The organism is Butyrivibrio sp. AE2015 (genome assembly GCF_000420825.1).
GTDB lineage: Bacteria > Bacillota > Clostridia > Lachnospirales > Lachnospiraceae > Butyrivibrio.
In genome coordinates this window covers 1-115,343 of sequence record NZ_ATVR01000007.1, presented here as the reverse complement: position 1 = coordinate 115,343, position 115,343 = coordinate 1, and the positions used below count along the sequence as shown (strand labels likewise).

99 protein-coding genes, 1 tRNA gene and 1 rRNA gene (1 of these 101 running past the window's edge) are annotated in these 115,343 nt (G+C 38.7%); 14 read left to right on the top strand and 87 right to left on the bottom strand.

Annotation, left to right across the window (positions count from 1 at the left end; translation table 11 throughout):
* The 4 genes in view from G585_RS0105680 to G585_RS0105665 are tightly spaced (at most 25 nt apart) and all read right to left on the bottom strand, a layout consistent with a single transcriptional unit that may run on beyond the window.
* Positions 1-317 carry the 5' end (the start) of an NAD(P)H-dependent glycerol-3-phosphate dehydrogenase gene (locus tag G585_RS0105680; protein ID WP_022773599.1) on the bottom strand. 709 nt of this gene lie to the left of the window's left edge, so 317 of the gene's 1,026 nt are visible here — the first part of the coding sequence; it begins with the start codon at positions 315-317; the stop codon falls past the left edge of the window.
* Between the two features lie 25 nt (positions 318-342).
* Positions 343-1,026 (bottom strand): glycerol-3-phosphate 1-O-acyltransferase PlsY, encoded by a 684-nt coding sequence (gene plsY / locus G585_RS0105675; protein ID WP_022773597.1) that lies wholly within the window; start codon positions 1,024-1,026, stop codon positions 343-345.
* Entirely contained in the window at positions 1,027-2,355 is a 1,329-nt protein-coding gene (gene der / locus G585_RS0105670) for a ribosome biogenesis GTPase Der (RefSeq protein WP_022773596.1), read from the bottom strand.
* A gap of 9 nt (positions 2,356-2,364) precedes the next feature.
* Positions 2,365-3,723: a DUF512 domain-containing protein gene (locus G585_RS0105665; protein WP_022773595.1), complete on the bottom strand. Its 1,359-nt coding sequence runs from the start codon at positions 3,721-3,723 to the stop codon at positions 2,365-2,367.
* A 109-nt stretch (positions 3,724-3,832) separates the two neighbouring features.
* On the opposite strand from G585_RS0105665, the gene G585_RS0105660 reads away from it, so the two are divergent.
* Positions 3,833-5,032, top strand: a complete 1,200-nt coding sequence (locus G585_RS0105660) for a ribose-phosphate pyrophosphokinase (protein WP_022773593.1) — start codon at positions 3,833-3,835, stop codon at positions 5,030-5,032.
* Between the two features lie 47 nt (positions 5,033-5,079).
* Here the strand turns inward: G585_RS0105660 and G585_RS17255 are convergent, their stop codons facing one another.
* From G585_RS17255 to pgeF, 3 genes are all read right to left on the bottom strand, one after another.
* Positions 5,080-7,533: a sensor histidine kinase gene (locus G585_RS17255; RefSeq protein WP_022773592.1), complete on the bottom strand. Its 2,454-nt coding sequence runs from the start codon at positions 7,531-7,533 to the stop codon at positions 5,080-5,082.
* Entirely contained in the window at positions 7,527-8,228 is a 702-nt protein-coding gene (locus G585_RS0105650; protein WP_022773591.1) for a response regulator transcription factor, read from the bottom strand. The genes G585_RS17255 and G585_RS0105650 overlap by 7 nt, the downstream gene beginning before the upstream one ends.
* A 90-nt stretch (positions 8,229-8,318) precedes the next feature.
* The gene (gene pgeF, locus G585_RS0105645; RefSeq protein WP_022773589.1) at positions 8,319-9,188 is read right to left on the bottom strand and encodes a peptidoglycan editing factor PgeF; all 870 of its coding nucleotides are present in this window, start codon (positions 9,186-9,188) and stop codon (positions 8,319-8,321) included.
* 181 nt (positions 9,189-9,369) lie between these two features.
* On the opposite strand from pgeF, the gene G585_RS0105640 reads away from it, so the two are divergent.
* Positions 9,370-11,088, top strand: coding sequence for a DUF6044 family protein (locus G585_RS0105640; protein ID WP_022773588.1), 1,719 nt, complete (start codon positions 9,370-9,372; stop codon positions 11,086-11,088).
* Between the two features lie 4 nt (positions 11,089-11,092).
* Here G585_RS0105640 and G585_RS0105635 read toward each other — a convergent pair whose 3' ends face one another.
* The 32 genes from G585_RS0105635 to G585_RS0105480 form a co-directional block, all read right to left on the bottom strand.
* Entirely contained in the window at positions 11,093-11,455 is a 363-nt protein-coding gene (locus tag G585_RS0105635) for a YraN family protein (RefSeq protein WP_022773587.1), read from the bottom strand.
* Positions 11,456-11,482: 27 nt separating this feature from the next.
* Positions 11,483-11,779 (bottom strand): EscU/YscU/HrcU family type III secretion system export apparatus switch protein, encoded by a 297-nt coding sequence (locus tag G585_RS0105630; RefSeq protein ID WP_022773585.1) that lies wholly within the window; start codon positions 11,777-11,779, stop codon positions 11,483-11,485.
* A gap of 2 nt (positions 11,780-11,781) precedes the next feature.
* Positions 11,782-13,494, bottom strand: a complete 1,713-nt coding sequence (gene fliK / locus G585_RS0105625) for a flagellar hook-length control protein FliK (RefSeq protein ID WP_022773584.1) — start codon at positions 13,492-13,494, stop codon at positions 11,782-11,784.
* Complete coding sequence (locus G585_RS0105620) at positions 13,491-14,252, bottom strand: ribonuclease HII (RefSeq protein ID WP_022773583.1); 762 nt, start codon at positions 14,250-14,252, stop codon at positions 13,491-13,493. The genes fliK and G585_RS0105620 overlap by 4 nt, the downstream gene beginning before the upstream one ends.
* Complete coding sequence (gene lepB, locus G585_RS0105615; protein WP_022773582.1) at positions 14,252-14,785, bottom strand: signal peptidase I; 534 nt, start codon at positions 14,783-14,785, stop codon at positions 14,252-14,254. The genes G585_RS0105620 and lepB (G585_RS0105615) overlap by 1 nt, the downstream gene beginning before the upstream one ends.
* 24 nt (positions 14,786-14,809) lie before the next feature.
* Complete coding sequence (gene ylqF, locus G585_RS0105610; RefSeq protein ID WP_022773580.1) at positions 14,810-15,691, bottom strand: ribosome biogenesis GTPase YlqF; 882 nt, start codon at positions 15,689-15,691, stop codon at positions 14,810-14,812.
* Complete coding sequence (gene lepB / locus G585_RS17250) at positions 15,688-16,284, bottom strand: signal peptidase I (protein WP_022773579.1); 597 nt, start codon at positions 16,282-16,284, stop codon at positions 15,688-15,690. Before lepB (G585_RS17250) ends, ylqF begins: the two co-directional genes overlap by 4 nt.
* Before the next feature lie 78 nt (positions 16,285-16,362).
* Positions 16,363-16,713: a 50S ribosomal protein L19 gene (rplS, locus tag G585_RS0105600; RefSeq protein ID WP_022773578.1), complete on the bottom strand. Its 351-nt coding sequence runs from the start codon at positions 16,711-16,713 to the stop codon at positions 16,363-16,365.
* Positions 16,714-16,862: 149 nt separating this feature from the next.
* Positions 16,863-17,288: a cytidine deaminase gene (locus G585_RS0105595; protein WP_022773577.1), complete on the bottom strand. Its 426-nt coding sequence runs from the start codon at positions 17,286-17,288 to the stop codon at positions 16,863-16,865.
* A gap of 8 nt (positions 17,289-17,296) precedes the next feature.
* Positions 17,297-18,238: an ABC transporter permease gene (locus tag G585_RS0105590; RefSeq protein WP_022773575.1), complete on the bottom strand. Its 942-nt coding sequence runs from the start codon at positions 18,236-18,238 to the stop codon at positions 17,297-17,299.
* Positions 18,238-19,368, bottom strand: coding sequence for an ABC transporter permease (locus tag G585_RS0105585; RefSeq protein ID WP_022773574.1), 1,131 nt, complete (start codon positions 19,366-19,368; stop codon positions 18,238-18,240). The genes G585_RS0105590 and G585_RS0105585 overlap by 1 nt, the downstream gene beginning before the upstream one ends.
* A gap of 1 nt (position 19,369) precedes the next feature.
* Positions 19,370-20,944: an ABC transporter ATP-binding protein gene (locus G585_RS0105580; protein WP_334290926.1), complete on the bottom strand. Its 1,575-nt coding sequence runs from the start codon at positions 20,942-20,944 to the stop codon at positions 19,370-19,372.
* 67 nt (positions 20,945-21,011) lie between these two features.
* The gene (locus tag G585_RS0105575) at positions 21,012-22,232 is read right to left on the bottom strand and encodes a BMP family lipoprotein (RefSeq protein WP_022773571.1); all 1,221 of its coding nucleotides are present in this window, start codon (positions 22,230-22,232) and stop codon (positions 21,012-21,014) included.
* A gap of 51 nt (positions 22,233-22,283) precedes the next feature.
* Complete coding sequence (gene udp, locus G585_RS0105570) at positions 22,284-23,060, bottom strand: uridine phosphorylase (RefSeq protein ID WP_022773570.1); 777 nt, start codon at positions 23,058-23,060, stop codon at positions 22,284-22,286.
* A gap of 75 nt (positions 23,061-23,135) precedes the next feature.
* Positions 23,136-23,648 (bottom strand): ribosome maturation factor RimM, encoded by a 513-nt coding sequence (gene rimM, locus G585_RS0105565; protein ID WP_022773568.1) that lies wholly within the window; start codon positions 23,646-23,648, stop codon positions 23,136-23,138.
* Positions 23,645-24,394, bottom strand: a complete 750-nt coding sequence (trmD, locus tag G585_RS0105560) for a tRNA (guanosine(37)-N1)-methyltransferase TrmD (protein ID WP_026663808.1) — start codon at positions 24,392-24,394, stop codon at positions 23,645-23,647. The genes rimM and trmD overlap by 4 nt, the downstream gene beginning before the upstream one ends.
* Positions 24,395-24,485: 91 nt before the next feature.
* Positions 24,486-24,713 carry a KH domain-containing protein gene (locus tag G585_RS0105555; RefSeq protein WP_022773567.1) on the bottom strand — a complete coding sequence of 76 codons (228 nt, stop codon included), beginning with the start codon at positions 24,711-24,713 and terminating at the stop codon, positions 24,486-24,488.
* A 47-nt stretch (positions 24,714-24,760) separates the two neighbouring features.
* The gene (gene rpsP, locus G585_RS0105550; RefSeq protein WP_022773565.1) at positions 24,761-25,003 is read right to left on the bottom strand and encodes a 30S ribosomal protein S16; all 243 of its coding nucleotides are present in this window, start codon (positions 25,001-25,003) and stop codon (positions 24,761-24,763) included.
* An 83-nt stretch (positions 25,004-25,086) separates the two neighbouring features.
* Positions 25,087-26,457: a signal recognition particle protein gene (ffh, locus tag G585_RS0105545; protein ID WP_022773564.1), complete on the bottom strand. Its 1,371-nt coding sequence runs from the start codon at positions 26,455-26,457 to the stop codon at positions 25,087-25,089.
* Positions 26,457-26,807, bottom strand: coding sequence for a YlxM family DNA-binding protein (ylxM, locus tag G585_RS0105540; RefSeq protein WP_022773563.1), 351 nt, complete (start codon positions 26,805-26,807; stop codon positions 26,457-26,459). Before ylxM ends, ffh begins: the two co-directional genes overlap by 1 nt.
* An 88-nt stretch (positions 26,808-26,895) precedes the next feature.
* The gene (locus G585_RS17245; protein ID WP_022773561.1) at positions 26,896-27,738 is read right to left on the bottom strand and encodes an AraC family transcriptional regulator; all 843 of its coding nucleotides are present in this window, start codon (positions 27,736-27,738) and stop codon (positions 26,896-26,898) included.
* A gap of 4 nt (positions 27,739-27,742) precedes the next feature.
* Entirely contained in the window at positions 27,743-28,831 is a 1,089-nt protein-coding gene (locus tag G585_RS18785) for a glycoside hydrolase family 25 protein (RefSeq protein ID WP_022773560.1), read from the bottom strand.
* 2 nt (positions 28,832-28,833) lie between these two features.
* On the bottom strand, positions 28,834-29,712 hold the full coding sequence (locus G585_RS0105525) for a YitT family protein (protein ID WP_022773559.1): 879 nt from the start codon (positions 29,710-29,712) through the stop codon (positions 28,834-28,836).
* Positions 29,713-29,715: 3 nt separating this feature from the next.
* Positions 29,716-30,942 carry a threonine ammonia-lyase gene (gene ilvA, locus G585_RS0105520; RefSeq protein ID WP_022773557.1) on the bottom strand — a complete coding sequence of 409 codons (1,227 nt, stop codon included), beginning with the start codon at positions 30,940-30,942 and terminating at the stop codon, positions 29,716-29,718.
* A 19-nt stretch (positions 30,943-30,961) separates the two neighbouring features.
* Positions 30,962-31,873, bottom strand: a complete 912-nt coding sequence (gene ftsY, locus G585_RS0105515) for a signal recognition particle-docking protein FtsY (protein ID WP_022773556.1) — start codon at positions 31,871-31,873, stop codon at positions 30,962-30,964.
* The gene (gene smc / locus G585_RS0105510) at positions 31,873-35,430 is read right to left on the bottom strand and encodes a chromosome segregation protein SMC (protein ID WP_022773555.1); all 3,558 of its coding nucleotides are present in this window, start codon (positions 35,428-35,430) and stop codon (positions 31,873-31,875) included. The genes ftsY and smc overlap by 1 nt, the downstream gene beginning before the upstream one ends.
* Entirely contained in the window at positions 35,430-36,125 is a 696-nt protein-coding gene (rnc, locus tag G585_RS0105505) for a ribonuclease III (protein ID WP_022773553.1), read from the bottom strand. The genes smc and rnc overlap by 1 nt, the downstream gene beginning before the upstream one ends.
* Positions 36,126-36,201: 76 nt before the next feature.
* Positions 36,202-36,438, bottom strand: coding sequence for an acyl carrier protein (gene acpP, locus G585_RS0105500; RefSeq protein ID WP_022773552.1), 237 nt, complete (start codon positions 36,436-36,438; stop codon positions 36,202-36,204).
* A 52-nt stretch (positions 36,439-36,490) separates the two neighbouring features.
* On the bottom strand, positions 36,491-37,501 hold the full coding sequence (gene plsX, locus G585_RS0105495) for a phosphate acyltransferase PlsX (RefSeq protein ID WP_022773551.1): 1,011 nt from the start codon (positions 37,499-37,501) through the stop codon (positions 36,491-36,493).
* Positions 37,502-37,657: 156 nt separating this feature from the next.
* Positions 37,658-37,840, bottom strand: a complete 183-nt coding sequence (gene rpmF, locus G585_RS0105490; RefSeq protein WP_022773549.1) for a 50S ribosomal protein L32 — start codon at positions 37,838-37,840, stop codon at positions 37,658-37,660.
* A 122-nt stretch (positions 37,841-37,962) separates the two neighbouring features.
* The gene (locus G585_RS0105485; protein WP_022773548.1) at positions 37,963-38,823 is read right to left on the bottom strand and encodes an AraC family transcriptional regulator; all 861 of its coding nucleotides are present in this window, start codon (positions 38,821-38,823) and stop codon (positions 37,963-37,965) included.
* Positions 38,824-39,027: 204 nt separating this feature from the next.
* On the bottom strand, positions 39,028-40,221 hold the full coding sequence (locus G585_RS0105480; protein ID WP_022773546.1) for an acetate/propionate family kinase: 1,194 nt from the start codon (positions 40,219-40,221) through the stop codon (positions 39,028-39,030).
* A gap of 194 nt (positions 40,222-40,415) precedes the next feature.
* Between G585_RS0105480 and G585_RS0105475 the strand changes: the two genes are divergently transcribed.
* Both G585_RS0105475 and G585_RS18780 read left to right on the top strand, forming a co-directional pair.
* Positions 40,416-41,648 (top strand): nucleotidyltransferase, encoded by a 1,233-nt coding sequence (locus tag G585_RS0105475; protein WP_022773545.1) that lies wholly within the window; start codon positions 40,416-40,418, stop codon positions 41,646-41,648.
* A gap of 86 nt (positions 41,649-41,734) precedes the next feature.
* A complete protein-coding gene (locus tag G585_RS18780; protein ID WP_022773543.1) occupies positions 41,735-43,849 on the top strand; it encodes a hypothetical protein in 2,115 nt (704 codons plus the stop codon).
* Between the two features lie 42 nt (positions 43,850-43,891).
* Here the strand turns inward: G585_RS18780 and G585_RS0105465 are convergent, their stop codons facing one another.
* Complete coding sequence (locus G585_RS0105465) at positions 43,892-44,356, bottom strand: chemotaxis protein CheW (RefSeq protein WP_022773542.1); 465 nt, start codon at positions 44,354-44,356, stop codon at positions 43,892-43,894.
* 10 nt (positions 44,357-44,366) lie between these two features.
* Entirely contained in the window at positions 44,367-44,795 is a 429-nt protein-coding gene (locus tag G585_RS0105460; protein ID WP_022773541.1) for a chemotaxis protein CheW, read from the bottom strand.
* A gap of 90 nt (positions 44,796-44,885) precedes the next feature.
* Here G585_RS0105460 and G585_RS18775 point away from each other — a divergent pair, with 90 nt between their 5' ends.
* Complete coding sequence (locus G585_RS18775) at positions 44,886-45,668, top strand: MerR family transcriptional regulator (RefSeq protein ID WP_022773539.1); 783 nt, start codon at positions 44,886-44,888, stop codon at positions 45,666-45,668.
* A 14-nt stretch (positions 45,669-45,682) separates the two neighbouring features.
* Here the strand turns inward: G585_RS18775 and G585_RS0105450 are convergent, their stop codons facing one another.
* From G585_RS0105450 to G585_RS0105410, 9 genes are all read right to left on the bottom strand, one after another.
* A complete protein-coding gene (locus G585_RS0105450) occupies positions 45,683-47,677 on the bottom strand; it encodes a methyl-accepting chemotaxis protein (protein WP_034481341.1) in 1,995 nt (664 codons plus the stop codon).
* Positions 47,678-47,885: 208 nt separating this feature from the next.
* Entirely contained in the window at positions 47,886-48,734 is an 849-nt protein-coding gene (locus G585_RS0105445; protein ID WP_022773537.1) for a sugar phosphate isomerase/epimerase family protein, read from the bottom strand.
* A 71-nt stretch (positions 48,735-48,805) separates the two neighbouring features.
* Positions 48,806-50,803 carry a family 43 glycosylhydrolase gene (locus tag G585_RS17225; protein ID WP_022773535.1) on the bottom strand — a complete coding sequence of 666 codons (1,998 nt, stop codon included), beginning with the start codon at positions 50,801-50,803 and terminating at the stop codon, positions 48,806-48,808.
* A 15-nt stretch (positions 50,804-50,818) separates the two neighbouring features.
* On the bottom strand, positions 50,819-52,501 hold the full coding sequence (locus G585_RS0105435; protein WP_022773534.1) for a glycoside hydrolase family 43 protein: 1,683 nt from the start codon (positions 52,499-52,501) through the stop codon (positions 50,819-50,821).
* Between the two features lie 22 nt (positions 52,502-52,523).
* On the bottom strand, positions 52,524-53,246 hold the full coding sequence (locus tag G585_RS17220; protein ID WP_022773532.1) for a rhamnogalacturonan acetylesterase: 723 nt from the start codon (positions 53,244-53,246) through the stop codon (positions 52,524-52,526).
* Between the two features lie 124 nt (positions 53,247-53,370).
* Positions 53,371-54,246: a carbohydrate ABC transporter permease gene (locus G585_RS0105425; RefSeq protein ID WP_022773531.1), complete on the bottom strand. Its 876-nt coding sequence runs from the start codon at positions 54,244-54,246 to the stop codon at positions 53,371-53,373.
* A gap of 12 nt (positions 54,247-54,258) precedes the next feature.
* Positions 54,259-55,215, bottom strand: coding sequence for an ABC transporter permease (locus tag G585_RS0105420; RefSeq protein ID WP_022773530.1), 957 nt, complete (start codon positions 55,213-55,215; stop codon positions 54,259-54,261).
* Positions 55,216-55,376: 161 nt separating this feature from the next.
* Positions 55,377-57,065, bottom strand: a complete 1,689-nt coding sequence (locus tag G585_RS0105415; RefSeq protein WP_022773528.1) for a hypothetical protein — start codon at positions 57,063-57,065, stop codon at positions 55,377-55,379.
* A 339-nt stretch (positions 57,066-57,404) separates the two neighbouring features.
* Positions 57,405-58,907, bottom strand: a complete 1,503-nt coding sequence (locus G585_RS0105410) for a UxaA family hydrolase (protein WP_026663803.1) — start codon at positions 58,905-58,907, stop codon at positions 57,405-57,407.
* A 243-nt stretch (positions 58,908-59,150) separates the two neighbouring features.
* On the opposite strand from G585_RS0105410, the gene uxaC reads away from it, so the two are divergent.
* Positions 59,151-60,569: a glucuronate isomerase gene (uxaC, locus tag G585_RS0105405; protein WP_022773525.1), complete on the top strand. Its 1,419-nt coding sequence runs from the start codon at positions 59,151-59,153 to the stop codon at positions 60,567-60,569.
* A gap of 4 nt (positions 60,570-60,573) precedes the next feature.
* On the top strand, positions 60,574-61,596 hold the full coding sequence (locus G585_RS0105400) for a LacI family DNA-binding transcriptional regulator (protein WP_022773524.1): 1,023 nt from the start codon (positions 60,574-60,576) through the stop codon (positions 61,594-61,596).
* Positions 61,597-61,651: 55 nt separating this feature from the next.
* Here the strand turns inward: G585_RS0105400 and G585_RS17215 are convergent, their stop codons facing one another.
* The 3 genes from G585_RS17215 to mscL form a co-directional block, all read right to left on the bottom strand.
* Positions 61,652-62,146, bottom strand: coding sequence for a DUF2798 domain-containing protein (locus tag G585_RS17215; protein ID WP_022773523.1), 495 nt, complete (start codon positions 62,144-62,146; stop codon positions 61,652-61,654).
* A gap of 158 nt (positions 62,147-62,304) precedes the next feature.
* The gene (mnmA, locus tag G585_RS0105390) at positions 62,305-63,393 is read right to left on the bottom strand and encodes a tRNA 2-thiouridine(34) synthase MnmA (protein ID WP_022773521.1); all 1,089 of its coding nucleotides are present in this window, start codon (positions 63,391-63,393) and stop codon (positions 62,305-62,307) included.
* A gap of 116 nt (positions 63,394-63,509) precedes the next feature.
* Positions 63,510-63,992, bottom strand: coding sequence for a large conductance mechanosensitive channel protein MscL (mscL, locus tag G585_RS0105385; protein WP_022773520.1), 483 nt, complete (start codon positions 63,990-63,992; stop codon positions 63,510-63,512).
* A 129-nt stretch (positions 63,993-64,121) separates the two neighbouring features.
* On the opposite strand from mscL, the gene G585_RS0105380 reads away from it, so the two are divergent.
* A tRNA-Gly gene (locus G585_RS0105380) sits at positions 64,122-64,192 on the top strand.
* A 175-nt stretch (positions 64,193-64,367) separates the two neighbouring features.
* On the opposite strand, the gene G585_RS0105375 is transcribed toward G585_RS0105380, so the two are convergent.
* The 13 genes from G585_RS0105375 to G585_RS0105315 form a co-directional block, all read right to left on the bottom strand.
* The gene (locus G585_RS0105375; protein WP_022773519.1) at positions 64,368-66,875 is read right to left on the bottom strand and encodes an ABC transporter substrate-binding protein; all 2,508 of its coding nucleotides are present in this window, start codon (positions 66,873-66,875) and stop codon (positions 64,368-64,370) included.
* A 13-nt stretch (positions 66,876-66,888) separates the two neighbouring features.
* Positions 66,889-68,121 carry an ABC transporter permease gene (locus tag G585_RS0105370; protein WP_022773517.1) on the bottom strand — a complete coding sequence of 411 codons (1,233 nt, stop codon included), beginning with the start codon at positions 68,119-68,121 and terminating at the stop codon, positions 66,889-66,891.
* Entirely contained in the window at positions 68,121-69,662 is a 1,542-nt protein-coding gene (locus G585_RS0105365) for an HlyD family efflux transporter periplasmic adaptor subunit (protein WP_022773516.1), read from the bottom strand. The genes G585_RS0105370 and G585_RS0105365 overlap by 1 nt, the downstream gene beginning before the upstream one ends.
* Positions 69,663-69,701: 39 nt before the next feature.
* Complete coding sequence (locus G585_RS0105360; RefSeq protein WP_022773515.1) at positions 69,702-70,616, bottom strand: carbohydrate ABC transporter permease; 915 nt, start codon at positions 70,614-70,616, stop codon at positions 69,702-69,704.
* A gap of 6 nt (positions 70,617-70,622) precedes the next feature.
* Positions 70,623-71,525 carry a carbohydrate ABC transporter permease gene (locus tag G585_RS0105355; RefSeq protein ID WP_051142962.1) on the bottom strand — a complete coding sequence of 301 codons (903 nt, stop codon included), beginning with the start codon at positions 71,523-71,525 and terminating at the stop codon, positions 70,623-70,625.
* 25 nt (positions 71,526-71,550) lie between these two features.
* Positions 71,551-73,719 (bottom strand): DUF6449 domain-containing protein, encoded by a 2,169-nt coding sequence (locus tag G585_RS0105350; protein ID WP_022773512.1) that lies wholly within the window; start codon positions 73,717-73,719, stop codon positions 71,551-71,553.
* Entirely contained in the window at positions 73,691-74,596 is a 906-nt protein-coding gene (locus G585_RS0105345; RefSeq protein ID WP_022773511.1) for an ABC transporter ATP-binding protein, read from the bottom strand. Before G585_RS0105345 ends, G585_RS0105350 begins: the two co-directional genes overlap by 29 nt.
* A complete protein-coding gene (locus G585_RS17210) occupies positions 74,593-74,985 on the bottom strand; it encodes a GntR family transcriptional regulator (protein WP_022773509.1) in 393 nt (130 codons plus the stop codon). The genes G585_RS0105345 and G585_RS17210 overlap by 4 nt, the downstream gene beginning before the upstream one ends.
* A 107-nt stretch (positions 74,986-75,092) precedes the next feature.
* Positions 75,093-75,335 carry a GIY-YIG nuclease family protein gene (locus G585_RS0105335; RefSeq protein ID WP_022773508.1) on the bottom strand — a complete coding sequence of 81 codons (243 nt, stop codon included), beginning with the start codon at positions 75,333-75,335 and terminating at the stop codon, positions 75,093-75,095.
* Positions 75,336-75,572: a hypothetical protein gene (locus tag G585_RS0105330; RefSeq protein WP_022773507.1), complete on the bottom strand. Its 237-nt coding sequence runs from the start codon at positions 75,570-75,572 to the stop codon at positions 75,336-75,338.
* A 128-nt stretch (positions 75,573-75,700) separates the two neighbouring features.
* Complete coding sequence (locus tag G585_RS0105325) at positions 75,701-77,143, bottom strand: APC family permease (protein ID WP_022773505.1); 1,443 nt, start codon at positions 77,141-77,143, stop codon at positions 75,701-75,703.
* 118 nt (positions 77,144-77,261) lie between these two features.
* On the bottom strand, positions 77,262-77,528 hold the full coding sequence (locus G585_RS0105320) for a hypothetical protein (protein ID WP_022773504.1): 267 nt from the start codon (positions 77,526-77,528) through the stop codon (positions 77,262-77,264).
* A gap of 14 nt (positions 77,529-77,542) precedes the next feature.
* Positions 77,543-79,924 (bottom strand): LuxR C-terminal-related transcriptional regulator, encoded by a 2,382-nt coding sequence (locus G585_RS0105315; protein ID WP_022773503.1) that lies wholly within the window; start codon positions 79,922-79,924, stop codon positions 77,543-77,545.
* Positions 79,925-80,183: 259 nt separating this feature from the next.
* Here G585_RS0105315 and G585_RS0105310 point away from each other — a divergent pair, with 259 nt between their 5' ends.
* Positions 80,184-81,743 (top strand): ABC-F family ATP-binding cassette domain-containing protein, encoded by a 1,560-nt coding sequence (locus G585_RS0105310; protein ID WP_022773501.1) that lies wholly within the window; start codon positions 80,184-80,186, stop codon positions 81,741-81,743.
* Positions 81,744-81,792: 49 nt separating this feature from the next.
* Here the strand turns inward: G585_RS0105310 and G585_RS0105305 are convergent, their stop codons facing one another.
* A complete protein-coding gene (locus G585_RS0105305; RefSeq protein WP_022773500.1) occupies positions 81,793-83,292 on the bottom strand; it encodes a tagaturonate reductase in 1,500 nt (499 codons plus the stop codon).
* Between the two features lie 191 nt (positions 83,293-83,483).
* On the opposite strand from G585_RS0105305, the gene G585_RS0105300 reads away from it, so the two are divergent.
* Together G585_RS0105300 and G585_RS0105295 are read left to right on the top strand one after the other, a co-directional pair.
* Positions 83,484-84,287, top strand: coding sequence for an alpha/beta fold hydrolase (locus G585_RS0105300; protein ID WP_022773499.1), 804 nt, complete (start codon positions 83,484-83,486; stop codon positions 84,285-84,287).
* 125 nt (positions 84,288-84,412) lie between these two features.
* On the top strand, positions 84,413-86,197 hold the full coding sequence (locus G585_RS0105295; protein ID WP_022773497.1) for an Rqc2 family fibronectin-binding protein: 1,785 nt from the start codon (positions 84,413-84,415) through the stop codon (positions 86,195-86,197).
* A gap of 89 nt (positions 86,198-86,286) precedes the next feature.
* Here the strand turns inward: G585_RS0105295 and G585_RS0105290 are convergent, their stop codons facing one another.
* The 8 genes from G585_RS0105290 to G585_RS17205 all read right to left on the bottom strand — a co-directional run bounded on the left by G585_RS0105290 (position 86,287) and on the right by G585_RS17205 (position 97,103).
* Entirely contained in the window at positions 86,287-88,020 is a 1,734-nt protein-coding gene (locus G585_RS0105290; protein ID WP_022773496.1) for a hypothetical protein, read from the bottom strand.
* Between the two features lie 349 nt (positions 88,021-88,369).
* A complete protein-coding gene (locus tag G585_RS0105285; RefSeq protein WP_022773495.1) occupies positions 88,370-89,416 on the bottom strand; it encodes a M42 family metallopeptidase in 1,047 nt (348 codons plus the stop codon).
* Between the two features lie 56 nt (positions 89,417-89,472).
* Positions 89,473-91,134 carry a putative polysaccharide biosynthesis protein gene (locus G585_RS0105280; RefSeq protein ID WP_022773493.1) on the bottom strand — a complete coding sequence of 554 codons (1,662 nt, stop codon included), beginning with the start codon at positions 91,132-91,134 and terminating at the stop codon, positions 89,473-89,475.
* Between the two features lie 8 nt (positions 91,135-91,142).
* A complete protein-coding gene (gene glgA / locus G585_RS0105275; protein ID WP_022773492.1) occupies positions 91,143-92,588 on the bottom strand; it encodes a glycogen synthase GlgA in 1,446 nt (481 codons plus the stop codon).
* Positions 92,588-93,682: a tryptophan--tRNA ligase gene (trpS, locus tag G585_RS0105270; protein WP_022773491.1), complete on the bottom strand. Its 1,095-nt coding sequence runs from the start codon at positions 93,680-93,682 to the stop codon at positions 92,588-92,590. The genes glgA and trpS overlap by 1 nt, the downstream gene beginning before the upstream one ends.
* Positions 93,683-94,037: 355 nt before the next feature.
* Entirely contained in the window at positions 94,038-94,349 is a 312-nt protein-coding gene (locus tag G585_RS0105260; RefSeq protein WP_022773488.1) for a hypothetical protein, read from the bottom strand.
* A gap of 305 nt (positions 94,350-94,654) precedes the next feature.
* Complete coding sequence (locus G585_RS0105250; protein ID WP_081644764.1) at positions 94,655-96,457, bottom strand: C1 family peptidase; 1,803 nt, start codon at positions 96,455-96,457, stop codon at positions 94,655-94,657.
* A 13-nt stretch (positions 96,458-96,470) separates the two neighbouring features.
* The gene (locus G585_RS17205; RefSeq protein ID WP_022773484.1) at positions 96,471-97,103 is read right to left on the bottom strand and encodes a C39 family peptidase; all 633 of its coding nucleotides are present in this window, start codon (positions 97,101-97,103) and stop codon (positions 96,471-96,473) included.
* A 247-nt stretch (positions 97,104-97,350) separates the two neighbouring features.
* Between G585_RS17205 and G585_RS17200 the strand changes: the two genes are divergently transcribed.
* Positions 97,351-98,646, top strand: a complete 1,296-nt coding sequence (locus G585_RS17200; RefSeq protein WP_022773483.1) for a putative bifunctional diguanylate cyclase/phosphodiesterase — start codon at positions 97,351-97,353, stop codon at positions 98,644-98,646.
* A 39-nt stretch (positions 98,647-98,685) separates the two neighbouring features.
* Here the strand turns inward: G585_RS17200 and G585_RS0105235 are convergent, their stop codons facing one another.
* Positions 98,686-99,792, bottom strand: a complete 1,107-nt coding sequence (locus G585_RS0105235; protein ID WP_022773481.1) for a cation diffusion facilitator family transporter — start codon at positions 99,790-99,792, stop codon at positions 98,686-98,688.
* Positions 99,793-99,922: 130 nt separating this feature from the next.
* Between G585_RS0105235 and G585_RS0105230 the strand changes: the two genes are divergently transcribed.
* Together G585_RS0105230 and G585_RS0105225 are read left to right on the top strand one after the other, a co-directional pair.
* A complete protein-coding gene (locus tag G585_RS0105230; RefSeq protein ID WP_196802888.1) occupies positions 99,923-101,806 on the top strand; it encodes a TaqI-like C-terminal specificity domain-containing protein in 1,884 nt (627 codons plus the stop codon).
* A 55-nt stretch (positions 101,807-101,861) separates the two neighbouring features.
* The gene (locus tag G585_RS0105225; RefSeq protein WP_022773479.1) at positions 101,862-102,890 is read left to right on the top strand and encodes a 3-deoxy-7-phosphoheptulonate synthase; all 1,029 of its coding nucleotides are present in this window, start codon (positions 101,862-101,864) and stop codon (positions 102,888-102,890) included.
* 81 nt (positions 102,891-102,971) lie between these two features.
* Here the strand turns inward: G585_RS0105225 and G585_RS0105220 are convergent, their stop codons facing one another.
* The 11 genes from G585_RS0105220 to G585_RS0105170 all read right to left on the bottom strand — a co-directional run.
* Positions 102,972-104,282, bottom strand: a complete 1,311-nt coding sequence (locus tag G585_RS0105220; RefSeq protein ID WP_026663796.1) for an aminotransferase — start codon at positions 104,280-104,282, stop codon at positions 102,972-102,974.
* 19 nt (positions 104,283-104,301) lie between these two features.
* A complete protein-coding gene (locus G585_RS0105215; protein ID WP_022773477.1) occupies positions 104,302-105,195 on the bottom strand; it encodes a tyrosine-type recombinase/integrase in 894 nt (297 codons plus the stop codon).
* A gap of 81 nt (positions 105,196-105,276) precedes the next feature.
* Complete coding sequence (locus tag G585_RS0105210) at positions 105,277-106,995, bottom strand: DUF6020 family protein (RefSeq protein WP_022773476.1); 1,719 nt, start codon at positions 106,993-106,995, stop codon at positions 105,277-105,279.
* Entirely contained in the window at positions 106,996-108,285 is a 1,290-nt protein-coding gene (locus G585_RS0105205; protein WP_026663795.1) for a diaminopimelate decarboxylase, read from the bottom strand.
* 77 nt (positions 108,286-108,362) lie between these two features.
* A complete protein-coding gene (locus G585_RS0105200) occupies positions 108,363-109,040 on the bottom strand; it encodes a uracil-DNA glycosylase (protein WP_022773473.1) in 678 nt (225 codons plus the stop codon).
* A 17-nt stretch (positions 109,041-109,057) separates the two neighbouring features.
* A complete protein-coding gene (gene hisF, locus G585_RS0105195; protein WP_022773472.1) occupies positions 109,058-109,819 on the bottom strand; it encodes an imidazole glycerol phosphate synthase subunit HisF in 762 nt (253 codons plus the stop codon).
* A 12-nt stretch (positions 109,820-109,831) separates the two neighbouring features.
* A complete protein-coding gene (gene hisH, locus G585_RS0105190) occupies positions 109,832-110,449 on the bottom strand; it encodes an imidazole glycerol phosphate synthase subunit HisH (RefSeq protein WP_022773470.1) in 618 nt (205 codons plus the stop codon).
* Between the two features lie 44 nt (positions 110,450-110,493).
* Complete coding sequence (locus tag G585_RS0105185) at positions 110,494-112,995, bottom strand: hypothetical protein (RefSeq protein WP_022773469.1); 2,502 nt, start codon at positions 112,993-112,995, stop codon at positions 110,494-110,496.
* Positions 112,992-113,810 carry a hypothetical protein gene (locus tag G585_RS0105180; protein WP_022773467.1) on the bottom strand — a complete coding sequence of 273 codons (819 nt, stop codon included), beginning with the start codon at positions 113,808-113,810 and terminating at the stop codon, positions 112,992-112,994. The genes G585_RS0105185 and G585_RS0105180 overlap by 4 nt, the downstream gene beginning before the upstream one ends.
* 108 nt (positions 113,811-113,918) lie before the next feature.
* A complete protein-coding gene (locus G585_RS0105175; protein WP_022773466.1) occupies positions 113,919-114,824 on the bottom strand; it encodes a chemotaxis protein in 906 nt (301 codons plus the stop codon).
* Positions 114,825-115,090: 266 nt separating this feature from the next.
* Positions 115,091-115,343, bottom strand: a 23S ribosomal RNA gene (locus G585_RS0105170); the annotation flags it as partial.

Below are 115,343 nucleotides of genomic sequence, written 5' to 3'. Positions count from 1 at the left end.
ATCTGCTTATGCTCATCATCACCTGTTATAAAAGGCTTCATAAGCTTTACGGTCTCACGTAAATGTGCAGATGGAACAACTAAAACTAAAAGATCTTTATTCTCTACTGCTGACTTTATGTCTGAAGTATAAACAACGCTTTCAGGTAGTTTGACTCCCGGAAGTTTATCTTCATTACCATGATAATTCTTAAGTTTTTCTACTGTAGCCTCACTTCGCGACCATACAGTAACACTATGTCCATTATTTGTTAAAAGATACGCAAGTGCTATTCCCCAGCTACCTGCTCCTATGACACCAATTTGCCTGTTATCCAAGTCCTATCTCCCATTAAGTCTTAAATTAATCCACTTTATTCTTTTTAAATATATAGGTTTTGCGTTCCTGACCATTTATGAGCTTTTTAATATTTCCTCTGTGCTGATAAAAAGCAAGCAAAGTCAAGAGTGCAACTATTATATAAACTTCAATAAGAGCTCCCTGAGGTGCATAAAACAGACCCATCTGTCCATATATGATCGTTGTTACAAGAAGTGCAGAATAATAGAACAAACTGCAGATTGAAACAATATGGAACAGATTAAATGGCAGGAAGAATGAAATAAGTCCCATTATAAGGAAAAGAATATTGAACTGTATACTGAGATAAATAGTATATCCTGCAGTACATGCGATTCCCTTGCCACCCTTGAATTTAAGGAAGAAAGGAAAGTCATGCCCAAGAACAGTTCCTGCAGCAGTATAAGCCATAAACAGTATGATATATTCCGGATTGGATCTTCCAAACATAAGATAAGTTATAAATATGGCAACCATACATTTGAGCATATCACCTAAAAGAACTACAGCTCCTGCCTTGGGTCCAAGTACTCTTAATGTATTGGTGGTTCCGGCGTTACCCGAGCCAACTTTTCTTATATCTACGCCTTTAAGCCTTCCATAGAAAACAGCTGTCTGTATCATTCCAAAAACATAACCGATGATAATGCAGACAATTCGCGCCCCAACTAAACCTGATGTGGTCATTTATTTATCCTCTTTTCTCTCCCTGATAATAAATCTCAAAGGAGTCCCCTTGAATCCGAAGGCTTCTCTGATCTGGTTTTCAATATATCTGGTATAACTAAAATGCATAAGCTTTTTGTCATTTACAAATATAACGAATGTTGGTGGCTTTACAGAAGCCTGCGTGATGTAGTAAAGCTTTAATATCTTACCCTTATCACTCGGTGGCTGCTGCATTACAACTGCCTGTGTCATGATCTCATTGAGAACACCAGTCGCAACTCTGAGTGAATGGTTCTCACTTACGATATCAATAAGATCATAGAGCTTTACAAGACGCTGTCCTGTCTCGGCAGAAATAAAGATGATCTCTGCATAATTCATAAATGAAAGAGTATTTCTGATATCCTTTGTAAACTCTTTTACAGAGTGGTTATCCTTTTCGATAAGATCCCACTTATTAACAGCGATGATCACAGCCTTACCACTTTCATGAGCTATTCCGGCTATCTTGGCATCCTGCTCCGTTACGCCCTCCTCTGCATTAATAACAAGGATTGCTATATCAGCTCTTTCAACGGCACCGACAGTTCTGACGATCATGTAATGCTCAAGCTCGTCCTTTACTTTATTTTTCCTGCGCAGTCCTGCTGTATCAATGAATGTATATTTCTTACCGTTATATTTTACTTCTGTATCGATAGCATCACGCGTTGTTCCTGCAATATCAGATACAATAAGTCTGTTCTCGCCTATGAGTTTGTTGATAATAGATGACTTACCAACGTTAGGCTTACCAATGATTGCTATCTTGGTTGTGTCATCATCTTCATCACTTGTTGAATCCTTACTGAAATGACTTACAACTTCTTCAAGAAGATCACCTATTCCCTGCTTATTAACCGCTGAAATAGGGAAAGGCTCTCCAATTCCAAGGTTATAAAACTCATATACATCCAGTGAATCCCTGTTGAAGTTATCTACCTTATTTACACACAAAACTACAGGCTTTGCTGATCTTCTGAGCATATCTGCCACTTTTGAATCAGAATCAGTAAGTCCCTGCTTAACATCTACCATGAAAATGATAACATCTGCTGTATCAATGGCTATCTGTGCCTGATCTCTCATCTGTGAGAGAATGATGTCCTTGGAATCAGGCTCAATACCACCTGTATCAATAAGTGTGAAGCTGTGATTAAGCCATTCAACATCCTGATATATTCTGTCTCTGGTAACGCCAGGTGTATCCTGAACAATAGCAATCCTGCTACCTGCCAGAGCGTTAAAAAGTGTTGATTTTCCAACGTTTGGGCGGCCAACTACCGCAACAATATTTTTCTTACTCATAATTATCCTTTATAAAAGTTCATCTTCCGGAATATCAAATAATATTGAAACAAGGTCATGACCATCGCACTTTGATATTCCAACTTTAGTGTTTAGTTTTTCCTCAATGTCGCAGATCCTCACGTCATCAAGAAGATAGTCCTCTCCGCTTCGAAGAAGGTTTTCAGGAAGAAAAAGCTCGCTCCCAAGCTCTTTTCCCTTAAGCTGATTTATGATATCTGTTCCGGTAAGAAGACCTGAAACGGTAATCCTCTCGCCAAAAAACTCGTTAATTATCTCATAAACATGCACTTTTAGTCCAGTACAAATACTCATAGCCTTCTCTGCCATATCCCTGATGCATGGATATACCAGTCTTCCTGTGGCAATCGATATCTCTCTGTTTAGGCTATCAAGGTGCGTCTTGTGTTCTGAAACAGCCTTTTTAAGTGCCTCTTCATACTCATCTATAAGAAGCCTCATCATTCCAACGCCATTTTCAAGCTGAATATAGCCGTCATATCTTTCTGCTTCAGGGAAATCTCTTCCTGCAAGGAAGTACCACTCATCGCTTGCATGAATGAAATGCATCCCATATTCATTATAAATCTTCTTTTGCCAGCTTTCTATAAGGTCAATGACCTCTCCGGCATCCTGACTGTTAAAGGGTTCAAGCGGATAAAGCCCGTCTCTGTATTTGGAAAGTCCAACCGGAACTACTGATACACTTTGAAGGTTCGGTATATATTTGGACATATCAGAAATGGACCTTTCAAGCTCTTTACCATCATTGACGCCCTTACAAAGAACTATCTGCCCATTTATCTCAATTCCGGTACCCGGAGCACATAATCTGTCTACTTTTTTAAGTGCTTCACCGGCAAATCTGTTGCCGAGCATCTTACATCTAAGTTCCGGATTGGTAGTCTGAAAAGAAATATTGATAGGAGAAAGATGATATTTTAATATCCTGTCAATATCCGCCTCAGACATATTGGTAAGTGTTACATAATTGCCTTGAAGGAAAGACAGTCTTGAGTCATCATCCTTAAAATACAGTGTTTTTCTCATGCCCTTTGGCATCTGATCAATAAAGCAAAAAATACATTTATTGCTACAGGACCTGTAATCATCCATGAGTCCGTTCTCAAACTCAATTCCAAGATCCTCGTCAAAATCCTTATCAATATCTAAAAGCCACTGCTCGCCATTTGGTTTCTCAATCAGTACATCAAGGTGTTCATCCTGAACAAGGTATTGAAAATCAAAAATATCCTCTATTACCTGATCATTAATTTTTAAGAGCTTATCGCCCGGTTCAATATTTAATTCTTGTGCTATGCTTCCCTCATCGACACTACCGATAAGGTGTCCTATATTCTTCTTCATGCCCTGTATTATACCATCTTGTCCTTGACGTGTCAGCACCATAGATGTTAAAACAGTAAATGTAGAACTATGTTCTAATCTAAATATTTCAAAGAAGGAAGCGAAAAATATGCCAGATTTTAGAAAACTGGAAGGTACTATTCCGGTTGCACCTCTTAATCTAATTGTAATGGATTCAGCCAAAGAACTTGGTGACAGCGTCAATCGTTATATCTCAGAGTTCAGACACGAACTTTACAAAATGCCTGAGAACGATCCCGCTTTTCACGGCTATGTAAAAGACAATTACAAGATCGATATCAACCTTGACAGATTCAACAGTGGTGAAGCTAAAGCTACTATCAAGGAAAGTGTTCGAGGAAACGACGTTTACATTCTTACTGATGTATGCAATTACAGCATAACTTATAAAATGTACAATTACGTCAACCACAAATCTCCTGATGATCATTATCAGGATCTTAAACGTGTTATAGGTGCAATTACTGGCAAAGCAAAAAGAATAAATGTTATCATGCCATTCCTTTACGAAGGACGTCAGCACAAGAGAAATGGTATGGAATCACTTGATGCTGCTCAGATGTTTGCTGAGCTTCATGACATGGGTATCTCAAACTTTATTACCTTTGATGCTCATGACCCAAGAATATCAAACGCCAAGCCTCTTGGTGGATTTGATAATTTCCTTGCTTCATATCAGTTTATGAAGGCTCTTTTATCTCACATTGATGACCTTGTAGTTGATAAGGATCATCTAACTGTCATTAGCCCTGATGAGGGAGCTCTTGACAGAGCCGTTTATTTTGCAAACGTAATCGGCGCTGATACAGGTATGTTCTATAAGAGACGTGATTATGCTCACGTTGTTAACGGAACTAACCCTATTGTTGCTCACGAATTCCTTGGTTCTGATATTTCAGGCCGCGATGTTATCATCATCGATGACATGATATCTTCGGGATCAAGTATGATAGATACTGCCAAGCAGCTCAAGAACATGGGAGCTAAAAGGGTATTCATCTGCACTACTTTCGGTCTTTTCACAGACGGAATGAGCAAGTTTGATGACGGCTACGAAAAAGGATACTTTGACGCAGTTATTACTACTAACCTCACTTACATGAATGAGGAAGTTACATCAAGAGAATACATATTCATCGCAGATATGGGTAAATTCCTTGCTACTATCATTGATTTCCTTAATCACGACGCTTCTATGGCTACAGTTAATATGCCAACAGACAAGATTCATGAGATTGTCGGCAAATACAACTCAGGATGCAAGACTCCAACTGAGCTCTTCGATTAAATATATAAAAAATGTGCCCATAACTCCATGTTATGGGCACTTATTTTTTATTCTGCAATATCAAATCCAATTATTACTTTAAAGAGATCTCCGTCAAGCCTGATGTCAAAGGTTCCGCCCTGGGCAATGGTAAGGTTCTTGGCAATAGAAAGTCCAAGTCCGCTTCCTTCAGTTGTCCTTGATTCATCCCCTCTTATAAATTTCTTAGTCAGTTCATCGGCACTTACGTTAAGCTCTTTTGCAGATATGTTCTTAATTGAGAAGAAGGCTTTCTTTTTGCCTTCTGCATCCTCCAAAGTGTACATCTCCAGATATACTCTGGTTCCTGACAGGGCATACTTACAGGTATTGTTAAAAAGATTCTCCAAGACTCTCCATAAGTGCCTTGCATCTGCAACTATGGATATATTCGTCTCCTGGGCTTTAAAAATCGGAGTAAGGCCACTTTTTTCAAACTTCTCGAAAAATTCGCCGATAGTCTGATTGATCAGTTCAACAAAATCTATTTTTGAAAGCTCAATACTAATATTTCCCGAACTTATTTTTGAAGCCTCAACCAGATCTTCAGTAAGCTTTTTAAGCTTTTGAGATTTTTGATCAAGTATATTTACGTACTCGATTACTCTCTCATTACCGATATCTTCCCTCTTTATAAGGTCCACATAGTTGATTATGGAAGTCAGCGGAGTCTTAATATCATGAGATACATTTGTTATAAGATCTGCTTTCAGTTTTTCATCCTTCATACTGGTATCCACAGCTTTTTCAATTCCTTCACCAATGGAATTAACTGCATCTGCAAGAGCTATATTGTCTGAATGAAGTGCTGAAACGTCGACCTTTGATTTAACGTCCCCATTTTTTATTTGCTCTATGACTTTGATGATACGGTCTCTGTCAAGGTTTTGTCTGTACAGATATATACCAATTAGTATATCCAAAAATGCTGCGATAATTACACCTGCAAGACCTATTTTAAACAGGCAAAGATTTATTACCACAAAAAATATATATGGAATCCAGGTCCTTATGATCACATTTCCATTGTCAGTAGTTGTAAGGATCAGATTCTTTGCCCCAATAATTACCATTCTTAGGATAGAATCTTTCCAAAGAGCCTTCTCTTTTACCTTATCTGCAATACCATAAATAAGTCCCAGAAATCCAACATTAAACACGAAAGCACCTAAAGCCGCATATACGGGGAAGTTCTCAAGCCGAACCATCTTCATGTAACTCATCTGTGTTATAACAGACGCCAGTACAAAAGCACCAAAAGGAGCCGCCATTATTATAATATTCTTAAGACAGGCTATCTCGGTCTTTATAGTACTTCCGTTTACAATAACAGGCGTCTTAAGAGTTATTATAAACAGAAGTATATACATGAATGCCGCAACAAAGCACAGTATCAAGATCTGTGTCCTGTAAGGCATATATTTGGCAAAACTGCTCTTTCCCTGATAAAAATCATCGCTGCATGGGTAGCCTAAAGTATCTACAGCCACGTAAACCTTTATCTGATCAGGATAGGCGTAGCTGTAAGTTTTAAGAAGGCTTCTTACCACGTTTTCTTTTATAAGAGTGTTGGTCTCGTACTTAAGCTCATATGGGCAGTAATATATGTATCTGCCGTAGCCTTCAAATACACTCTTTATATCTATTCCGGTTGTCTCTCCAGAAAGCTCGGAAATATTGGTAAACACAGATGTACTGCCACTTACTGTTCTGGAAATATAGTACCTTAAGTTACTTGACTGATATCCATAGTACGAAAGGAGCTTTCCATATTCCTCGAAGTTGGATAAAAGCGTTCCCGCAGCCTCCTCTACATTACTGCACAAAAGGCTGTACTCTTCCCAGTTTGATACAAGGTCCTCAATATTTTTCCCATCTACAGTCTGATATCTTGAAACGAGAATATTGTGAGTACCTCCCGAAGGAACGGAATTTCCTGAAACTGTAAAGGCAACGCTGTTATCAGAAAGCCCGGAACTAAGATAAGAATTCATCCCACCTGACATAAGATTGTTCTTAAGGTGCGTATATGTAGTTGTGGCACTTAAAAATGAGCTGCTCTCTTCCTCGGTGAAATTTCTTGTTTCATAAGTAAAGCCACTTTGGGCCCACTTTAAAAGATCTGATACTGTATAAACAGCAGTGACGTAGTCTCCCGGAAGCGTAGTTCCTCTGTTCACATAGGCAGTTACATCAATTGTCTTTTCGCTGTCGTACTCGCCTGCCGTTTCTAACTGGCTTCTGATGGCTATGAGCCTTATGACATCAGCAAGGTTATTGCCAAGAATGTTGTTGAAAAGATATGAATCCTCATAGGCTCTGTTCCTGTCTGATTCATACAATGTGTAGGAATAATCTCCCCTGGCACCTGTAATGATTATGCTGGTCCCGGCAAATATAAAGACCAGCGAAAAGGCTATAAATGCCGCAAGAACATGCTGGATCAATGTAAGAATTTTAAAATTAATTGGCTTTTTTAACATGGCTCCTCATCTTCAATCTTGTATCCCACACCCCACACAACTTTGAGGTACCTTGGATCTCTTGGATTGATCTCTATTTTTTCTCTGATATGTCTGATATGGACAGCTATTGTATTGTCTGCAGCAAAAGATCCGTTATCCTGCCAGATGCTCTGATAGATCTGATTGATCGAATATACCTTGCCCTTATTTTTCACAAGAAACTCTAAAATATTATATTCGATAGGCGTAAGTCTTATCCTTTCACCATCTACAAAACATTCCTTGGAATTGTCGTCAATAACAAGGCCACCGGTCTTATAGACATTCTCCTTATCTTCCATGCTTCCAAGGGTTGTGTATCGTCTTAAGTTGGACTTGACTCTTGCAACCAGCTCCAGAGGATTAAAGGGCTTTGTGACATAATCATCGGCGCCGATGTTAAGTCCCAATATCTTATCAGAATCCTCTGACTTGGCAGATAAGAATATAACAGGAATAGAACTGAATTTTCTAAGCTCCATCACCATTCTCATCCCATCCATTTTGGGCATCATGATGTCTACAATTGCCAGTGATATCTTTGTTTTCCTAATGATATCAAGTGCCTCTACCCCATCATAGGCCTTATATATTCTGAAGTCCTCCTGTGAAAGATAGATCTCGATCGCATCAACTATTTCTTTGTCATCATCGCAAACTAATATGTTCTCCATACTCTGCTCCATATCTTATAATTCTATTAAATCAGAAAATTCTTAAGATTTACCTACGAAAATTCTTAAGATTTCTTAAGAATTTAACGATTATTCGTTAATGGTTAAAAAAGCCATGAGATTTCCGCGCTTTTCGCCGTGTACCCTGTGTGAAAATAAAAGTTCAGGATTACACTTTGTACATATATCTGTGACAATTATATTTTGTTCCGATACTCCTGCCCTTAGCAAAGAAAGCTTTATGGCATTCCATAGATATAATCTGTATTTGTTATTGGGATAAGGCACTAATATCTTATTATTCTCCAATTCTTTTTCAGTATAAGCCTTGGCAAATTCCAAAGCTACATCTTCGCCTATCTCATAACATTCACCGCATATTGACGGCCCTATTGCACATACACAGTCCTCAGGCTTAGTGCCATACGTAGCACTCATTTTCTCAATTGCTTTTTTGCCAATTTCTCCCTGGGTTCCCTTCCAACCTGAATGAACAAGACCAATAGCTCTTTTAACAGGGTCAACAATATAAACTGGCGGACAGTCAGCGTGAAATGTACCAAGAATAATGCCAGGGACATTTGTGATAAGTCCATCGATATCTGTGTAGTCCCTGACTCTTGCTGGTCCTTTTCCCCTGTCACTTTCTGTAACAACTCTTATATTGGTAGTATGTGTCTGGAAAGTACAAACGAAGTCGTCTAAAGCTTTGCCATGTCCTAAAACCTGCGCTATCCTTCTATAATTCTCATCCACGCATTCCTTGTCATCTCCACGCGTATAGCTCAAATTCATGGTTGCGTAATCTCCTGTAGAGACTCCGCCTATCCTGGTAGAAAAAAGATGATCCACAAACCCTAGTTTTTCAATTTCAGGAAAAACAATATATTTCACACCATTTTTTTCTCTTATCTGAGTAGTTACTTTTTTTCCATATCTGATCAATGTCTTATCTGTCATTTTTCTTCCTCATTTAGTATCTATCGTATTTACACACTTTATCATAATTTGATAAACTCTACCATACATGCAAGACGCCTTACTTTCATACCTTAATGCCGCCCTCTCAATTGTAAATGATTCAAAAGCTATGATATAATTTTCCTTGATTCTTAATTACAACATATATCTCGAGGAGAATATGAAAAAAATTAAATCAAACTGGTATTGGGGAATTGTCATCCTTATTACTGCTATCGAACTTATAACATTCGTTATTGCAGGAAAAAATCACACATATATTGGTGTTCACGATAATCTTGATATTCACATCGCAGATTACCAGATCTTAAAACTAAATAATGCTTTCTTTTCGCATAGTGTTACCGTACCTTTGCTTGGAGGAATTGATAGAAACTTTCTCCTTTCAGAGTTTTATTTATATGCCGTTTTATATATGCTTTTTCCTAATTTCACAGCGTATATTATCGGTTACTTTTTAAAGATCTTCATAGCGACTTTCTCCGGAATTCTTCTTGGAAAAGATGTTTTAAAGGACAATTATAAGAAATATGAATGGGCTATAGTTCTTGGCAGCTTTATATATGGACTGCTTCCGCTTTATCCCGCTTTTTCTTTTGCCTTTGCTTCTATCCCTCTGCTCATCTATCTTTTAAGGAAAGTTATGACAGAAAAAAAGGTTAAGTATTATATACTTCTTTTTCTCTATCCTACTTTGTCATATTTCACATTCTTTGGTCCATTCATAATCGGATATATCTTTATCTATTTCCTTTACAGACTGATCAAGGATAAAAAGATAAATGTGCAGCTTATCATTAGCATAGTTCTTATTTCGATTTCTTTCATACTTATCGAATACAGGCTTTTTCTCCTTATCTTTGCCGGTAGCGAACAGACAATAAGGGATGAAATGGTCATTGAGAATTTCAGTTTTGGTCAGATTCTTTTAACCATAAAGGATGTGTTTGTAAATAACATGTTCCACTGCGATGACCTTCACAGGTTTGTGGCAATGCCAATTGTGATCATCTCCTTTTTCGTGATCAATTTCCTGCACATTAAGGATAAAGATTATAAAAAACTACTTACAGATCCATTTAATCTTGTTCTCTATTTTATAGTTTTTAACTGCATAATTTATGGTCTGTACTACTGCAAACCTATAAGAAGTCTTTTTGAGATCATTTTTTCCCCTCTAAAGGGCTGGCAGTTTAACAGAACATTATTCTTTAATCCATTTTTGTGGTATTTAGAAATAGTCATAATTACTATCAGATTATCAGGCCGTTTTAAGAAGCTTCCAATTATCGTAATAAGCCTTGTACTTCTCTCTGTTTTAGGCACTCAGTCTTTATATAATGACTTTTTTAACACTGTATATGTCAACGTCTGGCAGCTCATAAAAAACGACAAGTCAGAAACCCTTTCATACGGTGAGTTCTATTCAGCTGACTTATTCGAAAGCATCAAAGAAGATATTGATTATGATGGCGAGTACGCTGTTGCCTATGGTTTCCACCCGGCAATATTGTCATATAACGGAATATCTACTCTTGATGGATGCCTTAGTTACTACTATCAGTCCTATAAGGATTCTTTTAGAAACATTATTGCTCCGGCCCTTGAGGAGTCAGAGTCAGCCAGGGAATATTACGATCAATGGGGAGCTAGAGCCTACATTTATTCAGGAACTGTAGATTCCATCTGGTCTCCTGTAAGAACAAAGGATGTCACAGACAAAAGACTTTTAATTGATGTTAATTCTTTCAAAAAGTTAAACGGGAAGTATATTTTCTCAAGAATAGAAATAAGTAACGCAGATGACCTTGGCATAGAGCTAATAGGTCAGTATGAAAGTAAGACTTCGCCATATACAATATGGCTATACAGTATTTAAAGTTTTAAATGTACTCAAAGGCATTTTTATACCACTTTATCTTACATGCACCTTCTTCTCCGCTTATGGCTATCACATCATATCTTACAGGCGCATCTTCAGGTATGTGGTTAAAAGAAATATAAAACCTTGATACGTTACATATCTGTTTTTGTTTTGCAAAACCAACGGCGGCCTCCGGGCCGCCATATTTATTGTTTTTTCTGTATTTAACTTCGATAAAGCTATAATATCCTTCATCAAATGCAACAATATCTATTTCACCACTTCTTACTCTGAAATTTCTTTTTAAGACCTTTACATTTTGGCTCTTAAGGTAATCACAAGCCATATCTTCATACCAAGATCCTGTTGTTCTTTTATTCACTTTTATTTCTTGTTCCTTTTAAATACTTTATTTTCTTGAGCGGTCTTTTGCCTTAATCTTGTCCATTGCATCAACAAATACAAGGATCTCTGCTACCACTTCATAGAGCTCAGGCGGTATCATCTCGCCTATTTCCAATTTAGATAAGGTCTCTGCAAGCTTGTCATCTTCATGAACAGGAATCTTATTCTCTTTTGCCTGCTCTATGATTTTTTCAGCAAGAGCTCCCTTACCTGAAGCGATGACTTTTGGCGCTCCGTCTTCGTTAGGATCGTACGCAAGAGCTACGGCAGTTTTTTGTTTTTCTCTTTTCTCATCAGCCATTTTTATGCCCTCGCATCAAAAGATGTTGTGGATAATATAGGTGTTCTTGCAACATCAAACATCTCATCAACCGCTGCATCCTCGCCGTCCATATCATCCTGAAGTTTAAGTGTTACATTCATGGAATAGCCACGTTTTTCAAGTCTCTCATTCAAAATATGTATATTGTCATTGATAAGATCCAGTATTGAATCATCTGCCACATAAAAGTTTGTGGTAACCTTTTTTTCAAGCATTTTAACATAGACATCAATAGGTCCAAGATTATCCATATCAAGATGAAGCACCGCACTGACAGATCCGTCTTCACTCATTTTTCTGTTCTTGTTCCTATAGACATATAAATCCCCGTGCACGTTCTGCCCCGCCATCTGAAGCGGAAGCTGAACATATTGAAACATCTGATTCAGCTGATTCATAAAGTCCAGATTATTAGAAAGGTTATTAATGGACTGACCAAGCTTTGATTCAGCAAGTCCTGTGTTATTCACCGTTTCAGCAAGGTGTTTCACCTGATTATTGAGCCTCTGATACAAATTCTGGATATTTTCCTTATCCTCAACCTCTGATGGTTTCAAGAGCCATTGCTCCGAAATATTGTTCTTTATGATCTTGTTATATTCATCACTTGCAAAAAGCTTTTTCCATGCTGCATTTTCTACAACATTAGTAAGATCAGCACCTTCAAAGCTTTTTGCAAGTTCATTTAAAAGAGCTTTTGAATCAGATGAAGCTATTAGTTTATCTATACTTTTATCCGAAACACCAAGATTTTTTAACGTATCAATGAACTCATCAGAAACAGCCTTGTTATTTATAACTGCCTCTTCTTTTAAGGCACCCGGCTCCTTATTTATGCTTTCTAAGGAAAGAGCCAGATCTTTGTTAGTATTTCCGCTTTTATCAAGAATTTCTTTTCCTGAATCGAGGGTACCCTGTATAGATCCATTTTCTGCTTCAGCCTCTCCAGTGACATCTTTAGCTGCTTGCGAAACGCCATCCATCTCCTGCCCCATATTGTTTTCTGCATTTTCCTGCCCGAAGAGCTTTAATACAGAGCCATACAAATTCAGAGCTTTAGCCTCTTCACCACCTGCTACAAGCGCATTATATGTATCAGGAAGAGACTCTATTATATCTTCCATCTCATTTACTACCTGATGCTCATAGTTTTTGTAGCTTTCAAAACCATTTATGTTATTTTCATTTATTGGGATATTCAGGCTCTTCATCTCAACCAAAGTTGAAACAGATGAATCAGAGAACAAGTTTAGATTCTTGCTCATTTCCTGCAAAGATGCTTTATCGATAGGAAGACCGGCTTCCATCATGTCTTTTACCATCTGAACATTTTCAGGGGTATTCTCAAGTCCGGCAGCTGTCAAAGCCTTAATAGTGCTCTGCATAGCTGCAGTATTCTCAAATAGAGGCATTATGGTAACTGCCCTTGAACTTAGACCTTTAACTGCAAACTGCAAGGACTGGCCTTCTCTAAGGTCCATTCCGTCCTGTAACTTAGCAGATATTTCATTACCGGACACATTTATATTTACGAGCTTTCCATCAGGGGTATCATTTACAGACACAACAGTCCCCTGAATGACAGCACCATTTTTCAGGTTTAAAGCCTCCCCCTGTTCCTGTGGAATCTGGAGACTGCTACCATTCAGAACTATAGGCTGATTTGATTGTGATACGCTGGAAATACCACTCATACGAAATTACCTATAAACGACCTTCTGTGTATTGGACAAGGACCATATTTCTTTAGAGCTTCAATGTGGTCCTGGCTTCCGTAGCCTTTATTTGAATCAAAGAAATATTCAGGATACTTTTTGGCTTCCTCTTTCATCATCCTGTCCCTTGTAACCTTTGCCACTATGCTGGCAGCAGCTATGGAGATACTCTTTGCATCGCCCTTAATGATGGATACCTGATTATATTCATCAAGACCATCAAGGTGAACTGCGTCGATCAAAAGAGTTGCCGGTTTAACTTTGAGGTTCTTTACAGCCATGACCATAGCTTCTTTTGTAGCATTAAGGATATTGATCTCATCAATTCTCTCAGGAGAATTACATCCAATGCTGACAGCAAGAGCCTTTTCCATGATCACATCGTAAAGCTCTTCTCTCTTTTTTTCGGATAATTTCTTTGAATCATTAACATACAAAATATCGCAATCGGGCGGAAGCACAACAGCAGCTGTATAGACAGGTCCTGCAAGAGGGCCTCTTCCCACTTCATCAATTCCGCAAATGGGCCCCAAATGAGCATATTCTTTCTCATATTTTTTCATCTCTTCTATACGGGCCATTTCTTTTTCAAGGGCTTTTAATTTCTTTTCAGCTGATTCTACGAGCTTTTTTACGCCTGCCCTCTCATCAGATGAATATTCCTCGATAAAAGAAACATACTCTTCCCTTGTTGCCGCAAACTGTAACGCTGCCTTAATATCTGTCATTGAACCCATTAGTTTATGCTCCCGAATTTAGAAAATGGAAAAATACGAATGAAGGCTCTGCCCGTAATATCAGCTTTATTGATACTACCAACAGAAATATCCCTGCTATCCATGCTGTGATTTCTGTTATCACCCATGACGAAATATTCGTCTTCGCCAAGGACAACTTCCGTCTCAGCCCTACCCGGATCAAGTATAACTTCTGCGCCATAGCCTTCCTTTAAGATCTCACCGTCCACATATATGTTTCCATCAATGTCAATCCTGATACTCTCGCCCGGAAGACCAATAATTCTTTTGATAAAGAACTGATTGTCGCCGTACTGATACGGAAATACTATGATATCAAACCTCTTTGGTGAACTGAATCTATAAGATACCTTCTCAATAAGAAGCGAATCTCCGTCCTGAAGCGTTGGCTCCATAGACTGACCACTTACCTCAGTCCTTTGCATAACAAAGGTAATAAATAGAAATGTCAAAAGAAAAATGACTGCTAAATAGATTATTGTGCTAAATAATTCTTTAAGAAACTTCTTCATAACATTCGCCCATCGTATTATAGTTTATTGTTCATCTGGTCTTTCAAGAGATATTTTGCCAAGTCTTCCGTTTCTAAAATCATCCAAAAGAAGCGCTGCCGCTCTTGAGATATCCGGGTTACCACCTGCAAGAAGGCACTTTCTGTTTATGGCAATTGCTGATAAAACTCTGCTTGCAGGAGTAGAATACTGATCCTTCTCAAGTTCAGTGAGCTGCTCTTTGGTAATACCATATTTTTCAAAAATTGCTTCCGGATAGAACTTTTCAAGCTTCTTTATCAGTTCACAGGCAAGCTCAGCAATGTCGAGATTCTCATCATTCATTGAACCAATAAGTGCAAGTCTAAGCCCCACTTGCTCATCCTCAAACTTAGGCCACAGAATACCGGGAGTATCTAGAAGCTGCATACTCTTACTAAGGGTGATCCACTGTTTACCCTTTGTGACTCCGGGCTTATTGCCTGTTTTTGCAGAAGCCTTTCCTGCAAGCTTATTTATGAATGTCGACTTACCAACATTTGGAATACCGGCAACCATCGCTCTTATAGGTCTGCCTACAATTCCTCTTTTCTTATCTCTTTCTATCTTTTCAGCACAGGCTTTTTGAACAAGGTCCTTAACTTTACCTGCCTCATTACCTGTTTTGGAATTCATCTCCATTACAAACAGGCCCTGTTTTTCATAATACTCTTTCCATTTTTTAGTCACCTGATTATCGGCCAGATCAGACTTATTTAAAACTATAAGTCTGAACTTGTTTTTACCAAGCTCATCAATATCAGGGTTTCTGGATGCCGCCGGAATTCTGGCGTCTACCACTTCAATTATAATATCTATCAATTTAATGTTTTCCTGCATCATTCTGATTGCTTTTGTCATATGACCAGGATACCATTGCAAATTCATTCTAAAATAAAACCTCCGCTGTTATCGTTACCAGCAAGTTTAAACCACACTTTGCCAATAATCATATTGGTCTTAACAATACCAATATTGGCACTTCTTGAGTCCTCACTACTATTTCTGTTATCTCCAAGGACAAAATATTCGCCGCTTCCAAGCTTGATCTCATTAGCAGCTATCCCTGCATCTTCCATTTTATCATATATTTCATCTGTATCTTCAGTTTTTTCACCGTTTACATATAAATATCCATCAATTATCTGAACTTTGTCCCCGGAAGAGGCGACAACTCTTTTAACATAGTAATGCGAGTTAGCATTGCCATTTGGTAAAAAAGCTATGATATCGCCTGTAGAAGGTCGCAATATCTTAAACTGTAGCCTGTTTACCAAAACCACCTGACCATTGGCAAGTGTTGGCGTCATGGAATCTCCAATATTAGTAACCTGCATTCCAAATGCGATTACAAATACAAATGCAAAAAAGATGGCTACTACTGTAACAAATAGCCATGAAAAAATCTCATGAAGCATTTTGGGTGTAATTATCTTTTTCTTGGGATTTAGGTAGAGATTTCTTTTTTTCTTCCTGAACATATTCATCCTCTGTCTGGCATGGAATGTAAGTAAAGAAAAAGGCAATTACTAAAAAGTAACTGCCTTTTAACTAACAACTTATCTGGTAACAAGTTCCTTAACTTTTGCCTTCTTACCTGTGAGACCCTTAAGGTAGTTAAGCTTAGCTCTTCTAACCTTACCTCTTCTGATAACCTCAACCTTCTCAACGATAGGTGAGTGAAGTGGCCAAGTCTTCTCAACGCCAACACCGTAAGACTCTTTTCTTACTGTGAATGTTGTACGGTTGCTACCGCCCTGGATCTTCTTAACAGTTCCTTCGAAAACCTGTACTCTTTCACGGTTTCCTTCTTTAATCTTAGCGTGTACTCTTACAGTATCACCAGTGTTGAACTGAGGTGCGTTAGCATTCAGCTGCTCCTTCTCGAGCTCTTCGATAATTGTACTCATATCTTTTCTCCTATTCTATGGACGTTCTTAATATGTAATATTACAGAATCAGATGAATTTCCGACTCTAAATCATAACAGAGGACCGTCTGATTTTCACAACGTACTATAATATAACACAAAATATGTTAATCCGTCAACAAATGATTCTTATCTTTTAATGAGATTTGTAGGTCCAAATCTGTCTGGAAGGATTTCAGGTAAGGTATATACCCTGTATTCATCAGTTGATTTTGCAACAATAACTATAAACTCATCATCGCAGAACTCGCTCATAACCTGTCTGCAAACTCCACATGGAGGACAGTATTCAAGCTCTGTTGCATCTGCAGGTCCTCCCACAATTGCTATTGCTTTAAAAGTGAGCACGCCCTCACTTACCGCCTTGAAAAAAGCTGTTCTCTCTGCGCAATTGGTAGGTGTATAAGAAGCATTTTCTATATTGCATCCTGTAAATATCCTGTCATCAGCACTAAGAAGCGCTGCTCCAACATTGAAGTGAGAATATGGAGTATAAGAAAAATTTCTCATATCCAAAGCTTTCTCTATTAATTCTTTAATTTGTTTTTCATTCATATAAAAAATCACCTTGATCCCTTGTCGTAAGGAATTCCTTCTGCCTTAGGTGCTCTTGAGTTCGCAGACGTAAATGCAAGTACTGCAAGAGAAATGATATAAGGCATCATATTATATACAGAACTCGGAATATTGAGCGCTGCCAAAAAGTCAAATCCTGAGTAAACGTTGGAAAGAGCTCTAAAGAACCCAAACAACAAAGCTGCAAGACCAATGTTGAGAGGCTTCCACTGTCCAAAGATCATAACTGCAAGGGCAAGGAATCCAAAACCTGCAACACCGTTTTCGAACTTCCATTCACTTACTCCGGCTGTAATGTAGACAATACCACCGATTCCTGCAAGCATTCCGGAAATAAGAACACCGGCCCAGCGCATTGTATAAACATTGATTCCAACACTGTCAGCAGCCTGAGGATGCTCACCGCAAGCCATAAGTCTTAAGCCAAATCTTGTCTTATAGAGAATAACATAAGCTGCTATAAGAGCTATAAGAGCTACAAGCATAAACCAGTTGAACTGGAAGCTTCCAATGTTAACGACAAGAGCTTTTTTAGAAGCTACATACTGAACAGTTGATGATACGTTATCAGGATTTTCAGCAATATTGATAGTCTTGACAATAACTGTTGCAGCAGCTGCCGCAAGCATGTTAAGAGCTGTTCCTACCAGTGTCTGATCTGCCTTGAAATTGATGCAGGCAAAAGCCAAAAGAACTGAATAAAGTACTCCGCACAAAGTTGAAGTAAGTAACACTGTAAGAACAATAACTATAGCGGGAAGTGTAGGTGAAATAACCTTTAATGTAAGGGCTCCGCCTAAAGCTCCCATAACCATTATTCCCTCAAGTCCAAGGTTAATAACACCTGAATGCTCCGAAAAACATCCACCAAGAGCAACCAGGATAAGTACTGATGAAAAAAGTAATGTGTATTGAAGAAGTAATACCATTATTTATTACCTCCTTCTTTCTTTTCCTTGCCGGCTCTTATTCTGCTGTTTAAGAAGAACTTAAAGAAGAGAACAAATCCGCAGAGGTAGATGATTATTGAAGATATAAAATCTGAAATCTGTGATGGATAAACGTTCTTATCAAGGTATGAACCACCACTTGTAATGTGCTGAATAAAGTATGATGCAAAAATTGTTCCTATAGGATCAAGTCCGCCAAGGAATGTTGCAGCAATACCATTAAAGCCCATTCCAGGAACAGATGACTGTGTTACAGACCACTGCTCATATCCTGTAAGGAAAAGGAATGCAGCTCCAAGACCTGCAAGACCACCGCCGATGAAAAGAGTAAGAATAACATTCTTCTTTTCTTTCATTCCGCTGTATTTTGCAGCATCCTTTGCAATACCTGTTGCCTTGATCTCATATCCAAATACAGTCATGCTCAAGATAACCTTTAAAATGATCGCAATAATCACAGCTAAAGGAATCGCAATTGTAACATACTTATTGTTTGAAAAGAGCTTCTCAAGTCCAAGTGAAGGAATGATAGCCGAAGGATTAGTACTTGCAAGTGAAAGTGTATAAGGGCTTGAAACCTCTTTTACGCCTCCAAGGAGCATATTAACTGTATAAAGTCCAATCCAGTTAAGCATGATTCCTGAAATAACCTCATTAACATTGAGATATGCCTTTAAAATTCCAACGATGATTCCGAAGATTCCACCAGCAACAAGTGCTGCAAGAATACATATATACCATGGAAGTCCAAAACCAAGTGCAAAATAAAGTGAAGCTCCTGCTCCGGCAACGTACTGTCCTGCAGCTCCAATGTTGAATAATCCGGCCTGATAACAGAACTGAATAGATAAAGCACACATAAGAAGTGGTGCTGCCTTTACAAGTGTGTTACCAAGGTACTTAAGTGCTGCCGCCTTTGATGGATATGTGAAATAGTTCTTTATAATTGTGATAATAGCTTCTGTAGCACCAACAGGGTTAATGATAAGAAGGGCAATGTATCCTATCAATAGTCCTATAACTATACAAAGTAATGACGCAGTTATAGACTGGACTGCCGGCTTTGAGAAAAAGCTTTCTTTTTCCATTTTTCTGTTATTTCCAGCCATTTTAAGCTCCAGCCTCCTTTCTCTTTGCTCCTGCCATGTAAAGACCAAGTTCTTCAGGAGTTGTCTTCTTTGGATCAAACTCTCCTACTATCTCGCCTTCGTACATAACAAGTATTCTGTCTGATATACTCATAACTTCTTCCAGTTCAAGAGAAACCAAAAGAACTGCGTGTCCCTCATCTCTTCTGGCAATAAGCTGCTTGTGAATATATTCGATAGCGCCTACATCAAGACCTCTGGTAGGCTGAACCGCGATCAGAAGATCCGGATCCTTATCAATTTCTCTAGCAATGATTGCTTTCTGCTGGTTACCACCTGACATACTCCTTGCAATTGTAGGAGCACCCTGGCCTGATCTGATATCATACTGATCAATGAGCTTTTCAGCATACTTGTTTATCTCGCCTTTTTTAAGGAATCCCTTTGAACTAAACTGTGGTTCAAAATACCTCTGAAGCACAAGATTATAGGCAAGTGAATAGTCCATAACAAGGCCATGTTTGTGTCTGTCTTCAGGAATATGGCTCATTCCGCTAAGAGATCTCTCTCTGATAGATGCATGAGAAATGTCTTTTCCTGAAAGCGTGATCTTACCGGAAGTAATATTCTCAAGACCTGATAAACCATAAACAAGTTCTGTCTGACCGTTGCCATCGATGCCGGCAATACATACGATTTCTCCTGATCTTACATCAAAAGAAACATTTTTTACTGCATTGTTATGGTGAAGCTTGGAAGGAACAGTCATATTCTCAACATGAAGAATAACATCACCAGGTGTCTTATCTTCCTTTGTTGCGACAAGCTGTACATCTCTACCGATCATCATACGGCTGAGCTCTTCCTGATTAGTGTCAGCAATATTAACAGTTCCAATGTACTTACCACGTCTAAGTACAGTGCATCTGTCTGCAACAGACATGATCTCAGCAAGCTTGTGAGAAATAAAGAGAATTGACTTACCCTCTTTTGCAAGATTTCTCATGATCTGCATAAGTTCATCAATTTCTGCAGGAGTTAAAACAGCTGTAGGCTCATCAAAAATAAGAATCTCATTATCTCTGTAGAGCATCTTAAGAATTTCAGTTCTCTGCTGCATTCCTACGGTAATATCCTCAATCTTTGCATCAGGATCTACCTTAAGACCATATTTGTCAGAAAGCTCCAAGATTCTCTTTCTTGCTACATCTTTCTGTAAAAATCCATGTTTTGTTGTCTCCACCCCAAGGATGATGTTATCAAGAACAGTAAAGCACTGAACAAGTTTGAAGTGCTGATGAACCATTCCTATTCCAAGGTCATTGGCATCATTAGGATTGTTGATAGTAACAACCTTACCATCCTTTTTAATTGTCCCCTCTTCTGCCTGATAAAGGCCGAACAAAACGCTCATGAGTGTTGACTTACCAGCACCATTTTCCCCTAAAAGAGCGTGTATTTCACCTTTTTTGAGCTGAATAGTAACATTGTCGTTCGCAATTATTCCAGGGAAACGCTTTGTTATATTTAGCATTTCAATAGCATACGCGCTTTCTAAAGCCACCTTCTTTTTCCTCCTACCAATATTAATCACCATTTGACTGGTAAAAAGAGACCGAAAGTTTTGAGGCTTCCGGTCCCTGAACTTCATACTGAAGTAATTATTACTTAATATTGCCCTGGAAGTTGATCTTTACATTCTCTGCTGTAGGCTCAGCTGCTGTTGTATCGTTAGATACTGTTACAGCGCCGCTTACCATATCAGCAACGAGCTTCTTGTAATCATCAACTGTGAAAGATTCTGTCCAAATTGTTGTATCTTCTGGAAGACCAACATAGTTAAGTGATGTGTCATCGCCAGAAACAAGACCAAGGTTAAGAATCTTGCCGGCATAAGAATCCCACTGACCATCTCTGATAGCAGCAAGAAGTGTGTTAACTGTAGCCTGAAGGCCCTTCATAGCTGAAGTAACAGTCATACCTGCTTCAAACATTCCATCGATAGTCTTTGACTGGTCAACGTCAACACCGATAACTTTTCCGCCAACCTTGCCTGCAGCCTCACCAGCTGATGTGAAGATACCGCCACCACAAGCGAATACTACCTGTGTGCCGCCCTGATACCATGTATCCATAGCAGCTGTGATATCTGAATCACCGTAGAACTGGTTACCATATGCATAGTTGATAGAAACGTCAGCGCCAAGCTCCTTTGCAGCAGCGTCAGCACCCTGAACGAAGCCATAGCCATAACGGATAACAGCAGGAACAGCCATACCGCCAAGGAAACCAAGCTGTGTATAGCCCATCTTTACTGCAGCATAACCAGCCATGTATCCAGGAAGCTCTTCCTGATATACTGCTGAGAATACGTTAGGATATGTCTCTGAATTGAAATCAGATCCATCACCTTCAAGGTCATACTCAGAAACATCAAGAGCAACAAACTTAACGTCTGGGTACATATCAGCTGTCTCAACGATAGCTTCTGCAAATGCATAACCAGGCATTACGATTACGTTGTAACCATCAGATACAGCCTTATCGATCATAGCAACTCTCTCTGCTGTTGAGTCGCCTTCTGGCTTGTAGTAAGTGAACTCAGCATTGTTTGCCTCAGCAAATGCCTTACAAGCCTCATAAGTTGACTGGTTGAAAGACTGGTCTGTGATATCGCCGTAGTCTGTTACCATAGCGATCATCATCTTGTCACCAGCTTCTGTAGTCTCAGCTGCTGTTTCAGCTGCTGGCTCAGTAACCTGTGTCTCCTGAGTAGCCTCAGTTGTCTCAGTAGTTTCTGTTGTTGTAGTAGCTGTCTGTCCGCAAGCTACAAGTGAAGAAACCATTGTTGCAGCCATAAGTACTGCTAAAAATTTCTTTTTCATAATCGTCCTCCATTTTTTGATTAATGAAAACATTTATTGATAAACCCCTTTTCAGGTTTTATCCGAGGCAATGAGTCTTCTAATGGCCTCTATTGTTGTACTGTACACTTTATCCATTTCGTGTACCTGAGGATTAGAAAGACCTTTTTTAGCTCGCTCCTGGTTTGCGACAACAAGCAAAACCGCACCAGTACGAAGTCTTAAATAACTACCAACTATAAATAATGTTGAGCTTTCCATTTCAGAGCAAAGGGCGCCGCACTTGATCCATGCATCCCACTTATATAAAAGCTCCGGACCAACAGGTTTTGTCTCAGGCTCATGCTGTCCAAAGAAAGAATCCTTGCACTGTGCAACACCTACGTGGTAATTGGCTCCTGCCTTTTTAGCTCCCTCAACCAAAGCATTTACAACTTCAAAAGAAGCAACTGCCGGGTACTCGATCGGAGCATATTCCTTAGATGTGCCTTCAGCTCTTATAGCTCCTGACGCGATAACTATATCGCCTCCGATTACATCATCCTGCATTCCACCTGAAGTACCCATTCTGATAAATGTATCTGCGCCGCACTTTGCAAGCTCTTCAATACATATTGCAGTAGATGCTCCACCGATACCATGGGAAATAACACTTACCTTTTCTCCGTCCAGATATCCTGTGTAGCAGTTATATTCTCTGTTATAAGCAACAAATTTGGGATTGTCCAATAACTTGGAAATAGACTCACAACGTCCAGGATCCCCAGTAAGAATAACATATCTTCCTACATCTCCCGGAGCAACGTGTGTATGATATTGGTACCCCGCACCTTCTGTATAATCAACCATTACTTTTCCTCACATTCCTAGTAAAAAACTAACACATATAATTATAGTTTATTTAGCAATAAAAGTCATCAGGATTTACATAAGTCCATCCATAACATGTATAATAATTCTTTTTTTCGTTATATCTATTTCTTTTATACAGTCTTTTATAGCAGGAATATAGACGTTCTCGCCGCCATCTGTCCTTTTCATCTCATAGACATCATTGGCACCGGTCTGAATAACATCCGTCACGCTCCCCAGAACGTTTCCATCCTCATCGACTATATCAAGACCAATAAGATCTGCGCAGTAATACTCGCCGGGATTAAGCTTTAGAGCATCTTTTCTCTCGATGGTTAGCTCGCATCCCTTGAATTTCTCAACTTCGTTTATATTATTAAACTGTTTGAATTTAACAATGACAAATTTCTTGAAAAATTTTGCGCTCTGAACATCAAGCTCCATCTCTTCTCCTCTCTGGGTGTGAAGAGTTACTTTTTTAAGTTTCTTAAATCTGTTCGGATCCTCAGTTGTAGGAAATACATTAACTTCACCCATAAGGCCATGTGTAGATGCTATTACACCAACCTGAAATCTATCTGTCATTTTATTCTCCTTCTTTTCTTTTTCTCAGGCTTTGGCGGATTTTCTAAAAGCCACTTTTCATAAAGATCAGGACGCCTTTCTTTTGTCCTTATAATCGACTGCTCAAGTCTCCACTCATCAACCTTCTTGTGGTCTCCCGACAAAAGAATCGAAGGCACTTTTTTGCCCATCCATTCCTCCGGTCTTGAATATTGAGGGTACTCAAGAAGATTATTGTGAAAACTCTCCGTAAGAGCAGACTCATCATTATTAAGAACACCGGGAACAAGCCTTGAGATTGCATCGATCATGACCATGGCCGGAAGCTCTCCACCAGTAAGGACATAATCTCCGATTGAAATATAGTCAGTAACAATCTCTTCTAAAACTCTCTCATCTACGCCCTCATAATGGCCGCATAAAAAAACAAGATCCTCCTCTTTTGAGAGCTCCTGAGCTTTTTGCTGGTTAAATACGCTTCCCTGAGGAGTAACGTAAATGACCCTTGGAGACTTCCCACCGTTTTGGATGATCTTGTTTTTGATATCTATAAAACAATCATAAATAGGCTGTGCCTGCATAAGCATACCAGCACCGCCACCATATGTATAATCGTCAACCTTGTGATGTTTGAGATCATTAGAATAATCTCTGATATTTACTGCATTAAAAGAAATATATCCCTTATTTTCAGCTCTTCCTGTAATGCTACTTGAAAGAGAACTCTGAATCATTTCGGGAAACAATGTCATGATGTGAAAATTCATCTTATATCCCACTAAAAATTACAAGCATAAATGCTTATTTTAAATTTGAGCCGAATTGGTATGTTACCAATTCGACTCAATAATATTTGGCTTAAACTATCTCCACGTCTACCTTAAGGTTTTCTCTGGTAGAAGCAGCCTTTACAACAGCTCTGATTGCCTTAGCAATGCGTCCCTGTTTGCCAATTACCTTGCCCATGTCTGAAGGTGCAACATGAAGCTCGATCATAATATTACGCCCCTCTGCCTTCTCAGTCACAACGACTTCTTCAGGATTATCAACGAGCGATTTTGCGATTACTTCAACTAACTCTTTCATTGATTAACCTCCGGCACAAGTAATTAAAATTTATAATTCAAGTTTTATTACTTGATACCAGCCTGCTTAAGAAGCTTTGCAACAGACTCTGTAGGCTGTGCACCGTTTGAAAGCCACTTCTTTGCAAGTTCTTCGTTGAACTTTACTGTGCTAGGATCTGTGTTAGGATCGTATGTTCCGATCTCCTCGATGAACTTACCCTGTACAGGGAACTTTGAATCAGAAACGATGATTCTGTAGAAAGGAACCTTCTTCTTACCAATTCTCTTTAATCTGATCTTTACTGCCATTTTAAATTTCCTCCGTAAAATGAATAAAAAATTAAATAATATTGTATTTATATGGATAAACCAGCTATTTGCTGAATCACATATCAAAAGAACTTATTGCCGCCGAAGCCTCCGAAAGGATTACCAAATTTTCCAAATCCTCTCTTGCCGCCCATAAGACCTGGCATCTGCTTCATCATTTTCTGCATCTGTTCAAACTGCTTTATGAAGCGGTTTACAGCTGCAATATCGTTACCTGATCCCTTAGCAATCCTGAACTTTCTCTGTGGAGTCATAAGTTTAGGATTCCTGCGCTCTTCAGGAGTCATTGAAAGTACAATAGCTTCAATCCTTGCAAGCTGTTTCTCATCAGGGAGCTGATCATCGCTTATCTTGCCCATACCCGGAAGCATTCCCATTATGGAAGCAAGTCCTCCCATATTGCGCATCTGCTTCATGCTCTCAAGATACATTTCGAAGTCGATCTTGCCCTTCTTCATCTTGGAGACCATCTCGCGGTCTTTTTCAGCATCACGCTCTGCGTTTGCCTCAACGGCTTTATCGATAAGGCTTAGCACATCTCCCATTCCAAGGATACGGCTTGCCATACGATCCGGATAGAACTGTTCAAGGTCAGATAACTTCTCGCCCATACCGACGAACAGAATAGGCTTTCCTGTAACTGCCTTGGTTGAAAGAGCTGCACCGCCTCGTGAATCACCATCCATCTTAGAAAGGATGATTCCGTTTATGCCGACCTTTTCATTGAACTGCTCAGCAACGTTAACCGCTTCCTGACCAGTCATGGCATCTACTACAAGGAGTGTGTGATGCACTGTAACAGCATCCTTAATATCACGCAGTTCTTTCATCATCGCTTCATCAATCTGAAGGCGACCCGCTGTATCTAAAATCACAACATTGTGGCCATGCTCTTTTGCATAGTCCATTGCGGATTTAGCAATTTTAACTGGGCTAACATCTGTGCCCATTGAAAAGAAATCAACTTCCTGCTTTTTAGCATTGACCTCAAGCTGATCAATAGCCGCCGGTCTATAAATATCACAGGCTACAAGCAGCGGTTTTCTTTTGCCTTTAAGTTTTCCGGCAAGTTTAGCTGCGGTAGTTGTTTTACCAGCACCCTGAAGACCACACATCATGATAACAGTGATATACTTGCTATCCTGAAGCATAAGCTCTGTTGTCTCAGAGCCCATGAGCTTGGTCATCTCTTCATTGACAATCTTGATGACCATCTGAGCAGGATTCAGTCCGTTTAGAACTTCCTCGCCGATTGCTCTCTCCTGAACTGAAGAAACAAACTGTTTGACAACCTTAAAGTTAACATCCGCTTCCAAAAGAGCCATCTTAACTTCTTTTAAAGCAGCTTTTACATCATCTTCAGTTAAAGTTCCCTTGCTCCTAAGCCCCTTAAAGGCATCCTGCAATTTATCGGTAAGACTTTCAAAAGCCATTAGTTATTAAGCTCCTCTAAAATTCTGTCGGAAATACTGCCCAGCCTCTTTCGAAGCTCCTCATCTGACATATCTCCATTATGATCAGAAACGCTTTTTAGCTCTTTAGCACTCTCCTTGATAGCTTCAAACCTTCGAATCATGTGAAGCTTATCCTCGTATCCCTGCAAAGTCTTGGTACATCTCTTTATAAGATCATGTACTCCCTGCTTGCTGATACCGTGCTCATCTGCTATTTCAGTAAGTGACATATCATCGTATACAGCAGCTTCATAGATCTGTCTCTGATGCTCTGTCAGAAGCTCGCCGTAAAAATCATATAGAAGACCCTGTTCTACGATTTTCTCCATGATATACCTCTTCCTAAAAATCAACAATGTCTATAATATATAAAAAGAAAAGAGGTGTCAAGTATTTTTTCTTGACACCTATATCTCACTATATCTTTAGTTCTGAAGGAAGTATCCCAAGCTGAAGTTTAAAAGCCCTGCTAAATGATGAATAGTCTTTAAACCCTGCTTCAAGGCAAGCACTGGTTGCAGGAGTTCCTGACATTATCAGAGTCCTTGCAAAAAGGATTCTCTTTTCGGAAACATACTGATGAACTGAGTAGCCTGTCTCCTGCTTAAATACGCGCATCATGTGATATTTACTCATATAAAAATTATCAGCAAGTTTGTCAATTGTAAGGTCCTTGGAAAGATTTTTGTTTATATATTCTATGATATCAATTACTTTTCTGTTGTATCTTGCTTCCTGAGTAAACCCGATTTCTTCTGATATGCAGGCCTTATTAAACTCGATCAAAGCTCGCAGCACATCTATTCCTGTAGACAGGTGACCTGCATATTCTTTGTCTTCCACTTTAAGGTCTTCTTCTATTTTCTTAAAAGCATCATATATCTTAGTGCTGATATCAGCTGGGAATCTGACAACGCAGCTCTCCATTTCTTTTGCCTTAATAAAAGCATCTAAAAGCCCATATTTCTCAAGAAAATCATGGTTGAGATAAAGAATTATCCTGTCATATTTCTTCTTCCCATCGCCCTCCTCGCAAACAGGCTTATGTATGTCAAACCTGTTTACAAGCACAAAATCGAAGGGCAAAAGTTCATACTCTCGCCCTTCGATAATATATTTCACATTTCCATTCAGTATCAGAATAAGCTTATCAAAATCGTGGTAATGAAAGGGTATATCAATATTCTCATTATCACATATATGGAAGAATTTATAGTCTTCGTTTAGATAGCCCTTCTGTTCGTAATCTTTTGTGTCCATATGATCAATAATCTGTTATACAAATGTTAAGGTCAACGTTGCCTGTTATTCCATCAACACTTCCAGTGGATGTATACTGCCACATATCAAAGTGATATGGATAATAAAGTGGTGTTCCGTAGTAAGCAATCCAAATATCGTAGTCATCTACATCAGCAGCATCCATCAAAAGCGTAAATGACTTAACATTGCCATAAATCATCGGCTTATAGCCTGCTTTTTTAACAGCCTCACAGAAAACCCTGGCAACCTCTTCATAAGAATCGCTTGAGAGATTAACTGTTCTTGCTGAATCGGAATCAGCAGATTCTATGTCGATAACAACAGGATACTTGATCTCGTACGGTTCGATCATGTCAAGCATCATCTGAACTTCTTCAAGAGCTTCTGTTTCATTCAGCGCCTGCGAGTAAAAATAAACACCAACATCAATGCCATTTTTTGTGGCGCCCTTTATATTATCTTCAAAATAATCATCTTGAAGAAGCTTACCTTCTGTGGTTCCTCTAAAGCCTGTCCTTATGATAGCAAAGTCAATTCCTGCACCGGCAACCTTCTTCCAGTCTATATCACCCTGGAATCTTGATACATCAATCCCTGTTTTGGTCTTAATACTCTCATCATCACCAACGTACTGAAGGTAACCCTTTTCATCAAATTCGAAATCATCTTCATCAAATGGATGATGCTCTATCTCATCTGTTATTGGGAAGAAATAATATCTTCCATCACTGGCAACAACAATTTGTTCAGGAAAAAGAGACCTGATAGTCGAAGTAGTACCTTCGCCGGACTCAAGCTTTTTCTGGATCGTACCCTTGATTGATTTCTCAGTTTCTTCAGCGGCAACCTTTTTAGCCTCATCAACAAGGATCTGTGTCTCAACTTCTGTGTAATAGCCCTCATTATTCAGGGCTTCAAGCTCGCTCCTTACAGCCTCTTCCTCTCTTTTAAGCATGGCATTTTTTATCAGAAGCGCAATGCTAAAAGACAGCGCCAAAAGCGCTACAAGGCTTAAGAATATTATAGATATAATATTATGAGTGTTCCTGACACCCCTTCTCTCGCGAAATTCCCCAGATGAACTATTCATACTCAAATTCTCTCGTCAAAATAACTTTTATAGCCTTCGCCATAAATCTCACTTGCACTTGAGATGATCATAAATGCATTCGGATCCTCGTCTCTTACTATATCTTCAGCAAGAGGTGAAAGTCTCTTCTTTATGGCACACATGATAACTTTTTTGTCTTCCCCGCTGTATGCACCCTTGGCAAAAACATGAGTGGCACCAATATCCAGCTCCTCAAGAAGTCTTTTGGTTATCTCATCAGGCCTGTCAGAAATAATATAAATAAGCTTAGCTTCGTCTCTTCCATACAAAACAAGATCAAGAACATAAGATGTGACCATAACCGACATGAAGGAATACAAGGATGCAGCAAAGTCACCAAATACTATACCCGCTATAAGAAGTACTACAATATCTGTCAAAAGGTATAACACTCCAGTTTTGATATGCGGATACTTGATCCTTAATAATTTAATTATAACATCGGTACCGCCAGTTGTGGCATGACATTTAAAAATCAGGCCTATTGCAATACCAAGGGCCGCACTACCAAAGGATGCCCCAAGAAATACATCATGAATTATGTATCCCGAAAAGAAGTTAGTACAGATATCCGTAACCCAGGAAATCACAGCCGTGGCATATATAGTTGAAATTGTAAATCTGATTCCAAACTTCCATATGGAAAGAATCAAAATAGGTATGTTCATAACAAGAAACCACATACCAGTTCCCATGGGAACAACTCTGTTAAGAACAATAGCAAGACCGGTAAGTCCTCCCGGTGCTATATTGTTAGGATCAATAAGTAGTGCCGTTGTTGCTCCATATATGATTGATCCTATTGTTATCAGTATATATTCTGCTATTCTTCTTAATCTTTTTGATTTGATTCTATTCATTACTTAAATATTTGTCCTTACAATTCTTGGTTTATAGCCGTTGTCATTGAGTGCATCAATAATCTGCTGTTTGTGCTCGCTTCCAAAAGCTTCAAGAGTGATCCTGAGCTCAACAGCTGCATTTCTGTTAATAGAAACAAACTGATTGTGCTCCAGTTTGATAACATTTCCTTTTACATCAGCAATTACGCCTGAAACTCTGGAGAGTTCTCCCGGCTTATCAGGAAGAAGTACAGAAACGGTAAAGATTCTGTCTCTCATAATAAGTCCCTGCTGTACAACAGAAGACATTGTAATAATATCCATGTTACCGCCGGATAAAACGCAGGCGATCTTCTTATCCTTTACATCAAGCTGCTTAAGAGCTGCAACAGATAAAAGTCCTGAGTTCTCTACTACCATCTTATGGTTCTCAACCATATCAAGGAATGCTACTACAAGATCTTCATCCGGAACGGTTATGATCTCATCAATATTTTTGCTAAGATAAGGGAATATCTTTTCACCAGGTGTCTTAACAGCTGTACCATCAGCAATGGTATTTACTGTAGGAAGTGTAACGACATGACCTTCCTTCATAGATTCCTGCATACAGTTTGCGCCGGCAGGCTCTACACCTATTACCTTAACCTTTGGATTGAGGAGCTTTGCAAGTGTTGATACACCTGTAGCAAGTCCGCCGCCACCGATAGGAACAAGAATATAATCTACTGTTGGAAGCTCTTTAATGATCTCCATTGCAATAGTACCCTGTCCTGTTGCAACATCAAGGTCATCAAATGGATGAACCATAGTATATCCATTTTCCTCGGCAAGTTTTTTTGCATGCTCATAAGCTTCATCATATACATTTCCATGAAGTACAACTTCAGCACCAAGAGCCTTTGTTCTGTTAACTTTAATCAAAGGTGTGGAAGTAGGCATTACAATTGTAGCCTTTACTCCATAGCATTTTGCAGCATATGCGACACCCTGCGCGTGGTTACCGGCAGATGCAGTAATAAGGCCTTTCTTTCTCTCTTCATCAGAAAGAGTTGTTATCTTGTAATAAGCGCCTCTTACCTTGTAGGCACCTGTTCTCTGAAGATTCTCAGGCTTTAAATAAACCTTGTTACCTGTTGCATTGCTCCAGTAATCACTGTAAATAAGCTTTGTCTCCAAAGTAACTTTTTTCACATCTTCATAGGCTTCTTCAAATTTTGCGAGTGTCATCTTTTCCCCGTTTTCCATGTCGTCTCCTTACCAGCTCTTACATTAGAGCATCAACAAATTCATCAGAGTTAAATCTCTCAAGATCGTCAATACCCTCTCCAACTCCCACATATTTAACCGGAATGTTAAGTTCCGATACAATGGCAACAGCAATTCCTCCCTTAGCGGTTCCATCAAGTTTAGTAAGCACAATGCCCGTAAGCTGCGCAGCCTCTCCAAACTCTCTTGCCTGCATGATCGCATTCTGCCCTGTAGTTCCATCCAAAACGATAAAGTTTTCGCGCCAGATTCCAGGCAATTCTTTATCAATGATCCTGTTCATCTTGGCCAGTTCTTCCATAAGATTCTTTTTATTATGGAGTCTTCCGGCTGTATCAACGATCAGAATATCGCAGCCCCTTGCCTTAAAGGCAGATGCTGCATCATATATAACGCTTGCAGGGTCAGCTCCTTCTTTTCCTGTAATAATAGGAGTATCTGCCCTTTTTGCCCATTCCTGAAGCTGTTCGGTTGCCGCTGCTCTGTAAGTATCAGCTGCAGCTATCAAGACTTTCTTACCTTTATTTTTGAAAATAGAAGCAAGTTTTCCAACTGATGTTGTCTTTCCTACTCCATTTACACCGATAACAAAGATAATTGTCTTTTTATCTTCAAAGTCATAAGCATGCTCATCAGTACTCATCTGATCTCTTAATATCTGATTCAAAAGCTGCCTGCATGCATTGGGATCAGAAATTCTTTTTTCTTTTACCTGATTACGAAGTTCATCCATGATTCTGCTGGTGGCATTAACACCGATATCAGCCATTATCAGAGTCTCTTCAAGCTCTTCATAGAAATCCTCGTCAATGCTTGAAAAACCGGAAAAAACATTGTCAAAACCTTTGGCAATATTGTCTCTGGTCTTGGATAGTCCCTGTTGCAGTTTTGCAAAAAAGTTATTTGCCATTAATTCGTAAGCTCCTTATCAATGAGGTTTACACTTACAAGAGTAGATACGCCCTTCTCCTGCATGGTAATACCGTATAATCTATCAGCACTTTCCATTGTACCACGACGATGAGTAATTACAATAAACTGTGTACTTGAAAGCTTATGGAGATATTTAGCAAAACGAACAACGTTGTTCTCATCAAGGGCCGCCTCAATCTCATCCAAAAGGCAGAATGGTGAAGGCTTTAGGTTCTGAATAGCAAAAAGAAGCGCAATAGCTGTAAGAGCCTTCTCTCCACCGGACATCTGCATCATGTTTACCAGTTTCTTTCCCGGTGGCTGTGCATTGATCCTGATTCCTGCCTCCAAAACATCCTCGTCCTCAGCAAGTTCAAGAGATCCTTTTCCGCCTCCGAACATTTCCTTAAATACCTGATCAAACTCTGTATTGATCTTGTGGAACTGTTCGATAAACTGCTTTCTCATAGATTCATCAAGGTCTTTGATGATCTCTTTTAATTGTCTCTCAGCTTCTATAAGGTCATCGTGCTGAGTCTTCATAAATGTATATCTCTCCATGAGGTTTTTATAATCCTCGATGGCATTGACGTTTACATCACCCAGTTTTCTGATGGAATCCTTAAGAGAATTGGTCTCTTTTCTCATAGCAGGAACATCGGTCATATTCTCATCACGAAGCTGCGCTGCATCAGAAAGAGTGATCTCATACTCATTCCACATGTAGTTAATATGTGACTCAATTGCCTCCTGGCACTTTTCTCTCTTTGAACCCAGTCTGATAACCTCTTTGTCAAGGTCTGATATCTGCTTATTGAGCTCTTCAGTCTTTCCAAAGAATTCCTTTTGAGAAACAGAAAGCTCATTCTTTTCTTCTTTCTTTTGCTCAAGCTCTTTATTTGCATCAGACTGAACGTCAACAGAAGCCTCAATTGTAAGCCTGATCTCTTCGATATCCTTTTTATTCTGCTCGAGATTTCTTACATTCTCCTCCATGGAATCTACAATTTCCTGAAGGCCTTTTTCAAGATTTTCTATATCTGACTCTACACGGCTTAAATTCTGCTGCTGGAATTCATGCTTCTGTGCAATCTTTTCATATTCAATATCGAGCTTAGAAACCTTTTCATTTTCAGTTTCCTCGATCTCATGAAGTCCTTCCAGTTCCTTCTGATATTTCTCTACTTTTTCTGTAGACTCTTTTTCTGTATTCTCTGAAGACTCAAGAAGTGCTTCTGCCTTAGCTTTTTCATCGGCGATTTCCAAAAGCTTACTCTCTATCTCGTCATTTTCAGCTTTAAGGTCGCTGTATCCGGCCTTTTGCTCAGCCTGTCTTGCCTCTTCATTTTCTACATTAAGTCTTGCAGTATTCTGAGCGATGAACTTGCCCTGGAGCTCTGTTCTAAGCTCTTCAGCAAGAGTTCTAAGTTCATTTCTCTTTGTTCTGCACTCCTCAATCTCGCTCTTAAGATCATCAATATTTTGCTTGTACTTTTTGACGTTGGCTTCCATTTCATCCATCTCACGTCTCCTACCAAGGAGATTTGAGTTATTTTTGAAAGCACCACCACTGATAGCACCGCCGGGAACAAGAAGTTCACCCTCAAGAGTTACCATACGTACTGTATAATTGTACTTTCTGGCAATCTTAACAGCATTGTCAATGTTGTCTACAGCAACAATTCTTCCAAGCATTGCCTTTGCAACCTGTCTATACTTGGGATCTGTATCAACAAGTTCATCAGCCATACCAAGAACACCCTTTTCATTCAGAGCCTCTTTAGCTTTGAGTTCAGGCGGATTATCAAGAGCTGTAAGTGGTAAAAATGTTGCTCTTCCTGCCTTTGTTTCTTTCAGGTAAGCAATCATTTTCTTGGCTGTTTCTTCATCGTCAGTAACGATATTCTGAATGTTACCGCCAAGAGCAACTTCAATAGCTGTTTCATACTTTGGCTGTGTTTTGATAATATCAGCTACAACACCTATGATTCCTGGCGTTGTATCCTTTTTTTCCATTACCTTCTTAACGCTTCCGCCGTAGCCCTCATATCTCTCTGTAATGTTGGCCAAAGCTTCAAGTCTTGATTTTTCCTGCTGATAGAGCTCCTGAACTTTTCTAAGTTCAGTATCTTTCAAAGACATGGTCTCACGCATCTCTTTTACATCTTCTTCAGCCTGTTTCTGCTTTTTATTCATTTCAGAAATCTCTGAAGTTATGCGGTCGAACTCATCTCTAAGTTTCTTTATGGTTTCTTCCTGCTTGGACTCATCAGATCTGGCTCTTACAAGCTTTCCTGTAAGCTCAGCCTTTCTGATGTTGACCTGCTCTTTCATGGTATTAAGAGAACTGAGCTTTGACTTGATTGTTGCTCTTGTATTCAGGGTTTCGATGATAGCGCTCTTGCAGGTCTCTACTTCCTCATTTATATTGGATATCTGTGTAAGAACTCTCTCCAGCTCTTTTCTGGCAGCATCACGCTTCTGTGAAAGGTCTTCTACATCCTTATCAATACTTTCTTTTTCAGAAAGATATGTCTCTTTTTCTTTATTCTTTTCTTCAATTTTTGCCTGCTCATCCTTGATACGGGATTTAAAATGAGCATCATTGGTTGTAGCAGATTTTATCTTTTCGTTTAAGATACCGATCTGACCTTCAAGCTTTTCTTTTTTTACAGAAGAATCTGTGATTCTTGCCCGTGCTTCATCGATCTCGCGGTCCAAAATTTCAAGCTTTTTCTGAATGCCTTCGTATTCTTCCTTGGCTTTTTCATAAGACTCTTTTGCCTTATCAAGAGATTCTGTAGCAATGCCGAGATTTTTCTCTGCATCCTCAAGCTGCTGTCTCTGGCTCTTATTCTCAACAAGGAACATATTTACATCCAAAGTTTTGAGGCGCTCTCTGAGTTTTAAATACTCCTTTGCAACTTCAGACTGTTTTTCCAACGGTCCTATCTGTTTTTCAAGCTCAGATAAGATATCAGAAAGACGAGTCAGATTTATCTTCTCTTCCTCAAGCTTTTTGATAGCGGTCTCTTTACGGGACTTAAACTTAACAATACCTGCGGCCTCATCAAAAAGATTACGCCTGTCCTCAGGTTTACTTGAAAGGATCTGATCGATCTGACCCTGTCCAATGATAGAGTATCCCTCTTTACCGATACCAGTATCCATAAACAGCTCATTAACGTCCTTAAGACGACACGCGGAGCCATTTATCATATATTCACTTTCTCCCGAACGATAAAGTCTTCTTGAAACAGTGACCTCATCGTAGTCTATAGCAAGGGAATGATCAGAATTATCAAGTGTGATGGCAACATAAGCATAGCCCAAGGGCTTACGAAGCTCAGTTCCCGAAAAGATAACATCCTGCATGGATCCACCACGCAGCTGTTTAATACGCTGTTCACCAAGAACCCACCTGACAGCATCAGCTACATTACTTTTACCTGAGCCGTTAGGTCCTACAATTCCGGTGATACCATTATGAAAATCAAATTTTATCTTATTTGCAAACGACTTAAAGCCGTGGATCTCAATACTTTTTAAATACATTACTTGCTTTTCTTTAATTCAAGAATTGCCTTGTAAGCAGCCTTCTGCTCAGCTGCTTTTTTGGTTTTTCCTGACCCCTCTCCAAAATTCTTATCTCCCACAAAAACGCGGACATCAAATATTTTATCATGTTCAGGGCCACTTTCGCCACAAATTTCATATCGAATTTGTCCCAGATTCTGTCCCTGCACAATCTCCTGAAGAATAGATTTGCTATCGCTAAACATCTGCATGCTCTCTTCATTTGTAAGAACATATGAGTAAATAAATCTCTTGGACTCTTCTATTCCACCATCCAAAAACAATGCACCGATCACTGCCTCAACCATATCAGCAATGATTGATTCCTTATTTCTGCCCCCAGTGGCTTCTTCGCCTTTTCCAAGCTGCATGTAGTGTCTTATATCAAGTTTTTCTGCATCAAAAGCCAGAGCCGGTTCACATACAAGAGAAGCTCTGATCTTGGACATTTCGCCCTCTTTTTTATCCGGATATTTTTTGAAAAGATACTCACTTGATAGCATTTCAAGAACTGCATCTCCCAAAAACTCAAGACGCTCATAATCCGGCTTTTTATTGATCTTTTGTTCATTGACAAAAGAGCTATGTGTAAAAGCCTGGATCAAAAGTGATTTATCCTTAAAAGTATATCCAATAGTATTTTCAAATTTCGAAATATCTGACTCTGATAACATAAAAAACCTCGATTACTTAAATTAAAATGAGGCAGTCATAAAGCTGCCTCACCATAGTCTGTTATTTATTTACAGCTTATTTTGTAGAAAGTGCGCTTTTAAGAAGCTCTACAGCCTCACCAACAGTAGTGATATTCTCTGTCTTTTCAGGATCGATCTGAACATCAAATTCATCCTCAAGACCCATAATAATCTGGAAAAGATCAAGTGAATCAGCACCAAGATCCTCTGTAAAAGTTGTATCCATCTTGATTTCCTCAGGATCAACATTTAAAACGCCTGCAATAACTTCTTTCATTTTTTCAAATTCCATAATATTCGACCTTCCTTAACCGTCAAAGTAATAATTTATTTAGTCAACGCTTTTAACCTTCATCTGAAAGCTTAGCACTGATCTTTTCACTTATTTTCTGTTCTGTGAATGTTACACACTGCAAGATTGAATTCTTAACTTCAATGTCATTGGCACTTCCATGAGTCTTAACTACAAGACCCTTAAGACCAAGCATTGGAGCTCCGCCGTATTTATCCATGCTGTAATCTGAAAGAGACTTCTTAAGGTCATCCTTTATAAGGAGTGCACCAATCTTTGTTTTAAGATTGCTCATAAGACTCTTTTTGATAACATGCATCATGGACTTGGCAACGCCTTCATACATCTTAAGGATAACGTTACCTGTGAAAGCCTCACAAACGATTATATCAGCAAATCCAGCAGGAATATCTCTTGCCTCGATACTTCCAATAAAGTTTATATCAGGACAGTTCTTAAGAAGCGGGAATGTCTCTTTTACAAGTGCATTGCCTTTCTCCTCTTCTGCGCCGATATTAACAATGGCAACTGTTGGATTCTTAATTCCCATTACATTTTCCATGTAGACAGTTCCCATTTTTGCAAACTGAACCAGGTGATTGGATCTGGCATCTACATTGGCACCGCAATCTATCAAAAGAGAATTGCCTTTCTCTGTAGGGATAAGAGGAGCAAGTGGTGCTCTGTCAACTCCTTTAAGTCTTCCAACAATGACCTGACCACCTACAAGTGTAGCGCCTGTACTTCCTGCGGAAACATAGGCATCAGCCTCACCATGGTTAACCATGTACATGGCCTTTACGATAGAAGAATCTTTCTTTTTTCTGATAGCCATTACCGGAGGTTCAGCCATTTCGATAACTTCAGTTGCATCTACAACCTCTATCTTATCTTTGTCATATTCATAAGCAGAAAGTTCTTTTTCTACAATATCTTTTTTTCCAACGAGGAAAACTTTAAGATTCTGTGACTCTTTAACAGCGTCTACAGCACCCTTTACTGTGACAAACGGAGCGTTATCTCCTCCCATTGCATCAACAGCAACCCTTACAAGTTCTGCCATAAAATTACCCCCATATCAAAATTGACTTCTTATAATATACAAGAGTACTAATCAAAAATCAATAGAATAAAACATTGATTTTTAGGGCAAAAAAAGGGCTTCCCAAATAAATTGGAAAGCCTTAAATTTCAGAACATATGAGGTTCCACTTAATTATCAAGCCTCAACTTCAACAATGCTCTTCTTGTTATAATAGCCGCACTTCTTGCATGCGCAATGTGGCTGCATAAGAGCTCCACAGTGGCTGCACTTTACAAGAGTTGGAGCTGTCATTTTCCAGTTAGCTCTTCTCTGATCTCTGTGGCCTTTTGATGACTTATTCTTTGGGCAGATTGACATTTGAGTAACACCTCCTTACAGTAACCGTATAAGAAACTGCCTTAACAAGGCAATTGTTTACGTTTATTCATTAGCATACTTTGATATTGTACTCATCGCAGCGTTATTTGTCAACAGTTTTTTTATCTGTTGCAATTCTGAGAATATTTCTTGGGGGATATTCCTACAGACTTTGTAAACGCCTTAAGGAAATTGCTATAGTCGCTAAAACCGCATTTCTCGCAGACGTCACTAACACCTATTCCCTCTGCAAGCAGTGACTTGGCAATAGAAATACGTCTGGCTGTCATATACTTATTTATAGTTGTCCCTGTTGCCGACTTAAAGATCCTGCAAATATAGGACTCACTTATATAAAACTGCTTAGAAAGATCTCCAATGCTTATCGGATACTGGATATTATTGTTAAGATAAGAAAGAATGGCATCTACCTGCTCATTGTATGTAGATGGCCTGTCTTCCACCTTATCACTGTTTTTCTCATTAACTATCTGATTTATCAAGACGAACAGTTCAGTAAAAGTCGCCCTCTCAAGCAGGTCATGTCCGTATCCGTTACTTGTAAGTATTTTGTTTACAAAGTAAAGGAAACGGCTCTGCTGCTCACTTGTAAGGCTTATCTTATGGGAAAACTTATCATCTCTCTCCTGGAAACATGCATCAAGATTGGTCTCCTTTGAAGATATCTCCTTCATATAATCAGGGTCGATCATGATAACGATCCTCTCATGCTTTTCCTTCTCGATCTGAGTCAGATAGTGAGAGTCATACTGATTTATCAGGAAAAGATCTCCCGGAGCAATATCATAGACCTTATTATCGATAAGGAACTGTTTTCCTCCTGAAATGGAAAAATACACCTCATAGCAATCATGAATATGCATTTCCATTGCCTTTTCATCTTTATACAAGTGAGCAATGCTAAAGTACTTGTTTTCAATACTGGAGGCCATAGCCTCTTTACATGAATTTAACTCTTTCATTTCTTCCCTATTATCAGCTTTTTTCTATATTATCCCAAGCAAAAGACATAGTATATCATACAATTTCACTTCAGTATTTTCAAGTTTTTTGTTATGTTTATTTAATAACAAGAAAATTTAGTTTAACGATTAACATCTTGCGCACTAAAAAAAGAAGCAGTGAAATCTCACCGCTTCTTTTAAAATCACATTTTTATAAGCTCATTATTTGCAGAGTGCTACTGTATCACGGGCAATTGCAAGTTCTTCATTTGTAGGAACGATCATAAGTGTAACCTTGCTGTCAGGACCTGAGAAGATCTTGTCCTCGCCGTGAGCCTTGTTTGCTTCCTCATCAACAGTTGCGCCAAGGAATGAAAGTCTCTTGCAGATAAGGTTACGAACAAATCCGCTGTTCTCACCAACACCAGCTGTGAAGCAGATAGCATCTACTCTTCCCAAAGCAGCTGTATAAGCACCGATATATTTAACAACTCTGTATACAAATGCATCAACTGCTCTCTTAGCACCTGCATGACCCTCTTCATATCCTTTCTGAAGGTCTCTGAAATCAGATGAAAGCTCGTCTGAAAGTCCGAATACGCCTGACTTTTTGTTTAAAAGGTTTGTAACATCTGCAACTGTAGAATTTTCTTTCTTCATAATGAACTCTACAACTGAAGGATCTATATCACCACTTCTTGTTCCCATGATAAGTCCCTCTAGTGGAGTAAGTCCCATAGATGTATCTATACATTTTCCGCCATCTACAGCCGAAATTGAAGCACCATTTCCAAGGTGGCAAACGATAAGCTTAAGATCTTTTGCATCCTTTCCAAGAATCTCAGCAGCTCTTTTGCTTACATAAGAATGGCTTGTGCCATGGAAACCATATCTTCTGATTCCATATTTCTCATAGTAAGAATTGGGAAGGCCGTAAAGATAAGCCTCCTCAGGCATTGTCTGATGGAATGCTGTGTCAAATACTGCAACCATAGGTACACCAGGCATAGCCTTCTGACAAGCTCTGATTCCGATAAGGTTTGCAGGGTTGTGAAGAGGTGCAAGATCAGATACTTCCTCAATTGCCTTAATAACCTCATCATTGATAACAACAGACTTAGTGAACTTCTCTCCGCCATGAACAATACGATGTCCAACAGCTCCTATCTCATCAAGAGAAACTACACCATTTTCGCTATTTGTAAGTGCCTCGATAACAAGCTCGATTGCTCTGTTATGATCAGGCATTGGAGTAACCTTAGTAATCTTGTCCTTGCCAGCTGGAGTATAAACGATCTGGCTTCCGTCAATTCCGATTCTTTCGCAAAGTCCCTTGCAGATAACAGCTTCTGAATCTGAATCAATAAGCTGGAATTTAAGTGATGAACTTCCGCAGTTAATAACTAAAATTTTCATATTTGACCTCTTTTCAAAATATTTCTGAAATCTACATATAATAGTAACTTCAGTTCATTTTTTATTCTTTGAGCAGAATCAAAAAATCTTCCATGAATATCATACTTATATTATAATTCTTGTACAAGGAAAAAATTGTACAAAAATTTGAATATTGTTGTTACATATAGGCTTATATTATCAGGATATCGTTAATGAAAACAATCGGGATCATCGCAGAATTCAATCCTTTTCATAAAGGTCATGAATATCTCATAAATCAGTGTAAAAAGAAATTAAATGCAGACTACTGCATAGTAATCATGAGCGGAGACTTTGTAGAAAGAGGCGCTCCCTCTATCATCAGCAAATTTGACAGAGCAAAAATGGCACTTAGCTCCGGAGCTGATGTCGTACTAGAACTTCCAATCTATTACAGTCTTGGAAGTGCTGAATTTTTCGCCTCCGGTGCCATCTCTCTTTTAGATAAACTTGGTGTGGTGGACTATTTATGCTTTGGAAGTGAAGATCCGGATCTTGATTCCTTAAACATGATTGCAGATGTTTTGGCAAAAGAGCCGGATACTTATAAAGAAGCTCTTGGAAAGTACCTAAAGCAAGGCGATTCCTACCCTGTTTCAAGAAAAAATGCCTTAAAAGACTTTTTTGATCAATCCGAAAAAGGATCTTTTGTTTCTCTGAATATACTTGAAAATCCAAACAACATTTTAGCTATAGAATATCTAAAAGCCTTAAAGCGGGCAAACAGCAAAATAACCCCTTTCACAATAAAAAGAGAAGGTGCAGATTATCACAGTGAGGAAATCACTAAAATATCAAGTGCTCAGGGGATAAGAAACAGCATTCTTTCGGATAAAGACAAAAGCTCTCCTGTCCTTAAGGATCAGATTCCGGATGCTGCGCTTGATTATTTCACAGGGTATCAGGGAAGATTCCTTGATTCCAACGATTTTTCCGATCTTTTGTATTGCAAACTGATCTCTGAAAAAAATAGCGGCTATACAAAATACCTTGATGTTAATGAAGATCTTTCAAATCGTATTTTGAGTAATCTTGAAAGCTTCACTGATATTGATTCATTTTGTGACTGCTTAAAAACCAAGAACCTTACATATACCAGAATAAGCAGATGTCTCTTCCACATTCTCCTAAACATAACAAAAGAGAACATGGATAACTATAAAAACAGCGATTTTACTGCATATGGAAGGATTCTCGGATCAAAAAAAGAATCATCAGCTCTTTTGGCAAGTATCAGAGAAAATGCTGCTTTGTCAATGCTGTACAGATTAAAGGATGCCCAAAAGACTCTCTCACCCCTTGAGCTTTCCCTTTTTAATGAAACTCTTACGGGGAGCCTTATTTATAACCGCATTGCCGGGAACAATATTGGATCCGAATATAGATTAAAACCTGTGATTCTTTAATTTTCTTTTAATTGATGTCAAAAGGTTATCGTGATAACATTAAATTATATACGTGATTTACTTTTTGATTGTTCTTTGGAGGACTCATGGGAATTACAAAACTTGAAAAAGGGCAGTTTCTTCATAAAGCAGGGCAGGACACTGTAAGCAGCGTTGAAGTTGTGGTAAAAGGAAGTATACAGATTTCAAATGCTTACTCTTCCATCATATGCAACGTAGGTGGCTTTATAGGTATTGTTGAAAATCCCGGAACACCCTACGCTTACAATTATGAAGCCCTTCAAGAAACAACTGTTTATTCCTATGCCTTCAATTCACCCGATGATCTTCCAAAAATAATCAAGTCCAATCCAAAAATCGCTCCTATTCTCGCAGCTCAGTCATCTGAAATCGCAGCCAAAACCTGCGCTGCCTATGAAAAACAGTTCGATGATGCGCTTCAGGAATATGAGCAGATTATGGCTGACTACGCAGATTATCCAAGTCTTTGCATAAAAGTCGGTGAAATAGCCAAAACTTTTCCTGAACTGGATGAACTTATCCCACCTGAAAAATCTGAAAAGGTACCAAACTGGGTAATTGATTTTAGCAACAGTTTAAAAGAAAGCGAAGCTGTTCTAAAAAAGTCTTTTTATGGCCTAAATATAGAAATCGCAACAGGAATGATAATGACAACTTACACTATATATAAGACCATTTCAGACCAGGTTCTTATTCTTAATGAATACAGGAAGGTCTTAAAAAAGAAAACATCAGCCTTTGCTTCTACCATGAAGGTGATAAAAGCAAAGCTCGCAGATATGGAGCGCGCCGAGACTGAAGGCAGCGAAGGCAGCGTAACTATAGTAAATGCTCTTAATACCATTCTTGTATATTCAGGAGTAAGCAGCGAGATTGCCAGTAAATTCGAAGAACAGATCTCATCCTTTAGATCAAACAATAACCGCTATGATTCTTCTGACGAAGCAAGAGCACTTCGCAGAAATATAAGCACATCTTTTTATGAAGTATTTACTCCCGCTTTCTTAAGAAGTCTTACGGATGAAGAGCTTCCTATCGAAGTTAAAATGTTTTTCATGTTCGGCTTTGTTGACGAGGATCTGGCCGGCGCAAAAAATACATCCATTCTATACAACATGGCAAAGGCCTATATTCCTGATGAAAACGGAAATGTCCTGACCGTTTATGAGTGGCTAAAAAAAATCTACATGTTAGAGGTTGATCCATCCAAAAATGAATTTGATCAGGACTGGCCATCATATCTTAGAGAGCAAAAGTCAACAGGCGCTATAAATCAGGCACAGCTTGAAGCTATGCAAAATAACCCTCAAAAGAGGCTTGAATTTGAGATTCACAATCTATTCTCTCTCGGAAACAGAATGACATTTGGACGAATCTCATCTTTCGTTCCTGTTTTTGATGAGCAGAATGTCTTAAGGCCACTCGATATGGCCTACCAGACAGCCGCCAAGGTAAACGGCTACTTTGACATGATCCGTGGCATTGACTATGGCGTATTCTGCAGACAGGCTCTTTTCTCCAACACAGAGATCGGTGTACCGCAGGTCTTTTTTGCAGATGACATTACACCATATATGATCCTTATGCCAAATGTTGGCAGCAGAGCCAGCCTCTGGCAGGAAATAGACGGCAAAAACAGGCGCACAAAGGCCAGAATGCTTGTTTCAATCTTTAATACTGAAAATACTGAGGAAACAATGATAAAGCTCTTTGGCGAATTCAGATGGGAAATGTGTAAGACTGAGCAGGGTGTTCACTGGAACGATGTAACTGATCCTTCGCTCACCTCCATGTACTGCGATTATTTACAGTTCTATAAAAAGAATTCAGCTCTTTCTACTGAAAACAAAGAAAAACTAAGAACTGATCTAAAGAAATTCAGTAATAATTATAAAAATGTATTTATCGCCGACTACCTTTCCTATGTAAAATTTGAAGCAGCAGGATCTCCAAGACTAAATAAAGTAACCAGAGAGATTCTTTTTACCTTCTGTCCTTTTGCAAAGGCAGTGAGAGAAAAAAATGCTGACAATCCACAATATAAAGATCTGTTTAGCCACTACTCAGTACGAATAAATAATACAGCAAAGCCAATACTTAACATAATTGCCAAGCTTAAAAAAGAGGGAATTGATGTTCCAGAGGAACTCACGAACCAGATAGAACATTTGAAAAAATAAAAACCTATACTGTCCAAAAGGCAGTATAGGTTTAATTACAACTTATGATGCTTTTCTTTCACCGATCATTGAATCAACTGACAATATAGAAATGATCATATCTCCGATCTTTCCTACTCCGCTGACAACAGAAGCATCGTTCTTTATGAACTGTGAAGGCTGCTCAATATCTTTTGAAGATATATCAAGTACCTCATTAACTTCATCAACAACAATTCCCAAAAGATTATCCTCTCCGATGTTAAGGATAATAATACGCGAATTGCTTGTAAAACAGTCATCGTCATAATTCATTCTGCGTCGAAGACTCATTACCGGAATTATTTCTCCGCGAAGATTGATAACACCTCTATAATACTTTGGAGAACTTGGTACCTGTGTAATTTTAGGCATCTGTATGATATTATTTACGCTCTTAACATCAATTGCGTATACTTCTTTGTTGATTTTGAAAATGATATATTTTGACTCATTTTCGTTTGCATTATAAACAGCAAGTTCAGACATTTTGTACTCCTTATGCGATAAGTGATTCAACATCAAGGACAAGTGCTACTGCGTCATCCAATATTGTTGCTCCACTGAAAAAACGGTTTTCGTTATCGAGAATTCCCATAGACTTTTTGTCAATATCTTCCTGCCCAAAGAGCTCATCGACAACAAGGCCAAGATATGTATCTTTATACATACAAATAACAACGTTGATATTTAATGATTCCTTCTTAGCTTCCTCAAGATTAAACAGTTTATCCATGTAAACAAGAGGAATAACCTGGCCCCTAAGATATATAACATCCTCAAAATTAACAGTGTTGATCTCAGAAACAGCTACATTTTCTATAGATAAAACTGATGAAAGAGGAATCGCGATCTTTTCATCTCTGACCCCTGCAATCAAAGCCTGTGAATTCTTCATATTATCAGTTACGATTTGACTTAATTCCATTTGATTACCTCCCAAAATAGTTCACTCCAAGAGCAATATACTAAATGCATAATTATGTATAGTCAATATGTTTTCCAGTGAGGATTGACCATGATTGAAACAAAATACTCAACAAAAGAAATCTGTCAGATATTTAATTTCGGTAGAGAAACCTTAAGGCACTATGAACGCCAGGGGCTCCTAAACCCAAAGATCAATCCTGACAATGGTTACAGGGAGTATAGTTACTGGGATATATGCTCTATTATTGATATTTTAAAGTATCGTTCCTTTGGTTTCTCACTCAGTGATACCAAAGACGTTATATTCGATTTTAGTTATCCAAAAATAATTAAACGTCTTGAAGAGCATTCTGAATATTTTGAAGATCAGATTACTAAATATCAAATGCTCCTACAAAAAGCCTCAAAGGATCTTTCTTATCTTCGTCAGGCCAAAGACCACATGTTTGAACTAAGAGAATCTGTTATAGGTGATTTCTTTCTTGTGCCTTATACCACAAATCCATCAGACGAATACTTTTCTTCTATGCAGAAAGCATTCCAGAATTCTCAGTTCTTCGCTACGACATTAACTATCAATGAGACCAATCACGATCTTGATTGCTATGGCCTCATAACTGAAAGGGAGTACGCAAATTATTTGAAAATTGAAAAGGGTTTTATCATAAAAAAATCAGCCGTAGTAAGTCAAATGATTGATATCGTCGGAAGAACTCCCGCTGATGAAACAATCGTGAAAGGGTTTAAAGAGACCATTTCCGGGAAGTATTCCAGATCCTTTGATACAATTTATGCTGTGCTTGTTTCCAGATTCTATGATGATGAAAAGAGGTATCACCAATATTTTATGGCCTTTGCACAGCTTGAGTGATACCTCATTTTCAATTACTTAAAGAATTCGATCTCTTCGTTGAGCTTTTCAGCAATGTTTTTAAGATTTGAAGCTGAATCTGCAAGTGTTGTTACTGTTGCAGAAAGCTCCTCAACTGAAGCACCTGTTGTCTCTGTTGCAGCAGCATTTTCCTCTGAAATAGCTGAAAGAGATGACATTGAGTGAGAAACACTCTTGTTAGAAGCTACGCAAGTATCTGTCTCACTAGAAATCTTCTCTACTCTCTCAACTGTCTTTTCAATATCACTGATCATTCCGTTTACAGAAGTGATCGTATCCTGAAGGGCAGCCTGCTGAACTTTGTTATCTTCTATGATCTCATTTGCAGCCTTAACTGCTGACTTTGATTCTGTTAAAAGAGTTTCCATAACTTCATGGATTTCTTTTGCAAGAGACTCTGAATCATCTGCAAGTTTTCTGATCTCTTCAGCAACTACTGCAAATCCTTTTCCAGCATCTCCAGCTCTTGCAGCCTCAATAGTAGCATTTAATGACAAAAGATTTGTCTGAGCTGCGATTCCTGAAATTCCCTCGACTCTGTCGTTAATATCAGCAACAGCATTCTGAGTAGCTGAGATTTTCTTTGAAATCTCAACAATCATATTTGCCATAACTTCACTTGCTTCATGGAAGCTTGTAAGAGACTCGCTTGAAGACTCTGAAGCCTTTTTCATTCTTGTTGCAAGATCGCTAAGATCATTAGTTGAGCTCTGGACGCCCTCAATAGCTTCTGTAATAAGTCCTGCATTCTCAACAGAATCCTGAACTTCTTTTGCCTGCTCAGAAGCGCCTGTAGCGATTTCCTGAACTGCTTCAGCAACATTCTCTGTAGTTGAAGCGATCTGATTAGCCATCTCAGAAAGCTCTTCTGAAGATGTATTTACTGTACTTGAAGACTCTTTAATATGTCCTACAATACTCTTAAGCTTAGATACAACAGCATTTGAATCGTTGATCATCTGGCCAAATTCATCATTTCTGTTTGTATACTTATTTATTTCGATAAACTCACCGTTTGCAAGTGATGATAAGAGCTTATTTACTTCAAACATTGGCTTAGTAAAGCTGTTGGCAATAAAAATAGCAAGTACCAAAACAGCAATTATCATAATAAGGCCTACGAAAATGATCAGTCTTGCCCCATTTCTTGCCTCATTTATAACTTCACTTTCAGCTTTACCAGCACACACTGTATAACCTGAAGCGGCATTCTTTACATAGCTTACATATACAGGGTATCCTTTTGCTGTACTAATATAAAAACCTGTTGACTCACCTGATGTCATATATGGAGAACTTGCGAAAACCTGAGGCTCATCTGTAGCTGTGATTTCAAAATCAGAATGGGCTACCATTGTTGCTTCCTGGTCTACAAGAAATGCTTCGTCAGCTTCTGCAGCCAGAAGTACATGTATATCATCAGGATTAAAGGTCTTGTGAACTACACCGATAACTGTTTTATCATCTGTATCAAATACAGGAACTGCAATACAGATGTTTCTCGTATTAGTAACTGAACTTACAAATATTGTAGAAATATAAGGTTTTCCTGTAACAGCATTCTTGAAGTAATCTCTTTCAGCAATGCTCTTAAACTCACCGTCATCACTACGAAGAACCATCATACCTTCTGTATTTGACATTACTATCGTATTGTCATCACCAAATGACTCATTTATATCAACCATCTGATCCTTTACTACAGATGCATCAGTAAGTTCCCCCTTAAGGAAAGCAATCGTCTGTGGTGATGATGCAAAGCTTGTAAGAGCTGTCTGGCTCTTTGTAAACATCTTATCTATTTCTGATTCAATATATTTTGCCTGCCAATCAAGATTCTGCTTGGCAACTTCTTTTGCACTGTTAGTTGAAGTTACATAACTGATCCCGACAGCAACTGTTAAAGGTATTATTGCAATTAAAAGCATAAGAGCAATAAGTTTTGTCTTAACACTATTTTTTGAAAACTGAATTTTCTTCTTTTTCATTTTCACTTTTCCTCTCAAACATCCTTGTTTTACTTAAATTCAAATCCATTTTGCATGCTGGAATTTTATAAACCCGGTGGTAACCACCAGGTCAACAATATACTTTTTTTCATAAAAAAATGATTCCTGGTGTAATTTACTTACACCAGGAATCATCTATGTTTCAAAAGATTATTCATCGATACAACAAATAATGTTCACTGTTTTTTCACTTTTTCAGATACTCATATTCTACTTTTTCGATACATTCACGAGATGAAACAGCCACATCCGGAGTTGTATCTTCAAGTGTCGCCTGAATGAATGGTTTATTATCAAGGGCAAACTTCACGATACTTGAATAATCAAGTTCTCCTAGGCCACATCCCATGCTCTTTACACCATTTTCTGTAAGAACGCAGTCCTTTAGATGAATCATGCAGATATCCTTTCCCAAAATATCATGAGCTTCTTCAAACACTTCATATCTTCTGTCGTAATTATCTGTCCAGAGAAGATTAACAGGATCATAAATGATCTGAAGATTAGGAGATCCTATTCTGTCAAGAACCTCTCTTGCTCTCTGTGGGCTGTAAACAATATGTCTGTAAACAGGCTCGATTGCAACAATAACGCCCATTTTTTCTGCATATTCTACAACCGGTCTTAAATTAGTGATAAATGTTTCCAAAGCCTCTTTTGAATGGCAGGCTTCTTTATCATAAGAATAGTTTACATTTGGTGCTCCCGTCTCAGTTCCGACCATTCCACAGCCAAGAAGTGAGGCAAAACGGATATGCGCCATATATTTTTCCTGAATTGCAGAAAGCTGCACGGAATCAGGATTAGAAAGGTTGAGGTAACACCCAAGAACAGCCACATCAAGGTCAGCTCTTCTAAAAGCATCTCTCAAGTACATTGCATATCCTGGTGTAAGGGCCATTGGGTCTGCAGTAAAGCCTGGCACCTTGGAAAGAGCAATATGAACACAGGAAAAGCCCTGCTTTTTTATTTCTGTAAGTCTCTCTTCAAAAGGGAGCTCTACAGTATCATGAAATCTAATACCAATCTGCATCATATTAAGTAACCTCCAATAATTGCAAAACTCATATATCTATATTAGCCGTAAAAATGCAATTATTCCACTATTTATATGTCAATATAATTGCAATTACTGAACCGAACTGTAAGAGGGGCTTTTTCACCGCCATAAGCATACATGCCAACAAGTGCTCCGGTGAAGCGTTTTCCTTTATTATAGCCTTCATCGCACAGGTAATATACATCTGGAAGTGTAGCAAATATTACGCCTTCAGAATCATTTCCATATGTCTTTTCAGCATTTTGCTTATCCCCGCCAATAATCTCATAACTTAAAGTCCTTTTCAGGTAATCAGTATTCATGAAAAATCTGATCATTTTAGCCAAGCTGTCAACCGGTTCATCTGATACCAGCAATCTGTCCTCATCTCCAATATGTTCCTGAGAAAAGACAAACAACTTACCATCCTTTTTCATAAGTCCAAACAATACAAAAGTATTCTCATCATAGTAGCCAGAAATACCTGCATGTTGGCCCTCAGAAAGTTTCGGAATCTCCATGTATGCAGAATATTCAAATGAAAAAGATGTCTGCCTTTTAAGTACCAGATTTCTACTGTCAACACTCGAAATAGGAGCCTTGCTACCCTTTATTATAAAAGAAGGCTCATTCTCATCATCTCCTTTGATATACTTCACATCACCATTTTTAAATGGTCGAGGTGTCATATAATCCAGAGGAAGTCCGCATGACGATATATTCCTGACAATACTTACTTCTTCCGATTCAAGAAGGGTACTACATTTTTCTTTATCTATTTCACTATGTATATCAGTTGAGTCCCAAATCCCTGTAAGATCAGGAAAAGGCTTGATTTGCATGGTTGATGGCCCCTTAAGGTCGTTAACAATCGGCCATCCGTCTGCAGTCCATGTAACAGGATCAATAGCTGTTTCTCTTCCAAGAATACTGTAGCCATCTCCTATTTTACGGCCGCATAGATAGACCATGTACCATCTGCCATCGGGAGTTTCAACCATATCACCATGTCCACAGCGCTGAATAAGCGCATCAGGATCTTTTTGTCTCATTATAGGGTTATATGGGCATGGTTCGTAAACTCCAAAGAGTTCTCTACTCCTTGAAACAGTTACCATATGTCCGGGGCCTGTTCCGCCTTCTGCTTCGAGAAGATAATAATATCCATCTTTTTTATATAAGTGTGGTCCCTCGGGAGCTCTTTTATTATCTCCGTAGAAAAGAAGCTGGGGCTCAGATATTTTCTTTGTACCACCTTTACTAAGTTCGAAAATCCTGGCTCCCCTGTTAAGAAGCATGTACCTTCTGCCATCATCGTCATTAAAGATACTTGGATCAATTCCATCCTCATCAATGAACACAGGCTCGGAGTATGGTCCTTCCGGCTTTTCTGAAGATACAACTATCTGCCTGCGGTAAACCGGTCCCACATCATTAAGTCTATAAGTTGCTGTTATATAGAATCTGCCTTCATAAAAAGAAATATCAGGTGCCCAATAGCCCCTTCCACCTTCAAGTTCATCAAGATAAGCCCAGTCAGGGTTTGTAATAGCATGGCCTATTATCTCCCAATGTATCAGGTCTTTTGAATGTGAGATTGGGATACATGGAAAAAAGATAAATGATGAATTGACCATGTAGTAATCGTCACCGACTCTGCAAATGGACGGATCCGGGAAAAATCCGGCTCTTATCGGATTCCTGTAAAAGTCATCATAGGAATGAGCATATCTTTTTTCCAGATAAAGCTCTATTTCCTTATGCTCCTGATTGCAGATACTACCCACAACAGCATACTCACTTTTTGAGCCGTTCTCTGCAATGTCATGTACTATATCCCAGGGTGTTACAAGATTTATATCACCCTTTAGTGGATCAAGGCCACACCTTTCTGTAAGATACTTAAACATCTGCAAATTTCCGGACATTGCAGCAAAATGCAGAGCAGTTCTGTGCCCCTTAGCATATTCATTAAGGCTTGACCTTGAATATTCTACGATCCATTTTACGAGCCCAAAATCCCCTTTTTTTGCTGCATCATATATAGTTATATTTCCAGCATCCATAATAATTTTTATCCCCTATACCAAAATATCTAAATTTGCAGAAATAAAGTCAGCATATCCAGGGTGAGAATTCTCTATATTATTAGAAATAGCAAAAATACCAATCTTTGCACCAACCCACGTATGATCTGACGGAGTATAGTTGGCTCCAAGGTCAAGTCCCTGTTTCTCATTATCTGATGCACCAATACTAAGTTTTATTTTAAGACTAGGATTTTCACCTCCCAGAGGATTATGAACATTTTGAAAATACATATCTTCTGATTTCAAACTACTATCCGAGTGGGAAAATGTCATGGTCCATGTAATGTCTTTTAACGCATCTGAAGCGGCAAGTTCATAATTATAGCAGATTTTTGAAAAATCGATATCTTTGTCTGTAACTTCTTTTTTATCAGAATCCGTTCCCTCTGAATGAATTGTTTTTATTACATACTTCTCATCAGATACTCTCTCGATATATGCGGCCATATACTGGCCTCCTGTCATACATACGCCTGCTCTGTCACCTATATTTAATCCGGAAGCATCCATCCTGATCTTCATTTCAAACATTGGATAGATCAGTTTTTGTGTAAGAACATTGGCACTTTTCCAGATAACAGGCTCATTTTCAGAACTTGTGTTAAGGGCATATAATCTTAGACCATTTTTTTTATCAGGTATCTGGCCGTAAAAAGAATCATAATGATTGCCAAGCCATTGCCATGATAAATTATATTTTCCATTCTCAAAATCATCAGATGCAAAAAGCCCTGTATCCTCTAGGTCAAGGTCGTTTGAAACATTTGGCTTAGTATATTCATAAACAGGCTCACCGCATCCGTTTTCATCCGGGTTACTACCTATAATTGGCCATCCATCTTTCCAGGTGACAGGCTGAAGGTGGCATATTCTTCCATATAGGCCTCTGTCCTGAAAATGAATAAACCATTCATCTCCATTTACAGTATCAACCAGGGCTCCCTGATGAGGTCCATTGATAACAGTATTTCCGGTATGCATTACTTCTTTTATCTCATAAGGTCCATAGATGTTCTTGCTTCTAAGCGCAACCTGATAGCCATCTGTAACACCGCCAGCCGGAGCCCAGATATGATAATATCCATCTCTTTTATATACCTTTGGTCCCTCAATAGTCACAGCAGGGTGTTCCGGATCATTTCCGTTAAAGATAAAATGATCTTCAGTAAGAGCCTTTGTTCCATCAGGGCTCATTTCAAATATTCCAAGAATACTCTTAAATCCAATCCTGCTCTTGGCATATCCATGTATAATGTAGGCCCTTCCGTCATCATCCCAAAATGGGCAACAGTCAATAAGGCCTTTTCCTTCCAAAAGGCACACAGGTTCATCCCACTCTCCAAGAGGATCTTTAGTTTTTACAACATAGTATCCCTCATCAGGCATTCCGTAAAAAATATAGAACACTCCTTCATGGTATCTGATAGCCGGAGCCCATACTCCCTCTGAATGGCGGGGAATATCAAATCTCTTTTCCTTAATATTGTTAAGAGCATAATTTACAAGCTTCCAGTTAACAAGATCCTTTGAAATAAGGATTGGAAGCCCTGGTGTATAGTTAAAGCTTGATGCAGTAAGGTAATATGTATCACCCACCCTGATGACATCAGGATCACTGTAATCAGCAAAAATAATCGGATTTCTATATTTTGAGCCTAAATCTGAATAAGACATTTTTTCTCCTCCACAAGACGAATCAACCATTTGTTTCAATATCTAAGTATTTGGCAAGCGCCAGATTATCAATAACAAGTGACCTATATGGTTCATCAAGCTCAGAAAGTCCCTTTGCTATCATTCCAGCATAAAGAAGTGCTCCCTCATATTTCAGATGCGAATTATCTATTTTCCCTTCAGGTGCCCAATCAGCTTCACCTGCTGCAAGATTCATATAGTACTTTTTGGAAGCTTCATCCCCTGTCTTTTCAAGGAAACTGCGGCTCATTGTAAAAAGATCAACTACAGGAACATTAAACTTCTCTCCTGCCTCTTTCATTCCTTTCACATACTCTGTATGCTCAGATGGCTTTAAATTGCCATTCTCATCAAAAAGCCTTCTTTCAACTGATGTGATAAATACCGGATAAGCCCCTTTATTTCTTGCCACATTTACAAATTTACCGAGATTTACAATAAAATCATCGTGTGGCTGTGTATATCTTGTTGGATCATTTATCTTTTCATCGTTATGACCAAACTGTATAAACAGATAATCGCCTTTTGTTATTTCATCATAAATAACAGCAAGTCTGCTCTCATCTATAAAGCTCTTTGTGCTTCTGCCATTTACAGCATGGTTATATATCACAACATCTTCCTTGGTATATCTGTCAAAGGCCTGCGCAATGCCGGTCTGAGGATATGTATTGAACTTATTACAGGCTACAGTTGAATCCCCTGCCCAAAATATGTGTCTCATACCTCGCTCTCCTTTATATTATTTTTATTTAATATAATGTCGCTTGTGACATTATTGTACCGATTAACTAAAAAGAGGATATGCATAAAGCATATCCTCTATTCTAAATGTCGAAAGAAAATAATTACTCTTTTACAGCTCCAACATTAACGCCCTGTACAAAGTACTTCTGAAGGAATGGATAAGCTGCCATGAAAGGAAGGATAGCGCAGATAATAGCTGCATAATAAAGAGTATTCTGAGATACCTTATACGCAGTCGTCGGCGTATCACCATCCATGATCATAACTCGGAGCTTATACTGGAAGTTAACCTGATCAGGATTTGTAATGTAAATCTGTACTGTGCTGTAATCGTTCCATACTGTAACTGCATACATAAGACCGATTGAAGCAAGAGCTGCCTTTGAAAGAGGAAGTACTATCTTGAAGAAAATTCCCATAGGACTGCAACCATCAATTTTAGCAGCTTCAAAGAGAGATCCGGGAATTCCTTCAAAGAAGTTCTTCATCAATACAAGGTTGTAAACATTCATACCATGCTTGATAACAAGGATCCACATTGAATCTACAAGGTGAAGCTGTTTCATAACAAGGTATTCAGGAATCATACCACCAGAGAAGATCATTGTGAAAAGAAGGAAGAATGACATTGCATTTCTACCTGGCATCTCTGTCTGTGTGAGTACGTATCCACCAAGAGTTGAAAGTACAAGACCAAGAAGTGTTCCTAAAACTGTTGTAATTACTGAATTAAGGAATGGTCTGTACAATCTGACTGTTGTAAAAATAGTAAGATATCCATTTACTGTAAAATCTTCTGGCCATAATTTGAACTGGTAAACACCTACAGCATTAAAGGAATCAACTAATACTTTCCAAATAGGAATAAGAACAATAAGTGCAATCAAAATAAATACTACATAATTGACAACGTCAAATACATGTACTTTATTTTTTCTTGCCTTAACTTGCATAGCCTGTGCTTTTGCCTGTGCCATAATGTTACCTCCTTAAATAATACCGCGGCCACGAATCTTCTTACTAGCCCAGTTACAAACAAGAACAAGGAAGCAGCCTACAATTGATTTAAACAAACCAACCGCTGTTGTATATCCATAGTCCGGAATGGCTGTAAGGAAAGTCTGGCGGTACACATATGTTGAAATAACATCAGATACATCAAATACACGGTTATTATATAAAACAAATACTGATTCAAAAAGGTTAAGAACCTTAGCAAGGTTAAGAATCAATACAATTATTACCGTATTCATAAGTGCCGGTACAGTTACGTACCAAATTTTCTGAAGTCTTGAAGCGCCATCAATATCAGCAGCCTCATAAAGTTCAGGGTTAATACCGGAAAGTGTTGCAAGGAAGATAACTGTTCCCCAACCTGTTTCTTTCCAGATATTGATCAAATAGAATATTGGTCTCCACATTGACTGTACATGCAAAAAGTCAATGCTTTCACTAAGTACTCCCCATGCCTTTAATGTCTCGTTTACAAAACCAGTAGATGATTTTGATAAAAACAGCTGGAATATAGCAGCAACTACTGCCCAGGACATAAAGTGTGGTAAGTAAATAATAGTCTGAAGAGACTTCTTTGCAAACAGGTTGTGCATTTCATTAAGAAATACTGAAACAAGAACTGATGCAAAAGTCGTGATTAATAGTTTAGTAATAGAAATCTCCAATGTGTTTGTAAATGCAGTCCAGAATTCTTTCTTTGCAAACATGGTATAGAAATTCTTAAGGCCAACAAACTCAATATTTCTAAGCTTATATGTGTAAAATGCATATCTTACACCAAGCATTGGCCAATAGTAAATTATGATTACAAAGAATAAAACCGGCAGGAACATCAAGTAGTAACCAAAGTTATTTTTGATGCGCGTACTAAGAGGCTTTTTATTGATTGGAGCTCCTGTAGATGTCATAGCAACCGTTTGCTTCTTACTCATAGCATCCTCTTCCTTTCAAATATACATAATTTACGTTTTGTTACAATTGTATTATAGCAAATTTCCGTAAATTTTTTCGTAAAAAATCCCATCCCTAAGAAGATTTTTTATACCCCAAAGGGATGGGAATAATAGACTTCTGTTGAAGAAATTAAAGACTATTACTGTGCATTAAGTTCTTCTACGATCTGAGCTGATACATCGCCCCACTTCTCAAGGTACTCAGCGATAGCATCTTCTGCTGTCTTTTCACCAGTTACAACCTGGTTCATAAGAGTTGTCTTATCTGTTACAAGCTCTTCGTTAACTTCTGTAAGTGTCTCACAAGAAGCTGCCTGAGGAGCATCTACACAGTTCTCTGTGAAGAACTTGTTACCAGCTGTTACAAGTTCGTCAGAATCAACGAATCCGTTTGTAAGAGGAGCAATAACAAGTACTGGATCAAGGTGATTCTTCTTCCATACTGTGTTAGGGTCATTAGGAGACTGTTTAAGGTGGAACTCACCCTCTGCATACTCATAATCCTTCTTCTTCTCAGGATCATCAGCATTTGTTGTGAAGCTTTCAGCATGTGTTGACCAGTGAACATCCTCAGCACCATATGTCCAAAGTGTCTGAACTGTGTCACCATCAAGCATTGTCTCAAGAAGAGCATCAAAGATAGCCTGCTCACGAGCATTGCTGCCATCCTGATCATCTGTGATTACCCAAACAGGAGCTTCTCTGTTGATATATCCGCCCCATGTATCCTTGATCTCCTGAATAGGAGCAAGCTGTACAAGTCTGTCATCACCAAGTTCATCATCTACGCCCTGCTTAGACATATTGTCTGTAAGTGTTCTAAGCCATGTGCCAGCCCAGTATGTGAATACACCTTCTGAAGTTGACTGCTCAGCTGAGAACCACTTCTCACGAGCCTGCTTTGTTCCAGCTTCTTCTGTATCTGGATCGATTACGCCATCAGCATAACCCTTTGCAAGTCTTGTAAGTGCATCGATTGTAGCCTGCTCTGTGAAACCATCAACCCAAACTCCATCCTTCTCATAGAATGAAGGATAAGCTCCCTGCCAGAACTCTGGCATATAGTTGATGTATGGAGCTTCATCAAGCTTACCATAACCAGCAGCGATAACACCGTATGTTCCCTTAGAGCCATCACCATCTGGATCGTTGTTTGTAAATGCAAGAAGCATGTTGTAGTAGTCATCAAAAGTCTTGATATCCTCTGCCTTCATTCCTACTGCATCAAGCCATGACTTCTTAATGTAAGTAACGCATCCGTTTCCGTATGTAGGAGCAAAACCGTAAAGGTGTCCTTCTTCATCCTTCATGTTCTCATTGATTGAAGGAAGTGTGATACGTGACTGGAATTCAGCGTTTGCATATGCATCGGCCATATCCCAAAGAAGACCTGTCTGAGCATACTGTCTGAACATTGTAGCACTCATGATAAGTGCATCCGGGTAATCAGGATCACCAGGTGCTCCTGTTGTAAGGAGACGTGATACTGTTCCAGCATAGTCTGAGTGATCAAGCTGGTTGATATTAAGTGTGATTGGATGACCAAGTTTCTCAGAAACTGCCTTCTCCCACTGCTCCTTAAATGCATCCTGACCATTCTCAACTGTAGCTGTAAGTGTACCATCTACTACAATGTTAAGAGTCTCAAGTGTGTACTCTTCATCTGTAGCAGCTGCAGTGTCTGTAGATGCTGTTGCATCAGCAGACTGTGATGCTGTTGCGTCGCCAGACTCAGTAGTAGTTGTTGTCTCTGCACTTGTGCTACCACATGCTGCAAGAGAAGCTACCATAGCTGTTGACAAAAGTAATGATAAAACTTTCTTTTTCATCTAAATGTTTCCTCCCATATAGATTGTGTGTTTACTAAATGTAAGCGTTTTCACTTACCTTAATATGTACTTTATCATGTACTGGAAACCTTTTCAAGCGTGAATTATGCTGAATTTCGGACATCATTGTATACTTTTTCTTTAAAGTACCATTTTTACTGTGTTTGCGTAAGTGCTTACATGTCAATTATTCCTGACAAAAACGTTTAACTCATTTTTATTTTGGAAATCGTTTGTGAAAATTGCACAAATGAAATCACGCTTCCAAAGCTTCTTCTTTCAAACTCATCATCACTGATCCGTCATCTTGAATCTAAGCTCGATACCGGTGCCATAGTATTAAAGTGTCACGCCTCTCTTCCAAATTGCCATATCATGGAAGCCTGCTTCTTCACTCTTAAGCTTCTCTCCTGATGCTGTCCTTAATATCTTTTCAAAGAGCTCATCTGTAAGCTCTTCAAAACTGCGACCTTCAAGGATCTGTCCGGCTCTAAAATCTATCCAATTACTCTTTTTATCTGCAATAGTATTGTTACTTGCTATCTTCATAGTAGGAACAGGGCATGCAAATGGTGTTCCTCTTCCTGTTGTAAAAAGAACTATCTGTGCGCCTGATGATGCAAGTGCAGTTGCCGCGCAAAGGTCATTACCGGGTGCACAAAGAAGATTAAGTCCTGTAACGTCAGTTCTTTCTCCATACTCAAGGACGTTCATAACAGGGAAATCACCTGACTTCTGGGTACAACCAAGAGACTTATCTTCAAGAGTTGTGATTCCGCCTGCCTTGTTTCCAGGAGATGGATTCTCATAAATAGGCTCGCCCTGCTTTGTGAAGTAATCCTTAAAGCCATTGATCATATTAACTGTGTCATTGAATTTCTCTTCTGAAACACATCTATTCATAAGAATAGTCTCTGCACCGAACATTTCAGGAACTTCAGTAAGGATTGATGTTCCTCCGCACTCAATTATCCTGTCTGATATTCTTCCAACCAAAGGATTGGCTGTAATGCCTGAGAAGCCATCACTTCCGCCGCACTTAAGGCCTATGATGAGTTTAGAAGCATCAACTTCCTCTCTTATATCGGAACTTGCTTCTTCGATTATCTCTTTTAACAGGTTAAGTCCATCCTGCATCTCATCATCAGATTCCTGACATACAAGGAACTTAACCCTCTTGTCATCAACTTCACCAATATATGGTTTAAGCACATCAATGTTGCTGTTCTCGCATCCAAGACCCAGAACAAGCACGCCACCGGCATTTGGATGATTTATAAGATCAGAAAGGATTGTTCTTGTGTGCTCCTGATCATCACCTGTCTGTGAGCAGCCATAGTTATGTGTAAATGCCACAACTTCATCAACGCTGCCCTTCACATAAGCATTAGCCTTCTCAGCAAGCTTGGTTGCAATATTGTTTACACATCCAACAGTCGGTATGATCCAAACCTCATTTCTGATACCAACTTTACCGTTTGCTCTGACAAAGCCTTTAAATGAAGCCTTCTTTGAACCAACCATTGATTTTCTTTTTTCAAGATAATCCTTATCTGGTTCATATTTGTACTCGAGTATACCCTCAAGATTTGTCTTTACATCATGTGTATGAACCCACATTCCCTTTGTTATATCTTCTGTGGAATGACCTATTGCGTATCCATACTTAATAATATTTTCTCCATTCCTGATATCTTTGATCGCAACCTTGTGTCCAGCCGGAACATCCTGTGCAATTTCTATGCTCTCATTATCTGAAAGTTTCAGTGTCTGCCCCTTAGCCATAGGTTCAAGACAAACAACTACATTATCCTGTGGATGAATTTTTAAAAAGTTACTCATAACCCTACCCTTTCCCTGCATTCATGCAGATGTAAGCTCTTTCATTTCTGCTTACATAAATCATATCCGCAATAAACAATTTGGTCAACCGCTTTTTGACTTTTTCAACTATAAAAGAAATCAAAATTTATGCCTTTTTATCTATTGTATTTGAAAAAGCCCTCTAGTATAATATTTTTTGATTATGTAAATGCTTACATGTTTTTTTCAAAAAAATAATTATTATATAAGGAGGGTTATGAAATGAAGAAATTCATGGATGAGGATTTCCTTTTACAGTCTGAACCAGCTAAAAAGCTTTATCATGACTATGCTGAAAACATGCCTATACTTGATTATCATTGTCACATCAGTCCAAAGGAGATCGCTGAGGATCGTCACTTTGAGACAATCACACAGGTTTGGCTTGGAGGAGATCATTATAAATGGCGTCTTATGCGTGCATTTGGCGTAGATGAAAAATATATGACAGGCGATGCTCCAGATAAGGAAAAGTTCCTTATGTTTGCAAAGTGCCTTGGTAAAGCCGTAGGCAACCCACTCTATCACTGGGCACACCTTGAACTTAAAAAATATTTCGGTTATGACGGTGTTCTTAATGAAAAGACAGCTGAGGAAGTGTATGATCTTTGCAACAAGGTTCTTCAGTCTCCTGATATGAGCGTTAGAAAGCTCATTAAAATGTCTAACGTTACTTTGATCTGCACAACAGATGACCCTATTGATACTCTCGAATGGCACGATAAGATCAAAGAAGACTCTACTTTCGATGTTAAGGTTCTTCCAGCATGGAGACCTGACAAGGCTAAGAATATCACAAAGCCTGAATTCACAGATTACATTGCTAAGCTTTCAGAAGTAAGCGGTGTTAAGGTTGATTCTTTCAAGTCCCTTAAGGAAGCTCTCAGAGTAAGACTTGATTACTTTGCTTCAAAGGGATGTAACGTAACAGACCACGCTCTTGAATATGTTATGTACAGACCTGCTTCAGATGAAGAAATCGAGGAGATCTTTGCAAAGAGACTTCGCGGTGAAGAGATTTCATATGAAGAAGATCTTAAGTTCGAAACAGCGTTCATGCTCTTTGAAGGCGAAGAAATCGCAAAGAGAGATTGGGTAATGCAGCTTCACTTCGGTTGCAAACGTGATAACAACACTCCTATGTATGAAAAGCTTGGTCCTGATACAGGTTTTGATACTATCGGTGCATATTATCCAATGGGCGAGCTTGCTGATTTTCTCAACGCTCTTCATGTAAAGAACTCTCTTCCAAAGACTATTCTTTACAGCCTTAATCCAAGCGATAACAAGATCATCAACACTACTCTCAATGCATTCAACGAAGGACCTGTTGTTGCCAAGATCCAGCAGGGAAGCGCTTGGTGGTTCAACGATACAAAGCTCGGTATGGAACAGCAGCTTGAATCAGTTGCAGAATCCGGCAACCTTTCAGGTTTTGTAGGAATGCTTACAGATTCAAGAAGCTTTACATCTTACACAAGACATGATTACTTCCGCAGAATCCTTTGCAATTACCTTGGAAGCCTTGTTGAGAATGGCGAGTATCCTGAATCAGATCTTGATATTCTCGGAGAGATTGCTGCAGATATCTCCTACAATAACGCTGTAAGATACTTCAAATTTCCTTTAGAAACGAGATAATTCTATGAGCAACCAGATGACTATTTATGACATATCCAAAAAGGCCGGCGTTTCTATTGCTACCGTTTCAAGGGTTTTAAACGGTAGCACCAACGTTAAGCCAAAGACACGCAAAAAAGTCATGGATATAATTGAACAATACGGCTATAAACCAAATGCTTTCGCCAGAGGTCTCGGCCTTAATTCAATGAAAACAATCGGCATTTTATGCGCTGACGCTTCTGACCTTTACCTGGCAAAGGCTTTATACTATATTGAGCAAAACCTGAGAGAAAATGGTTATAATTCTGTTCTTTGCTGTACCGGATATGAGATGGATTCCAGAAAAGAATCCCTTAATCTTCTACTCTCACAGCATGTAGACAGTGTCGTAATGGTCGGTTCAAACTTTATCATGAATAATCCCGAAGACAACATGTATGTCAACGATGCTGCCGCTTCTGTCCCCATAATGCTTCTTAATGCTGATTACGACTGCAATAATGTGTATTGCACATTATGTGATGATTATAAAGCAACACAGGATGCCACAGAGAAGATGCTCAATGCAGGCCTCAGGAACATCCTTTACCTTTACAACAGCAATTCATATTCAGGATTAAAAAAGCTTGCCGGATATCAGAGCGCTCTGTTGTCTCATGATATAGCAGTAAAAAAAGAGCTACTTCAGTGTTTCAAGGGATCAAATGAAGATATAGACGGAGTTAAGAACTTTATTGAAAAGCTCTATTTAAAGGGTGTGAAATTCGATGGAATTATAGCAAGTGATGACTTTTTAGCTGTTGGTGCAATGAATTTTGCAAGAGCAAATAAGATCAAGGTTCCAGCAGAGCTTCAGATCATTGGATATAACAATTCCATCCTTACTCATTGCTCAGAACCTCCTATCTCTTCTATCGATAATCGTCTTGAAGATATGTGCATACAGCTTGTTAAGACCCTTATTGGAACCCTTTCTCAAAATGAAATGCCTCAGAAAACTATTTTCTCCGGTGAACTTATTGAGCGAGGATCCACAAAACTATAAAAAAATAACCTCAGCATAATTCTATGCTGAGGTTATTTTTTATTTTCGAGTGCTATCAAGCAGCTTTTTCTGCTTTATTACCCTTAAAGAATGTTTTCATAATAGCCCCAAATACATTTCTCACAAGTGGGCCTGCAAAGAAAATCTGCCAGCAAAGTGCCATTGGGAAATTAAAAGCTGTTGTCTGAAGCCATACGCTAATAAATTCACTGCCTGCATTCTTGAAAAGAATTGTTGCTGCAAGGCTCATAAGTGGGCACATAAGGCATACAGACATTGATGAAATAGCAAGTATGATCATGATCATTGGATCCTCACCAGGAGTTACAAATCTAAAAGCAAGAATCTGAGCAAGCTTTCCAACAAATAAAAGCTCAAGTATTACAGCTATAGGCCACATGATAATAATCTCACTAAATGCCGCAAGGAATACAAAGTTTTGAAGTCCGCCTACACTCATTGAAATGTTGTAAACGATCATGGCATATACCATAACGAATGCCATTAAGGCAGTAAAAAACACATCCTGTAATTTGCTCTGTGGTAACATAGAATAAGTTCCTCTCTTTCTTAAACGGGAAGACCTCTGTGTTGTTCGTTATCACCCGGCAAAGGATGTGCGTTTCCAATAATACCTTGAAATCTTCAAATCTTTTTTTCAGCGATTTTCGATTATAACAGATTTCAAGGTATCATGTAAGTGTTTTTTTAAATATTTGAAATAATTCCACCGCCAAGAACATAATCTCCATCATATAAAACAGCAGATTGTCCCGGAGTTATAGCTCTTTGAGGTTCATCAAAAGTAAATATGGCACTGCCATCATTATTTATGCAGCAAATTCCTGGCTGTTCCTTGTGTCTGTACCTGATCTTGGCACTGCATCTAAACTCATTTTCAGGAGCCTCACCTGTTATCCAATGAAAATCTCTTATGTGAACTTCTCTCTTAAACAGATCCTCATTGTCACCGAGAACAACCTGATTATTCTGAACATCAAGTTTTGTTACATATAATCTCTTTTTATCAGGGATTCCAAGGCCGCGTCTCTGCCCTATCGTATATCCTATAATTCCTTTGTGCTGCCCCAAGACATTTCCGTTTACATCAACAAAATTGCCCTTTGGATACTCTTTTCCTCTATAGCGCTTTATCATAGCTTCATAGTCACCGTCAGGCACAAAACATATATCCTGGCTTTCACTCTTATGAGATGTAACAAACTCTTTTCCCTCAGCAATTCCTCTCGCCTCAGTCTTGGTGTACTCACCAAGGGGGAAAAATGTATGTGAAAGCTGCTCTTCAGTAAGATCATAGAGCACATAGCTCTGATCTTTATTTAAATCCTTGGCCTTAAGCAGATAAAAATGACCATCTTTCTCTTCTATCCTTGCGTAATGACCAGTGACAATGTAGTCAAAGCCCATTTCTCTTCCCTTTTGGTAAAGGATATCGAATTTCAGATACTTGTTGCATCTGATACAGGGATTAGGTGTCTCTCCTCTCTCATAGCTGCATACAAAGGGTTCTATAACATTCTCTCTGAACTCAGCTTCATAATGATAAATCTGGTAATCAATCCCCAGTCTGTCACACACTGCTCTTGCATCCTGAGTATCCGCCAGACTGCAGCAAGTATCAAAAAGGTCTTTTCCTACCATATCATTCTCATACAGGCGCATAGTACAGCCCATACAGTCATATCCCTTATCTACCATAAGCGCAGCCGCTACACTTGAATCAACTCCGCCGCTCATAGCTATTAATGCTTTTTTACTTAAATTACTGCTTGTCATAAATTCTTTTCCTATCCAAAAACTCGAAATCTTACTTATATTATAAAGAAATAGCCCTTATACAACAATGTACAAGGGCTACAATACAACATTTTTATCAAAAAGACAATTCAAATTTAAAGCTCAGATGTGCAGTGAGGGCATCTGCTTGCCTCGATATTGATCTCACTCTTACAGCGAGGGCAGATCTTAGTTGTAGGAGCAGCTTCCTCCTCTTCCTTTTTGATCTTATTACTTACAGAGTTCATAAACTTAACAAGAAGGAAAATAACAAAAGCCATCAATACAAAATTGATAACTACAGTAATGAATGTTCCATAGTTAAGAGTTGCAGCACCAGCCTCCTTTGCAGCTTCAAGTGTTGCATAGCTTGTTCCATCAAGACTTACAAACATGTTGTTGAAGTCTATTCCACCTGTCAAAAGGCTTATTACCGGCATGATAATATCATCTACAAGTGATGTTATGATCTTCTGGAAAGCGCCGCCTATGATAACACCGACAGCCATATCCATTACATTACCACGCATTATAAACTCACGAAATTCCCCTGCAAGGCTCTTCCCCTTGCCTGCAACTTTTTTAATATCCTCTGTCATTTTGTTTTCTCCCATACAATACTAAAAATTTTAGTTACCTAATTGAAATTATAGCACTAAAAATTTGCCTTGCCCACTTGAAATTGTGCGCCAATAAAAGTAAAATATAATAGTTGTGTGACACACAATGCAGGATTAGTACATCGGTAGTATATTAGCTTCCCAAGCTAAGGAGGCGGGTTCGATTCCCGTATCCTGCTTATATCAAACGATGCAATAAAAAGGGCAAGTAAATTTTCATGTTTACATGAATATATTTATTTGCCCTTTTTATTATACCGCGCGAACGCGCGGATGAGGATTGCGAAGCAATCCTCATATGCATCGCTTGATTTAAGCTACTACACCTTCGCAATCCTCATATGCATCGTTTGATCATGAATTTTCATTTACATATATTGAAAGTCTGCTCTGTATGATATTTGCCACCTCATCAGCACTCTTCTGTCCGCTAAAGAAAGCAGAAGCTTCTTCCATAATGATGTTGTTAACGCTCTCATTATAAGTAATTGGTTCATGCAAACTGTTGATAAAGTCCTCTATAAACTTAACATCTTCCTGAGTTAGCGGAGGAAGCTTGATCTCCTGATCACCAATCCAATAGTATTCTGCCTCTTCTTCCTTTGTCCCATCATCATTTGTATAATATTTTACTTCTGTTGCTTCTTTTGCTTTTTTATCAAAGCTGGACTTTCTTACAGGGAAATCAAAGTCCAGGCTATCCTGATATTCCTCAAGGTAAAATGTTCTAAGGAACTGCCATATTCCTTCTGCATTCTTTGTTCTGGCACTTACTGCAATTGTCGTATTTGGGGCAATTGTAGAATAGTTCTCACCTTTTTCATTAGGGAATCCAACAAATGAAATATCCTCACCAAACTGTCCATATTTCAATCTCTTATACTGATCAAATCCATAAATACCTGTCAAACTCAAAATTGCTTCATTTGACCTGTAAATATCGTCAAGATTTCTCTCCCAAAGTGACTCATTGTATTGCTCCGGGAAATTCTTGGTGAATTCCAAAAGCTTTATGAAGTTCTCATCTGTGAAATTGCATTTCTTATTTTCCCAATCAATAAACTTATTTCCTGAAAAAGCAATTCCGTAGTTCATCATTTCCTGACGGTTCTGCGGTCCACAGACAAGATCATAGCTGATTCCCATGTCGGCTATCATTTTTTCTATATCATCAACAGATAGTACATTTTTGCCCTGAGTAAGCGAAGTCTTCATAGCTACAGTTGCAATGCTGAACCCAGGGACCATAAGATACATCTTATCTCCCGTCTTAAATGCATCCATAACAGAATCAATAAATTCAGTATTTGAAAGATCCGGGTCATTTTTTACAAAACTATTAAGATCAAGGAAAAGTCCCTTATTGATGAAGCTATCAACTGGTGAATCATTGTCAAATGTCATAATGTCCGGAATATTACCTGAAACAATGTCGAGATTAAATCTATTAGTCCCCTCGTTCCAGTTATCTTCTGTGTTATATACAGAATAGTCTACAAGCTTTATCTTATAATCCTGGTTTTCCTGATTAAACTTAACAGCAGCCTGCCTTACAGTATAATCAATGAATGATCCCCCAAGAGTGATCACCTGCTTATCTTTTACCTGATCAGTAGGAACTTTAACAAGTCTTTCAAGAGAATAATTATACTCAAAATCAGGAAGTACAGCTAAAAACTCTGTGTCGCTGATAGCTGCTGCTGCGCTGATCGAATAGGTTGCTGAAAGATCGGAATCAACATAGTCAAGCAATTTGGTAATCTTATCTGCCTTAAAGTCATAACCATAAATTGCTGATTCTGTACTGATATACAGATCATATCCATTACCTTCAAATACTGTCATGCTATTGTAACGCTCAAGAGCTGCTGATTTTTGTCCTATTTCTCCTTTTTCTACATCGATAGGTGCAATTAAATAGCCATCATTTCCATACCCTGCAAGGAAAATATTTCCATTAAAGCCCTGATAGAGCTCAAGATATGAGTCTTTGTATTCAGTTGACTTACTTGTATCATAAACAAGAGTAAAGCCGTTATTTTCATCAAATTTCTCAATACCACGGCCATCATTTAGCAAAAGACCATACTTTTCTGAATAAACCATTCCATATATCTGGAGATAATCGCCTTCAGCAAGGTCTTTATTGATGTCATATTTATAGAGCATATTTCCCTGGGCATCATATTTCACAAGGTATCTTTCTTCCTGAGAAGAATCATACATTTCTGCAGAAGAATCATATGAAACCTGCATTTTGTCTAAATCATCGTCTGAAGATGAATCTGCAGATGATCCATCAATTGAAGCTTCCTGTGATAAAACACCCTCCGCAGAAACATTCTCACTCGATGCTTCGCTACTTGTATTCTCTGTAGATACTTCAGTTTCAAGGGAGGACTCCTTAGATGCTTCATTAGAGCTCTCCTCTTCATCCATTATATGCATCTCGCCATCATCTTCCCAATGATAGATCTCTAAAAGCGCATAAATATTTCCGTCCTTATCAAAACTAAAACGGCTATAGCTCTCTCCGTTACTGTTAGGAAGATAAACTGTATTTAAACCTGAACCATCGTAGTTAAAAGAATTAACCGCAACGCCTTTTCCATCTGCTCCGTAATAATCAACAGCATAAACCTTGTCTCCTGCAATTTTTACTGTTGAAATATTGTTGCCGTCAATATCAACGCCCATATCTTCAATCTTAAAAACATAATCTTTGGAACCGGATGCTGCCTCATTTAAAAGACTATCATCTGAACCACTTTTCTCTTTTCCGCAGCCGGCGAGCATTCCAATAGCCATAACCATTGATAATGCTATCGCTCCGGTCTTTTTAAATAAAACTTTTCTTTTCATAACATCTCTCCTCTCATAACTTCTTTTGAGCTCGTCTTACCTCATAATCATATTTCTTTTCCATTAGATCATTAAATATTCCTCTTACAGTCCATTTCTTATTTCTGTAAGATCTGATGATAAACAGAACAATAATAACAACTACAATAGTTCTGCATATAAGTCTGATCAAAAGAAGCGTTGCCAAAATATCCTCATAACCTCTGGCCAGATTTTCCCAATAAGGGAAAAAAATAGCCTTGTTCCACATACTCCTTGTCCCATAGGACATTATCACATTAAGGAGGGCAAAAAACGAAAATCTCTCAGTGTTATCAATGACTGAAATATATGCATCATCCAAAGCTGCACTTTCCTTTACAATCTGAGCAACTATTCCATCAACAGGTCCGGGCATTACCACTTCGTAGCAATTTATACCACCTTTACTAGCCGTAGTACCATCCTCTGCAATCTCTGCACTTTCTGTACGCCCGCTTAGTATTGTTCCATACTTACACAGGCTGTCATATGAAATATAGGCTATACTGGCATTTTGGCCTGAAGCCTTTCGCATTTTGCCTTCTTCTCTTTTTACAACACCTGAAACATAATGGGGCACCTGGCCGATCATTACCATCTGTCCAACGACATCATTGGAACCAAAAAGCTGCCAGGCAAGATCCTCATCTATAACAATACCGTCCTTCATAAGAGCGTCCGGTGCATAATAGCTTCCTGATATCAGTTCTAAGGGGTGGAAAAGAAAGAAATCTCCTTCCGTTCCTATTGCCGTCACCTTATCTGCAGTTTTATTTTCAAAAGTGATCGATATGATCCCCTGGGCGCTGTAACAGCTTGCATAAAGCCTTGAATCATCAACTTCCTGCTCTAATGCAGGATCTGCATTAGTCTCATCAAGTGTCTGTGTATCAATAATCACCGGACCTTTGCTATCTGATCCTTCATCGTCATCATCTTCGATAATGCCCACATCATTCATTTTTGCCTGAAGTATATACTCAAGCTTTCTGATGTAATCCGAATCTATAAGCTGGTCTTCTGTAAAAAAGGCACTGACCTGAGTCATTTTTCTCCCATCAGACCACCTCTGGCCTTCTGCCTGTTCAGGAAGTCTGCTGATAAGAGCACTGCTGTATACTCCCAAAAGAAGGTCAACTACAACAAGAATGATCACAAGGATAAAGACTTTATTCTTAAAAAGCTGTATTAAACTATTCTGTATCTCTTTAATCTTTGTCTTCATTACTCGTTAGAAAGCCTTACCTGTTCTCCTGCTTTTACAGGTTTATTGGAAGTTGTGATGACATATTCATAATCATCAATCGCAGCTGTGATAGCTGAATTCTTGTCATCAGATGCAACAACTGTCACATCAGCTCTTGTGGCTGTATATCTGTTTCCAAGTGGTGATGATTTGCTCTTAACAATAAGCACAAACTTGCCGTTAGTATCTGTTTTGATAGCGCTGTTTGGTACTATCATATCGTATTCCTGACTTCTTTCACCGATTGCCAGGGAAATGCTCTGACCTGGTGTAACTTCTGTACTCTCGATCTTAAAGGTAAGAAGCTTTTTACCTGCCGGATCCTGCTTGTCATTTTTAATAGATGTGAGTGTAGCCTTGAAGTTTGAGCTAAACTGCCATGCATTCTGTGGCTGAGCAGCATCTCCAACCTTAAGCTTTTGCGCCTGAGAGTTGCTTACAGAAAAGCTTGTTGTCATATCTTTTCCGTCAACCTGAATAACTGCGATTGTCTCATCTGCAGAAGTTGACTCACCTGCCACTTTATTAACAGAAGATACTGTTCCTGCAACAGGTGACTTTACGGATGCGCCAACAGATTCAGCCTCAAGCTTTGCAATCTTTTCTTTTTGCTCGGTTATCTTGTCTCTCTTCTGGCAAAGAGATATTTCAATATTGATGCTCTTTAGCTGATCTTCCTTAACTCTTTCTGCCTCTTTTAAAGCTGCTGCAGTCTGAGCTTTTTTCTCAGTTGCCTGAGAAATTTTTTGTGAATAGCTGTAACCCTGCTGAGAGCTATAGGTTGAAAGCTGTGACTTGTCTCTTGTAAGCTCTGCCATGAAGTTTTCAAGTTCATCAACCCTGTCGGTATCTCCATTATTTGCAGCCTTAGTCATATCTGAAGTAGCCTGAGCGATAAGGTATTCCGGTGTTGCTGTATTGTAATCAATCCCCGCCTTTTCATAATCCATCAGGTTACTTATGTAATCGAGCTCTGCCTGTGCCGCATTGTCAGCGGAAAGGGCTGCGTTATAAGTATCAAGCACTGCCCCTACCTGAGCCTGATATGAATCATAAGAGGCTGTCTTTCCATTTCTGACATTTGAGATCACTGCACTTGATACATCACCTGAAAACATCATCTGTTCATAATCAAGCTCCAAGGTGTCAAGTGTCTCTTTTGCCTTAACCAGTTCATCCGACTCTTTATCTTCCAGGTAGTAGATGATATCTCCGATTTCTACATGAGCACCCTCTTTAACAGCTACGCCTGAAATTTTTCTTGTTTCTTTTACCGTGATATTATATGGGTCCTCCGCAGTAACTGTTCCGGTTCCCCTTATCTGCGGACTAATTGATCCGCTCTCTATCTGAACTGTCGCTACCTGAGGCAGAGTATAGTTCATAATGGTGTTTGAAAAGAATGTAAGAACAAGCATTACCGACAAAAAGGCGATTGCAACGTTCTTTACCATATCTTTTCTGTTTGTTTCCTTTTTTGGCTGAATTAAATCTTTTCTCTCGTCAAAGTTCTCTGACATAACAAAACTCCCCTTGTAACTAAAATAATTGCAAAACTCTTATCCCTTTATTCCTCCCTGGTAAGATATACCCTCTACCAGATAATCCTCGCCATATAAAAATATAAGAAGCGGCGGCACGAGATAAATTACCGCAACTGCAAAAGCAAGACTGATTTCACCTGTATTTATCTTAGAAAGAAATACAGAAAGCGGATGAAGATCCGGATCACCCAAAAGAATAAGAGGCTGTTCAACCATATTCCAATAATCAAAAAATACAAGTATAGCAATTGAAGCAATTCCTCCTTTACATAATGGCATGTTGATCCTTGAGAAAATGTACCACTCACCTGCCCCATCTATTGAGGCAGCCTCCAATACTTCCGTGGGAATCCTACGCATAAATTTGGTCAAAAGATATACCGCAAATGGTGAAAAGAATCCCGGAAGCCATATAGACCACCTTGTCCCATATATTCCTATGGCCTTTGAAACCAGAAAATTTGGAACAAGCGTAACCTGATAAGGCATAAGCATCATTATTATATAGGCAAAAAAGATAGCTCTTTTAACTCTGCTGTCATATCTCGAAAATCCATATGCTGCCAAAGTCGCAATTCCAAGCTGAATACCTACTATCGGAACGACATATATGATGGAGTTCCAAAACTTCAAAAGATACTGCGGACTCTTAAATAAAACCGTAAAGTACTGGGCAAATGTGACCATATCCGGAATGAATTTCAGATTAACAGTCTTGGAAATAAATATTTTTCCGCCCTTTTGAGTCGTTGCAAAGATCGAACCGTAGTTGGCATTTATCTCTGACGATGACATAAATGAATTAGTGATTGTCAGTATGATAGGCATAAGGAAAATAATCGCAAATGCAAAAGCTGCAATCGTTACCAGCGCGGTCTTAAAATTATCTATACGCCTCTTTTTCCTATACATTTTTTGTAACATGTTCATGCTGTCTTACCCTTCTACATCCTTTCCGTAGTAGTTCTCAACAGCATACATGATGTATACAAGACCCGTTACTACTATAAACATTATTATCGCTGCAGCAGATAGCTTTTGGTAATCCAGAGAAGCAAATGTATTGTTCATAAAATGTTGCAGCATATATAGCGAATCCACCGGATAATCGCCCGTCATAAGATATATCTCTCTGAAAACCTTAAAAGAGTTTATGAGGGACATTATTGTCACAAACAGTATCGATGATGACATATATCTCACTTTTATAAGCCAGAACACCTGGAATTTGGATGCATTCTCTAGAGATGCCACTTCTAAAAGCTCTTTGGGAATACTCGCAAGGGCCGACATAAACAGGATCATGTTATAGCCAAGATTTTTCCATAGGAAAAGAGCTATGATAACAACCTGTGCCTTATCTGATTTAAGCCAGTCAACCTTGTCTGCACCAAAAACAGCAGTGAAATTATTTATAAGGCCGTTATAGTGAAACATTACCTGCCATATAAGAACAACAGATGCTGTCGGAACCATTAAAGGACTTAAAAAGAATGACCTGAAATAGCTTTTAAAGGGTATCCTGGCTTCCATTACTGCAGCTAAAAAGAGAGATAATAAAACCGCAAGGGGAACTGCCACAAGCGAAAACTTGAAGGTATTTATCCCCGCCAGCTTAAAGGCACCATTGTTCCAGACGTTTATATAATTAGCAAAACCTACAAAATTCTTTTGAATGGGATTATTTATCAAAGAATAATAGATAACAACTCCAAAGGGAGCCACAAAAAACAGCATAACTCCCAATAATGACGGAGCAAGAAAGAGCCATGATACAAGGCTCTTTCGCTCATTTGAAGAAAGCTCCCCTTTGAATAATCTTTGTAATTTTCTCCTCACCCTAACACAAAACTTAAACACAACTTTACTCAGTATCCTTAACTACAAACTCAGGAACTTTCCCCTTTAAAAATGAATAATATACTCCATTACTCCCATAATAATCGCTGTCATCAGTCTTTCTCATTATTACAACACTGAATTTATTGTCTTTCTGACTATAATCATACCAATTTCCATTATAATCTGAAGTAATGATATCTTGAAGTATTTCTGACACTTCTTCGCTATTTTTTACAGGATCGTATGTAGCACTTGTTGTCATCACTTCCTCATCACGCAGGAGCTTGCCGGAATCAATATCATCAATGTTATAACCCGGATAATAATTATCAACTCTTATGCTGCTTATCATCTCAGGTGTAAGCTTGGGCTCAACATAGATGTTATGGTCTTTGAGAAGTTTCAGCAGATTTGTACTGTTCTCATAAACAGGAACAGAAACGTTTACATAATGAGTCCCATTACTGGAAAATTCCAAACTACCAATTGGCTGATTATATTTCAGGTATGAATAATTGGCACTCTCTAAAATATCTTTCCTGTAAGCATCACTGATTTCAGAATAGGTAATGGTATCGTCATTTTTCCTTCCACCGGCAGAAACGTAAGAAACACTATTGTTACCCACGTTGGAACCTGTCATTTCTCTAATAGCCTCATCATCAAAGCAGATGTAATGGCCTTTTTTATACTCTTCACTTGAAATAATACTGTCCATAAGTGCTTCATCGGTATCATATGGCACAAAAATGCTTCTGTATATTTTTCTGCCATCTTTCATCCTATAGAGTATTGAGAGATCATAACCCTTGGAATAATAAGAGTCCGTATCATAGTTTTTTCTTCCATCCATTCCGATAGATGCCAGTTTGATAAAAGAGTCAACATCTGTTATGTGCATGTGCTTTTCACAGTACCCATCTCCAAACACGCCTCGGCCGATCCACACATTGAAGTTATAGTCATCTTCAAGGATTGCACAGCTCTCAACCTTTTCAGGTGCAGGGACATAGGAATCATAGCCAATAAGATCTCCTCTTAGTATCACAAACATCAAAAGAACCATGCAGACCGCAATGATTGTTGAAGGCTTGCCCTTAGTAAATCTCCTGATATTGGCATCAAGGATGACCTCAATAAAGCACCCGGTTAAAGCTGTGGCAAGCAGCATGATAACGCACATCATGATGTAGAGTTTATCATTCCATACATAGTCGTTCATCATGTAGACCAGTATTCCTGCAGCAGTTCCAACCATAATGCTGACCAGTACTTTAATACACCATCTAAACGGTCTGAAAACAAAACTTTTTCCCGCCATCTCAGCTTTTCTTTTCTTGCTGAAAATGATCACAAAGATAAAAGCAATAACTCCGACAATAAGCGTATCTATATCAAGTCTCAAATTGCCTTTTGCAGAATCAAAAACTGCTTTCGCAGAAAATACATCATCATAATTAAAAGTTGTTTTATACCAAGCATATAATCTGTCATATAAGGGAGACAAAATAGCGCCAAAACCTTCCGAATAAGAAAAAGTTTTAAAGAATATCTCTTTTAGCCCTCTTATTTCAGCAGCTATTGCTACAGAAACAATTGCAAAAAAGCCTGTCAGAAGAAATGCTGAAAGCATTGTTCCACTGAGCATAATCGCAAGTACAGTCACATTATATACTGTAAGAAATAATACTACAGATCTCAAAAACTCAATCAGTACCGAGAACAAAACTGCATTATTTACCGCTCCCATACCTATGGCGATCAAAAAAGCTATAAGCTCAACTAAGCCAAAGATAATAAGGAATGTAACAAAAGCATTAACGTAGTTCTTCCTTAGCCTCTGAAATCTCGTCGTTGGCTGGCTAAGATAGAAATCCATCTGGCTTTGGTTAAATACATAGGAAAAACCCTGAAATGCAAACGCAATCGCAACCAATGTCACAAGTCCAAAGGCAATGCTGTTTATTCCCATTACCATAGAAACTGCTTTGCATTTTTCAGCCTTAAGAACTACATCTGACTGTCCGTACATAGCAGCATAATTGATGCACCTTGAAACAAGCAGGATCACACCAAAAATAAAATAGCCTGCCACAAAAGGAAGAGCTACAAGAGCTGTCCAAAGAGTTCTTGTAATATATTTTTTCTGATTCTTAATTTTTTCACTGAAGGATAAATTTCCTGATGTCATACCCAACTACCTCCGTCTCACTGATAAATATCTCCTCTAATGATAGCGCGAGCACCTCAAAGAAAACTGGATTGCCACGTTTGAATGCCGCTTCAATCTCTTCTCTTTCGCCTCTCATAGTAATTGTATGAAGACGCCCCCTCTTTTCATGTAAAAGAATATCTAATCCTTCAAGAGCATTTTTCTCATCCTCATCAGAACTAAAGACACACTGGACTTTTTGCATGTTAAGCTTCATATCGCTGATATCTTCTGAGAGTATCACTCCGCCCTTATGGAGAAGTCCTACGTGATCGCAGATATCCTCAAGCTCCCTTAAGTTATGAGATGCAATCACCGGTGTAAGCCCCCTGTCTTCCATCTCTGCCGCAAACAAACTCTTAACTCCCTGTCTTACAACCGGGTCAAGGCCATCAAAGGTCTCATCGCAGAGAAGGTACTTGGTTCCGGCACATATACCAAGCAGGATTGAGATCTGTTTTTTCATTCCCTTTGAAAAAGTACTGATCTTACGCTTTGTATCAAGTCCAAAACCATTACACATCTTATAAAATCTAAGTTTGTCAAACTTCTCATATATTCCCTCATAGTACTCTGCCATATCCTCAGGACTACTGTTAGGTAAAAAATACTGATCATCAGAAATGTAAAAGATATCTTTTTTTACATCTGGATTGTCATACACCGGCCTGTTATCTACACATACAATACCAAGATCCGGCTGTATAACTCCTGCGATTATTCTAAGAATAGTACTCTTTCCTGCCCCATTTGTTCCTACAAGTCCGAATACTTCGCCGTCCATAATGCTCAGTGAAACACGATTGACAGCTTTGATGTCGTCATAGGATTTATCCAGGTCCAGTAACTCAATCATGTTAATTCTCCTCCGCTTTGCATATTCTCCCCAAGCCTTAGCTTTATTTCCTCTACAAGTTCCTCTAGTGGTATTCCAATTTCTTTTGCCTCTACAAATAGGTCAACAACGGCTTTTATCAGTTCTTCCTTTTTATTATCTTTAAGTAAGCCGGTGCTGTCTTTTACAAAATTGCCTCTTCCCTTGACAGTATAGATAAATCCCTGCCTTTCAAGTTCAGCATATGCCTTTTGTACAGTATTAGGATTTGTAGAAAGCTCCATAGACAGACTTCTGACAGATGGCATCTGATCATCCGGTTGCAAAATACCTTTAAAGATCTGCATCTTGAAATTCTCAACTATCTGCTCATAGATTGGTCTGCTATCTTGATAATCAATAAGCTTCATTTTCTTCACCCATTGTTTAACAATATAGATTTAGTTACAAAAAAATAAGTGTACTATGTTTACTAGTACACTTGTATTCTATAACTATATATTTGTAATTGCAACACTTATTTACATGCCATTTTTTCCTTTTGGGAATGCGTAAGGCGCTTTAAATGCCACTCTCTGCTCATGGCTTCTTCCTTGGTTTTGAAGGTTTCATAATACACCAAAACAACAGGTAAGCGGGCTCTGGTATACTTAGCCCCCTTACCTGAATTATGAGTCTTTATTCTTTTTTCCAGGTCATTGGTGTACCCGCAATAAAACGAGCCATCTGCGCACCTGACCATATATGAGTAATATTCCATTTAACCCTTTTTGGTAGCAAGGAAGGTTACAGCATCCGGAGCATACCCTGCAAACTCCCATTCATCATATAGTTCAGCCATTTTCATGCCAGAGAAACCACACGCCTCCATCTTCAAAGCCAGCCAGGCATCATCAAACTCTTTTCTTCTAGCCCTGAACTCAGCAGAACTTGCGCCTGCGCCACCGTTTACATTTTCAAGAACGCTATCATTTATCATATTTCTTTTATCTGCCATTGTAGTTCCTCCTCATAATTATATCCTAATTAATTATACACTTATTTATACGAGTAAAAATATATTATGGCAAAAAAATACTGCCAAGGCATATTATTCATGCACCCTGGCAGTATCTATTTTTTTAATTATGCAGCTGTATTTGCTGCTGTATTTTTGTTTTCTTTCTTGGCAATTATAGGAAGAATCACTCCAAGAGCTGTAAGTACAAGTGGTGTAATAACGTTAAGTGCAAATGTAAACGGATCTGCATCATACATTCCAAGTATGCAGCTTGCTGCTGTTACTCCAAAGCACCATATTCCAAAGAATAGAGCTACGCCCTGATTCTTAACAAATCTATATTCAGGCTTAAACTTATCTCCAGCCTTTCTAAGAGCGATATATGCCCAGAATACCCAAAGATAACGAAGTGGCATGCACACTGAATTAAGCTTTGTAAGCTGCTTAAGAACCACAGCTGCACCAGGAACAAATGACTGGATAAGAATAATAGCTCCTGACAATAAAGCTACAAGCTTAATACCATTTACATAAGCGCCAGCATCATTCTTCTTAAGAAGCTTTGAAGGAATGAACTCTCTTGCATCCTCATTGTCAAGAAGCATACGAAGAGGTGCATCAATACTGATAACAAGAGTTGAAAGCTGACCGATTGCATTGCAAATAGCATAAATGATAAGAAGTGTATCACCAATGTGATAGTAATTACCAAGTTTCTGGAATGCCCAATAACTTCCGTTTGAGTTATATGCATTAAAGCTGTCTGCGCTAGCATTGATCTCTGCAGGATCAAACATCATACCCATTGCTACTGTTCCAAGCATAGCACAAACTACAACCATTCCAGCAAGCGTTATCATAGCTCTTGGGAAGCCCTTACTTGGATTATCAATCTTATTAACATAAGGAGAAATCTTCTCGCAACCACCTACAGCAAATACAAGTATTGAAAGTGATGTAAAATACTTGACATTAAACTGAGGAATAAGGCTCTTAATACTAAGGTCAAGTGATACAAAACCGCCCTGTGGATTGATAGCTGGTGCAGCGAACATCATTATGATGTAAAGAATAGACATTACAAACATACTTGTTCCTGCAAGAGTTGCAAGCTTTTTAAGAGGGTTAAGTCCTCTTGAAGCCACGTAACAGAAAATCAAAAGAACAGCAAGTGTAACAAGCTGAACAGCAAATGTCGGGAATGAATCATATTTCTCACCATTTCTGTAAACAGCCCAGCTAAGCGCCTTAAGACCACCTGAAGACTTCGAAGCAATATAAGTTATATGGCAAGCCCAATAAGTCCAGCCTGCATAGTAAGCAACCTTAGGGCCTGTTGTGCTAAGTACCCATGAGCTTACGCCGCCGCCTGATGTTTTGAAAGCAGAGCCAAGCTCACCAACCATAAGTGCATATGGCACAAAGTAAAGTGCAAACATAAGCACCCAACTGAACATTACCTGTGTGCCGTTAAAATAAAGAAAACCATTTAATACATTTCCAAAACCCCATACGGTTGAAAATGCCATGAACGCTAACGTGGTCCATTTCATACGTTTTGAATCCATTTTGTAAAACCTCCATAATATCTTTACAGCAAGGTTTTTATTTTACTACATTAAATCCAAAAAGTCACCATTATTTTTAACGGCATATGCAACATTTTATATTTCAATATAAATATTCTTACATTCCAAACACTGAAGATTTTTGGGCTTCTGCTATAAAGTCACCATAATCCTCTACGAATTGAGCCAATCTAAAGCCTGTAGTGATCGCATCACTTCCGGAAATCTTCGAAACTGCTTTTATTAGTTCGTCATCATCTACCACTCCCTGTTCCATCAGTTTTACAATCTCTATATCCTCTTTTTTAATTCTTTTTCTTTTGTCACGAAGGCAGACCCATAACCCACAATCACGCAACAGCTCAGTTCCTATCTTCCACCTCAATTTAGTTGTGCCTCCTAACTAATTACTCCCCGATGTATCAGGCCGAGCTGAGAAGCTTTTCTTTCCGCCTCAGCTCTACCCTTTACACCAAGTTTTCGATAAACATTTTTGTTATGCTTTTTTAGTCCATCATAAGATATTCCCAGTGTCTTACAGATATCATCTGTAGGCATTCCGGCACATAAAAGTGACAAAACCTGAAATTCACGGTTTGTAAGAGATACATTATCTCTTGGAATAAACTTCAGATAATCAGGAAAACTTGAAGTCACTTTTATACACTCATAATAAACACAGTAAGCATACTCCTCCTCAATATCTCGCAAGCCTCCATCTTCACGCATTTGTTTTATAAGTGGCAGAATCGCAGCCCCCTCGATTGCTACCATCCTTACAAAATGATATTCGCTGGCTTTTTTCAGCGCATCATGAAGAACCTTTTTCCAATAAGAATCCCCTAATCGGTAAAGTATTATTGACTTCAGTATTTCATTTTCAATCCAGTACATAGTTCTGTTATAAGAACAGAAATAACCGGTCATGAAATTTGTAAGATCAAAAGCCTCCTCAAGGCGATTCTCTGCGATATAACAACGAAGTTTGATCATCTGTCTGTATCTGTCAAAAGTACTAAAAGTCACCTTCGCATCAGGAATGCTATTAATATACTCATCTATTGAATCCCCTGATCCGGCAAAAAGAGATAACCATGTGCCAAATGCAGCAATATTTCCAGAAAGCTGATCTGCATCTTCAAGCTTTGTCTTTTCCGTAAATGAATCAAATATTCGCTTGGCAGATGGATACTGTCCCTCAATAAGATGCTGTCTGACCTGAATCCCAACAGCAACAAAGCACATCTCTATCTTCCCACCATGAGTAGCAGCATCAAAGCCATCACTGCATCTGGTCAAAACTTCGTATGCTGACATTGTACCTTTTTCAAATCCACTTTCAGCAAGGCACAAGGTTACCAAGCCCTTTCCAAAGTCTCCAAGTATCGTCGATACAGGTTTTCCCATGAACTTCGCTATCTGAACATCATTTTTGGACCACTCACAAAAATCAAGTCCGCCATTCATGATAGATGGCATATTCCCAGTAGCAGAAAACTCAGGCAAAACCACATCGCCGTTTTGCAACATGGTAAATACGTTTTTCATAATCCCAAGTATTCCCTTGGTTCCCCTGTGAGGGAGTCCTATATCCAGATAAGCAATTCTTGCTTTTGCTTCTTTTCTCAGTTCCTTACTTATCATTTTGTCATGGTATAGTTCAACCAGCTTGTCGTACCACTCTTCAGACTTTTCCGGTAAAAGAATAAGACTATACAACATACTCATCCCTGAAATTAAAACCGGTGAATTCTTGAATTCATCTAAAGGAAGCTCAAAATAATAGTCTTTTGTCTCAACATAGTGTCCGATTCCCGGATGTGTGTTGGCATTTTTTATAAGAAGTTCTTTTACATGCCTGGTTTCTCCGGACTTCTTATAGAATTTAAGGGCATTGGTAATATCACCATGCATCTCATAATAATATGCTGCCCTACTGAAATTCTCATTTTTTTCTTCTGCAGACCAGGTAAGATTCTGTTTCCAGCGATAGTAGCCTCTTACTTCAGGTCTGATACAATAACTGCCGTTCTTGTCTATACTCAGCTGCGTAGTGTTTTGTCTGCAGTATTCTATAACCTTAAAGATATCTGTGTTACCTGTCAGGTACTCAGCCATCTCAGGCGTAAACGAATCGTACTGACAAACACTCATAGCAAAACGAACCAATTCTTTTGGAATTTGATTAAATATCTGCCCGTCCCATAAAAGATACATATCAAGCCAAACTGATATTTTCATCTCATCCGAATATCTGACTCCGCCTTCCATCCTCATGGAATAACTATATATCGCTCTGGCATAACCATGTGAAGCCTCAGCCACAAGTAAAGCATCCGTAGGACTGATCTCAACTCCTCTATCCTCAAAAAACTCTGCAACTTCTTTCTCTCCAAAAGCAAAATCCTTCTCTTGAATGCGAACGAAGCCAAGATCCATGTTTTCCGCAGCAAGATATCCCGGAACCTGCCCTCTTGTTAGCATAATGACCTGTATACCTGATGTTCTGATAAGTTTTCTAAGATATGATATGGATTCTTCATCAGACAGCCTCTGTAAATCCTCGATAATCACGATGCTTTTTCTGATAGAATCCGGCGATGGCATCTCATTAAGCTTTCCGTTTTCGCAGTATAAAGTAAGTGGGCTCTTCCTTCGATAATAATATTCAACAGCAGCACTTTTCCCCCATCCGCTGGCTGCAGTCATTATTACAGGAGAAAAAAACTCCTCCGCTTTTTTTAACTTTTCATACACTTTAGAAATTTTAATATACCCCATTAGATGATTCCTCCAGTTCACATCATCTAGCTCTTTCATCCGAATTTTATTGTATAGTATATGGTTCTATGAAGAAAGTACCCCAAAGGGTACTATTAGTGTTTTTTGTGGCGACAGCTTTTTCCTTTATAGTTCACGAGTAGTATTTTATCAGCTTTTTAATGACTTATTCACAACAATCTTATTTTCAATTATAATAATCATATTGCGCTCGGAAATGGCGTTAATAAATAAGTAAGTTTGTCAGTGAGGATATTTTATGAGTATTTTAAATGTTGAGCATCTTACCCACGGCTTTGGCGACAGGGCAATCTTTGATGATGTTTCTTTCAGACTTCTCAAAGGAGAACACATCGGTCTTGTTGGAGCTAACGGTGAAGGAAAGTCAACTTTCATGAACATAATAATAGGTAAGCTCATGCCGGATGCAGGCACGATTGAATGGGCAAAAAATGTTAAAGTCGGCTATCTCGATCAGCACGCTGTCCTTAAGGAAGGCATGACCATAAGGGATGTCCTTGCTTCTGCCTACGAGCCTTTATACGACATGGAAAAAAGAATGAATGAGATCTGTGACGCCATGGGGGACGCAGATGAGAAAAAGCTTGAAGAATACATGGAAGAACTTGGCACAATTCAAGATCTTTTGACCAATCACGACTTCTATCTCATCGATTCAAAAATAGAAGAAGTATCAAGGGCACTTGGTTTTCTTGAGCTTGGTCTTGACAGAGATGTTACAGAACTTTCAGGTGGTCAGCGTACAAAGATCCTCCTTGGAAAACTTCTTTTGGAAAAGCCTGATATCCTGCTTTTAGACGAGCCCACCAACTATCTTGATGCCGAACATATTGTATGGCTCACAAGATACCTTCAGGAATACGAAAACGCTTTTATACTAATATCTCATGACGTTCCATTTCTCAACAACGTAGTCAATATAATCTATCACATGGACGGCCAGACACACAGTCTAGACAGATATGTAGGCGATTATGACAAGTTTTTGGAAGTCTATGAGGCTAAAAAAGCTCAAAGAGAGGCAGCCTACAACCGTCAGCAGCAGGAAATCGCAGAACTCAAGGATTTCGTTGCAAGAAACAAAGCCCGTGTAGCCACAAGAAATATGGCCATGGCCCGTCAAAAGAAACTTGATAACATGGACATCATAGAGAAAATTCAGGAGAAACCAAAGCCAGAGTTCTTCTTTAAAACCGCCAAAACACCAAGTAAATTCCTGTTTGAGCTTAGCGATCTCGTCATTGGCTACGATACACCTCTTTCAAAGCCCTTGACTCTTGCTATTGAGAGAAATACATTCGTAGTACTTACAGGTGCAAACGGAATTGGAAAAAGTACTCTTCTAAAGAGCATCCTGGGCATCATTCCTCCAATATCAGGAAAGGTTACAAGAGGCGAAAACGTTGCTATAGGGTATTTTGAACAGGAAATGTCTCCTAATATTGAAACAACCTGTATGGAAGAAATATGGAATGAATTCCCCGGATTTTCACAGTATGAAGTCCGCTCTGCTCTTGCAAAATGCGGTCTTACCACCAAACATATCGAAAGTAAGTGTAAAGTTCTTTCAGGTGGTGAGCAGGCAAAGGTCCGACTCTGCAAACTCATGAACAGAGAATCTAATCTCCTTGTTCTGGACGAGCCCACTAACCATCTTGACGTTGATGCCAAGGATGAGCTTCACAGAGCACTAAAAGAATATAAAGGCACAGTTCTTATGGTTTGCCATGAGCCTGACTTCTATTCAGATCTTGCTACTGAAGTAATTGACTGCTCCAAATGGACAACAAGAGTCTGATATTATTGCATAAAAAAACGCCTCATAACGAGGCGTTTTTTATTATGTATTAAAGGCAGCTAGCGTATGCTTTCTCTGCGCCTTCTGTATGAATCTTCTTAAGGTCTGCAATAACAGCATCTGTAAGACCATCAATCTTGTTAAGGTCCTGATCCCACATTTTCTCATTAGAAAGAACAGCCTTTACAAGGTCTTCTTCTGAATCATTTCTGTGATCATAGAAGAACTCAAGAGCCCATCTGTCATCACTTACTGTGTATGTATTGCCTGCTGGTCTCTTACATACAAGTCCTGCATCTGTAAGTTCCTGTACATCGTTTGAATAGAATGCGATGTATGCTGCAAGTGACATTGTAAGGCAAACAGGAAGCTTTCCATTCTTCTCAATGTACTGAAGGAATGATGGCATATTTCTAGCCTTCCACTTACTTGTTGAGTTAAGTGAAATAGACATAAGCTCGTGGTTAACGAATGGATTGTTGAATCTATCCTTAACTGCAGCAGCAAACTCGTTAAGATCATTCTCATCAAGGTGGTCAACAAGTGTTGGGATAACCTCTTCACTTAACATCTTGTTCATGAAACCTGCAACATTGTCATTGTGCATACAGTCACGAACAATATCAAATCCTGCAAGATAAGCACCAAGAACAAATCCTGTGTGAGCACCGTTCAGGATACGAACCTTTCTGTGCTTGTATGGCATAACATCAGGCACAACGTGAACATTCACTCCGGCCTTTTTGAATGGAAGTCTGTCTTCAAGTCCCTCAGGTCCTTCAATGATCCAGACTCCGAAGATCTCACCTACATCAATAAGCTCATCATGATATCCGTTCTCTTCCTCAAGCTTTTCTACTTCCTTAGGATCACGGATTCTTCCTGGAACGATTCTGTCTACAAGTGTTGAGCAGAAAATATTGTCATTGTTTACCCAAGTCTTGAACTCTTCTCCAAGGTTCCACTGGTCAATGTACTGGTTAACGCACTTTAATAGCTCTTTACCGTTGTTGTCGATAAGCTCGCATGAAAGAACAACTACCCCCTTCTTACCAGCCTTAAATCTTGTGTAAAGAACCTGTGTAAGCTTTCCAGGGAAGCTGTTTGCAGGAACATCCTCAAATTTGCATGAAGGATCATATGCAATACCTGCTTCTGTTGTGTTAGATGCAATGATGTCAAGATCATCACTTGCTGCAATTTCCATCATTCTGTCAAAATCAGCCTTATCATATGGGTTAAGGCATGAATCTACAGCTGAGATAACTCTCTTTGCATCTACCTTCTGTCCGTTCTCGCTTCCGCGAAGGTAAAGTGTATAAAGACCTTCCTGCTTGTTGACAAGCTCTGTAAGTCCCTGTGCAATTGGCTGTACAAGAGCTACCTTGCCGTTAAAGCCAGCCTTTTCATTGCTGATGTCAAAGAAATAATCAACGAATGCTCTGAGGAAGTTTCCTTCACCGAACTGGAGCACCTTTACAGGCGCATCCTTAAGAACGTAACCTGTGTAGCCCGATTTTTCAAGTACATCATAGTTTAATAATTCCATTACCCATATCCTCCTAAAATGTAAGCTCTTACATTTGTTCTCAAAATGAATTTTTACACCTATTGTTATACCACAGGAATGTAAGCGTTTACAATACCTTTTTTTCTTTTTATTTTTTATTTTCGAAATATTGAAGGTACATAAATTGTGATATGATAAAAAGAACAATAATCACGTGAGGGGAACAATAAATGGCAGAATTAAGTAAGGTTATAACACCTGATTTTTCAATGAACTTCTTCAAATTCGGCACCGGAATAAACACATTGGTTATAATTCCGGGCCTTAGTATTCAAAGCGTAATGGGAGCAGCAAATGCAGTTGAAGCCGAATATTCTTCAAGAATAAAAGACAACTTCACTATTTATGTATTCGACAGACGAGAAGCCATTCCTGAGAACTATTCTATCCACGAGATGGCCTATGACACGATAAAAGCAATCAAAGAGCTGGGGTTAAAAGACATTTCTCTGTTCGGTGCTTCTCAAGGGGGAATGATCGCGATGGTCATGGCCATTGAATATCCCGATCTTATAAAGAAGCTTGTCCTAGGCTCGACTTCTTCTCATATTAAGCCAGAACAGACCAAAGTAATTGAAAAATGGATATCTCTGGCCGAAAGCGGTGATGTTCACGCTTTGTATCAAAGTTTTGCAAAAGAGATTTATCCTGAAAAAATATACAATGAATATAAAGACTTTTTTTCCAACATAAGTAATGCAGTAACTACAGCAGAGCTGAAAAAATTCATAATACTTGCCAAAGCAATCATAGGATTTGATATTTCTGATGACCTAAAAAAAATTAAGTGCCCAACTTTAGCAATAGGTTCCTTTGAAGACGCGGTTCTTGATTCCGATGCAACAATGGAAATTGCCGAAAACCTTGATTATAGGCAGGATTTCAGGCTTTATATGTATATAGGATATGGACATGCAGCTTTTGACACAGCTCCTGATTACAGGGACAGAATATATGAATTCCTTACGAATTAAAACAAAAATCAGTACATTGTTTGTAGGGCTCAAAAAATTAGTGTAAAATCTTATCCAAGGCTTATCACTTAATAGAAAGTCTTGGATATTTTATTTGATCAAAAACATAGCGAGGTTTTACCAAGATGGCATTTGACGGAATAACTATAGCAAATTTAACGAAAGATTTTAACGATTACCTGCTTGGTGGTCGCATTTATAAAATAGCTCAGACAGAGAGCGATGAGCTGTTTATTACCGTGAAACTGTCCTATGAAAATGCGGACAAATATGGCATAAAGCAAAAGCGACTGGTATTGTCATCCGACGCTTCTCTTCCACTTGCTTACATGACAGACGACAATAAGAACTCTCCAATGACAGCTCCTAATTTCTGCATGCTTCTTAGAAAGCACATCCAGAACGGCCGCATTGTATCGGTAACTCAGCCTGGAGGCCTCGAGAGAGTCATCCGCTTTGAAGTCGAGCATCTGGATGAAATGGGGGATCTTAGGCATAAAGTTCTTTTGATCGAGATCATGGGAAAATATTCAAATATTATTTTTACCGATGAAAACAACGTGATAATTGATTCAATCAAGCACATTCCTGCATCTGTAAGCTCTGTAAGAGAGGTTCTTCCGGGAAGAGAATATTTTGTCCCTTCACAGGAAAAAATAAATCCTCTTACTACTACAGCTGATGAATTTTCCAGTGCTGTCTTAAGCAAAGGGATGCCTATTTTTAAGGCTATCTACTCAAGCTACACAGGTCTTTCACCGATAGTTTCTCAGGAAATCTGCTACAGAGCAGGAATCGATGCCGACAAATCTGCAATAGCCCTTGATGCAGGTGAAGGAGCTAAGGTGTACAGAGCTTTTGATGATGTCATGGAGCTTGTAAGGACCGGGGTATTTACTCCTTCCATAATATATAATGGCGATGTGCCAAAAGAATATGCTTCTATCCCACTGACAATATATGAAGCTGAAGATTCTTCATATAGGACAGCTCCTGTTTCTGATATATCTGCACTGATTGAACAGTATTATGCTGAAAAAAATGTCTACACCAGGATCAGGCAAAAATCTGTCGATCTCAGGAAGATAGTACAGACTGCTCTTGAAAGGAATGTAAAAAAGCTTGACCTTCAGACAAAGCAGTTAAAAGACAGTGAGAAAAAGGACAAATACAGGATCTACGGTGAGCTTTTGACCGTCTATGGATATAGCGCAGAGCCAGGTGCTAAAAGTATTACAGTAAACGACTATAACACTGGCGAAGACGTAACCATTACTCTTGATCCTACCCTTACGCCAAGCCAGAATGCCAAAAAGTATTTTGATAAATATACTAAATTGAAACGTACCGCTGAGGCCATGGACGAGCAGATAAAAGAAGTTTCGGAAGCGGTTGAACAGCTTGAATCAATAGAAAGTGCTCTGGAAATAGCTCAAAACGAAGCAGACCTTGCCCAGATAAGAAAAGAGCTTGTGGACAGTGGTTATATAAAATCTCACACCACATCCAAAAATGGCCGAAAGGAAAAGATAACAAGTAAGCCCTTCCACTATATAAGCAGCGACGGTTTTGACATATATGTAGGAAAAAACAACTATCAGAATGATGAACTTACGTTTAAAACTGCAAATGGCGGTGATTGGTGGTTCCATGCCAAAAAAATAGCCGGTTCACACGTTGTTCTTATCACCGGTGGAAAAGAAGTTCCTGACAGAGCCTTTGAAGAAGCAGCTGCTCTTGCTGCATTCTATTCAAAGGGAAAGAACCAGGAAAAAGTAGAAATAGATTATTTAAAGCGAAAGGATGTCAAAAAACCTGGCGGAGCAAAGCCCGGATTTGTTGTATATTATACTAACTATTCAATGGCAATTGCCCCTGACATCTCAAATCTCAAGCTTATCAGTGAATGATAGTCAAAATAAAAAATCCCATGCAATAGGCAAATGCCACTTGCATGGGAATTTTTTATAATTCATTCTTTATATGAATACTTAAATTATCAGCAGCCAAAGAGAGAATTAAGATACATAAAACCACAGTATCCGTTTGCATCTACAAGGCTGTTTACATCGTATCCAGCTGGAATTGTTACAGAATAGCTCTCTGCGCCTGTCTTATCCTTAGGGAATACAATCTGAACTGATACGTCAGGTCTTGTAGCAAGAGCATCTACCATTGCCTTATCAAGGCATGAGCACATAGCTGTCTCAAGAATTACTGTAGCATCCTTTGGAGCCTCTGTAACTGTCTTAATGAAAGCATTCTTGTACTCGATGGCTGTAAGGTTGCCAGCAGGAACCTTTACTACCTTTGTAGCCTGTACAGGAACGTTTGAAGCCTCTTCACCGATGTATGCGCCGAGTACTGTAGGAAGTGCATTTGCACCAGTTGGAGATACTGTAAATTTAGCAAAAATAAATGGTACTGAAGGAGCATCTTCCTCTGCACGAGGCTCATCAAAATTATCTTCACTTACAACAGTAGTAACACCTGTCTCTTCATTTGTTACTACTACTTTGCCGCCAATGAGATGTGCCTTAACATGAACACCACCTTTATTATTCTCAAGGCGAATTTCATAAACACCATTTCCTAAATCAGTAACTGTTACATTATCACCAGCAGTAACAGAATAGCCATCCTGAACTGCTACTTGAATGGCAGAATGAAGAGTCATTGTAATAACATTTGCATCAAGATCAACAACTTCCTTATCTGATATAGATGTATATGATCTGAGTCCGTTCTGTGAAAAATACTTGATCGCACTGTTATCTTCTTCATCATGCTTTACAATGTACTGAATATGATTCTTGATATATTTTTCTACATCCTTGCTGATACTATCATCATCAGTCACTACACTTACAAGATTAGTATCATCTGTGATTTCATAAACAACAATTTCGGGAAGTTTGTTTATTATTTCACGGGAATTATTGCCTTCTCCAGGTTTTACTACGATAGCAGCACTCTCATTGGAATCAGTAGTATCCTTAAGGGTACCGAGGATTTTTACCTCATCACCAGAAATGTGTGAATTTTCATCAATAACAATACCGTTATCAGTATATGAAACATCTCCTTCAACAATGACTTTCGAATAGTTCTCCATATCAATTCCGGTTGCACCTGAAGCATCACCGTAAACTTTTGTGGAAGATTCACCTTTGGCTATAATTGCAGTTTTCTCTGCAGTTACATTTCCTTTACTGTTATCGTTAGAAGGATCAGCAACAGTCATCGTGGCATTTGTTCCATTTGCTAAAACTCCATTACCCTTTGATGTTACATCACCATTAATTGTAACAGAAGAACTTGTATGAGCCTCAGCAGCGCTGTTATTAATATCACTAGGATGTCTGACAACTTCTGATTTTAAATTCGGAGATGAAACATCACCATTTACAGTTACTTCTCCGCCATTAATTGCCCCAACAGTTCTCCAGTAATATGACTGGTTTTCAACATCACCATTCACCGTTATATCTACATGTTCCCCATCTGCATAAACAGTTGACCATGCAGTTTTTCCGCTATCTGTTACTACCCCATCCGGATATGTTTTAACAATTGGATCAATTTCTTCGTTAGTCTGAATCCATGTCTCATCATTTCTGGCCGGAACATTTGCCGGATCCCCATCCGCTGCGAATGCAGTAAGTGATGCGCCAAATACTACAGACATTGCCATAGTAACGGCTGTTAGATTGATTAGTGCTTTTTTATACATTTTTTCTCCTCCAATTAAAAAAATTACAAGAGAAATTATATAAAACCCCGCAAAGCCGCACCATGTCTAAATCGGCAAATTTTTTGCTCGCATTTTCCCAAATTAGTAAATTAAATTACAAATTATGTGTCTTTTTTGTGATTTCTTTGTTAATTATTAATCTATATTTTTTGTTCATTTTGTGAACTATTGTCATTTTTTCGAATGGTTTACGTAAAATCCGCAAAAATAAGGCAATTTTTCATTGTGCATTCTGTTAAATAAATAATTAACAAAAAACTTCTTGCACCGGCTATTTTCAATTCAATAACCAATACAAGAAGTTTAGGAAACTAATTATATAAACAGATCAAAGAGAATATTGAATAAGGAGCCTTAATGTGTTTTCTGCGCCATCCCTATGACTTCTTTCATATCCATGAGAAGCATACACTCCTGCACCGATAAGGCCGTGCTTAAGGTCATTACCTGAACGAAGGGTTGCTTCTACATCGCTGCCATAGTGAGGATAAATATCTACAGCATAATCTGCCCCACTGTCCATAGCAGCCTTTATAAGTCCCTGAACAATATCATAGCTGAAAGGACCGCCGCTATCCTTGGCACAGATAGATACCTGCTTCTCGGTACATGTGAGGCCCTCTCCTACGCAACCCATATCTACTGAAATTGCCTCTGTGCAGCCTTCAGGAACACTGCTGCTTCCGCCGTGTCCAACTTCCTCGAATACTGTAATATGAGCATAAAGAGCTCTCTTAGGAGTTATCTTATTGTCTTTTATATATTTAGCAAGACCAAGAAGAATTCCAACGCTCAGCTTATCATCAAGGAACCTTGATTTAATATATCCGGTCTTTGTAACTCTGACATTTGGCTCAAAGCATACAAAATCGCCAACAGAGATTCCGAGCTTTTCTGTATCTTCTTTTGTCTTTACATCTTCATCAAGAACTACTTCACAATTCTCCCATGATCTCTTTGTATCGTCATAATCACCATTTACATGAATTGATGCGTTATTTAGCTGGAAAGTACCTTCATAAATACCATCAAACTTAGTAACAACTCGAACATTCTCAGTTTCAGCATTATTGGGATTCATTCCGCCAAGATTTGTAAGCTGAAGTCTTCCGTTTGACTTAATAGTAGCAACCATTCCTCCAAGGGTATCTGTATGAGCTTCTAAAAGAAGTCCATTCTTTTTATCTTTTCCTGTGAGGTCTACAATTACTCCGCCCTTATTTGTAAGTTCAGCCTTAAACCCAAGCTTCTCAAATTCCTTTTTTACCCAGGCTGCAGCATCTTTTGTATATCCAGTTGGAGAATCAATATTCAAAAGATCTGATGTCTCTTTTACAATAAAATCTGTATACTTTTTTAAATTTGCTTTTTTCATTAGGTCTCTACCTCCATAATGTCATTAAAAACTGTATGCGTCAGGATACAAACGCATCACAAAATTTTTATCTTTTTCAAAATTCCGGCTATAGATGCCCCTTTAGGGAATCTCTTAATATCATCTTCTGTTGCTCCGCCTGACTTTATAAGAACCGCGAAATAGACAAAAGCTGCAACAAACACCGCAACAAATGTAGCAAAAAGATTGGCAAAATACTTACTCGAAATAATAAAGCCAAATAATAATTCGAACAGCTCATAAACGCCAAAAGCTGCTGCTCCCATTACAAGTGCTGAAACAGACGGATACAGGTATGTCTTTTTAAGATCATAGTACACAGGCAGATATTTATGCATAAAAATATTGTTTAGTACACACATCATAAATGAGTAAAGTATTGTCACAATACAAAGAGCAATATCACCAAGATCAGTATAAATAAGAAGAACACTAAGTACCACTGTCTGCAATATAAGCGCAAATAAGGCATTAAGTACAGGGACATTTACACGTCCAATTCCCTGAAGAACCGCATTAGTAACTGTAGAGAGCGAATAAAATACTACAGTTATGGCAAGAAATCTAAGAAGCATTGCTGCCTCATCAAGAGAAGCTCTCTGAGGGAAAAGAATCATCATCACAGGTCTTGCCAGGGCAAATAGTCCAACTGCACAAGGAATGGAAATCATCAGAATAACCCTTGTTACCTTTGATACGGTATTCCCTGCACCTTCAGTATCACCCTTGGCAAATGTTGTCGAAACTTCAGGAATCATAGCTGAAGCTGCTGCACTTGCAAGAGCAATTGGAAGATTGGTGATAACCATCGCTTTTCTGTTGAATATGCCATACATATATGCAACTTCACTCTCATCCATATTCTTCACATGCATAAGGATCCTGCTAAATAACGTTGAATTTAAAAATGTTGAAAGGTTATAAATGCAAGTGCTTAAGATAAAAGGAGTCACGATCAGAAATATCATTTTATATATCTCTGAATTGCCCATCTCATCATGAGTATCTTTTTGAACTCTTTTCTTTATATCTGGTCTGTTTACGTTATAGACAAACAGCATGAACAAAAGAGCTATAAGTACTCCCGCCCCTGTTCCGAGTGCACTTCCTATGGCGCCATATACAGCTCTTTTTGATGGATCCTCTTCTCCTGCAATGCCAGTAAGAACAAGAGCTCCTCCAACACTGACGATGGCGTTAAAGATCTGCTCAAGAAGCTGAGAAACAGAAGTTGGCACCATAGTCCTGTGAGCCTGAAAATATCCACGCAAAACTCCCAAAAATCCGAAGAGGAATATTGTAGGAGCAAAAAATCTAAGGACTGTGGCAGACCTTCCGGCAACCAAAATATCTGCAGCAAAAAACAGCACAAGACTTCCCACACCGCCAACGATCAAAACATAGATAATGGCGCATTTAAAAATCTTATGAGCATTTTTATATTCTTTTACTGCAAGTTTACCTGAAATAATCTTGGACATAGCAGATGGAATGCTATATGAAGATACTAAAAGAACTATGGTATACACCGCATAAGCAGCTCCATAATAGCCATTACCTTCATCGCCTATGATTGCTGCCAGCGGACTACCATATAACAGGCCGATAATTCTTGAGATAATGCCTGCAATCGCAAGAATACCAGCCTGCTTTAAAAGATTCTTTTTTGAATTATTATCGTTAATACTACTTTTCATAAATTAGGTCAAGGGCGTAGCCAATCGTACATCTCCTGATATTTTTCCGCGGAAACTTTCCAAGAGAAGTCAACTGCCATTGCACGGTCTATCATCTTGTTCCATTCGCGTTTCTGGTCGTAGAATACATGCTCTGCTTCTCTGATGGTACCAAGCATCTCATGAGCATTGTAGTTCAGGAATCCAAATCCTGTACCTGTACTCTCATACTTGTTGTAAGGTTCAACAGTATCAATAAGACCACCTGTCTGTCTTACAATCGGTATTGTACCATATCTTAACGCCATAAGCTGAGAAAGTCCACAAGGCTCAAACAGAGATGGCATCAGGAATACATCGGAAGCCGCATATATTTTGTGAGACATAGGCTCTGAATAATAAATATTGGCAGAAACTTTGTCATTATATTTCCAGTCAAAATGCCTGAAGGAGTTCTCATACTGTTCCTGGCCGGTGCCAAGAACAACAAGTTGAACCGCATCCTGACACAGTTCATCAAGAACATAGTTAATAAGATCAAAGCCCTTCTGATCAGTAAGTCTTGAAACAATACCGATCATCATGCACTTATCATCTTCCTTAAGGCCAAGCTCTTTCTGCAAAGCACGCTTATTCTTAACCTTTTCCTTGCGGAAATTGATCGCATTGTATTTGTAAGGAATATACTTATCTGTTGATGGGTTAAACTCATCATAGTCGATTCCGTTTACAATACCTCTGAGATCTCCGGCTCTTGCACGAAGAAGTCCATCAAGCTCCTCACCATAAAACTGAGTCTTGATCTCTTCTGCATATGCCTTACTAACAGTTGTGATCGCATCGGAATAAACAATACCGCCCTTTAGAAGGTTGGCATCTTTGAAAAGTCCGAGTTTATCAGGTGCAAAGAAATAATCAGGTAATCCGGTAATATCCTGAACAGTCTTAATATCCCATTTACCCTGGAATTTCAGGTTATGGATAGTCATTATTGCTTTGATTCCTCTGTAAAACTCGCTACCTTGGAATCTCTCTTTTAAATATACAGGAACAAGTCCTGTCTGCCAGTCATGACAGTGAATAATATCAGGTCTGAAATCAATAACAGGCAGGATTGAAAGAGCTGCCTTAGAAAAGAAAGCAAACTTCTCGATTTCAAATACTACGTCATCACCATAAGGTTTCATTCCATTAAAATAGAATTCATTGTCAATGAAATAATACTTTATTCCATCAACCTCAGCCTTAAAGATACCAACGTACTCATTTTTCCAGTGAAAGTCCATATAGAAGTTGGAAATATACTCCATCTTCTCTTTCATCTGCTGATTTATACATTTGTATAATGGTAATACTACACGAACATCAAAATATCTCTTATCAATGTTTTTGGGCAGTGAGCCTACTACATCAGCCAAACCGCCAGTCTTGATAAATGGTACACCTTCAGAAGCTACAAATAGTATGTTCTTCATTAGTCAACCGTCTCCTCATATTTTGCAGATTGCATAGCTATTAGTTCTTTATCGTCAAAGTAGTTGATCTTCATTGCGTCCTTGACATCTGAAAGTGTCTGAGCCGCAACTTCTTTCGCTACTTCGCTTCCCTTTTTGAGCACATCATACACATATGGAATATCTTTTTGGAACTCTTTTCTTCTGTTCCTGATAGGTTCAAGTTCAGCCTGAATAACGTTATTAAGGAACTTCTTAACCTTAACATCTCCAAGACCGCCTCTCTGATAGTGGTCCTTCATCTCCTGAAGACATGAGTACTCAGGAGCAAACTCAGCAAAATGTTCATCCTTAGCAAAAGCATCGAGATAGATAAATACAGGGTTACCCTCTACCTGACCCGGATCCTCAACTCTTATATGATTAGGATCTGTGAACATACTCATAACCTTTTTCTTGATAGAATCAGGCTCTTCTGAAAGGTAGATACAGTTACCAAGTGACTTACTCATCTTGGCCTTACCGTCTATGCCTGGAAGACGCAGACATGCTGCATTATCAGGTAAAAGGATTTCAGGCTCAACCAAAGCCTCACCATATACTGAATTAAACTTTCTAACAATTTCCTTACATTGCTCAAGCATAGGCTCCTGATCCTCACCAACAGGAACAGTTGTAGCCTTAAACGCTGTAATATCAGCTGCCTGGCTTATAGGATATGTGAAGAATCCAACAGGAATGCTTGTTCCAAAGTTTCTCATCTGAAGTTCAGACTTAACTGTAGGATTTCTCTGAAGTCTTGAAACTGTAACAAGATTCATATAATAAAATGTCAATTCAGTAAGCTCAGGAATCTGAGACTGAATAAACAGTGTTGACTTAGCAGGATCAAGGCCCACTGAAAGATAATCAAGTGCAACCTCTATAATATTCTGACGAACTTTCTCAGGATTATCAGCATTATCTGTAAGTGCCTGAGCATCAGCTATCATAATAAAGATCTTATCAAACTCCCCCGAGTTCTGAAGCTCTACCCTTCTGCGAAGTGATCCTACATAATGTCCAACATGAAGCTTACCTGTAGGACGATCTCCAGTTAAAATAATCTTACTCATTTCAAAAAATATCTCCTCACAAAACTTATCTGTATTTAAAAGCAAATACGAATTCTATAATACATTATTTTATGTTCAGATACAATCTGTATTGTCTCTTTAATAATAATCCCCCAGAAAGAAATAAACTATATTTCGTTACTATATTATTTATTATTTCGATTTACTTTATTTTTAATTTATAAATCGTACATATTTTGTCCAAATTTAGCATTTATCATATAATCTATCAGAAGAAAAACTTCTGACTCCCCCAACAAAACTTTTTTCATACCGGGTCGATCGGCTCCCCACTGGTCGACCCCTCCTCCCAAAAAACAGACCACCTGTAAAGGTGGTTTTTCTTTTTTTGTTTTTATGCTGTAAGAGTCTCTATTTCTTCGTTCTTTTCCGTAAGCTCTTCTGAAACTTCTGAAGTTTCCTCAGTTCCTATCATATCTGTTTTTCTGGGAGCTCTGACACCAAAACTTCCTGTATATCTGATCTCCTTGAGCAGCTTTTTGACATTTTTTAATGTTTTATCTATTTCATCAGCACCGGCGCAAATAACAGTTGGAACGCCACTGCCATTAAATTCTACACGCAATCCCGAATCTTTAAGGGTTTTAAAAGCCTTAAGCTTGTCTGTTGTACTTATCTCTTCAAGTTCTTTTTCATTCTTTGCCATATCTTGTACCTCACTTTTTACTAAACACAATATAACACATTTCTGCTTTTATTTCAAACGTCTGTTCTAACACTTTTGCACAAATTTGTGTGTTTTAATTCGTAAATATTTTATATCAAAAAACTGTTAAGTATTTTATTAACCCACCGATATATCTATTGAGAATAAAAATTCTCACTCCCCCAACAAAACTTTTTTCATACCTGGGCTGTTAATCTCCCCAATTAACAGCCCTCCTCCCAAAAAAATCTTGTGAAGCAAAAAGAGACGACTCCCCATCGTCTCTCTTTTGTTGTTATGACATATTATCTGTTTTTGGTATAGGCTTTCACAAAGAAATCCTTATCGCCTTGTTTTTTCATCATTTTCCCATCATCAGAAATGTAATATGATGCTCCGCTTGCTTCATAGTGGTTATGAATGTTTCCTGTGAGATTATTCCATTCATCATAATTGGCTTCACTAACATAATCAGCTGCTTTTTCAAAGACAAGCCTGCCGTTTGAATAAGGCCTGATTAACACAAAGAAATTATCTCCGGCTTCCAGATTAATGCTGTTATCAAGTTCAAAAGTATGATACCCACCACTGATTGCAGAAATTTTCTGAGTGCATGAAGGTTCTTTTAAATTAGAAATATCCAATCCTGTATCATCAAATTCAGGATTTAAATAGATCTCGACCTCATACTGCTGATAACTGTCAATCGCCATAAGTCCAATGGCTTCAAGCTTTTCATCACCCATAGCCTTATACATCATTCCATATGGATTATTGGCCCCTGTAAGTGCATATACATAGTTATTATCATCGTCAAGCGTATCTACCAGATTAGTTATAAAGCCTGCTGCCTGGTAATTATTGTCATACCAGTCTTCAGATCCAGGTAAAGAGACGCTGTAAGCAGCTACACTACTTGAGCAGGTAGTCTCATCATAGTATGAAAGGTAGAAAAATCCTCCTTCGCCACTATTATTGCCCCAACTGTTTTTACATATCCAGGCTCCGTCACCTAAAGGTTTCCCTCCAAACTCAGATGCAGGATAATCATCATCCCACCCGACAATAAGGATCTCATGATTAGCTGTTGGAGCCTTTTTCCCATCAAAGTATGAATAAAGATCTTTGTTATGATTCTTCCAAAAAACAGTATCCGCATTGACTCCGGCTGTTACAGCCCCATGCTCATAAATCATCTGCTTTACATATTCTCTGTTTTGAACAGATGCGCATATCTGGCTCACATCCTGAACATGATAGCTTCTCTCATAGGTAGCTGATGGCTTTTCTCCATTTTCCTTAAAAAGAAAATCCTGTCCATACATACTGTTAAATTTATCATTTCCTTTCTCAGGAACAGGACCTTTCCATGCCGCAAGTAGGCTTATGCAATAGTCTGTAACGCCGCCGACAGCAACATAACCGGAATCATAATCAAATATCCATGCTCCCTCTTCATCGTCAGCATTTACAAGTTCTCTGTAGTCACCTTCTATATATCCCTGGCTTTTTCCTTCTGCTTTATGAACATTGTAGTAAGCCAGGTGCTTTTCAGACAGATCGATGTCGGTATAGTTTAAATCTTCATTATGCTTTAATATATCGCTCTCAATTGCTCCAAGTGCCGCATAGGCCCAACAAAGATATGAATACCCCTGATCTTCCGGTGCTGTAACAAAACGCTTTCCATCTGCATTTCTCGAATCATACTTTGCCGGTAGATCATTGCCTGAAAACGTTGAAATATCTGTTGGGATCACATCAGTAAAGTCTTCATTGCTGTAAAATTTACCCGAATCACCATCAGCAATTGTCACTGCCTCAGGGATCACAATTTCCTGCACTTTTTGTACATCCATTGAAGTAGGACTGTTTATACTTTCTCCTACAACGGCCTCATGATCTGCAGAATCAGATTTTTCTCTTGAAGAGCCCTCATCATAAACTGTTTTACTTCCATCGACGCCGCTCAGATTTTCATCAATATTCGGCACATATTCGTCCCTCCTGGACGAATTGGACTCTTTATGAATATTGTGATATAAAAGCATCAGGGCAACCACTAAAACTAATACGATTGCCGATATGATCAATACTTTCTTTTTCACTTTTTATCCCCTATCATATAACCTTTATCGTATTAAATGAGCCAAATACAGACTGTGAAAAATCTCTGGAAAAGGCCTCATAATCTATATAGTGATATCCGCTTTTCCAGCCGTCTATAACCCTAAGCATAGGGTATTCCTTCCCCTTAACACGCCAAATACTGTATCCTGCAACAACTATAGTATGATCCTTGTAAAAACCTCTGGCTATATTCATGATAACAGGTCGGCCATTTGATATTTCCTCTTTTACCTGCTTTTCAAAGCTAAAAACATATACGCCCTTGCATTTTGCCTTAACACCATAGGTTGCAAAAGCTTCCTTGGCTATTCCTGAAATAAAAAACGGAATAGTCCCTCTCTTATCAGTATAACCATAACTTTCGGCAATTTCCTCAACCATTTTATAAGTCTTTGAAATATCATCGGAAATCCCCGGAACAAGGCCCTTTTTCCCATAATAGTCAAGGACTCTGGTAACAGCAACCACGGAACAGTTTCTGGTAACTCTGCCACTTATCTGTGCCATTGACCTGCTATTCATCACAATAGCTCTGCCGCGCTTAACAAAAACGCCTTTTTCTCCGTATTTTTCAAAAAGATATTTAGAAATATTAGTAATTCCACCATATGGTATCTTCTTCATACACTCACCCTCGATAATTACAATATAGCCCATTTTTATACCAAAACCAAGTGCTCTAATTATCAGATAATACTGTGCTATTTATTGATTGTTCCTAGAAAATATCACAATCTTTGGGCTGAAAATTTAGTCAAAATCCTAAATCATACCATCAAATTGTGATTTTTTTGCGAACTTTATGATTTTTGTTTTTTTTGTATGTATAATTTAGAAAAAAGCACATGCAAAGGAGTGGACACGTGTTTTTATGATAGGAAGAGTAAAAAGACCCACCGCCCTAGATCCTTTGACAGGGCTCTATTCAAAAGAGCAATTTTTTTCAAGAGCTACTGAGTACGACAAATCGCATCCTCAACAGGGAGTTGATGCTATTGTACTCAATTATAATAAATTTCACTTGATCAATGAATTATATGGTCGAGGATACGGGGACAAAGTTTTATGCGCAATAGGGGATTGCGTAAACAAGACCGCGAAAGAACATAACGGCATTGCCTGCAGATATGACGCAGACATTTTTTATATGTATATCAATCATCAGGATAACTATGATTTCCTTATTTCCCAGGTGTCATCCGAGCTTGCTTCTATTATGAACACTCCTGACACAAGGATCAGGATTGGTATCTATCCTGATACATCTATGGCAGCTTCACTGCAGCAGCGCTTTGACAGAGCCATTCAGGCCTGCAATTCAGTCAGCAAGAATGGCCGCAGTTCTACTTATGAAATATACGATGAAAAGATGCATAAAAGAGAGCTCTACGAAGCTATGCTCATTGACAGCATAGGCGATGCTCTAAATGAAAACCAGTTTAAGCTTGTATTCCAGCCCAAATACGACATTCACGGAGAAAAGCCAAAGCTTTCAAGTGCAGAAGTTCTTATCAGATGGCAGCATCCTGATTTTGGAGATGTAAGGCCCGACTTTTTCATTCCTCTTTTTGAGGAAAACGGGCTTATAAGACAGCTAGACCGATATGTCTGGAAAGAAGCTGCTAAGCAGATCCGTATCTGGAGAGATGAATTTGGCTATACTATTCCTGTATCTGTGAATGTATCAAGAGTTGATATATTTGACCTGGATTTTTTGTCATACCTTAAGCAGATTGTAGAAGAAAATGGAATTGAGACCAAGGACCTTCATCTTGAGATCACAGAAACAGCCTACACAGACAATGTTGATCAGATCGTTGCCGTTGTAAAAGAGCTTCAAAAAGCCGGATTCATGGTTGAGATGGATGATTTTGGAAAAGGATATTCGTCCTTTAACATGCTCACTACTCTCCCACTTGATGCATTAAAGCTCGACATAGGTTTTATAAAGGACATTGCTGAAAACAATAAAGAAATGAACCTTCTCGACTGTATTTTAAAGATTGCCAAGCTCCTAAACCTCACAGTAATAGCAGAAGGCGTAGAAAGCGCCAAACAATATCTGCTTCTTAAAAATGCAGGCTGTGATGAGATACAGGGCTATTATTTCTCAAAGCCTTTGGATTCAGGCGCTTTTGAATCTCTTCTTCAGCAAAAAGTATTATAAAATAAAAGCCGTCAAAGTTTTCTTTGACGGCTTTTTTTATCAATCTGAATAATCATAATCAAGTGCTATCTGAACATCATAGCCTTCATAAATCTTTTCAACTCTCTCCTTCACCTTATCTATAACGCCCTTCTTATCCTTTTCTTTAAAAGAAATAACAAGGTCAAAAGTGATTTTCTTTTCCTCCTCGTCAATATACAGTCCATGCATCTGAAGAGCATTTGGATAGTCCTTTATTATCTCATTGACTTTAGCTCGTAATTCAATCGCCTTTTGGTTACTTGTATTCATAGAATAAATGGAGATTCCTGAAATAACTATTCCTGTATCTTTTAAAACCTTAGTAGCAATCTGTCTTTCAAGCTTATCAATCTGTGGAACCGTTATATCATCAGGGATCTCAATATGGGCTGATCCAACAAGCTTCTGATTGCCATAATCATGGATAAGAAGATCGTATACTCCATTAACTTCAGGGAATGAATTGATGGAGTTTTTAACTGATCTTGATATCTCTGTAGAGATTCTTGCTCCAAGTATCTCACCGATTGTCTCTTTTAATGTCTCAAAACCTGTCTTTATGATCATTACGGCAATGATTATTCCTACAAACGCTTCTATACTAAGCCCCGTAGTGATAAAGATGATCGCAGCCAGAAGTGTTGACGCAGAAATAATAGAATCATTTAGTGCATCCTTGCCGGATGCAACAAGAGAATCTGATGAAAGCTTTTCCCCTGACCTCTTTGTATATAAACCTAAAAGGATCTTTACAATAATAGCCGCTGTCACAATAATAAGAGCCGCAGCACTGTAATCAGGCGTTGCAGGATTTATGATCTTTTGAACTGACTCAATAAGGGAAGTGATTCCTGCATATAAAATGATAACGCCAATAACCATAGTTGTAAGGTACTCTATCCTGCCATAGCCGTATGGATGCTCTTTATCCGGTTCTTTTGCCGAAAGCCTTGCACCTACTATCGTTATAAAGGAGGACATAGCATCACTTAAGTTATTTACTGCATCCATTGTTATGGCAACCGAATTGGAAATAATTCCTATAAATGCCTTAAATGCTGCCAAAAACACATTCGCAATTATTCCAATTATACTTGTCTGTACTATTTTTTTAGTTCTGTTCATAGAGCCTCCTTCAGACAACACTTTTTATTTTTCACACTATCCATATTATAAGCCAAGAAATATCTCTATTCAAACAGGTTCCTCTCTAATACATCTTGCAAATCACTTTCATTTCTTTGATAATATCCTCATGAGCAAAGAACATATGACTATCACAGAATTAAGTGAATACCTTGGTATCTCCGAAGCTACTGTCCGCAACTGGATAAAGCTTGGGAAGGTTGTTGCCACAAAAAAAGGCAAAAAAACTGTCATTTTAAATAGTGAAGTACAAAAACTGTCAGAATCACTTAATTCATCCAAAATGCTCACGTCCAGAAGAAATAAATCGAGGCTTGGTTTAAACTATATTCCCAGGTCATATATTTCCAAAAAATCTCCAAACTATAAAACTATCCTTTCCATGATTGGAACATTTCAGGAAGAGGCCTTGGAAATCACTGAGGTCATCAGTTTCTGCGCTGATATGCTAATGACATCTCAGGGTATTCCAAAAGAAATAAGGAAAAGCCTTTTACCTGATAATTCCCTGGGCGTAAATATAAAAGAACTTTTTTCTTCATATAAGCTTATCTACGTGCCTTTTGAAGATACCTTAGGCCTTATTTATATATCCCTCAGGCGCCTGCAGGATAAAAAAGCTACAGGTTCCTACTACACTCCTTTTTATGCTGTGGATCTTATAATAAATAGCTTACCTGATACTTCCCAAAACATTTGCGATCCTGCATGCGGAACCGGCAACTTCCTTTTGCGTCTCCCTGATTCATACCCACTTGAAATGGTTCATGGATACGATATCGATGAAATTGCCATTAAGATTGCAAGGATCAATCTGGCTATAAAATATAGGATCAGCACCAAAAAACAACTTGATATCATCGAGCGCAATATCCGCTGCATAGACTTTTTGGGAAGTAATGAAGATATCCCAAAAGCAGACATCATAATTGGAAATCCGCCCTGGGGAAGCTCTTTTTCAAAAGAACAGGTATCTGAACTAAAAAAGAACTTTGAAAGCATTTTAGGTAAAGGGAAACCTGAATCCTTTGATCTTTTCGTAGAAAGAGCTGTAAAGAGCCTTACTTCCAGCGGAAATATGCTCTTTCTTCTTCCCGAGACCATTTTAGGCGCTGATTACCATGAATCCATAAGGAGATTTATAGAAAAAAACTCTTTTGTTTCAGAGATAAGTTATTTGGGCGATATTTTCGATAAAGTCCAGTGCCCCTGCATCATTTTAAGACTTGATAACAAAAGGAAAGACCAGATAACCGTCCGCCACTATAAAAAAGAAAAAAAAGAGCTAATTACCTGTGAAAGGGAATACGTCGTAAACTCACACAGGATAAATGAAAAGAGCTTCCATATACTTGCTGATAATGAGCAGTACAAGCTCATTGAAAAAATCCTTTCTGTTCCTCATTTCACTTTAGAGGGACAGGCCGATTTCGCCCTGGGAATTGTTACAGGCTCCAATAGATCAGTTTTATCAAAAACACCTTTTGATGGATGGGAAGGAATTATAAAAGGATCCGACATCCATAAGTTTTTCTACGATGAGCCAAAAAGCTTTGCTAAATTCGTCCCTCAGAATTTCCAGCAGGTTGCTCCTGAGCACATGTACCGGTCAAAAGAAAAACTTTTTTACAAATTTATTGCAAATGAGCCCGTATTTGCCTATGATAGCAAGGGTACCATTTCACTTAACAGTGCCAATATACTGATTCCAAGAGTTCCAGGGTACTCTGCCCTTTACATTATGGCTGTTCTCAATTCAGACCTCATGTCATTCTATTACCGGCATACCTTTAAGAATATGAAGGTACTCCGCTCAGCAATTGAGTCGCTGCCTATTGCAAAGTGCGATAATGATACTATGAATACTATAAGCACTCTCGCACTTGACATTGCTGATGAGAAGAAAACATCATCAGAAAAAACAAGTAGGCTTAATGCCTTAATTGACAACTTATATTCTTTAGATAAAAACAAGTTTACTTTTACAGTTTAAAGTGATATAGTATGACTTACGTGATTAAAATAAAGCTACATTGGAGGAATAATAAATGTCTTTTGAATATATACAAAAGCTTCCCACTCCCGATGAGATCAGGGAAGAATTTCCACTTACAAAAGAACTTGCAAAGATAAAAAAAGAAAGAGATCAGGAAATTGCTGATGTATTCACAGGGAAAAGCAATAAATTTCTCGTAATTGTTGGCCCCTGTTCAGCAGATAATGAAGACGCAGTTTGCGATTACGTTTCAAGACTTGGAAAAGTTAACGAGAAGGTTAAGGATAAGCTCATTCTTATCCCAAGAATCTATACAAATAAGCCTCGTACAACCGGTGAAGGCTACAAAGGAATAACATCTCAGCCTGACCCTGAAGGAAAAACAGATTTCCATGCAGGACTTATCGCCATGAGACATATGCAGATCAAGGCAATTGAAGAATCCGGTCTTACTGCTGCCGATGAGATGCTCTACCCTGAAAATTGGGGATATGTTGCTGATATCCTCTCCTACGTGGCTATAGGCGCCCGTTCTGTTGAGGACCAGGAACACCGCATGACAGCCAGCGGATTTGACGTTCCTGCCGGTATGAAGAATCCTACAAGTGGCACATTCAGCGTTATGCTCAACTCAGTGTATGCTGCACAGCAGTCACATTCATTTGTTTACAGAGGCTATGAAGTTACTACTAATGGTAATCCTCTTGCTCACTGCGTACTTCGTGGTTCAAGCAACAAGCATGGTCAGTCACTTCCAAACTACCATTATGAAGATCTAAGCCTTTTATTAAAGCTCTATGGGCAGCGCGAAATTGTAAATCCGGCTGCGATAATTGACGCTAACCATAACAACTCTAACAAGCAGTACAAGGAACAGATCAGAATTGTAAAAGAAGTCCTTCATTCAAGGAACCTTAACTCTGATATCAAGGGACTTGTTAAGGGTGTAATGATTGAGAGTTACATAGAAGAAGGCAATCAGAAGATTGGAGACGGCATCTATGGAAAGTCCATCACAGATCCATGTCTTGGCTGGAATGATACAGAGCGCCTCCTCCTCGAGATTGCAGAACTTGCATAAGCTACTCCTTTTTCCGAATAAAACATAAAAAATTAAAGCCTCTTCTATTTTGAATATATAGAAGAGGCTTATTTATTCAGCTTACTCGCATTCCTCAAGAAGCTTATCAATTGCAACAAGTCTTACGCATACAGTAAAGATGTCCATTGCAAGCTTAAGATCAGTAAGTGATGGGAATGTAGGAGCAATACGGATATTGCTATCGTGAGGATCCTTTCCATATGGATAGGTAGCTCCTGCTTTAGTCATTGTTACTCCAGCTTTTTTTGCTTTATCTACTATAGCCTTAGCGCATCCATCAGGGGCATCAAAGCTGATGAAGTAGCCACCCTTAGGATTTGTCCATGAGCCAATTCCTACCGGCTCAAGATCTCTTTCAAGTGTTTCCAGAACAGCCTCAAACTTAGGTCTGATTATAGCGGCATGTTTCTTCATATGTGCCTTGATTCCAGCCAGATCACCAAAGAAACGTACATGACGAAGCTGGTTAACCTTATCATGACCGATTGTCTGATAGTTAAGCTGAGCCTTGATCTCTTCAAGATTATTCAAAGATGTTGCTATAGCTGCTATTCCGCTTCCAGGGAAAGTAATCTTGGAAGTTGACGAGAATTTATATACAAGGTCAGGACTTCCTGCCTTTTTACACTCTTCAAGGATCTCAATAAGGTAATCCTGGCTTCCATCATAGAGATGATGAACACCATAAGCATTATCCCAGAAGATACGGAAATCTCTGGCTGCAGGACGAAGACGGGCAAAACGTCTTACTGTCTCATCTGAATATGAATATCCCTGAGGGTTAGAATACTTAGGAACACACCAGATTCCCTTGATTGACTCATCATCCTTTACAAGTCTTTCTACTTCATCCATATCAGGACCTGTAGGAGTCATCTGTACAGGGATCATCTCAATTCCAAAATACTCTGTTATTGCAAAATGTCTGTCATATCCCGGAACGGGGCAAAGGAATTTAACTTTATCAAGCTTGCACCAAGGAGTGTTGCCCATAATACCATGAGTATATGCTCTAGATACTGTGTCATACATAACGTTAAGAGAAGAATTACCATAGATAATGATGTTCTCAGGCTTGTTCTCCATCATGGCTCCGATAAGGACCTTTGCCTCATGGATACCATCCAGTACACCATAGTTACGGCAGTCTGTTCCATCCTCACATGAAAGATCTGCATCAGAATTAAGCGTATCCATCATTCCCATAGAAAGATCAAGCTGTTCTCTGCATGGCTTTCCTCTCGCCATATTAAGATTAAGTCCCATACCCTGATACTTTTTATACTGAGCCTTCAGCGCTTCTTTTTCCTGCATAAGCTCCTGCTTAGTCATTTCAGAATATTTCTTTGTTTGGATTTCGCTCTTCGCCATTTTAATCTCCTTAAAAAAATCAATTTCTTATTCTAGCCCATCCATATGGGTCACTAACTTGTTCATCTTTGGAAATATATTGTGAAATAGTATTGCTGTCTGCGTATCCCATTAGTTCCTGAACAGAACTAATATCAGCTCCATTCTCAACTAAATGTGCGGCAAAAGAATGCCTTAAAGTAAAGATGGTAATATCAGAATCAACGCCTGCTTTTCTGACATAAGTCTTTATAAGTTTCCATAATCCCTGCCTGCTAAGTGAGGTACCGTTACAATTTACAAAAACAAACTCTTCGTCATCGCAGCTTCCGATCATTTCTCTTCTTGCATTAAGCAGGTAATCATGCATTGCTGTTTTTGCTTTTTTTCCATAGGGAATAAGTCTCTCTCTTGTATCACCGCTGCTCCTTGGAAGGCGAATACAGCCAAGCCCCAGATCCACATTGGAAAGCTTTAGATTAACCAGCTCTGACGCTTTTAATCCCGTAGCGTACAACAGCTCTAAAATAGCCTTGTCTCTTTTGCCCTTGGCATCACTTGGAAATTTTTGAGATAAAAGGCCTTCAATCTCAACCGCAGATAATACTCTGGGCGGATTCTTTTTTACATGGGGACTTTTCAGGATTTCTGCAGGGCTATCTGTGATATTCCCATTTTCCACCATGTATCTGAAGAACGCTTTCATAGATGTATAATGCCTTGTTATAGACGCAGGGGCAAAATTCTCATTCCTCAAACTATTGGCATAGTCAGTTATTTTATCCTCTGTAACACCGCTGACTTCATCTATCCCACGCTCATGCATGAATGCCGCCATGCGTTCAAGATCACGCTTATATGAAAGGCAGGTATTCTCGCTGGTTTTCTTAACATTATGAAGATGTTCTACAAACTCATTAATCTGTTGATTCATATTTTTGATCTCAATGTGTTTAATTGGATAATTGTATACAAATATGCACTTAAGTTATGATACTACACAAAATACGATGAATCAAGCCTGTTTTGAAGAATTTACCCTACTGATAAAAAGTGGCCAGACCAAAGCCAAAGAATATGCATATCTAAATTCAAGATTAGGTGCTGCTATTAAAAGCGTTCCAAGCATCAAAAATAAAAGCCACATCTCAGGTGTCTTTATTTTTCTTTTTATACCTATGAAAAGAGCTGCTACCAAAAGCCATGAGTACGTTCCAATACTCCAAAGCATTCCATATATTGGAACAAAGCCTCCAAGCTTAATAAGAATTTCTTTTGTCTTAACAACAAGCTTACCGCCTATCTTAGGCATCCAGATAAGGCCATAATCATTGCCCATTATGCCGTCAATATCTCCTACTGCATATGCAAAATCAGGATAGATATATCCTCCTAGAAGATCAAACCATGCCAAAACGTAGTCTCCGAAATATCTTGGTAAAAGTCCTGCCCAAAGCTTAAAGTATTCTGCTTTGTGACTTTCAAGGTATGACACATTTCCGGCTCTCACAAGTTCTTTTATATTATCTGCATAATCCGGAGCATATAATTCATGAATATAAGTTGTATCAATTACCGCATCGATCAGCTCTTTTTCTGAAGATTTAAGCTCTCTGTCATTAACTAAAACTCTTGCGATCTGTGAGATTGGAACAGATAATGATTCGACAAAATCAGGCTTTTCTACCCCAAAGCTGTCAAACACCGGTCCTTTTATGATAGCTACAGATAAAAGAACAACAATAACTGATGGAAGCGCTTTTTTTATTTCTTTTCTGAATGAATATACAAAAACAAAAGACCATACTATGAACGCATACCAGGCGTTGGATCTAAATAATGAAAACAAAATGCCAAGCACGATAAAGCCTGGATAAGATGCTCTTTCATTTTTCATTTTTATAATATGGCATACGAAAAGAACTGTAATCGCAGCAAATGGAATGTCCTTCCAAATTGTCACTGCAAAGACAGCATTAAACGGAACCAGCCCAAAAAAGATAATACTTATAAGTTCCATCAGTAGGTTTCTCTTTCCGCAGATAACTCTTATTTCCATAACAAGCCTTGATAAGGCTGCCGCAAACAAAAGCATCTGGAAGACAGTATAGAAACTGATAGCACTTACTGCATCTTTAGTAAAAAAGAATCCAATGCTATAGAAAAGCTTTATCAAAAGCGTGTGTACCATGGGGTGATGATTGGAATATGGCCTTAATCCCATGATCTGCTCATACTGAACCAGTGAGTCAGCAGTCATTATCCCCGGGAACTCGTAAAGAAAATATGGAAGCCAGCAAAGGAGACATAAACAAAAGCAAAGAATGAAGACCTTTTTGGGGGTATTCATCAAATCATAGTATTTATCAAGAAATCTTGAAACATTTTGATTCTTTGCCGGAATTTCTGCCTTTTTGTCTCTTTTTATAAGTGCATATAAGCCTTCATAAATGATATAGCACAGGCAGATAAGGCCACCTGATAAAATAAGAAGCGATAAAAGCTTAAAAAGCGAACTGTCAAACCCTTCTGTGACCTTTGCTCTAAGAAGATATGAAATAGCAGCGGATAGTCCCACTGATATACATAATCCGGGTATCTTTTTTATCCTATACTCTTTAGCCTTATTGTCAGCAAATAAAAGACACACAAAAAGAACTACCGTTAGAGGATTTCTAACGGTAATTCCTAATATCAACTGAAGTGACCAACATGCAAAAAATGCTAAAAGCAATTATTTTCCCCCATCCATGATCTTATATAGCTTTTCCATAACTCCAAGACAGTCAAGAGTTGAAAAATAGTCTCTTGGAGTCTCAGCTCTTCTTATAAGCTGTACGCTTCCGTCCTCTTTCAAAAGAAGTTCTGCGCTCTTGAGCTTACCATTATAATTATAACCCATTGAATAGCCGTGAGCACCTGTATCATGAATAAAGAGATAATCACCTTTTTCAATCTCAGGAAGAGCTCTTTCAATAGCAAACTTATCGTTATTCTCACAAAGAGATCCTGTTACATCATATACGTGATCTAAAGGTGCATTTTCTTTTCCCAAAACTGTAATATGATGGTATGCGCCATACATAGCAGGTCTCATAAGGTTAACAGCACAGGCGTCAACACCAATGTACTCTTTATAGATATGCTTTTCATGAATTGCCTTGGTAACAAGAGCTCCGTAAGGCGCCATCATGAAACGTCCCATCTCTGTGAAAATGGAAGTATCTCCCATTCCGGCAGGAACAAGTATCTTTTCAAACTGCTCTTTTACGCCCTTACCAATAGCGTATATATCATTACCTTCCTGGTCAGGTTTGTAAGGGATTCCTACACCACCGGAAAGGTTAATGAATGAAAGAGCAACTCCTGTCTTTTCCTTGATCTCAACAGCAAGTTCAAAGAGCTGGCCTGCAAGAAGCGGATAATACTCATTTGTAACTGTGTTACTTGCAAGGAAGGCATGAATACCAAATCTCTTTGCTCCCTTAGCTTTTAAAAGCTTGTAAGCTTCGATGATCTGGTCTTTTGTCATACCATATTTGGAATCACCCGGGTTATCCATGATTCCGTTACTCATCTGGAAAACTCCACCTGGATTATATCTGCAGGAAATTGTCTCCGGAATCTTACCGAGAGTCTTTTCCAAAAAATCAATATGTGTAAAATCATCAAGGTTTATAATTGCACCAAGCTTATCAGCATAAACAAACTCTTCAGCAGGAGTATCATTAGAAGAAAACATAATGTCGCTTCCCTTGGCATCTACAGCTTCGCTGAGCATAAGCTCAGTAAGAGATGAACAATCAAAGCCACAGCCCTGCGCTTTAAGAATCTGCATAAGCACCGGATTAGGTGTAGCTTTTACAGCAAAGTATTCTTTAAAACCTTTATTCCAGGAAAAAGCATCATATACCGCTTTTGCATTTTCAATAATTCCTTTTTCATCATAGATATGAAAAGGGGTAGGATATTTCTTTACAATATCTTCTACCTGGGCCTTAGTTACGAATGGTTTTTTCATAATAGTAATCCTCCGCTATAAAATAATTCTCCATCACTTTAACATGGTAATGTATAAAAACGCAAGAATTATTATTTAGCTCAAATATCTTCTATTTGCCAATCAATAGGCTCAAGTCCGTTCTGAACCAGAAATTCGTTACACTTGCTAAAATGCTTACATCCGAAGAATCCTCTGTAGGCTGAAAGTGGACTTGGATGAGGTGCCTCAAGTATCAGATGTTTTGGGTTATTAAGCATTGCCTTTTTAGTCTGTGCAGGTCTCCCCCAAAGCATGAATACTACCGGGTCGTCTTTCTCATTGACAGCCTTGATTATGGCATCTGTAAATTTCTCCCATCCTTTTCCCTGATGTGAGTTAGCCTGGTGGGCCCTGACTGTGAGAACTGTATTTAAAAGAAGCACTCCCTGATCAGCCCATTTTTTCAAATATCCGTTGTTGGGAATCTTGCAGCCAAGATCATCATTCAGCTCTTTGTAGATATTTACAAGAGAAGGTGGTGTGTCTGCCTTTCCGGGTAGAACTGAAAATGACAAGCCATGGGCCTGTCCGGGTTCGTGATATGGGTCCTGACCAAGTATAAGCACCTTCACATCCTTTAATGGAGTAAGGTGAAGTGCGTTAAAAATATCATCCGCAGGTGGATATACCACATGTGTCTCATACTCTTTTTTTACAAAAGAAAACAGCTCTTTATAATAGTCCTTTGAAAACTCCCCTGATAAGGCCGGGAGCCAGTCGTTTGTTATCATTGACATAAAAACAATCTCCAATATTATAATCTTACAGGAATTCCTCTACCTTGCAGGTACTCTTTTACCTGTCTTATCTCAAGCTCTTTGTAATGGAAAAGAGATGCCGCCAAAGCCGCATCAGCCCCGCCTTCAGTGAGTGCATCGTAAAAATGCTCTAAAGTTCCTGCTCCGCCTGACGCAATGACAGGCACATTAACAGTCTGGGAAATCTGTCTTGTAAGTTCTATATCGTATCCAGCCTTTGTTCCATCACAGTCCATACTTGTCAAAAGAATTTCTCCTGCGCCAAGTGAAACAGCCTTTTTAGCCCATTCTACTGCATCAAGACCTGTATCAATCCTTCCGCCATGCTTATATATGTTCCATCCGCTGCCATCTACTCTTTTCTTGGCGTCTATGGCAACTACAACACATTGACTGCCAAATTTATCTGCAGATTCTGCAATAAGCTCAGGCTTGTCAATTGCTGCAGAATTCATGGAAACTTTGTCTGCGCCCTCTCTAAGAATAGCTTTTACATCATCTACTGTCCTGATTCCTCCGCCTACTGTGAAGGGAATGAAGACTTTTTTGGCTACTTCCCTTACCATATCAGCAACAGTTGCTCTTCTCTCATTAGAAGCTGTAATATCCAAAAAAACAAGCTCATCTGCGCCTGCCTTGGAATATGCTTCACCTACAGATACAGGATCACCTGCATCCTTAAGGTTAACGAAATTGATTCCCTTAACAACACGTCCATTATTTACATCAAGACATGGAATAATTCTTTTTGTAAGCATAAGTCACCTCTCTTAAACTTCAAGGAAATTCTTCAAGATCTGCATTCCTACATCAGCGCTCTTTTCAGGGTGGAACTGGCAGGCAAAAACATTCCCGCTCTCAACAGATGCATCTATAGACACGCTGTAATCTGTTGTTGCAGTTACTTCGTCCCTGTTCTCAGCCCTTAAATAATATGAATGCACAAAATATACATAAGGGTTATCATCAATGCTCTTAAAAAGTCTTCCCTCTCTTGGAAAAGAAAGGCTATTCCAGCCAATCTGTGGAATTTTATACATATTGCCCTCTAAATCTATACAGGGAATTCTGTTTATTTTTCCACGCAAAATGCCCAGGCCGCTAACATTTTCTGATTCCATACTGGATTCAAAAAGAAGTTGCAGACCCAGGCATATTCCTAAGAATGGTATCTCTTTAGAAACAACTTCTGAAATTGTCTCTTTAAGACCATACTCATTTATTTTGTTCATTGCATCACCAAAAGCACCTACGCCGGGTAAAACCACATGATCTGCCCTGTAGATCTCTTTTGGATCTCTGGTAACTAATGTCTTCGCACCAAGATAATCAAATGCTTTTTCTACACTTTTAATGTTACCAGCATCATAATCAATAATAGCTACCATCAAGCATCATACTCCTTCCGAGATATCCGATGCTTTCAAGTGTATCATGATTCTAAAGTTCCGACAATCTCCATTATTCGGATAGTGTAATCCCTTTCCTTCTTTATGGAATTAATTTCTGCAATATCATCTGCGCCAAGGCCATAGTTAGCTGACAATAACGATTCGATACTGTCATACACGCTCTGTACCTGAACCTCAACGCCATATTTGGCAGCTTCTTCAAGCAGATCGTCATGGTTTCTCATAGCCATCAAAAGCATATCCAAAGCTTCCTCTTCCATGTTCATGGCAATGTAGTTCTCATATCCGTTCAGATATCTCTCTGCCCATGCCAAAACTCTTGACTGCTCGTAGATACTATCCTGCTCTTCAGTTCTTTCTTTTCCATAAAGCAGCTTATAAGCTGTAGTATATTCCCTTTGCTTATATGCATTGCTTGCCCTTGTAGATGTGACACTTTCAGGAATAACCATTGACGGGATCACAAAAAGAATTCCAAGAGACGCTGCAAAAATTGCACAAATTGCAACTTTCTTTGGCGCAATGGCCTTTTCGGGAACACCGGGATCTTTAGGCGGCTTTGGTTTTTTCTCCTTCTTTGGCTTTGGTGGTTTTTCCTTCTTTGGCGGTTTTTCCTTTTTAGGCTTTTCTTTCTTAGGCTTCTTTTCCTTTTTCTTCTTTTCTTTCTTGCCCTTGCCTTCTTCTCCAAGTTCATTGAGAACCTGCTGATTTTCATCAGTCAGATTAGCAAGTCCTTCAGCCCCTTCATCATCTTCTTTGGTCAGGGCCTTTAATAATCTGGCAAAAAAACCTTCTTTCTTTTTCTTCTTACCTTTTTTGTCGGAATCGTCATCAGAATCCTCGCCGTCACCACCTCTTTCAGGTATTGATGCAAGTTCATCCAGTGATGGCTCTCCACCATCGTTAAATCCTTCTTCAGTCAAAGCATCTAAGATATCTTCCTTAGGTATCTCAGAATCTTCAGGCCTTCCTGCCTCTTCATCAAGATGGGACGTGTTCTCAATATCTTCAACTTCATCATTGGCAAGGCTGTTCATAAGAGCGTCAAGATCAGGAACAGCTACATCGCCTTCTTCTGATGCCGTTTCTCCATCAGTAACACCTGCAGCACTCTCAACTTCTGCAACCTCACCATCAGCAGAGCCTGACCCTTCTTCAGAACTTAGAAGATCATCAAGGCTTGCTTCAAGGTCATCCAGATTAAGTTCTTCATCACTTTCTTCTCCGGATCCCCCTTCATCAGATGCTGCGCTTTCTTCGGTTGCCGGGTCCTCGGCTATTGCCTCTTCCAGCGATGGTTCCTCATTAGGAGCTTCCTCAGCTGCCTCCTGCGCTACCTCACCAGCAATTTCTTCCTGGGCTTCATCTGGAGCCCCTTCAGGATTCTCTTCTTTATTTTCCTCTAAAGGCTCCTCGTCCATAAGTCCTGACATATCAAGCATAGCTTCCATCTCAGCAAGATCTACATCATCTGATTCGCCCTTTGTTTCATCTGAAGGTACGTCCTCAGATACTGCACTATCCTCTTGAGGTAAAGCAGCTGATTCATCTATCTCCTGCGCTGGTTCTTCTGCTACGTCAGCTTGAAGATCAGCAACATCTGCTGGTTGAGAATCTTCTATAGGAGCCTCTGTTTCACCTTCAGAAGCACCATCAATATTATTTAAAGTCGCACTAATATCATCACTAACAGACTTGCCATCTGATGGCTCCTCACTTAAAGCTTCATCCATGGCAGCTTCCAGGTCGTCTAGCGAAAGTTCATCAATGTTCACATCATCACTAGTTTTCCCTTCAGAGTCCTGCATATTATCAAGTGCATCTACAAGACTCCCCTCTAAATCCTGATCAGGTTCTGTCAAACTACTGCTAGGAGCTTCATCTAAAAGATCTGTTAAGATTTCTTCAGGAGTTTCGGATGCATCAGTTGCTGCATCATTTTCCAACGAAATATCAGCATCCTCCGGAAGCATTACCTCCGGAGCCATTTCCAAAAGAGAATCATCCTCCGCAGACTCATCTATGATCGGTGGCTTCGCATTAGCTACAGGCAACTCCTCACTATTTTCCTGAGGTTGTCCCTGTTCATCATCCGAACTATCAGAAAATTTACCACTCTGGGCCTCCTGATCCATTCTTTCAGCATCAGCAATTGCCTCATCCAAAGCAATTTCTTCAGGATCTCTGACATCATCAACTGTTGGAGTAGCACCGACCGTAAAAGTAGGGATTCCTGAATCTGTAGGTGTCTGTATATCGTCTAACATAGATGATAATCTATCATCAATTATTTCATCTCTATCAAGTCTGTCTAACAAACTACCAATATCATTTAATGCCTCATTTTCACCGTTAGAGTTATCTACAAGCGCACCAATATCCCCTGCACCACTGTTTCTTTGTGATGTAGAGGAATTTTTGCCTCCCTTTGTTGCCATTCTGCTAAGAGCAGATTGAGGGTTATCACTTGACTTGGCTGAATTCAGCAAGCTATCGAGATACTCTTCGTTGTTGGCATTCATCGCCCGTTATTCTCCTGCAAAATATAGTTAACAGAATTCATCTGAACTGATTCTGTTTTATCCTGTATTTCTGGGGTATGTTGATATAATTTCTCGTGAACCCTGATGAGATGAGCCTGTTTGTTTATAAAGGCAACCTTTTCAAATGGCCATCTGATTACTGTTGGATAATCAAGACCAACTCCCAGTTCTAAAATAAGAAGCTTGGAATTAAGAGTATTAGTCAAAAACTTCATATAATCGGCCCATCTTTCCTGATAAGCACTCTCATTATACTTAATGGTCCTATACTCTTTTCTCTTCTGATTTAGATACAATACTTTTCCATCAGCAAATGGCTTTACAAAATTCGTACCCTCATCAAAATCTCCATCATTTTCAATAATGATCTTATGGATTTTTTCTACAATCTCATTAAATTCAGGTGATTTATCTGATAAGAACAATGGATCATCTATATCGGATGTCTGAAGGTACATATATGTTCCACAAGGATAAACACTCTTCTGATGATCAAATCCATACATGAGCGCATCCTGTAAAAAAATATCAGCAACTAAAAAGTATTTCTTATCACCAATAATGTTCTTCAGTGCTTTATATGCCTTTTCAATCTTTGTGTCTGTCTGATAATAAGCATATTCGTATTCTACAATAGGCAAGAGCCAGTTATTATCTTCCTTCTTACAATACTCTAATAATCTGCTATACCTTTCGTCTTTAGAAAGTCCACTACCTACCCAATTCCATTCGTTGCCAATTCCTATAACAACATTATCAAAGTTTTCTACTAAACCAGCTAAATTATGTTCCATGATGTAATACCGCCTATTGTTTGTAATATTAAAATACTCCCTTTGCAGAACAGTCATTGAAAACGTGTTTCATAACTGAGAGGCAAAGGGAGTTATAGTCAGTTAATATTAGCCTGCACTGGAAGCGTTAACTAGTTCATCTATCACACTTACAAGATTACCAATCTCAGGTTTTGACAGCTGCCTATCAGCTCCAAGAGATTCACCTTTTCTCCTCATTTCTTCATTAACAAGTGATGAGAAAATAATAAGTGGTATATCCTTAGTAGCATCATCACTCTTTACAAGCTTAGTCAATCTATGTCCATCCATGATCGGCATTTCAATATCAGTGATAATACACTTGATATTATTAAGCTCATTTCTATCCTTACAAGCTTTGATGTAGTCATATGCAAGCTTACCATTTTCAAAATGTCTCACATTATTATAGCCCGCTTTATTAAGTGAATCTACAATAAGCTTGTTAAGAAGCTGTGAATCTTCAGCAAGAACAATCGGAACTTCATTTCTAGGACGAGGTCCGATCTCTGAAAGAGCATCCATATTAAGACCTGTATTAGGGTTAATATCAGATACAATCTTCTCAAAGTCCAGAATGATGATCAACTGATTATCAAACTTGATAATACCGGTTGAAATACTCTCTTCTGCCTTTGAAATTGTAGCATTTGGTTTGATGATATCAGCCCATGATACTCTGTGAATACCAATAACAGAATCTACATGGAAAGCAATATCCAATTTATTAAAGTTTGTGATGATGAACAATCCACCTGCTTTGGAAGCACCGCGTTGTAAGCAGTTCCTCAGGTCAATGGCTGTGATCATTGTATCACGAGGCATAAAAATACCTTCGATACTAGGATGAGCATTTGGTACAGGAGTTACTTCCTGATACACAATGATTTCTTTGATCTTTGCAACGTTGATGCCATAGCAATGATCATCAATCTTAAACTCAAGAACTTCTAGTTCATTGTTACCACTTTCAAGCAGGATCTTTGATTCCATTCTCTCACCTCTCGTAATAAAATAGTAAAAAAGTGAAGTTTAAAAAAGAAAAATAACATTAAACCGTTTGTTAATTAATTGAATATCCTCATTTAGTATAGCATAGTTTTTTGAAAGTAAATATAAAAAAACAAAAAAAGACGGCTATTTGACCGTCTTTTTAGAATTCATTTATAAGTATTTAATAATTTTAGTTTTTCTTTAAAATTTGTACCTTCAAAACCGAACACTGATTTATCTAAATCCAATTCTCTATACTTACCTTTATGGATAAGCCCTCGACCTATTAGTACACATCAGCTGAACACGTTACCATGCTTACACCTTGTGCCTATCTAACCTCGTACTCTACAAGGGGTCTTACTGCCGAAGCAGGGATATCTCATCTTGAGGGGGGCTTCACGCTTAGATGCCTTCAGCGTTTATCCCTTCCGGACGTGGCTACCCAGCCTTATGCATCTGGCGATGCAGCTGATACACCAGCGGTCCGTCCATCCCGGTCCTCTCGTACTAAGGACA

Excerpts from the sequence above, each read along its gene's own strand:
- G585_RS0105460 (WP_022773541.1), bottom strand. The coding sequence starts at position 44,795 with ATGGAATTAAGTCAAATCGTAACTGATAATATGAAGAATTCACAGGCT.
- G585_RS0105435 (WP_022773534.1), bottom strand. The coding sequence starts at position 52,501 with ATGTCTTATTCAGATTTAGGCTCAAAATATAGAAATCCGATTATTTTT.
- G585_RS0105315 (WP_022773503.1), bottom strand. The coding sequence starts at position 79,924 with ATGGGGTATATTAAAATTTCTAAAGTGTATGAAAAGTTAAAAAAAGCG.
- G585_RS0105280 (WP_022773493.1), bottom strand. The coding sequence starts at position 91,134 with ATGAAAAGTAGTATTAACGATAATAATTCAAAAAAGAATCTTTTAAAG.
- rpmF (WP_022773549.1), bottom strand. The coding sequence starts at position 37,840 with ATGTCAATCTGCCCAAAGAATAAGTCATCAAAAGGCCACAGAGATCAG.
- G585_RS17225 (WP_022773535.1), bottom strand. The coding sequence starts at position 50,803 with ATGGATGCTGGAAATATAACTATATATGATGCAGCAAAAAAAGGGGAT.
- G585_RS0105330 (WP_022773507.1), bottom strand. The coding sequence starts at position 75,572 with ATGGCAGATAAAAGAAATATGATAAATGATAGCGTTCTTGAAAATGTA.
- smc (WP_022773555.1), bottom strand. The coding sequence starts at position 35,430 with ATGTATTTAAAAAGTATTGAGATCCACGGCTTTAAGTCGTTTGCAAAT.
- pgeF (WP_022773589.1), bottom strand. The coding sequence starts at position 9,188 with ATGACAGATAAGACATTGATCAGATATGGAAAAAAAGTAACTACTCAG.
- G585_RS17210 (WP_022773509.1), bottom strand. The coding sequence starts at position 74,985 with ATGAAGCTTATTGATTATCAAGATAGCAGACCAATCTATGAGCAGATA.
- fliK (WP_022773584.1), bottom strand. The coding sequence starts at position 13,494 with ATGAGTGGTATTTCCAGCGTATCACAATCAAATCAGCCTATAGTTCTG.
- plsY (WP_022773597.1), bottom strand. The coding sequence starts at position 1,026 with ATGACCACATCAGGTTTAGTTGGGGCGCGAATTGTCTGCATTATCATC.
- G585_RS18780 (WP_022773543.1), top strand. The coding sequence starts at position 41,735 with ATGGGAATTACAAAACTTGAAAAAGGGCAGTTTCTTCATAAAGCAGGG.
- uxaC (WP_022773525.1), top strand. The coding sequence starts at position 59,151 with ATGAAGAAATTCATGGATGAGGATTTCCTTTTACAGTCTGAACCAGCT.
- hisF (WP_022773472.1), bottom strand. The coding sequence starts at position 109,819 with ATGCTTACAAAAAGAATTATTCCATGTCTTGATGTAAATAATGGACGT.
- G585_RS0105370 (WP_022773517.1), bottom strand. The coding sequence starts at position 68,121 with ATGAAGACAAAGATTAAAGAGATACAGAATAGTTTAATACAGCTTTTT.
- G585_RS0105630 (WP_022773585.1), bottom strand. The coding sequence starts at position 11,779 with ATGGCTGATGAGAAAAGAGAAAAACAAAAAACTGCCGTAGCTCTTGCG.
- G585_RS0105350 (WP_022773512.1), bottom strand. The coding sequence starts at position 73,719 with ATGACATCAGGAAATTTATCCTTCAGTGAAAAAATTAAGAATCAGAAA.
- G585_RS0105345 (WP_022773511.1), bottom strand. The coding sequence starts at position 74,596 with ATGATTGAGTTACTGGACCTGGATAAATCCTATGACGACATCAAAGCT.
- G585_RS0105665 (WP_022773595.1), bottom strand. The coding sequence starts at position 3,723 with ATGAAGAAGAATATAGGACACCTTATCGGTAGTGTCGATGAGGGAAGC.
- ylqF (WP_022773580.1), bottom strand. The coding sequence starts at position 15,691 with ATGAATTTGCAATGGTATCCTGGTCATATGACAAAAGCAATCAGAATG.
- plsX (WP_022773551.1), bottom strand. The coding sequence starts at position 37,501 with ATGGCAGAACTTGTAAGGGTTGCTGTTGATGCAATGGGAGGAGATAAC.
- G585_RS0105595 (WP_022773577.1), bottom strand. The coding sequence starts at position 17,288 with ATGAATGAAAAACAAATTAAAGAATTAATAGAGAAAGCTTTGGATATG.
- G585_RS0105335 (WP_022773508.1), bottom strand. The coding sequence starts at position 75,335 with ATGGAATATTACTCATATATGGTCAGGTGCGCAGATGGCTCGTTTTAT.
- G585_RS0105305 (WP_022773500.1), bottom strand. The coding sequence starts at position 83,292 with ATGGAATTATTAAACTATGATGTACTTGAAAAATCGGGCTACACAGGT.
- G585_RS0105310 (WP_022773501.1), top strand. The coding sequence starts at position 80,184 with ATGAGTATTTTAAATGTTGAGCATCTTACCCACGGCTTTGGCGACAGG.
- ftsY (WP_022773556.1), bottom strand. The coding sequence starts at position 31,873 with ATGGCAAATAACTTTTTTGCAAAACTGCAACAGGGACTATCCAAGACC.
- G585_RS0105235 (WP_022773481.1), bottom strand. The coding sequence starts at position 99,792 with ATGAACAGAACTAAAAAAATAGTACAGACAAGTATAATTGGAATAATT.
- lepB (WP_022773579.1), bottom strand. The coding sequence starts at position 16,284 with ATGTTCAGGAAGAAAAAAAGAAATCTCTACCTAAATCCCAAGAAAAAG.
- rnc (WP_022773553.1), bottom strand. The coding sequence starts at position 36,125 with ATGTTATCAGAGTCAGATATTTCGAAATTTGAAAATACTATTGGATAT.
- trpS (WP_022773491.1), bottom strand. The coding sequence starts at position 93,682 with ATGAGTAAGATTATTTTAACTGGAGATCGTCCTACAGGTAAGCTTCAT.
- G585_RS0105290 (WP_022773496.1), bottom strand. The coding sequence starts at position 88,020 with ATGTATAAAAAAGCACTAATCAATCTAACAGCCGTTACTATGGCAATG.
- mscL (WP_022773520.1), bottom strand. The coding sequence starts at position 63,992 with ATGACAGAGGATATTAAAAAAGTTGCAGGCAAGGGGAAGAGCCTTGCA.
- G585_RS0105295 (WP_022773497.1), top strand. The coding sequence starts at position 84,413 with ATGGCATTTGACGGAATAACTATAGCAAATTTAACGAAAGATTTTAAC.
- G585_RS17255 (WP_022773592.1), bottom strand. The coding sequence starts at position 7,533 with ATGTTAAAAAAGCCAATTAATTTTAAAATTCTTACATTGATCCAGCAT.
- G585_RS0105420 (WP_022773530.1), bottom strand. The coding sequence starts at position 55,215 with ATGAGTAAGAAGCAAACGGTTGCTATGACATCTACAGGAGCTCCAATC.
- G585_RS0105660 (WP_022773593.1), top strand. The coding sequence starts at position 3,833 with ATGCCAGATTTTAGAAAACTGGAAGGTACTATTCCGGTTGCACCTCTT.
- G585_RS0105410 (WP_026663803.1), bottom strand. The coding sequence starts at position 58,907 with ATGAGTAACTTTTTAAAAATTCATCCACAGGATAATGTAGTTGTTTGT.
- der (WP_022773596.1), bottom strand. The coding sequence starts at position 2,355 with ATGAGTAAGAAAAATATTGTTGCGGTAGTTGGCCGCCCAAACGTTGGA.
- G585_RS0105185 (WP_022773469.1), bottom strand. The coding sequence starts at position 112,995 with ATGAATGCCAACAACGAAGAGTATCTCGATAGCTTGCTGAATTCAGCC.
- G585_RS0105525 (WP_022773559.1), bottom strand. The coding sequence starts at position 29,712 with ATGAATAGAATCAAATCAAAAAGATTAAGAAGAATAGCAGAATATATA.
- G585_RS17245 (WP_022773561.1), bottom strand. The coding sequence starts at position 27,738 with ATGGACACAAAAGATTACGAACAGAAGGGCTATCTAAACGAAGACTAT.
- G585_RS0105640 (WP_022773588.1), top strand. The coding sequence starts at position 9,370 with ATGAAAAAAATTAAATCAAACTGGTATTGGGGAATTGTCATCCTTATT.
- G585_RS0105445 (WP_022773537.1), bottom strand. The coding sequence starts at position 48,734 with ATGATGCAGATTGGTATTAGATTTCATGATACTGTAGAGCTCCCTTTT.
- G585_RS17205 (WP_022773484.1), bottom strand. The coding sequence starts at position 97,103 with ATGAAGAAGATACCATATGGTGGAATTACTAATATTTCTAAATATCTT.
- G585_RS0105650 (WP_022773591.1), bottom strand. The coding sequence starts at position 8,228 with ATGGAGAACATATTAGTTTGCGATGATGACAAAGAAATAGTTGATGCG.
- G585_RS0105485 (WP_022773548.1), bottom strand. The coding sequence starts at position 38,823 with ATGAAAGAGTTAAATTCATGTAAAGAGGCTATGGCCTCCAGTATTGAA.
- G585_RS0105585 (WP_022773574.1), bottom strand. The coding sequence starts at position 19,368 with ATGGCTGGAAATAACAGAAAAATGGAAAAAGAAAGCTTTTTCTCAAAG.
- G585_RS0105180 (WP_022773467.1), bottom strand. The coding sequence starts at position 113,810 with ATGGAACATAATTTAGCTGGTTTAGTAGAAAACTTTGATAATGTTGTT.
- udp (WP_022773570.1), bottom strand. The coding sequence starts at position 23,060 with ATGGTTGATTATACAGAAGGTGCGGGGTACCAATATCATACACACGTT.
- G585_RS0105415 (WP_022773528.1), bottom strand. The coding sequence starts at position 57,065 with ATGAAAAAGAAAGTTTTATCATTACTTTTGTCAACAGCTATGGTAGCT.
- acpP (WP_022773552.1), bottom strand. The coding sequence starts at position 36,438 with ATGGAATTTGAAAAAATGAAAGAAGTTATTGCAGGCGTTTTAAATGTT.
- lepB (WP_022773582.1), bottom strand. The coding sequence starts at position 14,785 with ATGAAGAAGTTTCTTAAAGAATTATTTAGCACAATAATCTATTTAGCA.
- G585_RS0105325 (WP_022773505.1), bottom strand. The coding sequence starts at position 77,143 with ATGGATTCAAAACGTATGAAATGGACCACGTTAGCGTTCATGGCATTT.
- G585_RS17200 (WP_022773483.1), top strand. The coding sequence starts at position 97,351 with ATGATAGGAAGAGTAAAAAGACCCACCGCCCTAGATCCTTTGACAGGG.
- G585_RS0105220 (WP_026663796.1), bottom strand. The coding sequence starts at position 104,282 with ATGGCGAAGAGCGAAATCCAAACAAAGAAATATTCTGAAATGACTAAG.
- ylxM (WP_022773563.1), bottom strand. The coding sequence starts at position 26,807 with ATGGAGAAAATCGTAGAACAGGGTCTTCTATATGATTTTTACGGCGAG.
- G585_RS0105175 (WP_022773466.1), bottom strand. The coding sequence starts at position 114,824 with ATGGAATCAAAGATCCTGCTTGAAAGTGGTAACAATGAACTAGAAGTT.
- rpsP (WP_022773565.1), bottom strand. The coding sequence starts at position 25,003 with ATGGCAGTAAAGATCAGATTAAAGAGAATTGGTAAGAAGAAGGTTCCT.
- G585_RS0105360 (WP_022773515.1), bottom strand. The coding sequence starts at position 70,616 with ATGAACATGTTACAAAAAATGTATAGGAAAAAGAGGCGTATAGATAAT.
- G585_RS0105555 (WP_022773567.1), bottom strand. The coding sequence starts at position 24,713 with ATGAAAGAGTTAGTTGAAGTAATCGCAAAATCGCTCGTTGATAATCCT.
- G585_RS0105375 (WP_022773519.1), bottom strand. The coding sequence starts at position 66,875 with ATGAAAAGAAAAGTTTTATTTAAAAAGACCGGAGCGATAGCATTATCA.
- G585_RS0105365 (WP_022773516.1), bottom strand. The coding sequence starts at position 69,662 with ATGTCAGAGAACTTTGACGAGAGAAAAGATTTAATTCAGCCAAAAAAG.
- G585_RS18785 (WP_022773560.1), bottom strand. The coding sequence starts at position 28,831 with ATGAATAGTTCATCTGGGGAATTTCGCGAGAGAAGGGGTGTCAGGAAC.
- G585_RS0105575 (WP_022773571.1), bottom strand. The coding sequence starts at position 22,232 with ATGAAAAAGAAATTTTTAGCAGTACTTATGGCTGCAACAATGGTTTCT.
- G585_RS17220 (WP_022773532.1), bottom strand. The coding sequence starts at position 53,246 with ATGAGACACATATTTTGGGCAGGGGATTCAACTGTAGCCTGTAATAAG.
- mnmA (WP_022773521.1), bottom strand. The coding sequence starts at position 63,393 with ATGACAAGCAGTAATTTAAGTAAAAAAGCATTAATAGCTATGAGCGGC.
- rimM (WP_022773568.1), bottom strand. The coding sequence starts at position 23,648 with ATGACAGATAGATTTCAGGTTGGTGTAATAGCATCTACACATGGCCTT.
- G585_RS0105450 (WP_034481341.1), bottom strand. The coding sequence starts at position 47,677 with ATGAAAAAGAAGAAAATTCAGTTTTCAAAAAATAGTGTTAAGACAAAA.
- G585_RS0105215 (WP_022773477.1), bottom strand. The coding sequence starts at position 105,195 with ATGAATCAACAGATTAATGAGTTTGTAGAACATCTTCATAATGTTAAG.
- G585_RS0105400 (WP_022773524.1), top strand. The coding sequence starts at position 60,574 with ATGAGCAACCAGATGACTATTTATGACATATCCAAAAAGGCCGGCGTT.
- G585_RS0105200 (WP_022773473.1), bottom strand. The coding sequence starts at position 109,040 with ATGTCAATGATAACAAACGACTGGCTCCCGGCCTTATCAGGGGAGTTT.
- G585_RS0105580 (WP_334290926.1), bottom strand. The coding sequence starts at position 20,944 with ATGGTGATTAATATTGGTAGGAGGAAAAAGAAGGTGGCTTTAGAAAGC.
- G585_RS0105300 (WP_022773499.1), top strand. The coding sequence starts at position 83,484 with ATGGCAGAATTAAGTAAGGTTATAACACCTGATTTTTCAATGAACTTC.
- G585_RS0105590 (WP_022773575.1), bottom strand. The coding sequence starts at position 18,238 with ATGGTATTACTTCTTCAATACACATTACTTTTTTCATCAGTACTTATC.
- G585_RS0105620 (WP_022773583.1), bottom strand. The coding sequence starts at position 14,252 with ATGGGTTCAATGACAGATATTAAGGCAGCGTTACAGTTTGCGGCAACA.
- G585_RS0105225 (WP_022773479.1), top strand. The coding sequence starts at position 101,862 with ATGTCTTTTGAATATATACAAAAGCTTCCCACTCCCGATGAGATCAGG.
- G585_RS0105230 (WP_196802888.1), top strand. The coding sequence starts at position 99,923 with ATGAGCAAAGAACATATGACTATCACAGAATTAAGTGAATACCTTGGT.
- G585_RS0105260 (WP_022773488.1), bottom strand. The coding sequence starts at position 94,349 with ATGGCAAAGAATGAAAAAGAACTTGAAGAGATAAGTACAACAGACAAG.
- G585_RS18775 (WP_022773539.1), top strand. The coding sequence starts at position 44,886 with ATGATTGAAACAAAATACTCAACAAAAGAAATCTGTCAGATATTTAAT.
- rplS (WP_022773578.1), bottom strand. The coding sequence starts at position 16,713 with ATGAGTACAATTATCGAAGAGCTCGAGAAGGAGCAGCTGAATGCTAAC.
- hisH (WP_022773470.1), bottom strand. The coding sequence starts at position 110,449 with ATGGTAGCTATTATTGATTATGATGCTGGTAACATTAAAAGTGTAGAA.
- G585_RS0105465 (WP_022773542.1), bottom strand. The coding sequence starts at position 44,356 with ATGTCTGAACTTGCTGTTTATAATGCAAACGAAAATGAGTCAAAATAT.
- G585_RS0105475 (WP_022773545.1), top strand. The coding sequence starts at position 40,416 with ATGAAAACAATCGGGATCATCGCAGAATTCAATCCTTTTCATAAAGGT.
- G585_RS0105480 (WP_022773546.1), bottom strand. The coding sequence starts at position 40,221 with ATGAAAATTTTAGTTATTAACTGCGGAAGTTCATCACTTAAATTCCAG.
- ilvA (WP_022773557.1), bottom strand. The coding sequence starts at position 30,942 with ATGGAAAACGGGGAAAAGATGACACTCGCAAAATTTGAAGAAGCCTAT.
- G585_RS0105425 (WP_022773531.1), bottom strand. The coding sequence starts at position 54,246 with ATGGCACAGGCAAAAGCACAGGCTATGCAAGTTAAGGCAAGAAAAAAT.
- G585_RS17215 (WP_022773523.1), bottom strand. The coding sequence starts at position 62,146 with ATGTTACCACAGAGCAAATTACAGGATGTGTTTTTTACTGCCTTAATG.
- trmD (WP_026663808.1), bottom strand. The coding sequence starts at position 24,394 with ATGAATTTTCACATCATGACATTGTTTCCCGAAATGATTCAGAGTTCT.
- ffh (WP_022773564.1), bottom strand. The coding sequence starts at position 26,457 with ATGGCTTTTGAAAGTCTTACCGATAAATTGCAGGATGCCTTTAAGGGG.
- G585_RS0105285 (WP_022773495.1), bottom strand. The coding sequence starts at position 89,416 with ATGAAAAAAGCAAATTTAAAAAAGTATACAGATTTTATTGTAAAAGAG.
- glgA (WP_022773492.1), bottom strand. The coding sequence starts at position 92,588 with ATGAAGAACATACTATTTGTAGCTTCTGAAGGTGTACCATTTATCAAG.